111 protein-coding genes and 1 tRNA gene (2 of these 112 cut by a window edge) are annotated in these 113,479 nt (G+C 68.2%); 53 read left to right on the top strand and 59 right to left on the bottom strand.

What is annotated here, in order from left to right:
- Both hisC and PW843_23075 read right to left on the bottom strand, forming a co-directional pair.
- Positions 1-856, bottom strand: partial view of a histidinol-phosphate transaminase gene (gene hisC, locus PW843_23080; protein MDE1149449.1) — the 5' portion only. The gene continues 245 nt to the left of window position 1, outside the view; 856 of the gene's 1,101 nt are visible here — the first part of the coding sequence; it begins with the start codon at positions 854-856; the stop codon falls past the left edge of the window.
- Positions 857-1,054: 198 nt separating this feature from the next.
- The gene (locus PW843_23075; GenBank protein ID MDE1149448.1) at positions 1,055-1,924 is read right to left on the bottom strand and encodes a chorismate mutase; all 870 of its coding nucleotides are present in this window, start codon (positions 1,922-1,924) and stop codon (positions 1,055-1,057) included.
- A 130-nt stretch (positions 1,925-2,054) separates the two neighbouring features.
- Here PW843_23075 and PW843_23070 point away from each other — a divergent pair, with 130 nt between their 5' ends.
- The 5 genes from PW843_23070 to PW843_23050 all read left to right on the top strand — a co-directional run bounded on the left by PW843_23070 (position 2,055) and on the right by PW843_23050 (position 7,041).
- Positions 2,055-3,248: a homoserine O-acetyltransferase gene (locus PW843_23070; GenBank protein MDE1149447.1), complete on the top strand. Its 1,194-nt coding sequence runs from the start codon at positions 2,055-2,057 to the stop codon at positions 3,246-3,248.
- Positions 3,249-3,253: 5 nt separating this feature from the next.
- On the top strand, positions 3,254-3,886 hold the full coding sequence (gene metW / locus PW843_23065) for a methionine biosynthesis protein MetW (GenBank protein MDE1149446.1): 633 nt from the start codon (positions 3,254-3,256) through the stop codon (positions 3,884-3,886).
- Positions 3,887-3,982: 96 nt separating this feature from the next.
- Positions 3,983-5,188: an MFS transporter gene (locus PW843_23060; GenBank protein ID MDE1149445.1), complete on the top strand. Its 1,206-nt coding sequence runs from the start codon at positions 3,983-3,985 to the stop codon at positions 5,186-5,188.
- Between the two features lie 24 nt (positions 5,189-5,212).
- Entirely contained in the window at positions 5,213-5,923 is a 711-nt protein-coding gene (locus tag PW843_23055) for an HAD family hydrolase (GenBank protein ID MDE1149444.1), read from the top strand.
- A gap of 236 nt (positions 5,924-6,159) precedes the next feature.
- Entirely contained in the window at positions 6,160-7,041 is an 882-nt protein-coding gene (locus tag PW843_23050) for a beta-1,6-N-acetylglucosaminyltransferase (GenBank protein MDE1149443.1), read from the top strand.
- Here the strand turns inward: PW843_23050 and proB are convergent.
- The 5 genes from proB to PW843_23025 form a co-directional block, all read right to left on the bottom strand.
- Positions 7,033-8,220, bottom strand: a complete 1,188-nt coding sequence (gene proB, locus PW843_23045) for a glutamate 5-kinase (protein ID MDE1149442.1) — start codon at positions 8,218-8,220, stop codon at positions 7,033-7,035. The two genes, PW843_23050 and proB, sit on opposite strands and share 9 nt — an antisense overlap.
- 3 nt (positions 8,221-8,223) lie before the next feature.
- Positions 8,224-9,306 (bottom strand): GTPase ObgE, encoded by a 1,083-nt coding sequence (gene obgE / locus PW843_23040; GenBank protein ID MDE1149441.1) that lies wholly within the window; start codon positions 9,304-9,306, stop codon positions 8,224-8,226.
- Positions 9,307-9,549: 243 nt separating this feature from the next.
- Positions 9,550-9,831, bottom strand: coding sequence for a 50S ribosomal protein L27 (rpmA, locus tag PW843_23035; GenBank protein MDE1149440.1), 282 nt, complete (start codon positions 9,829-9,831; stop codon positions 9,550-9,552).
- 38 nt (positions 9,832-9,869) lie between these two features.
- Complete coding sequence (gene rplU / locus PW843_23030; protein ID MDE1149439.1) at positions 9,870-10,187, bottom strand: 50S ribosomal protein L21; 318 nt, start codon at positions 10,185-10,187, stop codon at positions 9,870-9,872.
- A 179-nt stretch (positions 10,188-10,366) separates the two neighbouring features.
- Positions 10,367-11,170 (bottom strand): methyltransferase domain-containing protein, encoded by an 804-nt coding sequence (locus tag PW843_23025; protein MDE1149438.1) that lies wholly within the window; start codon positions 11,168-11,170, stop codon positions 10,367-10,369.
- A 171-nt stretch (positions 11,171-11,341) separates the two neighbouring features.
- Between PW843_23025 and PW843_23020 the strand changes: the two genes are divergently transcribed.
- Positions 11,342-11,812: a DUF6491 family protein gene (locus PW843_23020; protein MDE1149437.1), complete on the top strand. Its 471-nt coding sequence runs from the start codon at positions 11,342-11,344 to the stop codon at positions 11,810-11,812.
- A 139-nt stretch (positions 11,813-11,951) separates the two neighbouring features.
- Here the strand turns inward: PW843_23020 and PW843_23015 are convergent, their stop codons facing one another.
- The 3 genes from PW843_23015 to PW843_23005 all read right to left on the bottom strand — a co-directional run bounded on the left by PW843_23015 (position 11,952) and on the right by PW843_23005 (position 14,095).
- Positions 11,952-12,584: a TRIC cation channel family protein gene (locus PW843_23015; GenBank protein ID MDE1149436.1), complete on the bottom strand. Its 633-nt coding sequence runs from the start codon at positions 12,582-12,584 to the stop codon at positions 11,952-11,954.
- 16 nt (positions 12,585-12,600) lie between these two features.
- Positions 12,601-13,098 (bottom strand): signal peptidase II, encoded by a 498-nt coding sequence (gene lspA, locus PW843_23010; protein ID MDE1149435.1) that lies wholly within the window; start codon positions 13,096-13,098, stop codon positions 12,601-12,603.
- Positions 13,099-13,285: 187 nt separating this feature from the next.
- Positions 13,286-14,095, bottom strand: a complete 810-nt coding sequence (locus PW843_23005; GenBank protein ID MDE1149434.1) for a helix-turn-helix domain-containing protein — start codon at positions 14,093-14,095, stop codon at positions 13,286-13,288.
- A gap of 111 nt (positions 14,096-14,206) precedes the next feature.
- Here PW843_23005 and PW843_23000 point away from each other — a divergent pair, with 111 nt between their 5' ends.
- Positions 14,207-14,887, top strand: a complete 681-nt coding sequence (locus tag PW843_23000; protein ID MDE1149433.1) for a glutathione S-transferase family protein — start codon at positions 14,207-14,209, stop codon at positions 14,885-14,887.
- A gap of 91 nt (positions 14,888-14,978) precedes the next feature.
- Positions 14,979-16,223, top strand: a complete 1,245-nt coding sequence (locus PW843_22995; GenBank protein ID MDE1149432.1) for a Xaa-Pro peptidase family protein — start codon at positions 14,979-14,981, stop codon at positions 16,221-16,223.
- A 149-nt stretch (positions 16,224-16,372) separates the two neighbouring features.
- Here PW843_22995 and PW843_22990 read toward each other — a convergent pair whose 3' ends face one another.
- On the bottom strand, positions 16,373-16,846 hold the full coding sequence (locus PW843_22990; protein MDE1149431.1) for a DUF3280 domain-containing protein: 474 nt from the start codon (positions 16,844-16,846) through the stop codon (positions 16,373-16,375).
- Between the two features lie 74 nt (positions 16,847-16,920).
- Entirely contained in the window at positions 16,921-17,838 is a 918-nt protein-coding gene (locus PW843_22985; GenBank protein ID MDE1149430.1) for a LysR family transcriptional regulator, read from the bottom strand.
- A gap of 273 nt (positions 17,839-18,111) precedes the next feature.
- On the opposite strand from PW843_22985, the gene PW843_22980 reads away from it, so the two are divergent.
- On the top strand, positions 18,112-18,903 hold the full coding sequence (locus PW843_22980) for an SDR family NAD(P)-dependent oxidoreductase (GenBank protein ID MDE1149429.1): 792 nt from the start codon (positions 18,112-18,114) through the stop codon (positions 18,901-18,903).
- 150 nt (positions 18,904-19,053) lie between these two features.
- On the opposite strand, the gene PW843_22975 is transcribed toward PW843_22980, so the two are convergent.
- Positions 19,054-19,761, bottom strand: coding sequence for a hypothetical protein (locus tag PW843_22975; protein ID MDE1149428.1), 708 nt, complete (start codon positions 19,759-19,761; stop codon positions 19,054-19,056).
- Between the two features lie 339 nt (positions 19,762-20,100).
- Between PW843_22975 and PW843_22970 the strand changes: the two genes are divergently transcribed.
- A complete protein-coding gene (locus PW843_22970; protein MDE1149427.1) occupies positions 20,101-21,114 on the top strand; it encodes a hypothetical protein in 1,014 nt (337 codons plus the stop codon).
- Positions 21,115-21,126: 12 nt separating this feature from the next.
- Entirely contained in the window at positions 21,127-21,510 is a 384-nt protein-coding gene (locus tag PW843_22965; GenBank protein ID MDE1149426.1) for a hypothetical protein, read from the top strand.
- A 153-nt stretch (positions 21,511-21,663) separates the two neighbouring features.
- Here PW843_22965 and PW843_22960 read toward each other — a convergent pair whose 3' ends face one another.
- The 9 genes from PW843_22960 to PW843_22920 form a co-directional block, all read right to left on the bottom strand.
- Complete coding sequence (locus PW843_22960) at positions 21,664-21,993, bottom strand: hypothetical protein (protein MDE1149425.1); 330 nt, start codon at positions 21,991-21,993, stop codon at positions 21,664-21,666.
- Between the two features lie 54 nt (positions 21,994-22,047).
- The gene (locus tag PW843_22955; protein ID MDE1149424.1) at positions 22,048-22,440 is read right to left on the bottom strand and encodes a type II toxin-antitoxin system death-on-curing family toxin; all 393 of its coding nucleotides are present in this window, start codon (positions 22,438-22,440) and stop codon (positions 22,048-22,050) included.
- Complete coding sequence (locus PW843_22950; GenBank protein ID MDE1149423.1) at positions 22,437-22,661, bottom strand: AbrB/MazE/SpoVT family DNA-binding domain-containing protein; 225 nt, start codon at positions 22,659-22,661, stop codon at positions 22,437-22,439. The genes PW843_22955 and PW843_22950 overlap by 4 nt, the downstream gene beginning before the upstream one ends.
- Before the next feature lie 128 nt (positions 22,662-22,789).
- Complete coding sequence (locus tag PW843_22945; protein ID MDE1149422.1) at positions 22,790-23,734, bottom strand: hypothetical protein; 945 nt, start codon at positions 23,732-23,734, stop codon at positions 22,790-22,792.
- Between the two features lie 403 nt (positions 23,735-24,137).
- Positions 24,138-24,227, bottom strand: a tRNA-Ser gene (locus tag PW843_22940).
- 120 nt (positions 24,228-24,347) lie between these two features.
- The gene (locus PW843_22935; GenBank protein ID MDE1149421.1) at positions 24,348-25,223 is read right to left on the bottom strand and encodes an EamA family transporter; all 876 of its coding nucleotides are present in this window, start codon (positions 25,221-25,223) and stop codon (positions 24,348-24,350) included.
- A 25-nt stretch (positions 25,224-25,248) separates the two neighbouring features.
- Positions 25,249-25,731, bottom strand: coding sequence for an NUDIX hydrolase (locus tag PW843_22930; protein MDE1149420.1), 483 nt, complete (start codon positions 25,729-25,731; stop codon positions 25,249-25,251).
- 232 nt (positions 25,732-25,963) lie between these two features.
- Positions 25,964-26,689, bottom strand: coding sequence for an acetoacetyl-CoA reductase (gene phbB, locus PW843_22925; protein MDE1149419.1), 726 nt, complete (start codon positions 26,687-26,689; stop codon positions 25,964-25,966).
- A gap of 216 nt (positions 26,690-26,905) precedes the next feature.
- Positions 26,906-28,081, bottom strand: a complete 1,176-nt coding sequence (locus PW843_22920) for an acetyl-CoA C-acetyltransferase (GenBank protein ID MDE1149418.1) — start codon at positions 28,079-28,081, stop codon at positions 26,906-26,908.
- Between the two features lie 408 nt (positions 28,082-28,489).
- Between PW843_22920 and PW843_22915 the strand changes: the two genes are divergently transcribed.
- Together PW843_22915 and PW843_22910 are read left to right on the top strand one after the other, a co-directional pair.
- Positions 28,490-29,059 carry a TetR/AcrR family transcriptional regulator gene (locus tag PW843_22915; protein ID MDE1149417.1) on the top strand — a complete coding sequence of 190 codons (570 nt, stop codon included), beginning with the start codon at positions 28,490-28,492 and terminating at the stop codon, positions 29,057-29,059.
- Positions 29,060-29,157: 98 nt separating this feature from the next.
- Entirely contained in the window at positions 29,158-30,066 is a 909-nt protein-coding gene (locus PW843_22910; protein ID MDE1149416.1) for an SDR family NAD(P)-dependent oxidoreductase, read from the top strand.
- A 39-nt stretch (positions 30,067-30,105) separates the two neighbouring features.
- On the opposite strand, the gene PW843_22905 is transcribed toward PW843_22910, so the two are convergent.
- Together PW843_22905 and typA are read right to left on the bottom strand one after the other, a co-directional pair.
- Positions 30,106-30,480, bottom strand: coding sequence for a cupin domain-containing protein (locus tag PW843_22905; protein MDE1149415.1), 375 nt, complete (start codon positions 30,478-30,480; stop codon positions 30,106-30,108).
- A gap of 297 nt (positions 30,481-30,777) precedes the next feature.
- Complete coding sequence (gene typA, locus PW843_22900) at positions 30,778-32,598, bottom strand: translational GTPase TypA (GenBank protein ID MDE1149414.1); 1,821 nt, start codon at positions 32,596-32,598, stop codon at positions 30,778-30,780.
- A 739-nt stretch (positions 32,599-33,337) separates the two neighbouring features.
- Here typA and PW843_22895 point away from each other — a divergent pair.
- Together PW843_22895 and PW843_22890 are read left to right on the top strand one after the other, a co-directional pair.
- Entirely contained in the window at positions 33,338-35,128 is a 1,791-nt protein-coding gene (locus PW843_22895) for an autotransporter assembly complex protein TamA (GenBank protein MDE1149413.1), read from the top strand.
- 11 nt (positions 35,129-35,139) lie between these two features.
- Positions 35,140-39,666, top strand: coding sequence for a translocation/assembly module TamB domain-containing protein (locus tag PW843_22890; GenBank protein ID MDE1149412.1), 4,527 nt, complete (start codon positions 35,140-35,142; stop codon positions 39,664-39,666).
- A gap of 273 nt (positions 39,667-39,939) precedes the next feature.
- Here the strand turns inward: PW843_22890 and PW843_22885 are convergent, their stop codons facing one another.
- The 6 genes from PW843_22885 to pstS form a co-directional block, all read right to left on the bottom strand.
- Positions 39,940-40,605, bottom strand: coding sequence for a LysE family transporter (locus tag PW843_22885; GenBank protein ID MDE1149411.1), 666 nt, complete (start codon positions 40,603-40,605; stop codon positions 39,940-39,942).
- 144 nt (positions 40,606-40,749) lie between these two features.
- Entirely contained in the window at positions 40,750-42,609 is a 1,860-nt protein-coding gene (locus PW843_22880; protein MDE1149410.1) for a chloride channel protein, read from the bottom strand.
- Between the two features lie 278 nt (positions 42,610-42,887).
- A complete protein-coding gene (pstB, locus tag PW843_22875) occupies positions 42,888-43,688 on the bottom strand; it encodes a phosphate ABC transporter ATP-binding protein PstB (GenBank protein ID MDE1149409.1) in 801 nt (266 codons plus the stop codon).
- A gap of 20 nt (positions 43,689-43,708) precedes the next feature.
- Entirely contained in the window at positions 43,709-44,605 is an 897-nt protein-coding gene (gene pstA, locus PW843_22870; GenBank protein MDE1149408.1) for a phosphate ABC transporter permease PstA, read from the bottom strand.
- A 3-nt stretch (positions 44,606-44,608) separates the two neighbouring features.
- Positions 44,609-45,580, bottom strand: a complete 972-nt coding sequence (gene pstC, locus PW843_22865; GenBank protein ID MDE1149407.1) for a phosphate ABC transporter permease subunit PstC — start codon at positions 45,578-45,580, stop codon at positions 44,609-44,611.
- A gap of 145 nt (positions 45,581-45,725) precedes the next feature.
- Positions 45,726-46,793, bottom strand: a complete 1,068-nt coding sequence (pstS, locus tag PW843_22860) for a phosphate ABC transporter substrate-binding protein PstS (GenBank protein ID MDE1149406.1) — start codon at positions 46,791-46,793, stop codon at positions 45,726-45,728.
- 725 nt (positions 46,794-47,518) lie between these two features.
- On the opposite strand from pstS, the gene PW843_22855 reads away from it, so the two are divergent.
- From PW843_22855 to PW843_22845, 3 genes are all read left to right on the top strand, one after another.
- Positions 47,519-49,090, top strand: coding sequence for a porin (locus PW843_22855; protein ID MDE1149405.1), 1,572 nt, complete (start codon positions 47,519-47,521; stop codon positions 49,088-49,090).
- 249 nt (positions 49,091-49,339) lie between these two features.
- Positions 49,340-50,239: a DUF1003 domain-containing protein gene (locus PW843_22850; protein ID MDE1149404.1), complete on the top strand. Its 900-nt coding sequence runs from the start codon at positions 49,340-49,342 to the stop codon at positions 50,237-50,239.
- Positions 50,240-50,407: 168 nt separating this feature from the next.
- Positions 50,408-51,103 carry a response regulator transcription factor gene (locus PW843_22845; GenBank protein MDE1149403.1) on the top strand — a complete coding sequence of 232 codons (696 nt, stop codon included), beginning with the start codon at positions 50,408-50,410 and terminating at the stop codon, positions 51,101-51,103.
- A gap of 266 nt (positions 51,104-51,369) precedes the next feature.
- On the opposite strand, the gene PW843_22840 is transcribed toward PW843_22845, so the two are convergent.
- Positions 51,370-52,686, bottom strand: coding sequence for an oligopeptide:H+ symporter (locus PW843_22840; protein ID MDE1149402.1), 1,317 nt, complete (start codon positions 52,684-52,686; stop codon positions 51,370-51,372).
- A 471-nt stretch (positions 52,687-53,157) separates the two neighbouring features.
- Here PW843_22840 and PW843_22835 point away from each other — a divergent pair, with 471 nt between their 5' ends.
- Together PW843_22835 and PW843_22830 are read left to right on the top strand one after the other, a co-directional pair.
- Entirely contained in the window at positions 53,158-54,759 is a 1,602-nt protein-coding gene (locus PW843_22835; GenBank protein MDE1149401.1) for a hypothetical protein, read from the top strand.
- Positions 54,760-54,804: 45 nt separating this feature from the next.
- Positions 54,805-55,560, top strand: coding sequence for a sulfite exporter TauE/SafE family protein (locus PW843_22830; GenBank protein MDE1149400.1), 756 nt, complete (start codon positions 54,805-54,807; stop codon positions 55,558-55,560).
- A 120-nt stretch (positions 55,561-55,680) separates the two neighbouring features.
- Here the strand turns inward: PW843_22830 and kynB are convergent, their stop codons facing one another.
- Positions 55,681-56,319, bottom strand: coding sequence for an arylformamidase (kynB, locus tag PW843_22825; GenBank protein ID MDE1149399.1), 639 nt, complete (start codon positions 56,317-56,319; stop codon positions 55,681-55,683).
- Between the two features lie 273 nt (positions 56,320-56,592).
- Here kynB and PW843_22820 point away from each other — a divergent pair, with 273 nt between their 5' ends.
- Complete coding sequence (locus tag PW843_22820; protein ID MDE1149398.1) at positions 56,593-56,889, top strand: hypothetical protein; 297 nt, start codon at positions 56,593-56,595, stop codon at positions 56,887-56,889.
- Positions 56,890-56,905: 16 nt separating this feature from the next.
- On the opposite strand, the gene rmuC is transcribed toward PW843_22820, so the two are convergent.
- Positions 56,906-58,303, bottom strand: coding sequence for a DNA recombination protein RmuC (gene rmuC / locus PW843_22815; protein ID MDE1149397.1), 1,398 nt, complete (start codon positions 58,301-58,303; stop codon positions 56,906-56,908).
- A gap of 145 nt (positions 58,304-58,448) precedes the next feature.
- Here rmuC and PW843_22810 point away from each other — a divergent pair, with 145 nt between their 5' ends.
- Both PW843_22810 and PW843_22805 read left to right on the top strand, forming a co-directional pair.
- Entirely contained in the window at positions 58,449-58,652 is a 204-nt protein-coding gene (locus PW843_22810; protein MDE1149396.1) for a hypothetical protein, read from the top strand.
- 59 nt (positions 58,653-58,711) lie between these two features.
- Positions 58,712-58,945 (top strand): hypothetical protein, encoded by a 234-nt coding sequence (locus PW843_22805; protein MDE1149395.1) that lies wholly within the window; start codon positions 58,712-58,714, stop codon positions 58,943-58,945.
- 65 nt (positions 58,946-59,010) lie between these two features.
- On the opposite strand, the gene PW843_22800 is transcribed toward PW843_22805, so the two are convergent.
- The 3 genes from PW843_22800 to PW843_22790 all read right to left on the bottom strand — a co-directional run bounded on the left by PW843_22800 (position 59,011) and on the right by PW843_22790 (position 64,714).
- On the bottom strand, positions 59,011-60,822 hold the full coding sequence (locus tag PW843_22800) for a DUF885 family protein (GenBank protein MDE1149394.1): 1,812 nt from the start codon (positions 60,820-60,822) through the stop codon (positions 59,011-59,013).
- On the bottom strand, positions 60,822-63,263 hold the full coding sequence (locus PW843_22795; GenBank protein MDE1149393.1) for a glycoside hydrolase family 127 protein: 2,442 nt from the start codon (positions 63,261-63,263) through the stop codon (positions 60,822-60,824). The genes PW843_22800 and PW843_22795 overlap by 1 nt, the downstream gene beginning before the upstream one ends.
- A gap of 188 nt (positions 63,264-63,451) precedes the next feature.
- The gene (locus PW843_22790; protein MDE1149392.1) at positions 63,452-64,714 is read right to left on the bottom strand and encodes an FAD-binding oxidoreductase; all 1,263 of its coding nucleotides are present in this window, start codon (positions 64,712-64,714) and stop codon (positions 63,452-63,454) included.
- Positions 64,715-64,842: 128 nt separating this feature from the next.
- Between PW843_22790 and PW843_22785 the strand changes: the two genes are divergently transcribed.
- Entirely contained in the window at positions 64,843-65,745 is a 903-nt protein-coding gene (locus tag PW843_22785) for a dihydrodipicolinate synthase family protein (protein MDE1149391.1), read from the top strand.
- Positions 65,746-65,847: 102 nt separating this feature from the next.
- On the top strand, positions 65,848-66,894 hold the full coding sequence (locus PW843_22780; GenBank protein MDE1149390.1) for a 4-hydroxyproline epimerase: 1,047 nt from the start codon (positions 65,848-65,850) through the stop codon (positions 66,892-66,894).
- Positions 66,895-66,955: 61 nt separating this feature from the next.
- Here the strand turns inward: PW843_22780 and PW843_22775 are convergent, their stop codons facing one another.
- Together PW843_22775 and PW843_22770 are read right to left on the bottom strand one after the other, a co-directional pair.
- Entirely contained in the window at positions 66,956-68,173 is a 1,218-nt protein-coding gene (locus tag PW843_22775) for a Xaa-Pro peptidase family protein (protein MDE1149389.1), read from the bottom strand.
- Positions 68,174-68,212: 39 nt separating this feature from the next.
- A complete protein-coding gene (locus tag PW843_22770; GenBank protein MDE1149388.1) occupies positions 68,213-69,955 on the bottom strand; it encodes a peptide MFS transporter in 1,743 nt (580 codons plus the stop codon).
- A gap of 375 nt (positions 69,956-70,330) precedes the next feature.
- Between PW843_22770 and PW843_22765 the strand changes: the two genes are divergently transcribed.
- Positions 70,331-70,993 (top strand): GntR family transcriptional regulator, encoded by a 663-nt coding sequence (locus tag PW843_22765; protein ID MDE1149387.1) that lies wholly within the window; start codon positions 70,331-70,333, stop codon positions 70,991-70,993.
- Positions 70,994-71,160: 167 nt separating this feature from the next.
- Here PW843_22765 and cobT read toward each other — a convergent pair whose 3' ends face one another.
- Positions 71,161-72,204: a nicotinate-nucleotide--dimethylbenzimidazole phosphoribosyltransferase gene (gene cobT / locus PW843_22760; GenBank protein ID MDE1149386.1), complete on the bottom strand. Its 1,044-nt coding sequence runs from the start codon at positions 72,202-72,204 to the stop codon at positions 71,161-71,163.
- A gap of 110 nt (positions 72,205-72,314) precedes the next feature.
- Between cobT and cobS the strand changes: the two genes are divergently transcribed.
- From cobS to PW843_22745, 3 genes are all read left to right on the top strand, one after another.
- A complete protein-coding gene (gene cobS / locus PW843_22755) occupies positions 72,315-73,130 on the top strand; it encodes an adenosylcobinamide-GDP ribazoletransferase (GenBank protein MDE1149385.1) in 816 nt (271 codons plus the stop codon).
- Positions 73,127-73,750: a histidine phosphatase family protein gene (locus PW843_22750; protein ID MDE1149384.1), complete on the top strand. Its 624-nt coding sequence runs from the start codon at positions 73,127-73,129 to the stop codon at positions 73,748-73,750. The genes cobS and PW843_22750 overlap by 4 nt, the downstream gene beginning before the upstream one ends.
- Before the next feature lie 208 nt (positions 73,751-73,958).
- Entirely contained in the window at positions 73,959-74,645 is a 687-nt protein-coding gene (locus tag PW843_22745; protein ID MDE1149383.1) for a lipid-binding SYLF domain-containing protein, read from the top strand.
- Between the two features lie 214 nt (positions 74,646-74,859).
- Here the strand turns inward: PW843_22745 and PW843_22740 are convergent, their stop codons facing one another.
- The 6 genes from PW843_22740 to hemC form a co-directional block, all read right to left on the bottom strand.
- Positions 74,860-75,801, bottom strand: coding sequence for an IS110 family transposase (locus PW843_22740; protein ID MDE1149382.1), 942 nt, complete (start codon positions 75,799-75,801; stop codon positions 74,860-74,862).
- Positions 75,802-76,068: 267 nt separating this feature from the next.
- The gene (locus PW843_22735) at positions 76,069-77,049 is read right to left on the bottom strand and encodes a cobalamin biosynthesis protein (GenBank protein MDE1149381.1); all 981 of its coding nucleotides are present in this window, start codon (positions 77,047-77,049) and stop codon (positions 76,069-76,071) included.
- A gap of 10 nt (positions 77,050-77,059) precedes the next feature.
- Positions 77,060-78,478: a heme biosynthesis HemY N-terminal domain-containing protein gene (locus PW843_22730; GenBank protein ID MDE1149380.1), complete on the bottom strand. Its 1,419-nt coding sequence runs from the start codon at positions 78,476-78,478 to the stop codon at positions 77,060-77,062.
- On the bottom strand, positions 78,475-80,205 hold the full coding sequence (locus PW843_22725; GenBank protein MDE1149379.1) for a mitofilin family membrane protein: 1,731 nt from the start codon (positions 80,203-80,205) through the stop codon (positions 78,475-78,477). The genes PW843_22730 and PW843_22725 overlap by 4 nt, the downstream gene beginning before the upstream one ends.
- Before the next feature lie 46 nt (positions 80,206-80,251).
- Entirely contained in the window at positions 80,252-80,980 is a 729-nt protein-coding gene (locus PW843_22720) for a uroporphyrinogen-III synthase (GenBank protein MDE1149378.1), read from the bottom strand.
- A 17-nt stretch (positions 80,981-80,997) separates the two neighbouring features.
- The gene (gene hemC, locus PW843_22715; protein MDE1149377.1) at positions 80,998-81,957 is read right to left on the bottom strand and encodes a hydroxymethylbilane synthase; all 960 of its coding nucleotides are present in this window, start codon (positions 81,955-81,957) and stop codon (positions 80,998-81,000) included.
- Positions 81,958-82,077: 120 nt separating this feature from the next.
- Between hemC and tsaD the strand changes: the two genes are divergently transcribed.
- The gene (gene tsaD / locus PW843_22710) at positions 82,078-83,133 is read left to right on the top strand and encodes a tRNA (adenosine(37)-N6)-threonylcarbamoyltransferase complex transferase subunit TsaD (GenBank protein ID MDE1149376.1); all 1,056 of its coding nucleotides are present in this window, start codon (positions 82,078-82,080) and stop codon (positions 83,131-83,133) included.
- 186 nt (positions 83,134-83,319) lie between these two features.
- On the top strand, positions 83,320-84,066 hold the full coding sequence (locus PW843_22705) for an NYN domain-containing protein (GenBank protein ID MDE1149375.1): 747 nt from the start codon (positions 83,320-83,322) through the stop codon (positions 84,064-84,066).
- A gap of 29 nt (positions 84,067-84,095) precedes the next feature.
- On the opposite strand, the gene PW843_22700 is transcribed toward PW843_22705, so the two are convergent.
- The gene (locus PW843_22700) at positions 84,096-85,451 is read right to left on the bottom strand and encodes an amidohydrolase family protein (protein MDE1149374.1); all 1,356 of its coding nucleotides are present in this window, start codon (positions 85,449-85,451) and stop codon (positions 84,096-84,098) included.
- Between the two features lie 184 nt (positions 85,452-85,635).
- Between PW843_22700 and PW843_22695 the strand changes: the two genes are divergently transcribed.
- The 4 genes from PW843_22695 to PW843_22680 all read left to right on the top strand — a co-directional run bounded on the left by PW843_22695 (position 85,636) and on the right by PW843_22680 (position 87,845).
- Positions 85,636-86,628: an NAD(P)-dependent glycerol-3-phosphate dehydrogenase gene (locus tag PW843_22695; protein ID MDE1149373.1), complete on the top strand. Its 993-nt coding sequence runs from the start codon at positions 85,636-85,638 to the stop codon at positions 86,626-86,628.
- Positions 86,629-86,660: 32 nt separating this feature from the next.
- Positions 86,661-86,945 carry a YciI family protein gene (locus PW843_22690; GenBank protein ID MDE1149372.1) on the top strand — a complete coding sequence of 95 codons (285 nt, stop codon included), beginning with the start codon at positions 86,661-86,663 and terminating at the stop codon, positions 86,943-86,945.
- Positions 86,946-87,087: 142 nt separating this feature from the next.
- The gene (locus tag PW843_22685; GenBank protein ID MDE1149371.1) at positions 87,088-87,501 is read left to right on the top strand and encodes an EVE domain-containing protein; all 414 of its coding nucleotides are present in this window, start codon (positions 87,088-87,090) and stop codon (positions 87,499-87,501) included.
- Positions 87,501-87,845 (top strand): Rieske (2Fe-2S) protein, encoded by a 345-nt coding sequence (locus PW843_22680; GenBank protein ID MDE1149370.1) that lies wholly within the window; start codon positions 87,501-87,503, stop codon positions 87,843-87,845. Before PW843_22685 ends, PW843_22680 begins: the two co-directional genes overlap by 1 nt.
- Positions 87,846-87,853: 8 nt before the next feature.
- Here the strand turns inward: PW843_22680 and PW843_22675 are convergent, their stop codons facing one another.
- Positions 87,854-88,207, bottom strand: a complete 354-nt coding sequence (locus tag PW843_22675) for a hypothetical protein (protein ID MDE1149369.1) — start codon at positions 88,205-88,207, stop codon at positions 87,854-87,856.
- 533 nt (positions 88,208-88,740) lie between these two features.
- Here PW843_22675 and acs point away from each other — a divergent pair.
- Positions 88,741-90,681 (top strand): acetate--CoA ligase, encoded by a 1,941-nt coding sequence (acs, locus tag PW843_22670; GenBank protein ID MDE1149368.1) that lies wholly within the window; start codon positions 88,741-88,743, stop codon positions 90,679-90,681.
- Between the two features lie 213 nt (positions 90,682-90,894).
- Here acs and PW843_22665 read toward each other — a convergent pair whose 3' ends face one another.
- The 5 genes from PW843_22665 to PW843_22645 form a co-directional block, all read right to left on the bottom strand.
- Positions 90,895-91,404: an MmcB family DNA repair protein gene (locus tag PW843_22665; protein ID MDE1149367.1), complete on the bottom strand. Its 510-nt coding sequence runs from the start codon at positions 91,402-91,404 to the stop codon at positions 90,895-90,897.
- A 5-nt stretch (positions 91,405-91,409) separates the two neighbouring features.
- Positions 91,410-91,904: a hypothetical protein gene (locus tag PW843_22660; protein ID MDE1149366.1), complete on the bottom strand. Its 495-nt coding sequence runs from the start codon at positions 91,902-91,904 to the stop codon at positions 91,410-91,412.
- The gene (locus PW843_22655; GenBank protein ID MDE1149365.1) at positions 91,904-92,464 is read right to left on the bottom strand and encodes a hypothetical protein; all 561 of its coding nucleotides are present in this window, start codon (positions 92,462-92,464) and stop codon (positions 91,904-91,906) included. The genes PW843_22660 and PW843_22655 overlap by 1 nt, the downstream gene beginning before the upstream one ends.
- Before the next feature lie 110 nt (positions 92,465-92,574).
- Positions 92,575-92,889: a hypothetical protein gene (locus PW843_22650; GenBank protein ID MDE1149364.1), complete on the bottom strand. Its 315-nt coding sequence runs from the start codon at positions 92,887-92,889 to the stop codon at positions 92,575-92,577.
- Between the two features lie 164 nt (positions 92,890-93,053).
- Positions 93,054-93,239 (bottom strand): zinc-finger domain-containing protein, encoded by a 186-nt coding sequence (locus tag PW843_22645; protein MDE1149363.1) that lies wholly within the window; start codon positions 93,237-93,239, stop codon positions 93,054-93,056.
- 294 nt (positions 93,240-93,533) lie between these two features.
- Here PW843_22645 and PW843_22640 point away from each other — a divergent pair, with 294 nt between their 5' ends.
- From PW843_22640 to PW843_22620, 5 genes are all read left to right on the top strand, one after another.
- Positions 93,534-94,541 carry an ABC transporter ATP-binding protein gene (locus PW843_22640; GenBank protein ID MDE1149362.1) on the top strand — a complete coding sequence of 336 codons (1,008 nt, stop codon included), beginning with the start codon at positions 93,534-93,536 and terminating at the stop codon, positions 94,539-94,541.
- Between the two features lie 100 nt (positions 94,542-94,641).
- A complete protein-coding gene (locus tag PW843_22635) occupies positions 94,642-95,631 on the top strand; it encodes an alpha/beta fold hydrolase (protein MDE1149361.1) in 990 nt (329 codons plus the stop codon).
- The gene (locus PW843_22630) at positions 95,628-96,485 is read left to right on the top strand and encodes a ChbG/HpnK family deacetylase (protein MDE1149360.1); all 858 of its coding nucleotides are present in this window, start codon (positions 95,628-95,630) and stop codon (positions 96,483-96,485) included. The genes PW843_22635 and PW843_22630 overlap by 4 nt, the downstream gene beginning before the upstream one ends.
- A 67-nt stretch (positions 96,486-96,552) precedes the next feature.
- A complete protein-coding gene (locus PW843_22625) occupies positions 96,553-97,332 on the top strand; it encodes an RNA methyltransferase (GenBank protein MDE1149359.1) in 780 nt (259 codons plus the stop codon).
- Between the two features lie 13 nt (positions 97,333-97,345).
- A complete protein-coding gene (locus PW843_22620; protein ID MDE1149358.1) occupies positions 97,346-97,936 on the top strand; it encodes an rRNA large subunit pseudouridine synthase E in 591 nt (196 codons plus the stop codon).
- Here the strand turns inward: PW843_22620 and PW843_22615 are convergent.
- The 4 genes from PW843_22615 to PW843_22600 all read right to left on the bottom strand — a co-directional run bounded on the left by PW843_22615 (position 97,911) and on the right by PW843_22600 (position 101,186).
- Positions 97,911-98,936: an OmpA family protein gene (locus tag PW843_22615; GenBank protein MDE1149357.1), complete on the bottom strand. Its 1,026-nt coding sequence runs from the start codon at positions 98,934-98,936 to the stop codon at positions 97,911-97,913. The two genes, PW843_22620 and PW843_22615, sit on opposite strands and share 26 nt — an antisense overlap.
- Positions 98,926-99,708, bottom strand: coding sequence for a MotA/TolQ/ExbB proton channel family protein (locus PW843_22610; GenBank protein MDE1149356.1), 783 nt, complete (start codon positions 99,706-99,708; stop codon positions 98,926-98,928). The genes PW843_22615 and PW843_22610 overlap by 11 nt, the downstream gene beginning before the upstream one ends.
- A gap of 227 nt (positions 99,709-99,935) precedes the next feature.
- A complete protein-coding gene (locus PW843_22605) occupies positions 99,936-100,391 on the bottom strand; it encodes a hypothetical protein (GenBank protein MDE1149355.1) in 456 nt (151 codons plus the stop codon).
- A 318-nt stretch (positions 100,392-100,709) separates the two neighbouring features.
- Positions 100,710-101,186, bottom strand: coding sequence for a hypothetical protein (locus tag PW843_22600; GenBank protein ID MDE1149354.1), 477 nt, complete (start codon positions 101,184-101,186; stop codon positions 100,710-100,712).
- 498 nt (positions 101,187-101,684) lie between these two features.
- Between PW843_22600 and PW843_22595 the strand changes: the two genes are divergently transcribed.
- The 7 genes from PW843_22595 to PW843_22565 all read left to right on the top strand — a co-directional run bounded on the left by PW843_22595 (position 101,685) and on the right by PW843_22565 (position 108,109).
- Positions 101,685-102,074, top strand: coding sequence for a response regulator (locus tag PW843_22595; protein ID MDE1149353.1), 390 nt, complete (start codon positions 101,685-101,687; stop codon positions 102,072-102,074).
- Positions 102,075-102,080: 6 nt separating this feature from the next.
- Positions 102,081-102,920: a protein phosphatase CheZ gene (locus PW843_22590; protein MDE1149352.1), complete on the top strand. Its 840-nt coding sequence runs from the start codon at positions 102,081-102,083 to the stop codon at positions 102,918-102,920.
- 186 nt (positions 102,921-103,106) lie between these two features.
- A complete protein-coding gene (gene cdd / locus PW843_22585) occupies positions 103,107-103,565 on the top strand; it encodes a cytidine deaminase (protein ID MDE1149351.1) in 459 nt (152 codons plus the stop codon).
- Between the two features lie 9 nt (positions 103,566-103,574).
- Positions 103,575-104,393, top strand: coding sequence for a deoxyribose-phosphate aldolase (deoC, locus tag PW843_22580; GenBank protein MDE1149350.1), 819 nt, complete (start codon positions 103,575-103,577; stop codon positions 104,391-104,393).
- Positions 104,394-104,419: 26 nt separating this feature from the next.
- Positions 104,420-105,742, top strand: a complete 1,323-nt coding sequence (deoA, locus tag PW843_22575) for a thymidine phosphorylase (GenBank protein MDE1149349.1) — start codon at positions 104,420-104,422, stop codon at positions 105,740-105,742.
- 192 nt (positions 105,743-105,934) lie between these two features.
- Positions 105,935-106,969: a response regulator gene (locus PW843_22570; protein ID MDE1149348.1), complete on the top strand. Its 1,035-nt coding sequence runs from the start codon at positions 105,935-105,937 to the stop codon at positions 106,967-106,969.
- Between the two features lie 84 nt (positions 106,970-107,053).
- Entirely contained in the window at positions 107,054-108,109 is a 1,056-nt protein-coding gene (locus tag PW843_22565; protein MDE1149347.1) for a cation diffusion facilitator family transporter, read from the top strand.
- A 119-nt stretch (positions 108,110-108,228) separates the two neighbouring features.
- Here the strand turns inward: PW843_22565 and PW843_22560 are convergent, their stop codons facing one another.
- From PW843_22560 to PW843_22550, 3 genes are all read right to left on the bottom strand, one after another.
- On the bottom strand, positions 108,229-108,573 hold the full coding sequence (locus PW843_22560) for a hypothetical protein (protein MDE1149346.1): 345 nt from the start codon (positions 108,571-108,573) through the stop codon (positions 108,229-108,231).
- 101 nt (positions 108,574-108,674) lie between these two features.
- Positions 108,675-109,445 carry a methyltransferase domain-containing protein gene (locus PW843_22555; GenBank protein MDE1149345.1) on the bottom strand — a complete coding sequence of 257 codons (771 nt, stop codon included), beginning with the start codon at positions 109,443-109,445 and terminating at the stop codon, positions 108,675-108,677.
- 107 nt (positions 109,446-109,552) lie between these two features.
- Complete coding sequence (locus PW843_22550; protein ID MDE1149344.1) at positions 109,553-110,311, bottom strand: VTT domain-containing protein; 759 nt, start codon at positions 110,309-110,311, stop codon at positions 109,553-109,555.
- A gap of 115 nt (positions 110,312-110,426) precedes the next feature.
- Between PW843_22550 and rpmH the strand changes: the two genes are divergently transcribed.
- The 5 genes from rpmH to yihA form a co-directional block, all read left to right on the top strand.
- The gene (gene rpmH / locus PW843_22545; protein ID MDE1149343.1) at positions 110,427-110,561 is read left to right on the top strand and encodes a 50S ribosomal protein L34; all 135 of its coding nucleotides are present in this window, start codon (positions 110,427-110,429) and stop codon (positions 110,559-110,561) included.
- Positions 110,562-110,568: 7 nt separating this feature from the next.
- Positions 110,569-111,012, top strand: a complete 444-nt coding sequence (gene rnpA, locus PW843_22540; GenBank protein ID MDE1149342.1) for a ribonuclease P protein component — start codon at positions 110,569-110,571, stop codon at positions 111,010-111,012.
- A complete protein-coding gene (gene yidD, locus PW843_22535; GenBank protein ID MDE1149341.1) occupies positions 111,009-111,329 on the top strand; it encodes a membrane protein insertion efficiency factor YidD in 321 nt (106 codons plus the stop codon). Before rnpA ends, yidD begins: the two co-directional genes overlap by 4 nt.
- 78 nt (positions 111,330-111,407) lie before the next feature.
- Positions 111,408-113,135, top strand: coding sequence for a membrane protein insertase YidC (yidC, locus tag PW843_22530; GenBank protein MDE1149340.1), 1,728 nt, complete (start codon positions 111,408-111,410; stop codon positions 113,133-113,135).
- 163 nt (positions 113,136-113,298) lie between these two features.
- Positions 113,299-113,479 carry the 5' portion of a ribosome biogenesis GTP-binding protein YihA/YsxC gene (gene yihA / locus PW843_22525; GenBank protein ID MDE1149339.1) on the top strand. 485 nt of this gene lie beyond the right edge of the window, so 181 of the gene's 666 nt are visible here — the first part of the coding sequence; it begins with the start codon at positions 113,299-113,301; its stop codon lies off the right edge, out of view.

Genomic DNA, 113,479 nt, shown 5'->3' with positions numbered 1-113,479 from the left:
GGCCGACGAACCATTCCCGCCATTGGGCATTGTGGCGGCGGCTGTTCTCCAGGAACTCCGTATCCTCCAGCGCCGCCAGGCCGGCGGCCTGGGCGCTGGACGCCACGTTGAAGGGACCACGCACGCGGTTCAGCACGTCGGCCACCGCCGCCGGGCAGTATGCCCAGCCCAGGCGCATGCCGCCCAGCGCGAAGATCTTGGAGAAGGTGCGGGTCATGACGACGTTGCTGAATTCATCGACCAAGTCGGCGCCGTCGGTGTAGTCGGCCGCGTCCACGTATTCGGCATAGGCGGCGTCGATGACCAGCAGCACGTTCTCCGGCAGGCCGGCGTGCAGGCGCCGCAACTCTTGCCCGTTCAGGTAGCTGCCGGTGGGGTTGTTGGGGTTGGCGATGAAGACGACGCGGGTGCGCGGCGTGACGCGGGCCAGCATGGCATCCACATCGGTCTTCAGGTTGGTCTCGGGTGCCGCCACCGGCGTCGCGCCGGCGAAACGCGCGCTGATGGGATATATGGCGAAGCCGTGGACGCTGTGCAGCACCTCATCACCGGTGCCGGCGTAGGCGCGGGTCAGCAGCTGCAACACGTCGTCGGAGCCGTTGCCGCAGACGATGCGATCCCTGTCCAGGCCGAAGCGCTGGGCCAGGCCGGTGCGCAACGCCGTGGAGCCGCCGTCGGGATAGCGGTGGATCTGGTCCGCGACATCCTTGTAGGCCGCCACCGCCTTGGGGCTGGGGCCCAGGGCCCCCTCGTTGGAGGCCAGGCGGATCAGCCGCGCGGCCCCCGGCGCATGCGCCTCCCCCCCCACATAGGCATGGATGTCGAGAATGCCGGGGTTGGGGACGGGTGCGGACATGGCGGCAAGCAACCTTCTTGGCAGGACGTAAGGGTCTTCTTCTTGGGCGGCCGGCCCCTTTTTACCGCTGGTGGCGGAGGGGCGTGGGCGGCGGGTGCGACTCGAAACCCGCCTCCAGGTAAGGATAGCTATGAGTCTTATCAAAGCCTTATGCGAATCGGGGGCGCATGCCCTGCGCGACTCGGGAGCCCCTTCCGGTCAGGCCTTGCGCGACGGCTCCAGCGACACGGGCAGGGCATAGGCGCCCACGGGCAGGACACGCACCAGGGCGTCGCCCAGCTTCTCCGCCAGCGCGGCCAGGCGGGCGTCGTTGCCATCCACGTAATCCTCCACCTCGATCAGGTGGACGGACCCGCCACCACCCGGCTGGTGGAAGATGCGGAACCAGCCCACGGGCAGGCTGGCGGCCTCCATCATGTCCTTCAGGCGGCCGCGGCTCATGTCCTGCGCCAGTTCCACGCCCAGCAGGGTGTGGTCCTGGCCCGTCGCCTCCAGCGGGACGGCGCCCAGGATCAGGGCGTCGCCGCCCTCACGCTGGCCGCCGGGGCGGGCGGTGAAGGGCAAGCGGCCGATGATCTTGGGCGTCTTGGTGTCATCGCTGATGAGGAAACGCCACCAGGGGTCGGTCTCCTCCTCCTGCGGCACGGGCACGACACCGACGGTGGCGCTGCCGTCCGCCAGGGCGCGCAGCACGCCCTGGGTGGTGTTCACCGGGGTCAGCGGGGTGACGGTGCCGTAATGGTCGCGGGCGATGTCCCACAGGCCGCGGTCGTCGCCGGGGGCGTAGACCGCCACCGCGAACGGGCCCTGGATCAGGGTCATGGCGGCGATCATTTCACGCCAGATGCGCACGATGGCGGCCACCGGCACGGCACCCTGGTGGCGGCCGATCAGGCGGCGCAGGATGCTGGCCTCACGGCCCGGGCGGATGAAGACCTTGGCGCCGGCCTTGGAATGGGCCATGCGCTCCACCACCCGGCCGCGCCGCATGATCAAATCGTGGATGGCCGCATCGATTTCATCGATTTCACGGCGCAGGGCGTCGAGCGAAGGGCTGGCGGGGGGCATGGAGGGTATTTCGAATTCCTGACCTGAAACGTCTGAGTCTTAGAGCCTGCCCCCCGTAAAATCAAAGAAAACGTTGACGACGCTGCCCCGCCTTCCTAGTCATTCGGGCTGGTTTCCAGGATCGCCCGAGATGATCGTACCGCCCGCGCCCGCCAACAGCCCCGATGCCCCCGCCCTGGTCCTGCCCGGCCAGCGCATCGTGCTGGGTGCCGACCGGCCCATGGATCTGGACGGCGGCGGGCAGCTGGGCCCCTTCACCCTGGCCTATCAGACCTACGGCACCCTGAACGCCGACAAGTCCAATGCCGTGCTGGTGTGCCACGCCCTGACCGGTGACCACTATGTCGCGGACACCCACCCCATCACCGGCAAGCCCGGCTGGTGGGAGGCGCTGGTCGGCCCGGGCAAGGCGGTGGACACCGACCGCTTCTTCGTCATCTGCAGCAACGTCATCGGCGGCTGCATGGGGTCCACCGGGCCGCACGACACCAACCCCGCCACGGGCCAGCCCTATGCCGTGGATTTCCCCGTCATCACCATCGGCGACATGGTGCGGGCGCAGAGGCTGCTGATCGACGCCATGGGCATAGCCCAGCTGTTCTGCGTCATCGGCGGATCCATGGGCGGCATGCAGGTGCTGCAATGGGCGGTGGCCTATCCGGAGCGGGTGTTCGCCGCCGTGCCCATCGCCACCGCCGCCCGCCATTCGGCGCAGAACATCGCCTTCCATGAGGTCGGGCGCCAGGCCATCATGGCCGATCCGGAATGGCGCGGCGGCGCCTATCTGCTGGAAGGCACCAGCCCGGCGCGCGGCCTGGCCGTGGCGCGCATGGCCGCCCACATCACCTACCTGTCCGAGGCGGCGCTGCACCGCAAGTTCGGCCGCAACCTGCAAAGCCGCCAGGCCATCACCTTCGGCTTCGACGCCGATTTCCAGGTGGAAAGCTATCTGCGCCACCAGGGCGCCAGCTTCGTCGACCGCTTCGACGCCAACAGCTACCTCTACATCACACGCGCCATGGACTATTTCGACCTGGCGGCGGAGCACGGCGGCCAGCTGGCCCAGGCCTTCCGCGTGGGCGCCAAGGGCACGCCGGTGCGCTTCTGCCTGGCCAGCTTCTCCAGCGACTGGCTGTTCCCCACGTCGGAGTCGCGGGCGGTGGTGCACGCGCTGAACGCCGTGGCCGCCAACGTCAGCTTCGTGGAGATCGAAACCGACAAGGGCCACGACGCCTTCCTGCTGGATGAGCCGGAGTTCCACCAGGTGATGCGGGGCTTCATCAGCGGCTGCGCCGACCATCGCGGCCTGAAGCGGCGGGTGTGACCCTCATGGACGCGACCATCATCCCGCCCCGCACCGACATCCGTGGCGATCTGCGCCGCATCGCCGACATGGTCGGCGCCGGCGCCCGCGTGCTGGACGTCGGCTGCGGCGACGGCGCCCTGCTGGACCTGCTGACCCGGGAGAAGGGCGTGGACGGCCGGGGCATGGAACTGGGCATGGACGGCGTGCGCGCCTGCGTGTCGCGCGGCCTGTCCGTCATCCAGGGTGACGCCGACATCGACCTGAAGGATTATCCCAGCGACGCCTTCGACTTCGTCATCCTGTCGCAGACCCTGCAGGCCACCCGCGACCCTCGCGGCGTGCTGCTGGAGATGCTGCGCATCGGCCGGCGGGTCATCGTCTCCTTCCCCAATTTCGGCTATTGGCGGGTGCGACTGGCCCTGCTGCTGACGGGCCGCATGCCGGTGACCGACCGGCTGGGCTTCCAGTGGTGGGAAACGCCCAACATCCACTTCTGCACCATCGCCGACTTCACGGCCCTGTGCGCCGATCTGGGCATCATGGTGGAGCGCAGCGCCATCCTGGACCATACCGGCCACCAGTTGACCAGCGACGCCACCACCTGGCGCGCCAACTGGTCGGGCGAGCAAGGCGTGTTCCTGCTGCGCCGGGATTAGGGGGCCGGCCCCACCTGTCCACGCATATCTTATGCGCGGCCCCCCGCCCGCCATCGTGGCACATAAGGGACGCACTTCCGCGGTATCGAGGGCGTCATGGACAGAAGCTGGCTCAAGATCGTCTGGTTCTATTTCGTCGGCGTCATCGCCGCCGCCCAGTTGGGCAAGATGTCGGCGCTGATCCCCCTGATCGCGCGCGACCTGACGCTCAGCCTGACCGTGGCGGCCCTGGTGATCTCCCTGCTGGAGATCGGCGGGGCCGGGTTCGGCCGCATCGCCGGCGGCATCATCCAGCGGGTCGGCCGGCGCCCGGCGCTGCTGGCCGGCACCGCCCTGCTGGCCGTGGGCGGGGTGGGCGAAAGCCTGGCGCGGGGCCCCGGCGACCTGATCGCCTGGCGCGTGCTGGAAAGTGCGGGCTACCTCGCCACCGTCATCGCCGCCCCCATGCTGATCCTGGAGGTGGCAAGTCCGCGCCAGCGCGGCGTGGCACTGGCGTTGTGGAGCAGTTTCGTGCCCGTGGGCCTGGCCCTGGGCGCCATCGCGTCCGGCTGGGCGGCGGCGGCCTGGTCCTGGCGCGTGGCCCTGTTGGGGGGCGGGGTGACGGCGGCGGGCGCGCTGGCGCTGTCCTGGCCCATGACCGCCAGCGTGGGGGCACGCGTGCGCGACACGGCCGCCGGCAAGGCCGGCGCCACGCGGCGGGCCTGGGCGCTGGCGGTGGGCTTCGGCTGCTACACCACGTTCGAGGTCGGGCTGCTGGGCATGCTACCCACCTTCCTGGTGGACCGGGCCGGCGCCAATGCGGACACCGCCGGCCTGGTCACCGGCATCGCCTCATTCGCCACCGTGGCGGGCAGCGTGGTGGCGGGATGGTGGAATCACCGCAACCACGGGCGGGACCTGGCGCGCAGCACCTCATTCGCCCTGATGGCGCTCAGCATCGTGCTGCCGGCCGCCCTGCTGTTCCTGGTGTTCACGCCCGGCCCGGACCTGGCCACCGCCGCCGGCGTGGTCATCGGCCTGAACGCCCTGTCCGGTGTCTATCCCGGCCTGGCCTTCGCCATGCTGCCAGCGGTGGCCGGCAGCGACCGGGGCCTGCCGGCGGCCAACGGCCTGCTAACCCAGTTCGGCGCCAGCGGATCCCTGATCGGCCCGCCGCTGTTCGCGGCCTGCGCCGGTCATTGGGGCTGGCCCAGCGCCGCCGCCTGCGGCCTGACCGCATCGCTGCTGTGCCTGGCCTTGATGCGTGCGGCGGGGGTATCGTCACCCCCTACAGCGGCGGCCACCAGCGACCGGGCCGCCTGACGTTCCTTTGGAGTTTGTTTCCCCATGTCCAGACCTCTGCCGCCACGCGTCATCGCCCTGGATGGCGACGACACCCTTTGGCACAACGAGGCCATGTTCTCGACCTCGTACGGCGAGTTCCGCGACCTGCTGCTGCGCCACAGCGATCTGGATCCCGCCACCATCGATGACCGCCTGCTGTTGGTGGAACGGCGCAACCTGGCGGCCTACGGCTACGGCATCAAGGGCTTCACCCTGTCGATGATCGAGACGGCGCTGGAACTGACCGGCGGCCGCATCCCCGGCGACGCCATCCAGACGCTGATGGGCCGCGGCCGCGCCATGCTGGCCCACCCGGTGGACCTGATCGACGGTGCGGCGGAGGTTATCGAGACCCTGCGCGAGCGTGACCACGAGATCTGGCTGATCACCAAGGGCGACCTGTTCGACCAGGAAAGCAAGATCGCCCGCTCCGGCCTGGCCGATCTGTTCCACCGCATCGAGATCGTGTCGGAAAAGGACGACGCCACCTACCGCCGCCTGCTGGACCGCCACGGCGTGGATGCCGCCGATTTCGCCATGGCCGGCAATTCGCTGAAATCCGACGTGCTGCCGGTGGCGGCCCTGGGCGGCCGGGGTTTCCATGTGCCCTATCACACCACCTGGGCCCACGAGATGGTGTCCGGCCCCATCGCCCACCCCTATATCGAGCTTTCATCCTTACGTGAATTGCCGGGTGCGTTAGGGTCCAGGTAAGGAATCGACTCGGGGGACAGCGCCCGTGGCCGCCTTAGCAGGCGCGCCCACGCTGGCTACGCATGCCTTGGCCAAACCCGTCGCATCATTCGATGCGGCACGTAGCCGCGCGTCGGTTATGGCTATTGGAATAGGATGATTCTCCGAACTATTACTATATATGTAGTACCGTCGGATTAATCCCTGCCGACTCCCGGTCGCCGCGAGCCCAAATGCCTTTATTATACAACATATTGGTGCATGCGGAGCTGCAGCAGCTGGGGCGGCTTTTGCGCACCCTATACAACGAAGACGATTATTTTATTATCCATATCGACCGACGCGCGAAATCATCAACGCTTATCGGCGTGTCGCATCTGGTTGAGTCCCTCAAGAACGTCTCCGTCATTTCGACACGCACATGCTCTTGGGGTGGCGTAAGCCTGGTTGACGCGACATTGGACATGATGGCGCTGGGGCTTCGGCTTCATCCGGTGTGGAGCCACGCCGTCATTCTGTCCGCCACCCATCTGCCGGTTCAAACCGCTGAACAGATCAGGCGTTGGGCACCAGCGGGCAAGAGCATCCTGTCCTGGGACAGGATAAGTGGAGCCGACTGTCCGAAATGGCTCGCCGGCACCTATGACCGGATCGAATGGGAATATGTGGAAATTCCCGGCGCCGGCATGAGAAAGGCGGACAAACTGGGGCCGGTTGAGTTCTCTTATTTCAAGGGCTCGCAATGGTGCACGATCGCCCGGCCCCATGTTGAATTCGTGGTCGAAAACATGCACTCGGCCATCGCGACCAGACTGCGAAAGTCCAACATGGCTGACGAGGCCTTCTTTCAGACCATGCTTCTGAATTCGCCGCACGCCGCCAGTTGCGCGCAAGGCGACAGCACGGCGGCGAAATGGGTGTCCGGCGCGTCCAGGCCCGCCATGCTCAGCCTTGACGAACTCACGGAAATGTCAAAGACGACCAAGAAACCGTTCATCCGGAAGGTTGCGGAAAACCTGGGGGATGAACAGCTGGCCGGCATCTTCTTCGAGGCGCTGAGGAAAGAGAAATTCCACAAGAGAATGGAAGAGAATTGCAGGTCCGCCGAGACGGCCGGCCTGTACCGGCTTTCATCCTAACGCCAGGTCATCCCGGTGGATCATCTCGTCCCGGCCGCGCCAGCCCAGGCTGGCCTCGATCTCCGCACTGCGGCGGCCCTGGATGCGGCGGGCGTCATCTGAGGAATAGGCCACCAGGCCGCGGGCGATGACGCGGCCGGCCAGGGTGCGCACCGCCACCAGGTCACCCCGCTCGAACGTCCCGTCCACCTCACGCACGCCGGCGGGCAGCAGGCTGCCACCGCGGGCCAGCGCCTGGGCGGCACCATCATCCACCACCAGGGTGCCGGCCGGCTTCAGGGAACCGGCGATCCAGCGCTTGCGCGCCGTCTGGGGTTCGGCGGCCGGCAGGAACCAGGTGCACAGCGCCCCTCCCTCCGCCACCGGCCGCTCCAGTGCCGCCAGCGGGTTGTCGCGCTTGCCGGAGACGATGGCCATGCGGCAGCCGGCGGCCAGCGCGATGCGGGCGGCGGCGATCTTGGTCACCATGCCGCCGCTGCTGTAACCGGCGGGCGGTTCCCCCGCCATGTCCTCGATCTCCGCCGTCACCTCGGTCACCACCGGCAGATGGCGGGCGTCCGGGTCCTTGCGCGGGTCGGCGGTGTACAGGCCATCGATGTCGGACATGAGGATCAGGGTGTCGGCGCTGATCATCTGCGCCACGCGGGCGGCCAGGCGGTCGTTGTCGCCGAAGCGGATCTCGGCCGTGGCCACCGTGTCATTCTCATTGATCACGGGCACCGCCCCCAGCTTCAGCAGGGTTTCAATGGTGGCGCGGCCGTTCAGGTGCCGACGGCGGTCCTCGGTATCGTCCAGGGTCAGCAGCACCTGGGCCACGGTGATGTCGTGGCGGGCCAGGGTTTCCTGGTAGGCGTGGGCCAGGCGGATCTGCCCCGTGGCGGCGGCGGCCTGCTTTTCCTCAAGCTTCAGCGGGCGGCCCACCAGGCCCAGATGTTCGCGCCCCACGGCGACCGCGCCGGAGGAGACGATGACCACGTCCACGCCCCGGCGGCGCAGGGCCGCCACGTCGTCGCACACGCCGTCCAGCCAATCGCGGCGGATCTGGTGGGTCTCGCCATCCACCAGCAGGGCGGAGCCGATCTTGACGATCAGGCGCCGGGCACCCAACACCGGCGGGACATCTAACAACGCCACCGCACCGGTTGGGGAAACATCCTTGCGGGCGGTGGCGTCGGTCATTTGCTAACGTGTCCCTTTATCGGCCTGGGAAATGTCATCCAGGGGATTGTACCGCGCCTTGTATGCCTTGGTGCGCGCTTCCTCGCCATCACCAAGACGCGCAGCCTTGATCTGCTCCAGAAGCGCGAACAGTACGTCGGGCACATGTTCGCCGGTGGCACCGGACAGCACCATCACCGGCTTCTTGGCCGACCGGCGCAGCTTCAGCTTCTTTTCCGCCAGCTCTTCCTCGGTCAGGGCGTCGACCTTGTTCAGGGCCACGATCTCCGGCTTGTCGGCCAGGCCGCCGCCATAGGCACGCAGCTCACGCCGGATGGTGCGGTAGGCCTTCTGCACATCCTCCTGCGTGCCGTCCACCAGGTGCAGCAGCACGCGGGTGCGCTCCACATGGCCCAGAAAGCGGTCGCCCAGGCCGTGGCCCTCGTGCGCGCCCTCGATCAGGCCCGGAATGTCGGCCACCACGAACTCCTCCTCACCCGCGCGCACGACGCCCAGGTTGGGCACCAGCGTGGTGAAGGGATAGTCGGCGATCTTGGGCCGGGCGCGGGACACGGCGGCCAGGAAGGTGGACTTGCCGGCGTTGGGCAGGCCCACCAGGCCGACGTCGGCGATCAGCTTCAGGCGCAGCCAGACCCAGCGCTCCTCCCCCGGCCAGCCGGGACCGGACTTGGTCGGCGCACGGTTGGTGGAGGTCTTGAAGTGGGCGTTACCGAAACCGCCGTCACCGCCCTTCAGCAGGACGACGCGCTGGCCCACCTCCATCATGTCAGCCAGCACGGTTTCCTGGTCGTCATCCAGCACCTGGGTCCCGACCGGGACCTTCAGCACCATCTGCTCACCGGCGGCACCGGACCGGTCGCGGCCCATGCCGTGGCCGCCGCGCTGGGCCTTGAAGTGCTGCTTGTAGCGATAGTCGATCAGCGTGTTCAGGCCGTCCACGGCCTCGATCACGATGTCGCCGCCACGCCCGCCGTTGCCGCCATCCGGTCCGCCGAACTCAATGAACTTCTCACGCCGGAAACCGACGCAGCCGGGGCCGCCGTCACCGCTCTTGAGGTAGATCTTGCACTGGTCCAGGAACTTCATGATGGGCGGGCCTTATATTAATGGCCTTTGATCGGTATCGATCAAAGGCCCCCTCAATCGCCGGGCGCGGGCATCCGCCCGCTTGGCTTCCTCGCTCCGCCCTTCGGTGCTCGCTCCGGCGGCCCCAGTCGGGGCCTATCAAAAAAGAGAAGCGGCGTTTGCGCGAAGCGCGGCAAATGCAAATCGGGGGGACGGTCACCCGTCCCCCCGATCAGACTCGATACCTGTGCCGAAACGGGCAGGTTACTCGGCGGCGAGGGCCACCGGCGCCTGGGCCAGTTCAACGGACACGTAGGTGCGGCCCTGACGGCCGGTGTGGAACTTCACCGAACCTTCGGCGGTCGCGAAGATGGTGTGGTCCTTGCCCAGGCCGACGTTGGCGCCGGGGTGGAACTTCGTGCCGCGCTGGCGGACGATGATGTTGCCGGAAACGACGGCTTCACCGCCGAAGGCCTTCACGCCCAGACGACGACCGGCGCTGTCACGACCGTTGCGGGAGCTACCGCCTGCCTTTTTATGTGCCATCTCGAATACTCCTTAAATCGAGGGGGGCGGGCTGCCGATTAGGCGCCGGCCTGGATGTCGGTGATGCGCAGGATCGTCAGGTCCTGACGATGGCCGTTCTTGCGGCGGTAGTTCTGACGGCGCTTCTTCTTGAAGACGATGATGTGGGGGGCGTGCGCCTGGGCCACAACGGTCGCCGTCACGGCGGCGCCAGCCACCAGCGGGGTGCCGACGGTGGTGCTGCCGGCATCGCTGACCAGCAGGACCTCGTCCAGCTTCAGGGAGGCGCCGGCGTCACCCGCCAGCTTCTCGACCTTAATGACGTCGCCGGCCGCGACCTTGTACTGCTTACCGCCGGTGCGGATGACTGCGAACATTCTAGCCCACCACTGATCTGGCCGGGGCTGGTGCACGAGTGACCAGCGCCCACGCAAAACGGAACGACGGGACCTAGCACAGGACCCGTTTCTAAGAGAGCGCGCACTATACAGGCGACCACCGCCCTGTCAAGCACCCCCAATACGAGTCCCGCGCGCCCGGCACGGTTGCGGGAATCTCAGGGCTGGGCCTCGGGATCGCCGGCCCCACCGCCCGGCGCCACCAGCCGGGGCAACATGCGCCGCTCCGCCGCCAGGCCGGAAAAGGCGGGCTGGGCCACCGACGGGGCCATGCGCCGCCGCGCCTCCACCACCCGGGTGGAGGTGGTGGCGTAGATCTGCTTGCTGGCTTCGACGATCTGCACGCCGGCGAAGGCGCGAAACCATTGGGCGCCCAGGTTTTCCACGGCGCCGGCCGAGGCCATGAGGAAGCGCGACCGCATGGGCGGCATGAACAGCGCCGACGTCTCCCGTTCCGGCACGAACAGGTTGGCACGCAGCACGCGGCGCAATTGCCCGGTGGAAAAGGGGGAGCCATGGCCGAACGGCGTGCGGTCGGTGCGGGCCCAGATGCCCCGGCGGTTGGGCACCACGGCGATCAGGCGGCCGCCGCCGGCCAGCACGCGCCAGATCTCCTGCATCATGGGTTTCAGGTGCTCGGTGAACTCCAGCCCATGGACCAGCAGCACGCGATCAACCGACATGTTGGAAAAAGGCAGTTCCGATTCTTCGCCCAGGGTCACCAGCCCCGGTCCCTCGGGCGGCCAGAACACCACCCCCTGGGCGGCGGGCATGACCGCCATCACCCGTTCCGCCTCCGGCAGGAAGGGACGCAGGAAGGGTGTCGCGTAGCCGATTCCCAGAACGCGCTGGCCGCGCACGTCGGGCCACAGCTCACGCAGGCGGCGGCGCACCAAGCGGCGGACCACCTGGCCCAGGCTGCTTTCGTAGAATTCGCGCAGGTCGACGACGTCATTGTACATCGCCTGGATGCTAGCACGGCTTGCTGGCGGAAGCCTATCCGGGCCGATCGGCCTATCCGCCTGGGTGGAAGGCCGCACGTATACGGGGGGCGCGGCACAGCGCCGCCATCCGCTTGTGGGCATGCGACTCGGGGCGTACCGTATGGACCAAGCCCCTGCCGGAGAGCCGCCATGTCCCGCCCCCTCGCCCTTGCCGCATTCCTCGCCACCGCCCTCCTGGCGGGATGCGCCGCCCAGCCGGATCAGGCGGCAGGCCCCGATGGCACGGCCGTGGCGTCCGCCCAGCCCACCAAGGAAGACCGGGGGCCGCTGTGCATCTCCATGCGGGACATCAAGGACACCAAGGTCATCAATGACCGCACCATCCTGGTGACGCTGCGGGAACGCGGCAAGTTCCTGCGCGTCGATCTGACCGACCGCTGCGTGGGCCTGGGTTTCTACGGATTCGCCCACGTCTCTTATAATGATGAGTTCTGCCGCACCGACCCGCTGACCTTGGTGGGCATGCCGGTGTCGCCCACCTGCCTGATCGACCGCATGATGCCCATCGACAAGGAGGCGGCCGACGCCCTGATCGCCGCGCAGAAGGCGGACAAGCACAAGGGCTCGGATGCTGACAAGGGCACCGGTACGCCAAACTAATGCCAGCGGCACGAGAGCTTACTCGTGTCGCTGTAGGACGCGACGGCGTCCGCCGGAGATTCCCGGGGAGCCGAAGGCGGACTGGGAATCGAGGATTAGCCCAGCGGGCGGATGCCCGCGCCCGGCGCCTGAGGGAGCCCTAGGACCCCAGACCCGCCGCCGTGGGCAGACCCCAGTGCCGCCAGACGGCCACCATGCGCAACGCGAAGCAGGCGCCGCCGCCGGCCAAGGCGGCGTATTTGGGTGCCACCCCCAGGCGGATCAGCGTCACCATGACGGCGGAGCCGAACAGGGCGGCGGTGGCGTAGACGTCCACCCGCAGGATGGCCGGCACCTGGGCCAGCAGGATATCGCGCAGGGTGCCGCCGCCCACCCCGGTGATGGTGCCCATCAGCACGGCGCTGAACGGCGGGATGCCGCGTTCCAACGCCTTTTCCGTCCCGGCCACGGCGAACAGCGACAGGCCGGCCGCATCCAGGGCGGTCATGACCCCCAGCGGGATGTGGCCGATGGCGGCATGGCCGATGAAGGTGGCGGCCCCGGCCGCGAAGGCTGCCGCCGGCAGGCGCCAGTTCTGCACTGCCGCCGGCGGGGTGGCGCCGATCAGCACGTCGCGCAAAACCCCACCGCCCAGAGCCGTGGCGAACGACAGCACCAGCACGCCGAACAGGTCCAGCCCGCCGCGCAAGGCGGCCATCGCCCCTTCCATCGCGAACAGCACGGTGCCGGCCATGTCGGCCACCGCCAGGATGCGATCCGTTTTCTTGCCCATCCTCAGGCTGTCCCGATCAAGAGGCGGCCGGGCGGCAGCCCGTCAGGCTGCCCAGGACGAACAGCGCCACCCCCACCATCAGGCCGACGTCGGCGACGTTGAAGATGCCGGTGCGCACCGGGCCGATGCCCAGGTTCAGGAAATCGAACACCATGCCGTCCTGCGCCAGGCGGTCCCACAGATTGCCCAGGCCGCCGCCCAGAAAACTGCCGGCACCCAGCAGTTCCAGGCGTGTCAACGTCCGCGCCCGCAGGCTCCACACCAGCAGGGCCAGCAGCACCAGGGCGACGCCGACGGTGAAGACCAGGCCACGGGCATGCTCGCCCATGCCCGCCCCCAGGCTGAGGAAGGCGCCGTGGTTGTAGACGGGCGTCACCAGGATGGCGCCGTTCAGCGCCACCAGATCCACGCCCGGGGTCAGCGCCCGCTTCAGCCAGGCCTTGGTCGCCTGGTCGGTCACGACCCAGGCCAGGGCCGCCGGCACCAGCCAGCGCAATCGATCCCACATGGTCATTCCTGTCTTCCATCCTTGTCCGCGCGGCCTTTGATCTTGACCGATCAAAGGCCCCCTCACGCGCCGGGCGCCCGCATCCGCGGGCTTGGCTGATCCTCGCTTTCCAGTCCACTACATTCCCCGGAAAGCTCCGGCGGTCCCGGTCGGGACCTACAGCCGCACGAGTCAAAACTTCGTGCCGCTGGTCTTAATCTTTTGGAACGCAGGCGTCGCGATAGTCGGAGGGTGATTGCCCCACCACGGCCTTGAAGTCACGGGTGAAGTGGGCGTGGTCGAAATACCCCAGATCCTGCGCCAGGGTGGTAAGGTCCACGGGCCGGCCCTGGCCCAGCTGGTGCGCCGCCTCGTGCAGGCGGGCGCGGCGGATGACCCATTTGGGCGAGACGCCCACCAGCTCGGCGAACAGCCGTTGCAGGGCGCGGGTGCCCAGGCCGGAACGCGCTGCCAGATCCTCCACCCGCAGGATGTCGCGGTCGGCCTCCACCAGCGCCACCAGGCGGTTGACCTCGCCCGCCATGGGTGGCGGCTCGGCCAGGGCGCCCCGGATCAACGGCTCCGCCACCGCCACCATGCCTTCGTCGCCCTCCGCCGCCAGCACGGCCTCCTCGGCACCCGAGGCCGCCTCGCCCAGCACAAGGGTCAAAGGCTCCACGCGATCGACCAGGGTGGACAGGGGTGCGCCCAACAGTGCCCGGAAACCGGCGGGCCTGAAGCGGATGCCCAGCACCCGGCCGACGCCCTGAAGTTCATAGGCGAAGACGCCCCGCATGGGGCCGAAGATGGCGGTGCGCCCCCGGTCGAACACCAGGTTCACGGCCGGATAGGGCAAGGTGCGCTGGACATGGGGCGGCTGGCCCGCCAGATCCCAGGCGACCACCCAGTAATGCTCCACCACCGGCGCCAGATCATCAGCGGGCAGGTAACGGCCCAGGCGGAAGCGCTGGGCCGCCGCACCGGGCGCCAGCACGCCCTTGGGTGCGGCGGTCACCGGGCGCATGGGTTTTTCCCCCATCCAGCCACCGGACGGCCGTCGCGTTTTTGCAAGCCGGCGGGGCGGAGGGCGCCTATCGTCAGCCTCAGCCGCGCATTCTGGACACCGAGGACGGTCATGAAACTCTATTCCCTGCCGCTTTCCCCCTACGCCGCCCGGGTGCGCGCGGCGATCCATGCCAAGGGCCTGGCCATCGACATCGTAGCGCCGCCGGCCGACTGGCGCACCTCCGCCGAATTCCGCGCCCTGAACCCGCTGGTGCGGGTGCCCGTGCTGATGCTGGACGACGGCACCGGCCTGCCGGAATCGGCGGTCATCGTCGACTATCTGGAAGAGGCCTTCCCCGAGGTGCCGCTGCATCCCGTGAGCCCACGCGACCGTGCCCAGGTGCGCCTGGTCACCGCCGTGGCCGACCAGTATGTGATGCGGGAGATGGGGCCGCTGTTCGGCCTGTTCGACACCAAGAACCGGGATGAGGCGGCGATCACCGCGCAACTGGCCAAGCTGGATGCGGGGCTGGGGCAGTTGGACGCCCTGCTGGCCGCCCATGCCGGCACCTACGCCTTCGGCAACCAGGTCACCACCGCCGACGCCTGGCTGACGCCCATCCGCTACACCCTGCAAGGGTTGATGGGCTTTTCCGGCCGCACGGAACTGCTGGACCGCCACAAGGCGGTGGCGCGCTATGCCGACACCCTGCGCACCAGCCCCGCCCTGGCCCGGGTGTGGGACGAGATGGAGGACGGCTTGCGGGCCTTCATGGCGCGGCGCGCGGCGGAGGCGGCGGCAAGCGCCTGAAATCGGCGCGAAAAGGCGGTGTTCTTGTGATAGACGGGACGGCAGACAGCCGGATGAACCGGCCCCGAAAATCGCAGGGAAGACTTCGACCATGGTCTCGCGCCGCCTTTTCCTGTCCGCCGCCGCCGTCGCCCCCTTCGCGGCCCCCCTGCTTGCCCGTGCCGCCGCGGATACGCCATCGGACCTGAAACCCCTGACCGCCAACGCCCAGCCCATCACGGCGGCGGAGCGGCAGGCCCGCATGGCCAAGCTGCAGGACCTGATGGGCCGCCAGGGCATCGCCGCCTTCCTGGTCGAATCGGGGTCCAGCCTGGAATATTTCACCGGCATCCGCTGGCACCGGTCGGAACGCACCACCGCCGCCCTGATCCCAGCCAAGGGCAAGGTGGTGGTGGTGACCCCGGCGTTCGAGGAACCGTCGGTGCGCGAAACCCTGGCGGTGGACGGCGACGTCCGCCCCTGGGATGAGCACGAAAGCCCGTTCCAGCGCATCGTCCAGGCGCTGAAGGACAGCGGCATCCGGACGGGCAAGGTGGCGGTGGAACCCACCACCCGCTTTTTCATCATCGACGGCATCCGCCAGTTGACGCCCGACTACGACATCATCTCCGGCGACGCGCTGGTGCGGGCCTGCCGCATGCACAAGTCGCCGGCAGAACTGGCCCTGATGCAGGTGGCGAACGACATCACCCTGGCGGCCTTGCGCCACACCCACACCCGCATACAGCCGGGCATGAGTGCTGCCGACATCGCGGGCCTGGTGGACGGCGCCACGCAGGCGCTGGGCGGCCGCACCGAATTCTCCCTGGTGTTGCTGAACGAGGCCAGCGCCTATCCCCATGGCTCCATCCAGCCGCAGGTGGTGCGCGACGGGTCCACCATCCTGCTGGACTGCGGCTGCGCCGTGCACGGCTATCAGTCCGACATCTCGCGCACCTTCGTGTACGGCCAGCCCAGCGCCCGCCAGCGCAAGGTGTGGGCGACGGTGAAGCGTGGGCAGGAGGTGGCGCTGGAAACCGCGAAGCTGGGCATCCGCGTGGGCGACATCGACAAGGCCGTGCGCCGCTATTACGAGGGGGAAGGCTGGGGCCCCGGCTATCGCCTGCCCGGCCTGTCACACCGCACCGGCCACGGCATCGGCCTGGACGGACATGAATCACCCTACCTGGTGTTGAGCGACGACACGCCCCTGGAACCCGGCATGTGCTTCTCCGACGAGCCCGGCATCTACATCCCCGGCGAATTCGGCATCCGGCTGGAGGATTGCTGGCACATGACGGAAACGGGGCCGAAGCTGTTCACCGGCCTGGCCGCGTCCATCGAACAGCCGGTCTAGGAACCGTCTCCGTACACCCCCTCAAGCGCCGGGCGCCGGCATCCGCCGGCTTGGGCTTCCTCAGTTTTTAGTCCGCTGCGCTCCCCAAAAACTTCCGGCGGACGCCGTCGCGTCCTACACCAGCGTGAGGAAACCTCACGCTGGTGGGATCATTCATTAAACACGTGCTCCTCCAGCAGGAATTTCAGGCCCCGGTTCCAGGACACGTCGGTGTTGCCGCGGATGTCGACGCTGCCCCCCTTCAGCAGGGCGCCGGTGCCGGCGTCGCGGATGCTGACGTTCAGGTTCAGGATCAAATTGCTGACCTTCTGCACCCAGGCGATGACGGCCACCTTGGCGCCCGCCTGGGTCGCCACCTCGAAGGCGCAGGGCGGGCAATCGCGCGGGGCCGGCTGGGCCTTCAGCTTGGCCGCCCAGGGGCCCAGATCGACGATGCGGTAACGACCCGACTGGGCAAGGGCCGCCTGAAGGTCGGCGCCCAGGCGCGCCACCCGCGCCGTCTCCTCCGCCGTCGTCTCGGCGGGGGAGGTGTTGACGAACTGCACGTCGAACACGGCGGTGGGTTCCGTCGCCGCCCAGGCCGGGCCGGCCGTCAGCAGGACCGCCAGTAGACCCGCCGCCATCCATCGAAACATCGCATCCTCCCGTTTCCGGCAGCATGGCGGCAACGGCGAACAGGCGCAGGATGGACTTTCGATCAAGACGCCGCGAAATGGGGCGCGGCCGCCGTCGCCCGCACCAGATGGTCGATGAAGGCGCGCACCCGGGTCGGCACCGGCCCGCCGCCGACGTGGACGGCGTGCACCTGTTCCAGATCACCGGGGTTGTGATCCTCCAGCACGGGCACCAGGTCACCCCGCGCGATGTCCTCGGCCACGTGGAACAAGCCCAGGCGGGCGATGCCGACGCCGGCCAGCGCCATCTGGCGCAGGGTCTCGCCATTGTTGACCGACAGCGGACCGGCCACCGGCTGCGTCTCTTCCCGGCCGTCCACGCTGAACGGCCAGCCGGCACCGGCACGGCGGAAGGTGAAGGCCAGGCAGTCGTGGTGGCGCAGGTCGGCCGGCGCCGCCGGCACGCCCTTGCGCGCCAGATAGGCCGGGGCGGCACACACCACGCGGCGGCTTTGCCCCAGCTTGCGGGCCATCAGGGCGCTGTCGGGCAGGTCGCCCATGCGGATGGCGATGTCCGCCTTCTGCGCCACCAGGTTCACCATCTCATCCGTCAGGCTGAGGTCGATCACCATGTCCGGATGGCGGGCCAGGAAGGTGGCCACCGCCGGCGCCACCACCATGCGGCCGAAGGGCAATGACGCGCTGATCACCAGCCGGCCGCGGATGGCGCCGCCGGCCGCCACGCGCTCCGCCGCCGCCATGTCCTGCAGGATGCGAAGGGCAGCCTGGTGATAGGCGGCCCCCTCCTCCGTCAGGGTCAGAGCGCGGGTGGTGCGCACCAGCAGGCGGGCGCCCAGCCGCGCCTCCAGCCGGGCGACCAGCTTGCTGATGGCCGAGGGGGTCAGGTCCAGGCTGCGTGCGGCTGCCGAAAAGCCGCCCTCCCGCACCACCCGGGCGAACACCTCCATCTCCCCCGACCGGTCCATGACGATGCGCGGCACTTATTCCTCACAGTCACAAATACTGTTCCACCTTACTCCATGGTGGTGCTGGCCCCCCAGCCATACCTTCAGGCCCGTTAGTCGCACGCGCGGCCTTCGATCGTGACCGATCAAAGGCCCCCTCAAACGCCGGGCGCCAGCATCCGCTGGCTTGGCTGATCCTCACTTTTCGGTCCGCTAACGCTCCCCGAAAAGTTCCGGCGGCTGCGGTCGCAGCCTACAGCGGCACGAAGCGGAACCTCGTGCCGCTGGCATCAACTCAGGAGACTTGTCATGGACCTCAAGATCATCGGCCAAAAGGCCATCGTTTCCGGTTCCACCGCCGGCATCGGCCTGGAAATCGCGCGCAAGCTGGCGCAGGAGGGCGCGCACGTCGTCATCATCGGCCGCGACCAGGCCAAGGTGGATGCGGCGGTGGACGGCATCCTGAATTCCGGTGGGACGGAAGTGGAAGGCGTGGTCGCCGACGTGACGACCGCCGCCGGGGCGGAGGCGCTGTTCGCCCGCGTGCCGGCGGCCGACATCCTGGTCAACAACCTCGGCATCTATGAAAGCCGGCCGTTCGCGGCGATCAGCGATGCCGACTGGCAGAAATATTTCGACGTCAACGTGATGAGCGGCGTGCGCCTCAGCCGCCACTACTTCCCCGGCATGCTGGCGCGCAAGGCCGGCCGCGTCATCTTCGTGTCCAGCGAGACCGGGCTGGCGGTGGATCCCACCATGATCCACTACGCCATGACCAAGACGGCGCAGTTGTCGATCGCGCGGGGCATGGCGGGCTTGACCCGGGGCACCGCCGTCACCGTCAATTCCGTCATGCCCGGCCCCACCCGGTCCGAAGGCATCGTCGACTTCCTGAAAAGTGTCGCCAGCCACCCCGACGTCACGGCGGAGCAGGCGGAGGCCGAATTCTTCACCGGCCCCCGCTCCGGCTCCCTGCTGGGCCGCATGATCGAGGCGGAGGAGATCGCCAACCTGGTAGCCTATCTGGCCAGCCCCTTGTCCGCCGCCACTAATGGCGCGGCCATCCGGGTGGAGGGCGGGCTGATCAACAGCCTGGCGTGATAGGCAGCGGTGGCGTGGGTTTTCAACGCACGCCACCGTAGGCCCCGACGGGGCCGCCGGAAGTTTTTGGGAAGCGTAGCGGACTGAAAACTGAGGAAGCCCAGCCAGCGGATGCTGGCGCCCGGCGCATGAGGGACCTTGATAAGAGGTTCAGGAATGATGGCCGGCGTGGGCGTCGTCGTCGGTCAGGCTGAAGCCACCCCCGCCGCCTCCCCCGCCGCCCATTCCCATGCCCTGGCCGCCGCCCTTGTCCCCGCGCTGGCCGTCGTCCTTGTCCTTACGGTTGTTGCCGCCCGGCGCCGGGCGGGCCGGGCCCTGCATGGGAATGGCGAGGCCGGCGGGGATGGGGTCCAAATCCAGGGCGGCGCGGATGAAATCGCGCAGCGCCACCACCAGGGCCTGCGTGTGGATGGGCCGGCCCGCCACCAGGTCGCGCGCCGCCTGGTCCGCCAGCCGGACATGCGCCTCCGTGCCCAGCAGGATGACATCGGACAAGGCGGCCTCCACCGCGTCGCGGATGCGCCGGGCGCGGTCGGACCCGCCGATGGCGGCCTCGCGCTGCAAATCCAGGGGGCCGGGGGCGGGTGCGGCCAAGGCGGCCTCCTCCTCCCGCCGCAGCAGGTCGCGGTGGTGGGTGGGATCCACCGTCAGGTCGCCGGTGAACGATCCCCCCAGCGTCTTGTAGGCGGCGATCAGGACGCGCAGACGTTCATTGATCTGGCGGTTCGCCCGCTCGCGCCGCTGCTGGATGGTGGACATCATCACCAGCCGGATACCCACGCCGATCAGCGTGACCAGCGCCAGGCCGATGAAGGTCATCAACAAATTCTGCCAGGAACTGAAATCGAGGCTGCGCAGGGTTCTTCTCCCGTCTTGGGGGCCGGCCCGCCGCCGGCGGAAGCAAGATAGGGCGGCCGCGCGGCGTGACCACAACCGGGCCTGCGAAAGCGGCCGACCCCCGCCAAGGCGATGGGCCAAACAGGAATCATATCCGCACTTAAAACACCCTAAGCGCGAGATTCCAATTGCCGAAATGTTCCCTGTATGTTCCTATCCATTCCAGCCATCATGGGAATGGAGAAAGGAATGACCGGGGCGTTTGACGCCACGCAAGGCCACCCCCTTGCCCGAAAGAATTCAGAGACTTGGCTGGCGGTCAGCTGTGACGCCCGGGGTCCGGCCTGGGGTCCGTTCCGCTTGCTGCAGCGGACGGCGGCGGGCTGGTCGCCCCGTCCCCGCGCGGCATTGGACGCCTTGCTGACCGCCGTCATCGGCGGGGGCGACGTGGCGCAGCTGTATGCGCGTCTTCTGCCCATCGCCCGCGCGCTCAACCAAGGCAACCTGGCCCAGGCCGTCATCGGCACGCAGTACCTGCGCCTGCCCCCGATCAGCCAGGTGCGGGCCCGCAAGGCCCTGCGCCGGATGGGGTCCGGTATGGTCAAGAGCGCCGTGGCCAAGGCCGCCGTGGACGACCCCGACCATCCGGGCTGGCCGGAGGGCGCGCCCGATGGCCAAGGGGGCGAATTCCGCCCCAAGGATGGCGCCGACCTGGTCGGCAACGCGCCGGAAACCAAGCCGGACAACGACGCCAAGCTGGAACGCCTGAAGAAGACCAGCCAGAGCCTGGTGCGCCGCGCCCTGCGCAAGACCGCCACCCGCGTGCTGACCTGGCGCCGGGGCGCCCGCATCGCCGCCGAACTGGGCAGCAACGTCATCCCCGGCGTGGGCGAGATCGCCGACGCCGCCCTGCTGGCGGAACTGGCCCAGGACGCTTACGTCCTGCGGCCCGAATTCGAAGCCGCCGCCCGGGCGACGTTCGAGTATGTCGAGGCCGACCTGCGGCCCTTGGAAGAATTGATGATGAGTTCGGAACAGGAACTCTTCTCCAGCATCCGCGCCTTCAAGAAAGGTGGGGCGCAGACGCGGGAAGACCTGGAAAAGCGCTTCGGCAGCGCCGGCGACGGCTACGACTATCACCACATCGTCGAACAGTCGGCCATCGGCCAGGACATATCCCAGGACCTGATCCATTCGGTGGAGAACATCGTCCGCCTGCCCAGGGTGCTGCACGAGGAGATCACCGCCGTCTTCAACGGCCCCGCCTATGAGGGCGCCGTCATCAGCCTGCGCAAATCCCTGAAGGGGGCATCCTATGAGGTGCAGCGGGTGACGGGCATCGACGTGATGAAGAAGCTGGGCTTGATCCTATAGGGGTTCCAAACGATGACACCGCAAGAACACCAGGCCCGCGTGGCCACCCTGATCGGCGATTTCCGCGCCGCCACCACCCAATACTTCCAGGCCGCGTTCCTGGACCATCATCGCACCATGAAGAAATACCTGAAGGCGATGGGCGTGGCCGTCCGCACCCTGGACACGGTGCCGCCCGACGGCCGCATGGAGATGCTGCCCCTGCTGGACGACCCCGACGACGGCATCCGCAGCTACGCCGCCGCCTACCTGTTCAGCCAGATGCCCGACCGCGCCAAAGCCATCTGGGACGACATCATGATGAGAAGCCGCCATCTGGAAGCCAGGGAAAACGCCGTCAAGCACAGCATCATGACCGAGCACTTCCCGGACAAGTTCATCGAGGCGTTCAGGTGAGGGTACGTGACGGGGGGCGGGCCCGATGTTCAATTATCCTAAACCTGAACGCAGGAGTGCTGACAACCGCGGACATTGGTCGGGCCGTTTACGTCCTGGATGCGACGCTGGTGACCTACCCCGCCAGCATGGTTCGGCCGATGCGCGCGACCATCACCGCCGTGCCGGCGACCAACCAGGCGGTGCTGAGCGTCCCGGCAGTCGCAGCATCACGCCAGCGAAGGCGCCGACGATCCCCATGATCGTGATGACAGAGCCAGGCGCGTGAAAGATGCCGGTGATCAAGCCACCCACGATGCCGCCCACGATCATCGCGGCGCGGAGCTCGCTGGTGGTCGCCCCGTACACGATGTCGCCGCCGCAGCCGCGGCACACGCGCAAGCCACGGGCGGTGACGTAAGCGCACAGGGGGCAGGAGATCTCATCACCGGTGACGGCGGCGGGCTGCTGGGCGGTCAAGGCGATCCCGGGCGGCATGTTCACCGCCTGGGCCCCGGTACAGCGGGTTGATGGCCGTTGATCCCGGGGCGCGGCAGGTCAGGCCTCGACGCTGTGGTCGGCCACCCACAGACGGAACTCCTCCTCAAACCGTTCACGGGCGGCGACGGAGAGGATCATGTCGGCGGCCTCCCGCTCGCTCACGTCCAGGAACAGGCCATTCAGAATGAGGGTCATACCCAGCGCCACGAAGCCTGCCCGCTTGTTGCCGTCCACGAAGGGGCGGTTGCGCAAGATGCCGACGCACACCACCGCCGCCAGGTCGAATACCGTAACCGGCCCCTCGGAATAGGCGAGGATCTGGTGGGCGCGGGCCAGCGATGCCTCCAGGGCGCCGCGATCCCGCAGGCCCGGCGCGCCCCCGTGCTCCACCAGCAGTTCCGCATGCAGGTCGATGATGGCTTCTATGGGCGGAAGAATCAGTTCCGTCACTTGGCCAACACCGCCATGGCGCGGCGGTAACGGGCGGAGAAGGCCCGGCCGGCGTCCATGGCCTTGCTGTAGGCATCATCGGACTTGGCGATTTCGATGCGGCCATCGCGCACCGACAGGGTGACCTCGTCGCCACGGTCCAGGTGCGCCTCGGCCAGCACGTCCCGAGGGATGGTGATCCCCGTGGAGTTCCCGACCTTGGTCAGCTTGGTGGTGTGCATGGCGCGCTCCTTACATTGCTACGCCATTATGTAATTACGGCCGTTCTTACGTCAAGGGGCGGCACCGTAAGGCAGGCAGGTGACCCCTACCATGTCAAGGTAGCGCTCTCCGATAGAGCGTGACGCCTCTATTTGATAGGCGCCGCCGACGGTCGTGTCTCACGGCGGTGCAAGCCAATATACCGAGCTATCTTGCGCTTGGCAGTGGGCGTAATGGTCAAGGATGGGACCTGATCCAAGTCGATCATGATCGGTTCTTCGCGACTGCCATAGGCGTCCCAGAGCGGGAGGTTTGTATCCTCCTCAATGGGAATTTCTCCACCGTCCTCCGCATCCCCGGCCCGCGACAGGTCCACGATATTGACGACCTGGGCGCCTTCCACAAGGTCCAGGCTGACAAACTCAGCAACGGAGAAGGGATTCCGCCGGTACTTCGCCTTGAAAGCCGCCAGCGCCGCTTCGGGGGTGGCGGCTGATATGGTGTCGCGGCCCCATACGCGTACATCTCCGGTCCAATCGATTTCATACCAATGGAGGTCCGATTCCTCCCGATCTTCATTTGGCACCTTCGATGCGATGGGATTCGGCCGCCTTGTGTGAAGGGGGATCACCGTCGCCGAACCCCGATGCTTGGCTTTCACCTCATCCACAATAGTTTCGACTTCTGCTTGGTACTCGCCGAGAGCTTCATCGTAGAGATCATCGAAATAGAATTTGAGGTCGCGCGTGACATCCGCCTTCATAAGGGTGTCCATAGACTCAAACCAATTCGGCAGGTCGATCTGAATCGCCCCCTCTTCAATATTGATCTTAATTCCGGTTAATGTTCGAAATTCCGGGCGGGGCGCAGGTTCATCATCTAAATCTTCGTCGTCGACCTCAGCTAAATGGTCGCCCCAACCCTCCATAGCAACATCGCGCAGGGCACTTAGCTCGTCGATGAGATCGTTCAGAATGTCCACGCGCATAGCCGGGTTTACCTGCTCAGCGAACCATGCAGGCAATTTTACATTGGCTGTACCAAAGGCAAGGTCGAGTTGAATGCCTGTCAGGCGACGCGTATCCGATGACATGCTACCCACCAGTGAAATGGTTCAGGTAAGCGTGACAATTACGCGAGAAGCAGTCCAGCGCTACGGCCGGCTGTAAGGTGAAAACTTCAACCGATGCCCCTGAGCCGCCCCCCGGGGCCGCCGCCGTCCAAGGCGTCGCCATTGTCGTCATGCCCATCTCGCTGCCCAAGACGACGGCATCCCCTCGTTCAGCCTGCCCGATTTTTCAGGCATGAAATCGGCGGCCAGATGATACTCGACTGGATGAGGGACAAGCACCGGACTTCGGACTGACAAGACGCTCGCCTTGCTACAAGCGGCCAGCCTTGTAGCACCTATGTAGCAAATGAAAATGGATTCGCCCGGTCCTGAGCGGGTCAGGCCGGGATCATACAGGATCGTAAGCGCCTGATTTTAAAGGAAATGGCGGAGAGGGTGGGATTCGAACCCACGGAACCATCGCTGGTTCAACGGTTTTCGAGACCGCCCCGTTCGACCGCTCCGGCACCTCTCCGTATCCATTCCCGTGTCCGGCCCCCGTTTTGCTGTCGAACGGGAAAGGGGCCGGCTGGCGAAGCGGCGCGGAAACTAGCGGATGCGTGCGGCTTGCGCAAGGGGTATCTGGGGCGGGTGTTTATGCGGGGCGCGGACGGCGGCTGGCGATGACGGCGCCGGTGATGATCAGCAGGCAGGACGCCGCCACCACCCAGCTGGGCTGGGCCCGACCGGCCAGGATCAGCAGCAGGGTGGACATGAGCGGCGTGGCATAGCTGAGCGCACCCAGGGTGTGGATATCGCCGCGCTTCATGCCGATGTCCCAGGCGAAGAAGGCGGCCCCGACCGGCCCCAGGCCCATCAGCGCCAGCAGGGCCCACTGGCCGGCGTCGGGCACCACCGTCACCTCCAGCGCCACATGGCAGACGGCGGACAGCACGGCGGTGCCTAGGCAGAAGAAGGCCACGGCGTCGGTGGGCACCGAGCCCAGCAGGCGCGACAGGGTGGAATAGGCACCCCAGGTGACGGCCGCCCCCGCCGCCGCCAGGAAGCCCGGCAGATAGGCGGGGTCGACATGCACGCCCTGGCCGCCCGTCACCAGCAACACCGTGCCGGCCAAGCCGACGCAGGCGCCCAGCACCTGGCGCCGCCCCAGCCGTTCCCCCGGCAGCAGGCCGGCGAACAGCACGATCAGCAGCGGCCACAGATAGTTGATGAGGTTGGCCTCCGCCGCCGGGGCGGACTTCAGCGACAGGAAATAGAGGAAGTGATAGCCGAACAGCCCGCCCACGCCCAAGGCCCAGGCCGCCGGCGGCTGCTTCACCGCCGCCAGGGGCGAGCGGCCGCGCGCCACCATGGCGACGATGCCGGTCAGGCCGCCCACGGCGAAGGCCACCGCCTCCGTCTCGAACGGCGGGATAGGGCCGGTCAGGGTGGTCAGCAGCGCCAGGGTCGCCCACAACAGGATGGCGCCGGCCCCGATCAGGGTGGCCCGCCGCACGTTGGCTTGGTTCATATCCCCATCTCTTTTCTTCGGTATTTCAGCGGCCGAACCGCGCGGCCCAGCCCAGATCCACCACCGCCTTGATCGATGGCCAGGTCACCAGCCGGTCGCAGTCGGCCCGGGTTCCCCACAGGGCTTCGGCCGCGTCGTCGCCGGCCACCGGGTCCCCACCGACATACTCCGCCATGATTTCCACGATGGTGAAGTGGAACCGTATGCGGGGTTCCACCTCCGGCCCCGTCCCCGCGGGCCTGGGGTCGCGTGTGATGCCGTCCACCGCCGTCAGCACGGTGTAGGGCCGGCAGGTCACGCCCGTTTCCTCCCGCACCTCACGCGCCGCCGTCTGGAACAATCCTTCGCCCAGTTCCTGGCTGCCGCCCGGCAGGCACCACTCGCCGGCCAAGGGCGCCTTGGCCCGGCGGATCAGCAGCAGCTGGTCGCCCTTCCACACCAGCACGCCCACGCCGACACGCGGCTGGTCCGGGTACAGATGGGGCGATGAGGGCGGCTGAGCGGACATGGGGACATCCAAAAACAAAGGGCGGGCCCGTCACCGGAACCCGCCCCCGTCATACCGCAAACCTCATGCGCCAGGCCAACGTCTCAACCAACCAACCGCGCCGCCCTGACTTGCCCGGAGCGCAGCGACTAGCCCGCAACTGCGGGCGCCGCAGCTTTCCGGGGAGCCGCAGGCGGACTGGAAAGCGAGGACAGCCGAGCCGGCGGATGCCAGCGCCCGGCGCCTGAGACCATCAATACATATGCTGCCCGCCGTTGATGGACAGGGTGGAGCCGGTGACGAAACCGGCGTCGTCCGCCACCAGGAACAGCACGCCGCGGGCGATCTCCTCGGCCTTGCCCAAGCGGCCGACCGGGATCTTGGCCACGATCTTTTCCAGCACGTTGGCCGGCACCGCGCGCACCATGTCGGTGTCGATGTAACCGGGGGCGATGGCGTTGACCGTCACGCCCTTGGCCGCGCCTTCCTGCGCCATGGCCTTGGTGAAGCCGTGGATGCCGGACTTGGCAGCGGCGTAGTTCACCTGGCCGTACTGGCCCGCCTGGCCGTTGATGGAGCCGATGTTGACGATGCGGCCGAAGCCGCGCGCCCGCATGCCGTCGATGGCCACCCGGCAGGTGTTGAAGCAGGAGGCGAGGTTGGTCTGGATGACCTCGTTCCACTGCTCGAACGTCATGCGGTGGATCACGCCGTCACGGGTGATGCCGGCATTGTTGACGATGATCTCGATCGGGCCCAGGTCGGCCTCGATCTTGCCCATGCCGTGGCGCACATCCTCGAAATTCGCCACGTCGAAGCGATAGGCCGGGATGCCCGTCCGCTCCGTGAATTCGCGCGCCTTCTGCTCATTGCCGGCGTAGTTGGCGGCGACCTTGTAACCGGCGTCCTTCAACGCCACCGAGATCGCCTCGCCGATGCCGCGGGTACCACCCGTCACCAATGCAACACGCGCTGTCATCTGTTCCTCCCCTACGAGTCAGAAATCGACCATCAAGCGTTCACGCCACAAAAGGAGGATCGGCATCACGCCCAGTTTGGCGTCCCCATTCCTCCCCCCCGTCCGGCCGGCACGGGCGGTGATGCCACCACCCGTGCCGGCCCTCAACGGGCACCTAACCAGTTGCGCAGCCGGAAAGATCAATCCAGCCGCAGGCCCTTTTCAGAAAAGGGCCAATCAGTCGCGGGCGACGCACATGGCGATGCCCATGCCGCCGCCGATGCACAGCGTGACCAGGCCCTTCTTGGCGTCGCGCTTCTGCATCTCATGCAGCAGGGTCACCAGCACGCGCGCACCCGAGGCGCCGATGGGATGGCCCAGCGCAATGGCGCCGCCGTTGACGTTCACCTTGTCGGCCGGCCAGCCCATGTCCTTGTTCACGGCACAAGCCTGGGCCGCGAAGGCCTCGTTGGCCTCGATCAGGTCCAAATCGGCCACGGTCCAGCCGGCGCGCTGCAGCGCCAGCTTGCTGGCCGGGATCGGCCCGGTGCCCATGATGGAGGGATCGACGCCGGCCGTGGCCCAGGAGACGATGCGGGCCAGCGGCTTCACCCCGCGCTTGGCGGCGTTCTCCGCCGTCATCAGCACGACGGCGGCCGCACCGTCATTGATGCCGGAGGCGTTGCCGGCGGTGACGCTGCCGTCCTTGGCGAAGGCCGGGCGCAACTTTGCCAGGGTTTCGGCGGTGGTGCCGGCCTTGGGGTATTCATCGGCCTCCACCACCACGTCGCCCTTGCGGCCGGGCACGGTGACGGGAACGATCTCATCCTTGAAGCGGCCGGACTTCTGCGCGGCTTCGGCCTTCTGCTGGCTACCGGCGGCGAAGGCGTCCTGGGCCTCGCGGGAAATCTCCCACTTCTTGGCCACGTTCTCAGCCGTGGTGCCCATGTGATAGTTGTTGAAGGCGTCCCACAGGCCGTCCTTGATCATGGTGTCCACCATGCTGGCGTCACCCATCTTGGTGCCGTTGCGCAGGTGGATGGCGTGGGGGGCCTGGCTCATGCTTTCCATGCCGCCGGCCACGATCACCTCGGCCTCGCCCAGGCGGATGGCCTGGAAGCCCTGGGCCACGGCGCGCAGGCCGGAGCCGCAGACCTGGTCCAGGGTATAGGCCGTGCGTTCCACCGGCACGCCGGCGGCGACGGACACCTGGCGGGCGCTGTTCTGGCCGGTGGCGGCCTTCAGCACATGGCCCAGCACCACTTCCGACACCTCGGCGGCATCGACATTGGCGCGGCGCAGGGCCTCGGTGACGGCCACGGTGCCCAGCGCTACCGCCGGCAGGCTGCTGAGCGCGCCGTTGAAGCTGCCGATGGGCGTGCGCGCGGCACTGGCGATGACCACTTCGACCATGATGGTTTCCTCTCTTCCCGAACGATTTTCATCTTGCACGCCCCATCCCATCGGGGCCGTCACCATCAAGGTTAACGGCATCGATGGGCAAGGCGGTGGAAATTCCGTCAGGCAGCGGCCAAAAGCCACCCCTCCCTTTAGTCTTGGCCATTTACCATACCGTGCGCAAGCGCGGTCGGTGGCGGCCACCACCACCAAAGCGCGAGACACCCATGCGGCGGCCTCGCGTCTTAGAATGAAATCTTAACTTGGAAAATGGGCCGGCCGCCCTGATGCGCATCAATCGTAAGGTGTTTTCCGCTGCGCACCGAACGGATGACCGAGTGACCGGCTGTGACACGGCGCACTTTAATAAGGTGAGCGGGGCCCTATGTTGAGCGTGCACTCACTCATCAAGCGACGCGTCCCATGGCCCGGCCCAAAAGCGAAGACAAGCACAACGCCATCCTGGCGGCCGCCACCCAGGTGGTGGCGGAGCAGGGGGTGGGCGCGCCCACGGCCCGCATCGCCAAGCTGGCCGGCATCGCGGAGGGCACGCTGTTCACCTATTTCCCCACCAAGGACGACCTGCTGAACCAGCTGTACCTGACGATCAAGGGTGGATTGCGGGCGGAGATGATGACGGCCTACCCGGGCGACGCGCCCTTGCGCGACCGCGCCCACCATGTCTGGAACGCCTTCGTCGATTGGGGTGTGCGCGTCCCCGCCCAGCGCCGCGCCATGGCCCAGTTGATGGTGTCGGACCGGCTGACACCCCAGACGCGGGTCGAGGGCAGCGCCGGCTTCGCCCGTCTCGATCAGTTGGTGCTGGACGGCGTCGCCCAGGGCACCCTGCGCGACCAGCCGCCCGGCTTCGCCGCCGCCATGCTGACCGCCATGGCCGAAGCCACCATGGATTTCATCCTGCGGGAGCCCGCCGCCGCTGAGCGCTATCGCACCGCCGGCTTCGACGCCTTCTGGAACGCCATTTCCCGCTGACACCCCGGGCGCCGGGACATGTCCCCCGGCGCCTTTCTTTTTGCTGAATAAATGAGTGTGCACATACTCATTATCAACCCAAACCAAGGAGCAATCCCATGAGCCCGACAAACACATCGAAGGTCTGGCTGGTCACCGGCAGCGCCGCCGGGCTGGGCCGCGCGGTGGCGGAGGCGGTGCTGGCCGCCGGGCATCAATTGGTCGCCACCGCCCGCCGGCCGGCGGAATTGGCCGACCTGGCCGACAAGTACGGCCCCCGGGTGCGCATCGCGGCCCTGGACGTGACGGACGCCGCCGCCGCGACGGACGCGGTGTCCCTGGCGGTGAACGCCTTCGGCCGGTTGGACGTGGTGGTGAACAACGCCGGCTATGGTGAGACGGCCCCGTTCGAGCAGATGGATCCGGGGCGATTCCGCGACCAGATCGAAACCAACCTGTTCGGCGTGGTCAACGTCACCCGCGCCGCCATCCCGGTGATGCGGGCCCAGCGCACCGGGCATATCCTGCAAATCTCCTCCGTCGGCGGCCGGGTGGGCACGCCGGGCCTCAGCGCCTATCAGGCGGCCAAATGGGCGGTGGGCGGCCTGACGGAGGTGCTGGCCATGGAACTGGCACCGTTCGGCATCCAGCTTTGCGCCCTGGAGCCCGGCGGCATGCGCACCGGCTGGGGCCAGCGGGCGCGGCAGGCCGTCCCCGACCTGCTGCCCGACTACCAGCCCACGGTGGGCGCCATGCTGGAGATGCTGCGCGACTACATCGGCAATGAGGCCGGCGACCCCGCCAAGGTGGCGCAGGTGATCCTGAGGCTGGCCGACCACCCGGTGCTACCCACCCACCTGCTGCTGGGTGGCGACGCCCTGCATTTCTTCGGGCTGGTCGATGCCAAGCGGGTGGAAGACGCGAAGGCCTGGGAAGCCGTCAGCCGGTCCACCGATGTGGCCCACGCCGGCCCCATCCCACCCTTGCCGGAAACGGCCGGGCCGGTGGCGCTCAGCCTGCCGGATTGATCGGGACGAATGGGGATTTGGGGCCGAACGTGCCCGGCCCTAAACCCACACGTCGTTCTCCGCGGTGCGGTCGCCGGCGGCGGCGGCGGCATCGCCGGTGTTGACCACCCCGCGCGGCTCAATCAACAGCAGCTTCACTTCGGCCACGGAGGACGGCTTGTGCTCCACACCCTTGGGCACCACCGCCATTTCGCCGGCGGCCAGGGTGATGGAACCGTCGCGGAAATCCAGGCGCAGTTCGCCCTCCAGCACGATGAAGGTTTCATCCGTGTCGGCGTGGGCGTGCCAGAGGAAGTCGCCCTGCAACCGCGACAGCTTGAACTGATAGTCGTTCATCTCCGCCACCACCTTGGGCCGCCACTGCTCGGTGAACAGGGCGAACTTGTCGGCGAAGCGGACGGGGGTAGGCGGCATGGACGAGGCTCCGGGTTGGTGGAGGCCGCACCATGCGGACCGGGCGGGGCGCCCGTATTGGACGTTCGTGCGAGACGCACCCAGTACCAACAGCATGAGATGACGACTCATGCTGTTGGTAGGCCGGCGACTGCCGGCCCGGGCCGGCCAGGCCCGTGAGCCAAGGCCACGGATGTGGCCGCCCGGCGACTGAGGGCGCATTTGAGAGATTACGACCAAATGCCGCTGATATAAGCGAAAACCCCGCCCACCTTGCGGTGGACGGGGCTTCGATACTCAACACGACAAGGACAGCGATCAGCCGGCTTCGGACTGCTTCTGGGCGCGCTTGCGGTCGGTCGGGTCCAGCAGGCGCTTGCGCAGGCGGATGGACTTCGGCGTCACTTCCACCAGTTCCTCGTCCTCGATGTAGGCCAGGGCCTTTTCCAGGGACATGTCCATCGGCGTGGTCAGGCGCACGGCCTCATCCTTGCCGGCGGCGCGGATGTTGGTCAGCTGCTTGCCCTTCAGGACGTTCACTTCCAGGTCGTTGCCCCGGCTGTGCTCACCGATGATCATGCCCTGGTACACCTTGGCGCCCGGCTCGATCATCATGGGGCCGCGGTCTTCCAGGTTCCACAGGGCGTAGGCCACGGCCTCACCCTCGCCGTTGGAGATCAGCACGCCGTTGCGGCGGCCCTGGATGGGACCCTTGTACGGGGCGTAGCCGTGGTACAGGCGGTTCATCAGGCCGGTGCCGCGGGTGTCGGTCAGGAATTCGCTCTGGTACCCGATCAGGCCGCGCGACGGCACGTGGAACACCAGACGCACCTTGCCGCCGCCGGACGGACGCATCTCCAGCATGTCGCCCTTGCGCTCGGAAATCTTCTGCACCACGGCGCCGGAGAATTCCTCGTCCACATCGACGACCACTTCCTCGATCGGCTCCAGGCGCTGGCCGTTCTCATCCGTCTTCAGCAGCACGCGCGGACGGGAGATCGACAGCTCATAGCCTTCGCGGCGCATGTTTTCGATCAGGATGCCCAGCTGCAGTTCGCCACGGCCGGCCACCTCGAACGCGTCGGCGTTCGTGGTTTCGCGCACGCGCAGGGCGACGTTGCCCTCGGCCTCGCGCATCAGGCGGTCGCGGATCATGCGGCTGGTGACCTTGTCGCCCTCGCGGCCCGCCAGCGGGCTGTCGTTGACGCTGAAGGTCATGGCCAGGGTCGGCGGGTCGATCGGCTGGGCGGCCAGGGGCTCGGTCACCGCCGGCTCGCAGATGGTGTCGGCGACGGTGGTCTTGGTCAGGCCGGCGATGGCGACGATGTCACCCGCCTGCGCCTCTTCCACGCCCACGCGCTCCAGCCCGCGGAAGGCCAGCAGCTTGGAGATGCGGCCCTGTTCGATCAGCTTGCCGTCGGCGCTCAGCGACTTGATGGCCATGTTGGCGCGGGCGGTGCCGGTCTGGATGCGGCCCGTCAGCAGGCGGCCCAGGTAGGGGTTGGCTTCCAGCGTGGTAGCCAGCATGGTGAAGGGGGCGTCGAGGTCGACCTTGGGGGCCGGCACGTGGCGCAGCACCAGTTCGAACAGCGGGCGCATGTCCTCACGCGGGGCGTCCAGGCTTTCCGCCGCCCAGCCGTTGCGGCCCGAGGCGAACAGGGTGGGGAAGTCCAGCTGCTCGTCCGTGGCGTCCAGGGCGGCGAACAGGTCGAACACCTCGCTGTGGACTTCGTCCGGGCGGGCGTCGGAACGGTCCACCTTGTTGATGACGACGATGGGGCGCATGCCCAGCTTCAGCGACTTGCCCAGCACGAACTTGGTCTGGGGCAGCGGGCCCTCGGCCGCGTCGCACAGCAGGATGACGCCGTCGACCATGCTCAGGATACGCTCCACCTCGCCGCCGAAGTCGGCGTGGCCGGGGGTGTCGACGATGTTGATGCGGGTACCTTCCCACAGGACGCTGGTGCACTTGGCCAGGATGGTGATGCCGCGCTCGCGTTCCAGGTCGTTGCTGTCCATCGCGCGTTCAGCGACCTGCTGATTGTCGCGGAACGAACCGGACTGGCGCAGCAGCACGTCCACCAGCGTGGTTTTGCCGTGGTCGACGTGCGCGATGATGGCGATGTTACGCATATTCATGGACGGTAATCCCGCGAAGCTTGAGGTCAGGACCCGGTCCAAAAACGCGACACGCGCCTGGCTATGGCCCAAAAACAAAAAACCGACCCCTGCCGACGGGCGGAGGGACCGGGTTCTCGCGGGGAATATAGCCATTGGCGGGCCCGGTAGAAAGGCCCGCCGAAGGGGGTTGGACGCAAGAGGGGGTTACGGGTACCGCAAGGCAGACTATAAAATCGCCATTATCTTGTCGGTAAAGCATGTTCCCTGCGACGTTTCCCCCGCGCGGACGGCAAATGCGCCATCAAACGGTAACAAAGATGAGGAACAGCAGCAGGCATAAAATATCTGGGCATAACGTGTCCCCGCCCTAGTTCCCTTCATCCCGGTCCTTTTTCGCCCCAGGCCCCAAGCCGACCATCACCGCAGCCGTTGGAGCCCGCGTCGCCCTTGCCCGCCCCCCGCCCCCAGCGCCGGCCGCCGACCGCCACGGCCGCCCTGGCGCTTTCGACGTCCCTGGTATCCGCCTTGGCCTTGGCCGGCTGGTCCACGCCAGGCCTGGCGCAAAGTGCGCCCACCGCGCCGGCCGCCGCCGCCCCGGACTCGCCGAAGCCTGAGACAGCCAAGCAGGACCAGCCGGCGACCGACGCCGGCGCCACGGACGACGATCAGGACGAAACCCCGGGCAGCGTGCTGGCACACAAAGCGCAGCAGCAGGCCGATGCCGCCCCGCCGGGCGGTGCCACCGACCAGCAGAACGATGAACCGCCGCCGGCCACCTACAAGGTGGATTTCCCATACCGCACCGGGCGTCGCGGCCGACGACGCCCTGATGGACGTGCTGCGCAGCGCGTCGTCGCTGATCACCCTGCAGAACGACCCGCCCTCCTCCCTGCTGGGGTTGGAGAAGCGCATCGACAACGATTACGACAAGCTGGCGGCGGCGCTGCGGTCGGAGGGGTATTTCGACGGCAGCGTCATGGTGAAGGTGGACGGCGATGCCAAGCCGGTGGCCGTGGTCATCGAGGTGACGCCCGGCCAGCGCTACACCATTTCCAAGATCACGCTGGCGCAGGCCGATGGCGGCCCGCCGCCGGGCGGCCCGCTGGACCTGGCCAAGCTGAAGATCAAGGCGGGCGACCCGGCGCGCGGCCCCACCATCCGCGACGCGGAAGCGGCGGTGGCACCGCTGCTGGCCACACGCGGCTATGCCCGGGCCAAGGTGTCGCAGCGCGACCTGGCGGTGGATGTGGCCGCCCATACCATGAGCGTGGCCTTCACGGTCGATCCCGGCCCCCTGATCCGGTTCGGCCCCACCACCTTCACCGGGCTGGGCCGGCTGGATCCCGACGTCGCCAACGGCCGCATCCCGTGGAAGCCGGGTGATGTCTATGATCCCGCCAAGGTGGACACCGCCCGCAACAAGCTGACCGACCTGGGCGTGTTCTCGCAGGTGCGCGTGGTGCTGGACGACAGCGAAGGCACGGCCCAGCCCGACGGATCGCGCGAGGTGCCCGTGCTGGGCCAGATGCAGGAGCGAGAACGCCACTTCATCACCACCGGCCTGACCTACGGCACCACCGACGGGGCCGCCGCCACCGCCACCTGGGGCGACCGCAACTTCCTGGGCGGGGCCGAGGCCTTGACCGTCACCGGGTCGATCGGCGGCATCGGCCGCGACAAGTACCGGGATTCCGACGGGCTGGACTACAGCCTGGGCACCACCCTGAAGAAACCGGACTTCCTCCAGACCGACAACATCCTGAACCTGTCGGCGGTAGCGGTGTCGGAACATCCGGAGGCCTATTCGCGTGACGCCCTGACCCTGGGCGCCATCCTGCAGCATCCGCTGACGCCCCACCTGATGGGCAGCGCCGGCGTGACCCTGGAACAGTCGTCCATCCGCCAGGACCTGACCGGCGACGGCACCATCACCACCACCAACAACACCCTGGTGGGCGTGCCGGTGACGCTGAACTTCGACAACACCGACAACCTGCTGAACCCGACCAGGGGCTATCGCTGGAACGCCGGGGTGACACCCTATTTCAGCCCCTTCGGCGACAGCGGCACCTTCATCATCGGCAAGGCGGGCGGCAGCGGCTATTGGGCGCTGGACGACGCCAAGGATTATGTCCTGGCCGCCCGCCTGAACATGGGCGCCGTCTATGGCGGCACCCTGGCGGCGGTGCCGGCGGACAAGCGCTTCTTCGCCGGCGGTGGCGGGTCGGTGCGCGGCTACGCCTATCAGAAGGTGGGCCCGCTGGACAGCAGCAACGACCCCACGGGCGGCCGTTCGCTGGTGGAAACCAGCTTCGAGATGCGCATCCGCCTGACCGACAGCATCGGCCTGGTACCCTTCATCGACGGCGGCAACGCCTATGAAAGCGCCTATCCGGATTTGAGCCAGGGCCTGCGCTGGGGTGCGGGCCTGGGCGTGCGTTACTTCACCTCCTTCGGTCCTTTGCGCCTGGACGTGGGCGTGCCGCTTGATCGCCGCAGCGGCGACAGCATGTGGCAGCTGTACGTCAGCATCGGCCAATCCTTCTGACGGGACCCGGCATGTCCGATACACCACCCCCTGTGCCCGGCAAGGCGTCCCCCTCCCGTTCCCTGGGACACCATGTGCTGAGTGTGGGCCATGTCGCGGCGTTCGCCATCCTGGGCATCATCGCGGGATTGGCCGCCGCCGTCGGCATCGGCCTGACGTGGGTGGGCACCGGTTCGGGCAGCGCCTACGCCACCCGCCAGGCGGAGGCCAACGTGCCCGGCCTGACGGTGGAGGGGCTGTCCGGCCTGCCCTTCCACCCCCGCGCCACCCGCGTGACCATGGCCGATCCGGCGACGGGCAAGCCCTGGCTGGTGGTGGAAGAGGTGGCGCTGGACTGGCGCCTGATGCCCCTGACCCACCGTGAAGTGGCGGTGGACCTGTTGAGCGCCAAGCGGCTGTGGGTGGACCAGCCGCCGGCCGCAGCCCCGGCCCCGCCGGACGACAAGGTGGCGGCCAGCACCAACCCGCTGGCGCTGCCGGTCAGCATCAGCCTGGCCCGCCTGGACCTGCCGCGCATCGAACTGACACCCGGCCTGGCCGGCGGCGGCGGGGCGGCCCTGTCCACCGGCGGCACCTTGAAGCTGGGCCCCAACCTGGACGGCGACAGCCACCTGACCCTGACGCAGCTGGATGGCGGCAATGCCCATGGCCAGCTGAGCGCGCGCTTCACCGCCCCCGGCCTGACCACGCCCGGCAGCCTGACCCTGGAGTTGCAGGGGCAGGAGGAGGCGGGCGGCCTGGTGGCCCGCCTGGCCGGCCACCCGGAACTGGGCCCGCTGGACCTGTCGCTGAAAGGCAGCGGCCCGCTGGACCAGTTCCAGGCGCACCTGGAGATGAAAGAGACGGCGCCGGCCGGAACCAGCGCCGTGGCCCTGACCGCCGACGTCGGCCTGGCGCGGCCCAAGGGCCAGGCCAAGCGCCTGACCCTGGCGCTGAAGGCCGCCCCCGGCCGCCTGCTGCCGGCCAACCTGGCGCCCCTGGCGGGGGAGGCCGCGACCCTGCAGACCGCCGCCACCCTGGCGGACGACGGCACCATCACCCTGGAAAGCCTGTCTCTGGCCGCCGCCGCCGGCCGCCTGACGGCCCAGGGCACCCTGAAGGACAAGGTCGGCGACCTGACCCTGCAACTGGTGCCCACGGCACCCGATTCCCTGGCCCCGGCCGTGCCGGGCCTGGAGATCGCCAAGCTGGACGCCGTGCTGCACACCACCGACCCCAACGGCGGCAAGGTGGGGGCGAAGAAGGCGCGCGCCGTCACCGCCGACCTGACGGTGGAGGGGGCGGGCTACAACAACGCCCATATCCGCCACCTGACCGCCACCGCCAAGGTGCAGGAGGACGGCACCCGCCTGATGCTGGACCTGGCGTCCAAGCTGCAGGAATTGAGCGCGCCGGGCCTGCCGCCAGCCATGAGCGACCACGCCGACCTGGCCGTCACCGGCGCCCTGGATCGCGCCACCGGCGACATCCAGGTGGACCGGCTGGACCTGTCGGGCGACACCGGCCGCCTCAGCGGCAGCGGCACCGCCCAGGCCTGGGGCCGGCAGGCCAAGGGCACGGTCAGCCTGACGGACGGCGACCTGGCGACCCTGATGGCGCTGGCCGGCGTGGGCGGCCCGGATTCGCCCCCCCCTAAGCCGGGCGAGGAAATCCGGGGTCACGTGGCGGCGACGGTGCAGGCCACGGTGGTGGACGGCATCGCCGACGGCACCATCAGCGTCCGCGCCAGCGACCTGCGCACCGGCCAGCCGACGGAGGACGCGCTGCTGGCCGGCCGGGCGGAGATCGACGGCCGCGTGCGCGCCAGCCTGGACGCCAAGGACGTGTCGGTCGATCCCCTGACCCTGCGCACCGGGGCGGTGGAACTGGCCGGCACCGTCACCCTGAAGAACGACACCCTGACCGCCGACCTGAAGGGCAGCGGCAAGGTAGCGGACAACCCCGCCAGCCTGGCCGCCCACATCGTCAAGACGGGCCCCCGCCTGACGGTGCGCGACCTAGCCGCCGCCTTGGGCCCCAACCATCTGGAAGGCGCGCTGGAGGCCAACCTCGACACCAAGGTCGCCACCGGCAAGCTGGCCGCCACCTTCCCCGACCTGTCCAGCCTGGGCGGCCTGGCCGGCACCCGCCTGGCCGGCCGCGCCAAGGCCGACATAATCCTGGGCACCTCTGCCCCCGGCCCCACACGCCAGGTCAAGGCCAGGAAGGGGCAGCCGGCACCGCCGCCACCCAAGACCGGGCCGGGCCAGGCGGTGGACCTGAAGGTCGCGCTGGACGATCTGGTGGTGGAAGACCAGCGCATCCATGGCATCACCTTGAGCGGCCGCATCGACGACGTGCTGGGCACGCCCCGCCCCAACGTCACCCTGGCCGCCGACGGCATCGAGGCCGGGCAGATCCTGGTCAACAAGGTCAACGCCGCCTGGCGCGGCACCCTGGGCGAGGGCGATCTGACCCTGGCGCTGGACGGTACCGCCGGCGTCAACAGCGTGGGCCGCCGCCGGTCCTTCCAGGTGCAGGCGGCCGGCCACCTGACCCAGCCCACGTCGCCCAAGGCCCCCATGCTGGCCCGCCTGGACCAGCTGGACGGCCAGCTGGACCGGACGACGTTGAAGTTGGCGGCGCCGGCCACCGTCAGCATCGCCAAGGGCGCCATTTCGGTGAAGGGCGTGGACCTGGCGCTGGGCACCGGCCGCATCCGCGCCGACGCGTCGCTGGACGGCAAGGCGGTGACGGCCCAGGTGCAGGCGACCGCCCTGCCCCTGTCGCTGGCAGCCCTGGCCGACCCGGCCATGACCCTGGCCGGCACGCTGGACGCCAAGGTGACGGCCAGCGGCACGGCGGACAACCCCACCGCCGACGCCACGGTCAGCATCCACGGCCTGTCCATGCAGGAATTGGCCATCACCTTCGATTCGTCGGCGACGGCCGCGGCCACGCCCGGCACCGCCACGGCGGCGGCGGACGCCCCACCGCCGGTCGCCACATCGGTCGCCAACAACCCGGCCAACGCCACCGGCGCCGACACCACGCCGGTGAAGAAAAAGCCGCTGGAGGTGAAGAACAGCACCGACCGCCGCCTGAACGCCGACGCCACCCTGACCGCCGCCTGGCATGGCGGCCGGGTGCACGCCACGCTGGACGCGCAGACGGCCGACGGGGCCGTGGATGTGAAGGCGGAATCCGACACGCCCCTGCGCCTGAACCCCGACACCCTGTCCCCCATCATGGAAGGGTCGGTCACCGCCAAGATCACCGGCCGGACGGAGCTGTCGCGCTACAACGACTTCCTGGCGGCGTCGGCCCAGCGCATGGGCGGCAATGTCACCGCCGACCTGGCGGTGGCCGGCACCATCGCCGACCCGCAGGTCACCGGCACCGTCGATCTGGTCAAGGCGAAGTACGAGAACGGCGGCACCGGCACGCAGATCACCGACCTGAACGCCCACCTGGTGGGCGACGCCCGGGGCCTGGCCATCCAGACCTTCCACGGCAGCACCGCCGACGGCGGTGCCGTGGACCTGACGGGCCGCGTCAACCTGGCGGAGGCGGGGGCGGCGGAAAAGGCGCCGGTGCTGGACCTGCACGCCACCACCAAGAACGCCCGCCTGCTGCGCACCGATCCCATCACCGCCTGGGTGGACAGCGACCTGACGCTGAAGGGCCCCATGACCAAGCCGGACCTGGACGGCACGGTGCGCCTGCGCGAGACCTGGGTCGGCCTGCCCGACAAGCCGCCGGCCGACGTGGCCGACCTGCCCGTGCGCTACGTCAACGGCAAGCCGCGCCAGCCGCAGATGCAGACGGGACCGGCCGGCAAGGGCATGGTCGTGCACCTGAAGGTGGACATCAAGGCGACCAACCGCATCTATGTGAAGGGGCGCGGCCTGGACGCGGAATTCGCCGCCGACATGCAGGCCCGGGGCACCAGCCAGGACCCGCAGCTGACCGGCCGCGTCACCCTGGTGAAGGGCGATTTCTCCGCCCAAGGCCAGACCTTCACCCTGACCAAGAGCGACATCACCTTCACCGGCGACAGCGACCCGGTGCTGGACATCACCGCCTCATCCACCAAGGCGGACTTCACCGCCATCCTGAACATCACCGGGCGGCTGTCCAAGCCCACGGTGGCCCTGACATCCGACCCGGCGGCACCGCAGGACGAGGTGCTGTCCCGCCTGCTGTTCGACCGGCCCATCAGCCAGATCAGCGCGCTGGAGGCCCTGCAACTGGCCCAGGGTGTGGCCCAGCTGTCGGGCGTGCTGGGCAGCGGGCCCGGCATCATGGACGACGTGAAGCACAGCCTGGGCGTGGACCGGCTGGAATTCTCCAGCGCCGCCGTGGGGTCCAGCGGCCTGGGCACGGTCAGCGCCGGCCGCTACATCAACAGCCGCACCTACATCGGCGTCAGCCAGTCCATCGGGTCCAGCGAGACCAGCGTCACCCTGGAATACGCCCTGACCTCCCGCCTGCGCCTGAACGGCGCCGTCGGCAGCACGGACGACACCGTGGGCGTGAAGTACCAGTGGGATTATTGATGAAGGGTGTTCGTTCGCCTCAAGCGCCGGCGGGCCATCCGGCCCTTGGCTATCCTCGCGTTTCGGTCCGCTGACGCTACCCAAAACGCTGCGGCGGACGCGGTCGCGTCCTTGTCGCTGCGCTCCGCGCTCTTCATAAGGTAAAGATCTCCCCTCGGGCCGCCAGGCCCGTAGGACGCGACCGCGTCCGCCGGAGATTTACGGGGAGCGAAGCGGACTGGAAATCGAGGATGAGGCAAGGCCACGGATGTGGCCGCCCGCCGCCTGAGGGAACTACTTACTAATAAGCGTCCCCACGAAATCCTGAAGGTTCTCCGGCACCAGGGAGAAGAAGCTGAGCAGGGCCATGATGCCCACCAGGCCCAGCACCACGCCGGTGCCCCGGTTGATCCACATGACCAGGCGGGGCGTGAAGTGGTGGCGGACAAGGAAGGTGCCGCCGCACAGGATGGACCACCAGCTGAGGGAACCCAGGAAGACGCCCAGGGTCATGGTGCCGGCCTTGGCGTGGTCCAGGGCGCCGCCGAAACCCACCACCACGGTGATGATGCCCATGATGGTGATGGGGTTGGTGACCGTCAGGAACAGCCCGGTGCCGACGGCGCCGATCAGGTTGCCGGCATCGGGCGGCGCGTTCTTGCGCTCGTGCGGTTCCTTCAGGAAGGAATGGATGGCGGCCCCCAGCAGGAAGATGCCGCCGATCAGGCGCAGTTCCTTCACGTGCCCCAGCAGCGCGTCCAGGATGGCGTTGACGCCGAAAGCCGCCACGCCGCCGAAGAAGCCGTCGGCCATGGCCGAACCGAAGCCGGTGGCCAGCCCGGCGATGATGCCCCGTTCCACGGTCCGACGGATGCACAGCAGGCCGATGGGGCCGACCGGCGCCGCGATGGCCAATCCCAGGAGTATGCCCCGGATCAACACGGCGAAATCATCGAACAATGCGGGCTTTCCCTAAGAAGTAAGGCCAAGGGGGCGGGCAAAAGGGCGCGACGGCGGCGCCCCGCCGGTATGGGCCGCCCCCGTGATGCAACATTGGCGCGACCGGCGCAACGCCTTAAACCAAGTGGACAGGAAGATAGGGCATCACACCCCGCCGAACAGGTCGCGCACGCCCAGTTCATCCCCGCGCCGGCGCTCCAGTTCCTGGGAATAGCGGCGCAGGGCGTAGGCCTCGGTCAGGTAGCCGATGACGCGGCGGCTGGTGACCCCCTCCACCACCGGCAGGCTGTCGGCGTCCCAGTCGGCGAAGCGTTGCAAGGCCATGCGCACCGACTGGTCGGGCAGCAGGAAATGTTCCCGGTCGCGGGCCAGGGTGGCGGCGGCCTGATCGGCCGGCAGTTCATGCTGGGGATCGTGGACAGCGTTCATGTCCACCCGGCCGGCGAAGGCCCCGCCGTCATCCAGGACGAACACCGTCTTGGCGCTGCCGGGCGGATAATGGACCCGCAACGCACCCAGGGTGATGGCGGCCGGCACCGTCTTGGGATCGCCGCGCATCAGGCGGGCCACGGTCATGTCCTTGACCCAGCCGATGTCGTGGCCGCCCCGAATCTGCACGCCGCGCTGGTGGAAACGCCAGGTGGCGAAGGAATACCCGAAGGTTTCGCGCACCAGCAGGGTGGAGGCGATGACCCCCATCAGCACGCCGGCGGACGCGCGCAGGTCGCCCGTCAGTTCCAGCACCAGCAGCACCATGGTGACGGGGGCCCCCACCACGGCGGCGGCCAGCGAGCCCATGCCCACCAGCATGACGGCGGAGCGCTGCGCCACCAGGCCCAGGGGCAGCAGGGTGCCGATGTCGGACACCATGCTGCCGAACAGGCTGCCCAGCAGCAGCGAGGCGCTGAACAGGCCGCCGCGGAAACCGGCGCCCAGGCACAGGGCCGAAGCCACGATCTTGGCCACCAGCATCAACAGCGCCAGGCCAACGCCATAGCCATGGTCGAAGCCGTATTGCAGGGCCCCCTGCCCGCCGCCCAGCACCTCGGGCAGCACCAGGGCCATCGGGCCCAGCAGCAGGCCGCCGATGATGGGGTGAATGGCGCGGGGCAACGGCAGCTGGCGGAAGGCGCGCTCGGCATACGTCACGGCCTGCATGGTGGCGATAGCCAGCGCGCCGGCGGCCAAGCCCACCAGCAGGAAGGTGATGAAGTCGCCGCCGCGAATCACCGGCGGTTCCGCCAGGATGAACAGGGCCGGCCGGTTCAGCACCACCTGCGCCACCTGGTTGGCCACCACGGCGGCCACGCAGACCGGCGCCAGGGTGGCCATGGTGTAGGTGCCGATCACCAGTTCGAAGGCATAGAAGGCGCCGGCCAGCGGGGCGGTGAACGCGGCGGAGATGGCCGCCGCCGCCCCACACCCCACCAGGGTGCGCAGATCGTTGCGCCGCAGGTTCAGCCGCCGCCCGAAGTTGGAGGCCAGGCCGGCCCCCGTCTGGGTGAACGCGGCCTCCATCCCCACCGACCCGCCGGCACCATGGGACACGACGATGGACAGGGTCAGGCGCAGGCTGTCGCGCAGGGACATGCGCCCGCCATAGAGGGCGTTGGCCTCGATGGGGTCGACGGTGTCGCGGGCACGGCGGAACAGCAGGCCCAGGCCCGCCAGCAGCACGCCGCCCACCACGGGGGCGGCCAGCACCAGCGTCGGCTGCATGAACAGGGCGCCGCTGAGGTGTTCACCGAACGGCACCTTGAACGCCAGGCTGTGCAACAGCAGCACCAGGGCGTGCAGCCCCGCCACCGCCAGGCCGACACCAACACCGACCGGCACGCTGAGCAGGGTCAGCGCCAGTTCCGAGGACCGCAGCCCTTGCGGGGTCAGGGCATGGGTCAGCGCCCGCCACACCACCGGCAGGCGGCGGCCCGCCCGGCGGCGGGCCTGATGGGTGTTGGGGGATGCCGATCTGGCCGTCGCTTCCGGGGCCGCTTCCGGGCCCACCGCACCGACATCCGGCCATTCAGGCGCCGCCTGGTCAGAGGCCGCCTGATCGGAACCGGGATCCGGGGGGACGGCGGGCGTCGGGTCGGAAGGCGGCCCAGAAGGCGAATGGCTGTCCATGGTACACGGGGAAATGAGGCCCGGTGCCGGGCTGGGCAAGGGTGCAATCCGGCGTAGGCCGCCTAATTATTCCCCGGGGGTTCATTACCGTCATGAAAAAGGGGCGGCCATCCCCTTGGACGCCGCCCCTGCCATTCGCAAATCTGTTGCGACCCCACTCAGCCGAAGCGGCCGGTGATGTACTGCTCGGTCTTTTCTTCCTTCGGGGCGGTGAAGATGGTGTCGGTGGCGCCGTACTCCACCAATTCGCCCAGGTACATGAAGGCGGTGTAGTCGGAGACGCGGGCCGCCTGCTGCATGTTGTGGGTGACGATGGCGATGCAGTAGTCGGGCTTCAACTCGTCCACCAGTTCCTCGATCTTGGAGGTGGAGATGGGGTCCAGGGCCGAGGTCGGCTCATCCAGCAGCAGCACGGCCGGGCGCACGGCCACGGCGCGGGCGATGCATAGGCGCTGCTGCTGGCCACCGGACAGCGACAGGCCGCTCTGGCGCAGCTTGTCCTTCACCTCGCCCCACAGCGCGGTCTTGCGCAGGGCCTCTTCCACGCGCACGTCCATGTCGGCCCGGCCCAGCTTTTCATACAGGCGGATGCCATAGGCGACGTTGTCGTAGATCGACATGGGGAAGGGCGTGGGCTTCTGGAACACCATGCCGACGCGGGCGCGCAGCAGGTTCAGATCCTGCTTGGGCGACAGCAGGTTCTCACCGTCCAGCAGCACCTCGCCCTCCGCCCGCTGGTTGGGGTAGAGGTCATAGATACGGTTCAGGATGCGCAGCAGGGTGGACTTGCCGCAGCCCGACGGGCCGATGAACGCCGTCACCCGCTTGTCGAACAGCGGCAGGTTGATGTTCCTGAGGGCGTGGAAGCCGCCGTAATAGAAGTTCAGGTCGCGGACGCTGATCTTCTCGCGCATGTCGCCGTCGGTGGCGTACGCCGCCTGGGACTGTTCCGCCGTCATGGAAAGCGCGGTCATGGTGATCACTGGCCTTTCTTGGTGCCGATGGACGTGAGCATGCGCGCGCCGATGTTCAGCGCGAGGATGGCGACCGTGATGATGAGGGAGCCGGCCCAGGCCAGCCGCTGCCAATCCTCATAGGGGCTGAGCGCGAACTGGAAGATGGTGACCGGCAAGTTGGCCATCGGGGCGTTCATGTTGACGCTCCAGAACTGGTTGTTCAGGGCGGTGAACAGCAGGGGTGCGGTCTCGCCGCTGATGCGGGCCACGGCCAGCAGGACGCCGGTCATGATGCCGCTGCGGGCGGCGCGGTAGGTCACCTGGACGATGACCTTCCAGCGCGGCGCGCCCAGGGCGGCGGCGGCCTCGCGCAGCGAACCCGGAACCAGGTTCAGCATGTCCTCGGTGGTGCGCACCACCACCGGGATGACCAGCACGGCCAGCGATATGGCGCCCGCCCAGGCGGAGAAGTGCCCCATGGGCACGACGACGATGGTGTAGATGAACAGGCCGACGATGATGGACGGCGCCGACAGCAGGATGTCGTTGATGAAGCGCGTGACCTCGGCCAGCTTCGTGCCCTTGCCGTATTCGGCCATGTAGGTGCCGGCCATGATGCCGATGGGCGTGCCGATCACCATGCCCAGCACCGTCATGACGATGCTGCCGAAGATGGCGTTCAGCAGGCCGCCGGCGCTGCCCGGCGGGGGCGTCATCTGGGTGAACAGGTCCACGCTGATGGCGCTCAGGCCCTTGAACAGCAGGACGGCCAGGATCCACACCAGCCACAGCAGGCCGAAGGCGGCGGCGCCGACGGCGGCCCCCATGGCGACGGTGTTGGTGACCTTGCGGCGGCGATAGCGGCCCATGGAGAAGGACGGGCCGGGGGTGCCGGAGGGGGACATGTCGGTGACGGCCATGGATCAGACCCCCGCCTTGCGGTTCATACGCACCAGCATCAGCTTGGCCAGGGCCAGCACGATGAAGGTGATGACGAAAAGCACCAGGCCCAGCGCAATGAGGGACGAGGTGTAGGTGTCGCCCACCGCCTCGGTGAATTCATTGGCGATGGCGGCGGAGATAGTGGTGCCCGGCGCCAGCAGCGAGGGCGAGATGCGGTGCGCGTTGCCGATGACGAAGGTGACGGCCATGGTCTCACCCAGGGCGCGGCCCAGGCCCAGCATGACACCGCCCACCAGGCCCACCCGGGTGTAGGGGATGGTGATGTCGCGCACCACCTCCCACGTCGTCGCACCCAGGCCGTAGGCGCTTTCGCGCAGCATGGCGGGCATGGTCTCGAACACGTCGCGGGTGATGGAGGTGATGAAGGGCAGGATCATGATCGCCAGGATCAGGCCGGCGGTCAGCGTGCCGATGCCGTAGGGCGGGCCCTTGAACAGGGTGCTCAGGACGGGCACGTCGTGGAAGATGCTGATCAGGAAAGGCTGGACCGTCCGCTGCAGGAAGGGCGCGAACACGAACAGGCCCCAGATGCCGTAGATGATGCTGGGAATGCCGGCCAGCAGTTCCACGGCGATGCCGATGGGACGCTTGGCCCAGGCGGGGCACAGTTCCGTCAGGAAGATGGCGATGCCGAAGCTGACGGGCACGCCCACCGCCATGGCGATGGCCGAGGTGACCAGCGTGCCGTAGATGGGGGCCAGGGCGCCGAACTTCTCCGTCACCGGGTTCCACACCTCGGTCGTGACGAAACCGAAGCCGAACAGCTTCAGGGCCGGCCAGGCGCCGTGGATGAGGGAGATGATCACCCCGCCCAGCAGGGTCAGCACCAGCAGGGCGAAAAACAGGGTGGCGCTGCGGAACAGCAGGTCCTTGCGGCGCTGCGCGCGCGCCCGTGGGCTCTCCGCGCTGATGTCCGATGCCTTTATCGCCATGTCCACCAAAGCACCCCTCCGGCCGTAGGCCTTGTGACCCTTTAAATCCGGATTTCAGATGAAGCCCACAAAGAGGGAGAGGAGCCGTGTCCGACCCCTCTCCCCTTCTCTGTCCGCCGGCCGGATGGCCGGGGCGGCTTTCTTATTACCCGAGGACTCTTACTTCGACCAGACCGGCTTGCCGTCGGCGGTCTTGATCGTGGCCCACGACTTCTCGACCTGGGTGACCACGGCGGCGGGCATCGGGACGTAGTCCAGCTGCTCGGCCGCGGCCTGGCCGCTGGCGTACGCCCAAATCGAAGAACTTCAGGGCCTCGCCGACGGCGGCGGCGTCCTGCGGCTGGCTGTAGACCAGGATGAAGCTGGCGCCGGTGATCGGCCAGCTGTCGGCACCGGGCTGATCGACCAGCACCAGGTAGAAGCCCGGGGCGTTGGCCCAGTCGGCGCCGGCGGCGGCGGCCTGGAACGACTTGATTTCCGGGCTGACGACCTTGCCGTCGTGGTTCTTCAGCTTGGTGAAGGTCAGGCTGTTCTGCTTGGCGTAGGCGTACTCGACGTAGCCGATGGCGCCGTCGGTCAGCTTCACCATGTTGGCGACGCCTTCGTTGCCCTTGGCGCCCAGGCCCGCGGCCCACTGCACCGAGGTGTTGGCGCCGACCTTGCTCTGGAACTCGGCGTCTTCCTTGGACAGGTAGGTGGTCCACAGGAAGTTCGTGCCCGACCCGTCGGAACGGTACACCGGGACGATGGAGGTGCTGGGCAGGGCCAGGCCGGGGTTCAGCGCCTTGATGGCCGGATCATTCCAGGCGGCGATCGTGCCCAGGTAGATCTTGGCGATGGTGGGGCCGTCCAGCTGGATCTGACCGGGGGCGAAGCCCTTCACGTTCACGACCGGGACGACGCCGCCCATGATCATCGGGAACTGCTGCAGGCCCGCTTCCTTCAGCTCTTCCGGCTTCAGGGGCATATCGGAGGCGCCGAAGGTGACCGTCTTCGCCTTGATCTGCTTGATGCCGCCGCCGGAACCGATGGACTGGTAGTTCAGGCCCACGCCGGCCTTGGCCTTATAGGCCTCCGCCCACTTGGCGTAGATGGGATACGGGAAGGTGGCACCGGCGCCGCTGATGTCGGCAGCCTGGGCGGCACCCACCATCACGACCGCGGCCGCAGCGGCAACCATACCCTTCAGCAGGTTCTTCGGTTGAAAATTCACGGGGATCCCCCACGGGTTGAAACGTCAAGGTCGACCATCTCGGGGCCCCGACCGGCCGGCGTGGGACCTTATAAGCCCCGTGACCGTTCCTGATCCCGTTTCGACGGGCGGACCCTAGATTCCGGGCCCTGAACCTTTGGTGACGTCTTTGTTACGGTTTTGTTAAAATGTAGGCTTATCGTCGCAGGTCAAGGCCGCGTTCATGGCCCGTACCCGCCACCAGGGGCCCCGGCACGCGTAAGCGCGGCACCCCACGCCCTGGGCACCACCGGCGTACCGACCCTTGAGTGTTCCTCAAGAGACGTTTTGGGCGCCACATAGCCCCGCCCTTTTCCTTGGGACCCGCCTTATCCCGCAAGGCCCCCCAAGACGGCGTCCGAGTGCGCCCTAATGACAACACTATAGATACAGTCGTAGCGAAACCGTCGTCTCAAGCGATTCGGGACATCCATTCCTTCTATTGGATGCGTCTGAAAAACGTTTGGCGGGCGTCTTGCGTACAGCCCAAATGGCCCGATTCGACACTGTGGCATCGGCGCAACAGGTGCGGCCTTTCATAAATCTGTCAATCTTCAGCAGTCTTGTTGTCATGCTATATTGCTACCGAGCGCTTCGTGAGGGCAGTGCGCAGGCAATGCCCAAACGCTCCAAACGCGTGAACGTCGGATCGGTGCCACCGGTCTTAGGCGACATGTCGTAGACCGGATGATGGGAGAATCAAGGAAATGACGCTGAAGACAGTGTTGCTGGCTGGCACGGTATTGGGTCTGGCTTTCGCCGCCGGCACCGCCTCGGCCCAGGAAGCCGCCACGACCACCAAGAAGAAGCCGAGTGCCGCCGCCGCCTCGGCCGCCGCCGCTCCGCAGCCGCTGGCCACCCAGGCCCAGATCGACGCGTTGAACAAGCAGATCCAGGCGCTGCAGACCCAGCTGCAGGCGCTGGCCACCCAGTCCGACGCCGCCAACAAGGCCGCCGCCGAGAGCAAGGTCGCCGCCGAAAAGGCCGCCACCTCCGTCACGGCCGCCACGGCCAACCTGCCCAGCATCACCTTCCCCAACGGCGTGCCGACCTTCTCGTCCGCGGACAAGGCCTTCACCTTCCAGCCCGTTGGCCGCATCCAGTTGGATTACGGCTACAACATGCAGGATGCCAAGAACCCGGATAACCGGTCGAACAAGGACATCACCGACGGCTTCAACTTCCGTCGCGCCTACATCGGCTTCGCCGGCAAGGCCTTCAACGACTGGACCTACAACGTGACGGCCGACTTCGCGGGCCGCACCAACCAGTCCGGCCGCCTGCAGACCGCCCAGTTGTCGTACAACGGCTTCAAGGGCTGGATCATCGACGCCGGCGCCATGCAGCCGGCTCTGACCTTCGAAGACTCGATCAGCTCCAACGACATCGCCCTGGTCGAGCGTCCCGCCATCACCAACGTCGTGACCGCCCTGGTGGCCAGCGAAGGCCGCGTGTCCTTCGGCGCCCGCACCTTCGGCGATAATTATTTCGCCGACGTCTACATGACCGGCGACAGCATCACCACCAGCAGCACGGCCACGACCGGCGTTGGCGACGACCAGCACGCCGTGTTCGCCCGCGCCGCCTACCGTCCGATCAATGACGAGCACACCATCGTCCACATCGGTATCGACGGCTCCTACCTGTACACCCCGCCGCAGACCAACGGCGTGGCCAACAACCTGACGCATCAGATCTCGCTGTCCGAGCGTCCGGAAAACCGCTACGGCGGCCTGGGCGCCATCATCAACACGGGCGCCATCAACACCGACAGCGTCGCCATCTACGGCGGTGAAGCGGCCGTGCGTTACGACAGCCTGTGGGTGCAGGGCGAAGGTTACCAGATCGACCTGAAGCGCGATAAGACCGGCTCCACCGCGACCAACGATCCCAGCTTCTACGGCTACTACGCCGAAGCCGGCTGGGTCATCACCGGCCAGAAGCGCAACTACGTCGCCAACCAGGCCGCCTTCAGCGCGCCGACGGTGGATAAGCCCTTCAACCCGAAGACGGGCGACTGGGGCACCTGGGAAGCCGTCACCCGCTACAGCTTCATGGACCTGAACTCCGACACCTGGGCGACCAACACGGCCAACCGCATCCGTGGCGGCCAGCAGGAAGTCTGGACCCTGGGCCTGAACTGGTACCCCACCTCGAACATCAAGTTCATGCTGGACTACCAGTTCATCGACCTGAAGAAGTACGCCTCGGCCACCAGCAGCGTGCAGACCGGCGACAACTGGCAGTCGTTCGGCGGCCGTATGCAGTTCACGTTCTAAGGTTCGCTTCGCGCCTCCCCCGGGGGGCGACCAAGCATCCTACGGGGAAGCCCCGCCGGCCCAAGGTCGGCGGGGTTTTCTTTTGGCCGCACGCCACCTGTGCGGCAGCCGCGACATAACGCGGGTGTGGGCGTCGCGGAAAATTGTCATAGTTCAGCTATAAAAGCGTTTGAGGGGCGGCCCGGTGACGGCGGCACCCCCATGACAAAGGCGGCGGGCCTGCCAAGGCCGGACCGAGAAGGACGGGTTATGGACCAGGGGCGTGGCGAGGGTGATGTGCCCCCGCAGGATGACAAGGCGACGCGGTTGATCCGGGATGCCGACACGGAAGCGGCCTTCGCCGCCGAGCTGGCGGCAGAGGCGGAGGAGTTGGCCGCCGAGGACCTGGCCGACGATTCCCTGGACAGCAGTGACGAGGACGCGGGCCTGGATGCCGGCCCGGCCGCCGACGCCGGCGTGCCGTCCAAGCGCGCGGCGTGCGCCGTCACCGGCAAGGTGCGCGCCAAGCGCGACCTGATCAACCTGGATACCCTGCGCCCCAGCCTGGCCATCCGCATCCGCCGCGACCATGGCGGCCTGCCCCACGACGCGCTGGTCAGCCGCGGCGTGGTCGCCCGCTATCGCTCCCTCTATGTCGAGGAACTGCTGCAGCAGGAAAAGGGCGAACTGACGGAGCTGGACCGCCAGGTGGCGGAGAGCATGGCCACGCACGAAACCTTGGCCGAGAACATTGAGGAAGGCTACGCCGAGGAGCGGACGCTGGGCGAGCGCATGTCGGACCGCATCGCCACCTTCGGCGGCAGCTGGACCTTCATCCTGAGCTTCGGCGGCTTCCTCGTTGTCTGGATGCTGATCAACATCGTCGAAAGCGGTAAGTCGTTCGATCCATACCCTTTCATCCTGCTGAACCTAATTCTGTCCTGCCTGGCCGCGGTACAGGCGCCCATCATCATGATGAGCCAGAAGCGGCAGGAATCGAAGGACAGGCTGCGGTCGGAGAACGACTACCGGGTCAACCTCAAGGCTGAGCTGGAGATCCGGCATCTGCACGAAAAAATTGATTATCTCATCCAGCGGCAGTGGAAGCGGCTGACCGAAATCCAGCAGCTGCAGCTTGAAATCATGCAGGAAAAGCGCTACCGCCGCTGACCGCCTATCCCTTTCGCGCCAGGGTTCCAGATATTCCTGGCTAGCTAGGGCGAGGGGGCTACGCGAAAGGGCTAAAGCGACCGGACACAAGTAAGGGTTGTTTAGTGGGAAACGATAGCCAATATTAGAAACTCCGATGGAGTGATGTCTAAGTCGGAGGTATGAATCATGGCCATCCATGACGTTTTGGTGATCGACCCGAGTACCCTGTTCCGTCAAGGTTTGCGGCAGCTTTTGCCGCAGGACTTCCGTGTGGTTTCCGAAGCGCGCGATGTGGAAGCCACCCGGGCGGAGCTGGCAGCACCTACCCTCAATGAGGTATCGAACGGCAAGGCGCCGGGCCGGGGGATAACCCTGGTCCTGTTCGATGTCACCGACGCGGGCGAGTTCCGCTCGACCGTCAGCCAACTGCACAGCCTGTTCCCTGAGGCCCGCCTGGTCTATCTGACCAATGGCTTCGACGCCCCCCGCCTGCGCATGGCGCTGGAGGCTGGGATCGACGGCTATCTCACCAAGGACCGGTCGTCCAACGCCCTGATCCAATCCCTGCATCTGGTGATGCTGGGGGAAAAGGTGTTCCCGTCCGACCTGGCCCTGCTGTTGACCCAGCAGAACCATGGCAATGTCGGAACCGGCAGCCCGCACAAGGGGCTGTCGATGCGGGAGACGCAGATCCTGCGCGCCCTGGTCCGCGGTGAAAGCAACAAGGTGATCGCCAACGGCCTGCACATTACCGAGGCCACGGTGAAGGTTCACCTGAAGAGCCTGCTGCGGAAGATCAACTGCAACAACCGCACACAGGCGGCCATCTGGGCCCTGAACAACGGCCTGACGGAAGCCACACCCACCGCCGGTGCGGCCTGACGCAGGGCCGCACCTTTCCTTTCAGCACCGCCTCCCCACGAAGCCCCATGCAAGCGGGCTCAAAGAAAAAGGCCGCTGTCCTGGCAGAGGACGGCGGCCTTTTCTTTTGCTCTTTCCGTGTTCCCTCAGGCGCCGGGCGGGCCCGTCCGGGCCCTTGGCTGTCCTCGATTTCCAGTCCGCCTGCGGCTCCCCGGAAATCTCCGGCGGACGCGGTCGCGTCCTACAGCGGCATGAGGTTTTGCCTCATGCCGCCGGGTTGAGGACGGTCAGGCGACCGCCGGCACCGTACGCTGGCGGCGCAGCGACACGGCGTAGAAGAAAGCCGCCGCCGCCAGCAGGGCTGCCACCTGGCCGCCGAAGTAGTTGAAGGACGACAGGCGGCCATAAAGTTGGACGTACAGCCCGCCCACCATGTCGCCGGCGAAGACGGTCAGCAGGAAGAGGGCGGTGATGGAGGATTTCAGCCGGGCCGGCGCCTCCATATAAGCCCATTGCAGGCCGATCATGCTGATGCACAGCTCGCCAAAGCCCAGCACGACGTTGGAAACCAGCATGTACCAGATGCTGACCGGGTGTTCCGCGCTGGCCAGATAACCGGCCAGGGCCATGATGGCGATGGACAGGGCGGTGATCAGGAAACCCACGAACACCTTGGTCCGCGCCGGGGTGATGGCCCCCTGGCGCCGGTCGCGCCATCCCCAGAAGGCGTTGAAGATGGGGGTCAGCACGATGATCATCAACGGGTTGACCGCCTGAAGCTGGTCCGGCGTCAGGTCGAAACCGAAGGGCCAGAGGTCCAGGTTGATATAGTCGCGGGCGAAAAACACCCAGGTGGTGGCGGTCTGGTCATAGGCCATCCAGAACACCAGCAGCATGGGGAAGCCGGCCAGCATGCGGAACAGGCGGGTGCGCTCCTCCGGCGTCATGCCCGCCGCCCCCTCCGCCACCTGCCGGGCACGGGCGGCACGACGGTCGGCGGCACTTTCCTGCGGATAGAAGCGGCGGCCGGCGGCGAAGGCCACCAGGGCAATGGCCATCAGGGCGGCCGGCAGCATCAGCGCCACCTGGTAACCCGCCTTGTCGCGCACCCAGGGCAGCGCGTAGGAGGTGACGAAGCCGCCGATGTTGATCGCCACGTAGAAGTAGCTGAAGGCCTTGTCCATCAGGGCTTCCTTGCCCTGTTCCTGGTACATGCGGGCCATCAGCGGGCTGACGTTCGGCTTGATGGCGCCGGCACCCACCGCCAGCATGGCCAGGCTGCCGTACAGCATCCAGGGTGTGCTGGCAAAGCTGAGCGCCACCTGCCCCGCGATGTAGGGGAAGGAGAAGATGATGATGGTGGGATAGCGGCCCAGCCAGCGGTCGGCGATGAAGCCGCCGATCAGCGGCAGGGCGTAGCAGGACGCCATGAACACCTGGATGACGGTGGCGGCGTCGCTGTCGGAGAAGCCGAGCTGCGCGGTGATGTACAGGGCCAGCAGCGTGCGCATGCCGTAATAACAGGCGCGCTCGGCCAATTCCCCCCAGAAGACGAACCAGAACCCTACCGGATGCCGAACGCGTGCCGTGACCTGTGCCTGCATGCCCAAATCCTTGAGAAAACCACTCAGTCGAAATGCCGGCGTCCCCCAGGCCGGCTGACCAGCAACCGCCCACGCCTCGCGAAAAAGCCCCGCCCCCGGCGGCCCCCAAGCCGCACACGGGGACATTCATGCCCACCTGTCGTCCATCGCGGCCGTCCTCCCGAATCCGGGGCGGCCGTCATTCGGTGCTTCGTTAGGGGAATCGCGCGCGGGACACAAGCCCGTGAATCATAAATTCGCAGCCATCAAATTTTTTAACCATGTGCCGGCACCGTCAGGCCATGGGGCGCCCCAAGCCAAAATCCGCGACACTTGCAACAATCCTGGACAAGATCGCACCCGTGGCCCGATACCCTGGACTGAGGCAAAAAGTAGCGGCGGCGGAAACGGGTATCGCGTATTCCCCATTCGCTGAACGATCCCCTTTTGATTGTCTTGTGCACTGCGGGAGCGGCCTGTTAATTGGCAAGGATGATGGTTGCCCTGGACGCCGCCGCGCGTAGCGATGCCCGCCCCCGCAGTATGGACCTGCCCATCGCCACGGTGATGGGTGTCATCGCCTTGGCGGTGGTGCTGGCGCCGCTGTTCTATGTCCTGGTCCCGCCGCTGACGGACTACGCCAACCATTTGGCGCGCATGGACATCATCGCGCGCCTGGGCCAGGAACCGCTGCTGCAGCGCTTCTATTCCATCGACTGGCAGGTCATCCCCAACCTGGCCATGGACATCGTGGTGCCGCCGCTGGTGCGGGTGGTGGGCGTGTTCCTGGCGGGCAAGCTGTTCATCGCCGCCATCGTCGTCAGCATCGTCACCGGCACCTGGGCGCTGCACCGGGCATTGCACCGGGCGCAGCACGGCCCCGGCGGGGCCAACGCCCTGGTGGCCATGGCCTTCACCTACAACGGCATCTTCCTGCTGGGCTTCACCAACTTCCTGTTCGGCATCGGCCTGGCGCTGTGGGGCACGGCCATCCGCCTGTCCTTGCGCCGGCAATCGCATCTCAGGCGCCTGGCCGCGTCGGCCGCCACGGTGCTGGTGCTGTTCTTCTGCCACCTGTTCGCCGTCGGCCTCTATGGCATGGCCATCTTCTGCCTGGAGGCGCCGGCCCTGGCCCGCATGCCGTGGCGGCGCGCCCTGCGGCACCTGGGCCTGATGGCCCTGCCCTTCCTGGTCGTCTTCCCCCTGCTGGCGCTCAGCCCCACCATGGGCCTGGCCGACCAGGTGGTGTGGAGCTGGGTCGGCAAGGGCGAGGGCCTGCGTTTCCTGGTCACCACCTTCCATGAGACATGGGAGGTGCGGCTGGGCCTGGTGGCCCTGGCCGTCGCCGTCCTGCTGCTGGTCACCCGGCGCATGCACCTGCACGTGGCCGGCTGGATGCTGCTGGGCACGGGGGCGGTCACCTACATCGCCATGCCCACCGTGCTGTTCGGTTCGGCCTATGCCGACGAGCGGCTTCCGGTGGCGCTGCTGTTCCTGGGCCTGGGCTTCGTGCGGTTCGAGTTCCGCACCCGCTGGGGCCGCCTGGCGGCCCTGGCCGCCATCCTGGCCGTCATCGTGGTCCGCAGCGTGGTGATGGTGGGCGATTGGGTCCCCCTGGGCCAGATCTACAAGGACATGCGGGCGTCCCTGACGGTGGTGGAACCCGGATCCACCATCCTGGTGGCGGAGGCCACGGTGCCCACCGGCGACGTCAACTTCAACGCCGCCTTCAGCCACGCGCCGTGCCTGGCCATCATCGATCGCGCCAGCCTGGTCAGCACGGCCTTCAGCGTGGCCGGCAAGCAGATCCTGGCCGTGAAGCCCGCCTATACCGGCCGCGTGGACCGCGAGGACGGCGACCCGCCCAGCACGGGCGACATGATGCGCGCCGCCACCGGCCCCGCCCCCGCCGTCCCCGCCTTCTGGCAGAACTGGCGCCGCGACTATGACTACGTCATGGTCCTGAACACCGAGGCCGGCCATCGGGAGTTGACGGGCCTGGCCGACCTGGTTCACGAAGGCAAGGGGTTCCAGCTCTACCGCGTGCTGCACGGCGACGTACCGGTCGCGGCTGGCCAGGCGCCCGCCCCCTGACGCCTGAACGCCCCCGGCAACGACCGGGGCACGCATGGGATGCCGATGGACATCTGGACCTGGGCCTTGCTGGTTGCCGCCGCCTTCGCCGCCGGTGTGCTGAACGCGGTCGCCGGCGGCGGCAGTTTCCTGGGCTTTCCGGCATTGGTGTTCGCGGGCCTGCCGCCGGTGACGGCCAATGCCACCAACACGGTGGCCCTGTTCCCCGGTTCCTTCGCCAGCGTCTACGCCTACCGGCGTGAATTCCAACCCATCCAGGGGGTCGGCATGGCGCCCATGGTGGCGGTCAGCCTGGTGGGCAGCGTGATCGGCGCCCTGTTGCTGATGAACACGCCCGAATCGGTGTTCGTGGCGCTGGTGCCCTGGCTGCTGCTGCTGGCCACCCTGGTGTTCGCCTTCGGCCGCCGCGTCACCGCCCTGGTGAAGGACAGCGTGCACCTGACGCCCACCGCCCTGCTGTGCTGCCAGTTCGTCATCGCCATCTACGGCGGTTATTACGGCGGCGGCGTGGGCATCCTCAGCATGGCGGCGATGACCCTGTTCGGCCTGCGCGACATGCACGCCATGAACGCGTGGAAGACCCTGCTGTCCGGCAGCCTGAACGCCATCGCCACCGTCACCTTCGTCCTGGGTGGCCGGGTGGTGTGGGCCCCCGCCCTGGTGATGATGGTGGCCGCCATCATCGGCGGCTATATTGGCGCCGACGTCGCCCGCAAGCTGCCCGGCGAATGGGTGCGCCGCTTCGTCATCCTCACCGGCGTGGCGATGACCGCGTATTTCTTCGGGAAGTTATATTTGTAGGGTTGGGTGTTCCCTCAGGCGCGGGGCGCCGCCATCCGGCGGCTGGGCTTATCCTCGTTTTCCAGTCCGCTCCGCTCCCCGGAAAACTCCGGCGGACGCGGTCGCGTCAAGAGTTTCGGTTCAGGCCAGTTCCCGCAACACCGCCCGCACCGGCGAGGCGTCGGCGTTGCCCAGGGGCAGCGGCAGGGCGATCAGCTCGTATACGCCGTCGGGCACACCGTCGAACACCAACCCTTCCAACACCGCCAAACGGTGGCGGTTCAGCATCATGTGGGCCGGCAAATCCTTGCTGTCCTGCGGGTCCAGCGACGGCGCGTCGGTGCCCAGCAGCACCCCGCCCAGCCCCGCCAGCCAATCGATCAGCGCCGGGTCGATGGCGGTGTAATCCGACCGCCAAGCATCATGCGGAAAGCGGTCGTAGCTGTGCAGCAGCAGACGGGGCACGCCCGGCCGCCAATGCGGCGCCACATGATCCACCGTGGCGAAGGGGACGCCCGCCGGCACCGTCACCACTTGCGCCGGCCCCAGATAGGGCGCCAGATCCATCGCACCCGCCGTCAGCCCCCTGGCGTCGTAGTGCAGGGGTGCGTCGGCATGGGTGCCGCTGTGGGTGGACATCACCAGCCGGCTGACGTTCACCGGACAGCCCGGCCCGATCGCCCAGGTCCGTTCCTCCCCGAACGCCGTGTCCCCCGGCCACACCGGCAAGCCGGGGCGCAAAGGCTGGCTGATGTCCCAGAGGCGGGGCGGGGTGGTCATGGGAACGGGTTCCGGCAAGAAGGGCGTGACACGCCCACCATAATGCCGCCGAGCCAGCGGGCGCGACAGACGAAAGCCCCTACGCAATCCGGACAATTGCCCGCGCGGGCGGCGGCGCATAGTTCCGTGTGTGGACCATGCGGGTTCGGAACTCAGCTCAGGTGTGACATGGCGATCAGGTGCCGCGTCCTCGTCCTTCCGCTTTTCCTTGCATGCGTCGCGGCATCCACCGCTTGCGCCCGCCCCCACAGCTTCACCGTCGCAAACCTGACGGTGGAAAAGACGGCGATCTATGAGCCCCAGGAAACGGGACGGCCGTACATCGAGACCGCATGCAGGAGATTCAAGCCGTCGGAAAAGAACATCCTGAAATGGCTGAGGAAAACCCGGGAGGTCACCAGTGAGAATTTCAATGAGGAGGCGACCACCACCGAATGCTACGCGGAGGGCTACCTGACCACCCGCGATGGCCAGCGGCTCAACTGGACGATCGACATGGGGGGATCAGGGTTTGTGAAGACGCCGGAGGGGAAATACATCTATCTGGTGGGGCCTGACATCGATTTCTGAACGCTGCATCGGCCCCTCACACCAGCGCCAGCGCGGCCTTGGCCTCTTCCGGGTCGTGTTCCTCCGGTCCGTCCTCACGCAAGTCGGCGGGGATGGCCTTGGAGGTCTTGGCGCCCATGTCCTTCAGCTGTTCCACCTGGCGCACCAGGTTGCCGGTGCCGGTGCTGAGCTTGGCCATGGCGCCGCCGTAACTCTTGTGCACGCGATCCAGCTGGGTGCCCAGGCTGCGCATGTCTTCCAGGAAGCCGACGAACTTGTCGAACAGCTTGCCGGCGCGGTCGGCGATGGCCTCGGCGTTGCGGTTGCGGCGTTCCACCTGCCAGACGTTGGCGACGGTGCGCAGGGCCACCATCAGGGTGGTGGGGGTGGCGATGGCCACGTTCATCTCGGCGGCGAAGGCCGTCAGGCCCGGGTCCTCCGTCAGGGCCACGGCCAGGGCGCCCTCAATGGGCACGAACATCAGGACATAGTCCAGGTTGCTGCCCACCGCACCGGTGTAGTCCTTGCTGCCCAGCGTCCTGATGTGGCTGCGCAGCGAGACGATGTGGCGGGCCAGGGCCGCCATGCGGTCGATCTCATTCTCCGCGTTCACGTGCGCCTCGAACGCGGTCAGCGACACCTTGGCGTCGACCACCACGCGCTGGCCGCCCGGCAGGTTCACCACCACGTCGGGGCGCAGGCGGCCGCCTTCCGCATCCGTACGGCTTTCCTGGGTCACGTACTCCTCCCCCTCGCGCAGGCCGGAGCGTTCCAGGATGGTGGACAGGATCATCTCACCCCAGGCGCCCTGGGTCTGGGCCTTGCCCTTCAGGGCCTGGGTCAGGTTGTGCGTCTCGCTGGTCATGCGGGCGCTGGTGTCGGTCAGGGACCGGATCTGCTGCGCCAGCGCCGCCCGGTCCTTGGCGCTTTCGGTGTGGGCCAGTTGCAGGCCCTGCTGGAATTCCACCATGCGGTCGCGCATCGGCGCCAGCAGGCCGTCCAGCTGCGCCCGGTTCTGCTTGGCGAAGGTCTCGCCATGGCGGGTCATGACCTCATCCGCCAGTACCTTGAATTCCCGCCCCATGGTCTCGCGCGCCTGGATCAGCAGGGCCAGCTTCTCATCCGCCTGCTTCAACTCACGCACCAGCGCCTCTCTCGACGCCGACAGATCCTGGGACAGGCGGGTCTTCTCATCCCGCAACTGCGCCAGGTCACGTTCCAGCAAGGGGATGCGCGAGGCCCGTTCCCCCTCCACCGCCAGCCGGCGGTCGGCCTCCGCCTTGGCCTGGCGCACATCGTCCAGGTCGGCCTCCAGCGCCATCACGCGCTGTTCCTGAGCCGCCCGCGCAGCCCCGCCGGCCACGCGCGCGACCACCAGGGCCACGATCAGCGCCGCGATGAAACCAAGGGCGAGGGAGAGAAGGTCCAGGGACATGGGGCGTAGCGCCTGCATCAAGGGAAAGGGGTTCCCCCTTGATACACCCACATCCACTTGAGCGGAAGGCACCCAAAAGAACAAAACAAGGACGTAGGCTCCCCGTGCTCTCGACAAGGCCCTCCCCCAGTGCCATCTTATGCCCATGACGGACCGTGACCCGACCAAGTTGACCCTGGACGACTGGACCGCCGCCTTGGACCGCAGCGATGCGGATATCGAGGCGGGTCATATCGTGTCGGGCGAAACCGTCATGGCGGAACTCCGTGCCAGTATCGCCCGGATGAAGGCCAAGCGGCGTGAGACGCCTGCCCGAGGGCCGACCCGGGGAAGCGCCGCTCCGCGTTGATTCCGCTCAGCCGCGAAGCTGGGCAGCATGTCTCCGCCCTTCGTCGTCACTATGAAGCCTTGGACCGCTTTGAAGCGGTCGTGAACCTGATGCACGCCCTGCAAAAGGCGTCTGATGCCATTGAGCACGATCCCATGGCTGGGCTATCGGCGCCACGCGCCTATCCCCACCTTGTCCGACCGGGGCTGGCATGGGTGAAAGCAGGGCGGTATTGGATCGCGTACCGGATAAAGCCGTACCCGATCATCACCGGCGTGTTCTATGAGACGGCCGACATTCCCCGGCGGTTATGAAGCGGTTCGTATGAAGACGGGAAAGGCCGGCTGCGATTGAATGCAGCCGGCCTTTCGCCCTTTCCTTACTGCGCCGGGTACGGGCTCTTGCCGCCCTCGGCGATGAAGCGGTCGATGCGGGCCTCCAGCACCGGCAGGGGCACGCCGCCCATCTTCAGCACCGTGTCGTGGAAGTTGCGCAGGTCGAACTTCTGGCCCAGCGCCTTCTCCGCCTTGGCGCGGGCCTTCAGGATGGCCATTTCACCCAGGTAGTAGGACAGGGCCTGGCCCGGCCACGCGATGTAACGGTCCACCTCGGTCTCGATCTCATGATCGGCCAGGGCGGTGTTGTCGTGCAGGTACTGCTGCGCCTGTTCACGCGTCCAGCCCTTGGCATGGATGCCGGTGTCCACCACCAGGCGGGCGGCGCGCCACATCTGGTAGCTGAGCATGCCGAAGCGTTCGTAGGGCGTCTCATAGATGCCCATCTCATCGCCCAGCTTCTCACAGTACAGCGCCCAGCCCTCACCGAAGGCGGAGATGTAGACCTTCTGCCGGAACTCCGGCTGGTCCTTCTGTTCCGCCGCGATGGGCATCTGGAAGGCGTGGCCCGGGGCCGATTCGTGCAGGGTCAGCGCCGGCATGGAATAGAGCGGGCGGGACGGCAGGTCGTAGGTGTTGACCAGGTAGACGCCGGGGCCGCCGCGGCCGGAGGTGTAGAACGGCGCCACGTCCGCCGGCACCGGGACGATGGCGAAGCGCGACCGCGGCAGGTAGCCGAAATACTGGCTGGCCACGCCGTCGAACTTCTTGGCCACCCACGCCGACCGCATCAGCAGTTCCTCCGGCGTCTTGGCGTAGAACTGCGGATCGGTGCGCAGGAACTTCAGGAAGGCGGGCATGTCGCCCTGGAAGTTCGCCTGCTTCATCACGTCCAGCATCTGCTGGTGGATCTTCGCCACCTCATCCAGGCCGAGCTGGTGGATCTGGTCGGCCGTCAGGTCGACGGTGGCGAATTCCTTGATCTTGGACTGGTAGTAGGCCTTGCCGTCCGGCAGGGTCTCGGCCGCCAAGTCGGTGCGGGCGCCCGGCACGTATTCTTCCCGCATGAACTTCAGCACCGCGGCGTGGGCCGGCACCACCGACTTGGTGATGGCCGCCACCGCTTCCGCCCGCAACTCCGCCTGCTTGGCCGCCGGGATGGTGGCCGGCATGTCCTTGAACGGCACGTAATAGACGTTGTCCTGCGGCGTCTTGGCCTCAGCCACCACCACCAGGCCGCTGTCACGGCCGACCAGCGTCACCTTGGGCGGGGTGAAGCCGCGCTTCAGGCCGGCGCGCATGTTGACGATCTGCTCCCCGAAATAACGGGGCATGTCGTTCATCTGGCCGATGAAGGCGCGGTACTCTTCCTCGGTCTTGAACGGCTTGCGGGCACCACCGGCCAGGTTGGACCAGAAGCTGGTGTCGGCGTTCAGCGGCTTTTCATAGTCACGGAACTTCTGGCTGGCCAGCAGGACCGCCACCTGGTCGTGATAGATGCTGAAGTTGACGCGTTCTTCCGGCGACAGCTCGGCCTGGTTCACGCCGTCCAGTTCCTTGATCACGCCTTCCCAGACCTTCAGGCGCTTTTCCTGGGTGGCGGCATCCACCTTGGGCAGGTGGCCGGCGGCGGTGTCGGTGCTGTCCTCGTCATCCTCGCCCTTGAATTCCTCCTGCCGCCACTTCCATTCCTTGGTGTAGATGGCCTTGAACTGAGCGTCGGCCTTGGCAGGCGCGGCGGCCGGGGCCGCATGGGCGGCGCCGACGAAGGCGGGGCTTCCGGTGACCAGGCCACCCAGGGACAGCGTGCCGAAGACAAAGGCGGTGCCGAGCAGGCCGGCTTTAAGGCGGTTCATCAGATGGGCGCTCCCTGAGAGGCTGAGGCTGCAACGACGCGGCAGCCGAACACCGGCCCCGCGGAATGGCCGGTTTCCGGCTCGAATCGGATGACGACACTGGACTTGCCCGCCGTCAGGTTGGCGGGGATGGCGTATTCCACGTCAAAGAACTCACCCGGACGCTCCGCGTCCAGCTTCTGCGTGGCGATGCGGGTGCCGTCGACCAGGATGTGGAACAGGCGCTTGCGCTCATCCCCCCAGTAGGTCGCCTGCAACACCATGGCGCCGTCGCGCACCTTGGCCTTGAATTCGAAATAGCCGCCGGTGCGGGCGTCACGGCCGTTCCGGCCGCGGTACGTGACGGGGTAGGAGATCTTGGCGTCCAGGGCGTGGTCGCGTTCCGGCTGCATCTCGCCCAGATGCATGACGTCGACGGAGCGCGCCTGGATGTCGCGCTGGCGTGCCGCCTCCGCCGCCAGGGCGACCTCGGCCGTCTTCCACTGCGCGTCGGTGTAGCGCTTGAAGTAGACGGCGCTGCGCCGCGTGTACTGGCGGTAGAAGGGCTGGAAGTCCATATCGCCCGGCCGGCCCATGCCGGTGGTGCGCCACACCAGGCTGTCGGCGTCCCGGCGCTGGAAACCATCCAGCACATTGGCCGCCACCAGGGCCGGCGCCGGCCCCTGGAAAGCCGCCGAGACGGGCGTGGGCTGGGGGGAGCCGGTGGGCGCCTCGCTCACCGGCGCGGCACCCAGGTCGGCCGCCAGCACCAGCGGCCCGTGCAGCAATGCCACGGTGTCCGGATCGTCGTTGGTGGCCTCAAGCCGCAACGCCATGGGCAGGCGCAGGGCGACGGCGTCGCCCGCCTTCCATTCCCGGCGGATGGTGGCGTAACCGCCCTGGACCGCCAGATCCTGGGGCTTGCCGTTCACGGCCAGGGTGGCACCGGTGCACCAGGCGGGGATGCGCAGGCTGAGGGTGAAGGTGGCGGGCCGCGCCAGCGCCTTGACCGTCAGCAGCACCGTCTCCCGCTCCGGATAGTGCGTGTCCAGGTCGATGACCGCCCCCCGCTCCGCCCATTTCAGGGTGGAGGGGATGTAGAGGTTGACGGCCAGGTCTTCGGCCCCGCGCTTCCAATAGATGCTCTCGCCGTGCTTGGCATGGCTTTCCATGCCGGTGCCGACACAGCACCAGAAATCTTCCGTGGGGGTGGAGAATTCACGCGCGGCACCGGACATCAGCGGCGTCATGTAGGTGAACATGCCGGTGGCCGGGTTCTGCTGCGCCAGCACGTGGTTCAGGTGCGCGCGCTCATAGAAGTCGAAGTAATGAGCGTCGGCCTGGCGGGCGTACAGCATGCGGGTCAGCTTCAGCATGTTGTAGCTGTTGCAGCCTTCGCAGGTCTGTTCGGTGATGTGGCGGGAGATGCTGCGCGGTTCCTGGAAATACTCCCGGTCCGCGTTGCCGCCGATGACGTAGGAATGGTTGGTCGTCACCGTCTGCCAGAAGAAACCGGACGCCTTGGCGTGGCGTTCCGCCCCCGTCAGTTCATACAGGCGGGCCAGGCCGATCAGCTTGGGGATCTGGGTGTTGGCGTGGATGTTGGCCAACTCATCCCGGCCTTCCGACAGCGGCACCAGCACCTTGGCGTGGTAGAGGCGTTCGGCCAGCAGCAGCCAGCGGCGGTCGCCGGTGCGGGCGTAGAGTTCGGCGAACGATTCGTTGATGCCGCCGTGCTCGCAATCCAGCACCTGCTGGACCTGGTCGTCATTCAGGTGGCTGAACACCTCATCGATGTAGCCGCCCAGCTTGACGCCCACGTCCAGGGCCTGGGCATTGCCGCACAGGGTCTGGGCGTCGAACAGGCCGGTGTAGAGCTTGTGCCAGTTGTACAGCGGGACCCAGCAGCCGTTGAGGTCGAACCCGGCGGAGCGGATTTCGCCCCGGCGCAATTCGTCGAACACGACCTTGCCGTCCTCGACGATGTCGCCGCGCTTGCGGGTGAAGCCGGCGACATAACCGTCGCCCTGGGCCTTCTGGCATTCCGCCAGTTCGGTGACGATGTAATCGACCCGCCGCTTGCATTCGGCGTCACCGGTCTGGGCGTGCATCAACGCCAAGGCGCTGAGGTAATGGCCCAGGGTGTGGCCGGCGATGGTGTCGGATTCCCAGCCGCCATAGACCGCGCCCTTGGCCGGCAAACCGGCGCCGGTGCGGAAGTTGTGCAGCAGGCGGTCGGCCTCAAGGCTGTGCAGGTATTTGGCGTTGGCCTCCACCGCCGACAGGAAGGGCGACGGTTTCAGCCGCACCGCGTCCAGCGGGAACGGGGCGGCCGTGGCCGCGTTCGGCGACGGCACCAGGGGTGCGGCCATTGCCGGCACCGCCATCAATGCCGCGGCCGACGCGGCACCACGCAACACGGTCCGGCGGGAGGGCGCGAAGCCCGTAAGGTCGCGCCCCATCAGCAAGCCCCTGTTTTGTCTGTTTGTTTTAAACGGGTTTGTTCTAAACGGCCATCGTCCGCCGCCATGAAGGCGGGCGGAGCGAGCGGACCCAACTGCCAAGTTGAATGCGGATATCGTATCCGATTTTTCTTCATAGGATAACTACGCCTCCGGTCATAGGACGGAAGTGGTGGTTCGGGATGAATTCAGGTGAAACGGTCCAGGGCCATGGCCGGATCGGGCTCGACCCGGCCGGCGACGATGTCGGCCATGCGGCGCGCGCTGACCGCGGCCAGGGTCAGGCCCAGATGCTGGTGGCCGCAAGCGGCATAGAGGCCGGCATGGCGGCGGCTGGCGTCCAGGATGGGCAGGTAGTCCGGCAGGCTGGGCCGGCAGCCGGTCCATTCTGTCGTCTCGGCTTCGGGCGCCAGCAGGCCGGTGTCGCGCAGATGATGGCGCAACAAGGCCGGGCGGCGCGGGTCGGGCGCGTCGTTCGGGCCGCTGAAATCGGTGAAGCTGGTGGCGCGCAGGCCCATGGCCATGGGGGTGACGATGACGGTGCGATCCTCGAACACCACAGGCCGGTCCAATCCCGAGTCGCCCGGCACCACGACGTGGTAGCCGCGTTCCGCGATCAGCGGCACGCGATAGCCCAGCGGTTCCAGCAACGATCCCGAGTCGATGCCCATGGCCACCAGCACGGCGTCGGCCGTCAGCGTGCCGCCCTCATGCCGCAGGCGCCAGCCCTTGCCGTCCGTTTCCAGCGACTGGATGGCCGCCCGCTCGATCCGCCCGCCGCGCGCCACGAAGGCGGCGGCCAGGTCCAGGGTCAGGCCGTGGGGATCGTTGACGTGGCCGGTGCCGGTATAGGTCATGCCGCCGGTGGCACGCTGGCGCAGGGCGGGCGGCAGGTCGGGCCAGTCGTTGCGATCCCAGGCGACGGCGGGCACGCCCAGCGCCTGGGCGGCAGCCACGGCGGCATCCACCGCCGCCTGGGGTCCGGCACTTTCCCATACGCTGTAATGGCCGCGCGTCTGGAAACGGTCCTCAGCGCCCGTGCCCACCAACAGGGTGCGCCAGTCGCCCACGACGGTGCCGATCATTTCCGTCAGGACCCGGGTGCCGCGCGCGTGGGCCTTGGGCAGGCAGGCCGCCAGGAAATCCTTGGCCCAGCCGCCCGCCAGGATGGGCAGGGCGCCGGCGCGAATGCCCAGGGGCCCCTTGCGGTTCAGCAGCAGGCCGGGAACGCGCCGCATGGTGGCGAAGGAGGCCAGCGGCAGCAGCTGTTCCGTGGCGATGTGACCGGCGTTGCCGAAGGAACAGCCGCGCCCGGGCTCATCCCGGTCCACCAACACCACGTCATGGCCATCGCGCACCAGCGCCAGCGCCGTGGCCGTGCCCACCACGCCTGCCCCCACCACCGCGATGGTGCCGGCACCCGGGCGGAAGGGCCCCGGACCGGATGACATGGGTGGGTTGCTGGTTCCAGCGGCGGCGGACATGCGTTGAGTCCCTTGATTGGATACAATATCCCATTATAGTATCCACCTGAACGCTTGCCGACAAGCGTGTATGCGACTGTGAAAGGTTTTGAGAGATGTCCTTGCCCAACTGGCGCGGCGTGTTCCCCGCGGTGACGACGCAGTTCAACGAAGACCTCAGCATCAACTACGCTGAAACCCAGCGGGTGATCGACGGCCTGGTCCGCGACGGCGTGCACGGCCTCATCATGATGGGCACGGTGGGCGAGAACAACTCGCTTGAGCCCGACGAGAAGCGCAAGGTCCTGGCCGCCGCCAAGGAAGTGGTCGCCGGCCGGGTTCCGGTGATCACCGGCGTGTCCGAACTGACCACCCCGCGCGCCGCCGCCTATGCCCGCGACGCCGCCGAGATCGGCGCCGACGGCCTGATGGTGCTGCCGGCCATGGTGTACGTGCCCACGGAAGAAGAGCTGTTCCGCCACTTCTCCGCCGTGGCCGCCGCCTCCCCCCTGCCGATCATGCTGTACAACAACCCGCCGGCCTACCGCGTGGACATCAGCATCCCCCTGCTGCAGCGCCTGGCGGAAATCCCGACCATCGTCGCGCTGAAGGAATCGGCCCCCGACACCCGCCGCTTCACCGACCTGGCCAACGCCATCGACGAGTCGAAGCTGCTGCTGCTGGCCGGCTTGGACGACGTGGCCCTGGAAGGCCTGCTGCTGGGCGCCAAGGGCTGGATCTCCGGCCTGACCAACGCCTTCCCCAAGGAGTCGGTGGCGATCTATGACGCCGTCATCGCCGGCGACCTGGCCAAGGCCCGCGCCATCTACCGCTGGTTCCTGCCGCTGCTGCACCTGGATGCCCGCCACGACCTGGTGCAGAGCATCAAGTTGGCCGAGCAGGTGATGGGCCGTGGGTCCGAGCGCGTGCGTCCGCCGCGCTACCCGCTGGAAGGCCAGGTCCGCGCCGACGTCATCGCCGCCGTGGAAAAGGCCGCCGCGACTCGTCCGGCTCTGTAAAGTAAGTAGGGGCGCCGGCGGAATTCCCAGTCGCGGTTCCGCCGGTTCCCGCCCATATCCTTGACGAAGTAACGTTCCCGTCTGCCTGGAAGGCCTGATCCCATGACCACCACCCCCAGCCACCCGACCGGCGACCTTGTGCTGCCGACCGGCCGCCAGACCTTCCCCTGCATCGACGGGCACACCTGCGGCAACCCGGTGCGCCTGGTCATGGGCGGCCATCCGCCCCTGGCGGGCGCCACCATGAGCGAGAAGCGCCAGGACTTCCTGTCGCGCTTCGACTGGATCCGCACCGCGCTGTGCTTTGAGCCGCGTGGCCACGACATGATGTCCGGTGGATTCGTCTATCCGCCGTGCAGCCCGGAGGCCGACGCCTCCATCCTGTTCATCGAGACCTCGGGCTGCCTGCCCATGTGCGGCCACGGTACCATCGGCATGGTGACCTTCGCGCTGGAACACGGCCTGATCCGCCCCCGCACCCCCGGCAAGCTGGTGCTGGACGTGCCCGCCGGCCAGATCGGCGTGGAATATGAGATGGCGGCCGGCAAGGTCGCCTGGGTGCGGCTGTTCAACATCGACAGCTTCCTCCACACCCGCGGCATCACCATCGAGGTGCCGGAACTGGGCCCCATCACGCTGGACATCAGCTATGGCGGCAACTTCTACGGCATCATCGAACCGCAGGGCGCCTACAAGGGCATCGACGATCTGGGTTCGCAGAAGATCGTGCATTTCAGCGGCCTGGTGCGCCAGCTGGTGCGCGACAAGATCACCCCCGTCCACCCCCTGAACGACACCATCCGGGGCCTGAGCCACGTGATGTGGGTGGATAAGCCCAAGCATCCCGACGCCCACGGCCGCAACGCCGTGTTCTACGGCGACCGCGCCATCGACCGTTCCCCCTGCGGCACCGGCACCTCGGCCCGCATGGCCCACCTGGCGGCGCAGGGCAAGCTGGCCGTCGGCCAGAGCTTCGTGCATGAGAGCATCATCGGCAGCCTGTTCGAAGGCCGGGTGGAAAGTGCCGGCAAGCTGGGCGAGTTCGACAGCATCCGCCCGTCCATCAAGGGCTGGGCCGTGCAGACCGGCCTCAACACCATTTTCGTGGACCCCACCCAGGATCCGTTCTGGCGTGGCTTCCAGGTCTGACACGACGCGCCTGTAAATGCTTCGGGGCCGGTCTCACGACCGGCCCCGTTTTCATGTGCGCTCAGTGGTGAAGCGCGAACGGGTTGTCGATGTCGGTCGGCGGGGTGGTGAACCAGCGCGGGCCGTCCTCGGTCATGTGGACGTGGTCCTCGAAGCGGACGCCGAACTTGCCGTAGAGGCACAGCATGGGCTCCACGCTGAAGCACAGGCCGGCCTCCAGCGGCTGCTTGTTGCCGCCGACGATGTAGGCGGGTTCGTGCAGGTCCAGGCCGACGCCGTGGCCGGTGCGGTGGGGGCAGCCGGGGACCTGGTAGCCGGGGCCGTAGCCGCGCGCCTCCAGCAGGGACCGGGCAGCGATGTCCACCGATTCGCAGGTGGCACCGATCCGGGCGGCGTTGAAGGCCGCCATCTGGGCGTCGCGCTCATCCTCCCACACCCGGCGGTATTCGGCCGTGGGGTGGCCGAAGCTGTAGCAGCGGGTGATGTCGGACTTGTAGCCCTCGATGGCGCAGCCGGTGTCGATCAGGACGGGATCGCCCTCCTTCAGGAACCACTCGCCCGGCGCGCCGTGGGGATAGGCCGTGGCCTCGCCGAACTGCACGGCGCAGAAGGTGTTGCCGCCGTCCGCCCCCATGGCGCGGTGCGCCTGGTCGATGAAGGTGATGACCTCCGCCGGGGTGATACCGGGGCGCAGGATGCCGGCGGCCAGGCGGTGGACCTCCAGCGTGATGGCCTTGGCATGCGACAGCAGGGCGATCTCATGCGCCGACTTCACCCGCCGGCAGGCCTCCGTCACGCCGCGGGCGTCCACCAGGGTCGCCTGCGGCAGGGCGGCGCCCAAGTCGAAGAACACCCCGGCATAGCCCAGGGCGTCGACCGCCACGGTGGCACTGCCGCCCGACTGGTCGCGCACCAGGTCGGCCACCAGGGCGTAGGCGCTCTCGTCCTCCTGCCAGGTCAGAACCCGGTCGCCGAGGCTGAGGTGGCCGCGCAGCTTGGGCTCCTCAAACCCCGGGCAGACGTAGACGGGGTCGCCGTCCTTCAGGATCAGGGCCGCCGTCAGCCGCTCGCTGGCGTGCCAGTCGAGGCCCGTGAAGTACAGCAGGTTGCTGGAGGCCGGCAGCAACAGGGCGTCGATCTTGCGCGCCGCCATGTGGCGCCGCACGGCCTCGATCCGGCCGCGATACTCATCGGCCGTGATGGGTTGCACCGCCGCCCGGCGGGATTTCAAGGTCGACAGCACCGCCGGGGCGGACAGCCCCCCTACACCCTTGGTCATGATTCGAAAACCCACATTTAATCGTCGGAAAATGGTCGTTTAATCGTTCAGGCGGCGCAGCAAAGGCACGGCTAGCATCAGCAGCAGGGCCACGGCACAGGACCACAGGCCCGCCTTCAGGTACACCGCCTGGTATGAGGCCAATTGCGCCGCCGCCGGCAGGCCGCTGTCAACCACCGTCGCCTGGGCCAGCAGGGCGCTGAGCCGCTGGCCGTAAGCGGTGGACAGGAACCACAGGCCCACCAGCAGGCTGGTGATGGCCGGCGGCGACAGCCGGGTGATGGCCGACAGGCCGGTGGGCGACAGGCACAGCTCCCCCACCTCCTGCAGCAGGTACAGGGTCAGCAGCCAGGTGACGCCCACCCGCAAACCGGCGGGCGTCACCTCGATCCCGAAGGCCAGCGCCAGGAAACCCAGGCCCACGAACAGCACGCCCAGGCAGAACTTCATCACCGGGCCGGGGTCGCGCCGCCGCCCGTCCAGCCAGCGCCACACGGCGGCCAGCGGCAGGGCCAGCAGGATGACGAAGGCCTTGTCCGGGAATTGCAGCACGGGGGCCGGCACCAGCACCGGGCCGATGTGGCGGTCGGTCCATTCGGCGGCGAAAACGTTCAGCGAGGCCGGCCCCTGGTAGAACAGCGTCCAGTACAAGACGGACACCAGCATCAGCAGGAGGAGCAGCGCCAGGTGGCGGCGCTGACGCCCGTCCAGCTTGCGGGCGAAGTAGAACACCGCCGCCAGGCCGGCCACGGCGCAGGCGTCCAGCACATGGCCCACCACCACCGGGTGGTCCACCACCAGCCAGCAGGCCAGCGCCACGCCCAGGCCGGCCACCAGCGCCCATACCGCACCGCCGGCGCTGGCGGCCGCCACGGGCCCGCCCTCCGCCGCCGCCAGCTCCGGCGGCAGCAGGCGGCGGCCCAGGGTGAAGGTGGCCAGCGCCACGGCCATGCCGATGCCGGCGGCGCCGAAGCCCCATTCCCAGCCGAGGGCGGCGCCCAGCCAGCCGCAGACGATGCTGCCCATCAGGCCGCCGGCGTTGATCCCCAGGTAGAAGATCAGGAAGCCCCGGTCGCGCGCGGCATGGCGCTGGCCGTACAACCGGCCGACCAGGGCGGAAATATTGGGCTTCAGCAGGCCGACACCGGCGGCGATCAGGGCCAGCGCCAGGTAGAACAGCCGGAGCCCCGCGCCGTCCGGCGTCTTTTCCAGCCGGCCTTGCAGGGTGATGGACGCCCCGTCGGGACCGACATAGGTCAGCGCGCGGGCGTCCGGATCACCGCCGGCGACCGAGGCCAGGCCGGTGATCACCTGGGCCGTGCCGTTCACCACCACCTGGCGGGCGCCGTCCTCCCCCTCCGCGGGATAGAGGATGGGGCGCTTCAGGTCGTAGGTCGCCTCGGGCGTCACCAGGCGTTCCACCGTCTGCGCCGGCTGCCAGGCCATCAGGCCGTGGCCCAGCATCAGCAGCACGGCCCCGGCGCGCACGGCGTGGCGCGCCCCCACCAGCCGGTCGGCCAGGAAACCGCCCACCACCGGGCACATGTAGACCAGGACGCCGAAGGCCCCCAACTCCGCATACGCCGACACCTTGTCCAGCGACAGGTGCCACAGCAGGAAGAAGATCAGGATGGATTGCAGGCCGTAGTAGGAGAACCGTTCCCAAAACTCCACGGCGAACAGCAGATAGAGCCCGGGCGGATGGCCGCCGCGATCCTCGGCCCCCGAGGTTTCGCTTCCCACGTCAACCGCCGCCGTCGTCGCCCGCATGCTGTCGCCCATTCCCTGCTTGATCGTTACCAGGCTTGTCCCACGAACCGCCCCGGGGGGCGACGGGATAGTTGGCAGCCCTTATTGGCAGGATGACAGCATATCGGATACGATATCCAAACTGTCAAGCTTAGCGCCGCCGCAAGGCCGCCGCCATCGGCGGGAAGGCCAGGGGGAGGGGTGACATCGTTATGGCTTGAGGCTGAACGGGAAATAGACCGGGCCATGCACCAACAGCCCATGGCGCGCGCGTCCCGAACCGTCTAGCGTAACGACAAAATCATTGTTCCCTTGCACGTCTTCCGCCATGAAAACAAGGATGCGGAAACCGGGGGACAAAACGGGCCGCCTTTTCCAAAAACCGCATTCCGTCAAGAAGCCACCAAGATGATTGCACGCGCGAAGATCGAACGGAAATCGCTTTCGGCCCAGGTGGTCGACGCCTTGCGGCAGATGATCCTTTCCGGCGAATACGCCCTGGGCGCCCAGCTGCGCCAGGATGAGATCGCCCAGAAGCTGGGCGTCAGTCGCATCCCGGTGCGCGAGGCGCTGCAACAGCTGGAGGCGGAGGGCCTGGTGGCCACCATCCCCTACAAGGGGTCGGTGGTGGCGCAGCTGTCGCCCGCCCAGGTGCGCGAATATTATGAGGTCCGGCTGCTGCTGGAAATCGACCTGCTGCGCCGCGCCATCCCGCAGCTGACCACCAAGCACATCAAGCGGGCCGAACAGGTGCTGAAGGATTTGCACACGGCCGAGCCCAGCCGCTGGGGCGCCCTGAACTGGCAGTTGCACGAGGCGCTGTACGAACCGGCCCAGCGGCCGGTGATGCTGGACATGGTGAAGCGCATCCACGACAGCCTGGACCGCTATGTCCGACTGCACCTGTCCATCACGCCGGACATCCACGACCGCTCCATGGCGGAGCACGAGTCGCTGGTGGCACTGTGCCGCGACGGCAAGGCGGCGGACGCGGTGGAGATGCTGCGCACCCACCTGACCCACGCGCTGGAGGAACTGGTGGCCGTGCTGGAAGAGCAAGAGGCGGCTTGATGCCGGTTCCTCAGGCGCCGGCAGGCCCGTCCGGGCCTTTGGCTATCCTCGAATTCCAGTCCGCTGCCGCTCCCCGGAATTCTGCGGCGGCCCCGGTCGGGGCCTAGGGTTCGGGGTAGTCCCGACATGAAAAGGGCCGGGTCCTTCGAGGGACCCGGCCCTTTTCATCAGTGCGTCGAGCGGCCTTCCGGGACGGCGCTCTTGGTGGCGACGCCGGCCTCGGCGAAGGTGGACATGCCGGTGTGACAGGCGACGGCGGCCTGCAGGATGGGCAGGGCCAGGGCGGCACCCGAGCCTTCGCCCAGGCGCATGCCCAGGGACAGCAGCGGTTCCTGGCCGATCCGGTCCAGCAGGCGGCGGTGCGCCGGCTCGGCCGACAGATGGCCGACGATGCAATGGTCCAGGGCGCGGGGATCGGCCTTGAACAGCACGGCGGCGGCGGCGGTGCAGGCGTAGCCGTCCAGCACCACCGGCGTGCGCGCCATGCGGGCTGCCATGATGGCGCCGACGATGGCCGCCAGCTCATACCCGCCCAAGGCGCGCAGCACCTGGAAGGGATCGGACAGCAGGTCGGCGTTGGCGGCCACGCCCGCGGCGACCACCGCCGCCTTGCGCGCCATGCCGTCGGCGTCCAGGCCGGTGCCGGGGCCCACCCATTCCTCAGCCGTGCCGCCGAACAGGCCCATGCACAGGGCGGCGGCCGAGGTGGAGTTGCCGATGCCCATTTCCCCCAGGCACAGCACGTCGATGCCGGTTTCCACCGCCATCATGCCATAGGCCATGGCCCGGGCGCAGGCGTCCTCGCTCATGGCGGGGCCATGGGTGAAGTCGGCGGTGGGGTTGTCCAGATCCAGTTCATAGACGCGCAGGTCGGCATCGGCCTGGCCGCACAACTGGTTCACCGCGGCACCGCCCTGGGTAAAGTTCTGCACCATCTGCGCCGTCACCGCCGCCGGATAGGCGGAGACACCCAACGCCGCCACGCCGTGGTTACCGGCGAACACCGCCACGCGCGGATGCTGCACCCGGGGCGGGGTGCGGCCCTGCCAGGTGGCCAGCCATTCGCTCAAGGACTCCAGCCGGCCCAGCGCGCCGCGCGGCTTGGTCAACTGCACCTCGCGCTGCATGACGGCGGTGGCGGCCTCCAGGTCCGGACCCGGCAAGTCGGCCAGCAGGCGGCGGATTTCGTCGAAGGTGAGGGTGTCGCTCATGATGTTCCGACCGATGGTGGGCGCGGGGGCCGCGCGTATCAGGATAGGTCCCGCCGTAAGGTGCCGGAGTGGCGCTGGCGGGTGGACAGGACTTCCCGTATACCGGAACCATGACTGATGCAACGGGGCCGCGCCTGGGCGGTGTCTTCGCCGAATTCATAGCGGCCGTGATCTTTTTGACCCGCCTGCCGTTGCGCTGGCGTGGTGAGTGGCCGCCCGACCTGAATTCCCGGGCGCTCACCTGGTTTCCCATCGTCGGCACACTGATTGGTGCCATCGGCGGCGGCGTCTATTGGGCGCTGTCCAGCCTGGGCGTACCGCCGTTGTTGAGCGGCCTGCTGACAGTGGGCGCGCTGATGGCGCTGACCGGCGCGCTGCATGAGGACGGGCTGGCCGACGTTGCCGATGGTTTCGGCGGCGGACGTGACCGCGAGACCAAGCTGTCCATCATGAAGGACAGCCGGGTCGGCACCTATGGCGCCGTGGCCCTGGTGCTGAGCGTCGCCGCCCGCACCCTGGCGCTGGCCGCCATTTCCAGCCCCCACCATGTCGCCGCCGCCCTGATGGGTGCCCACGCCTATGCCCGGTGTTTCCTGCCGGGGCTGAAGCTGCTGATGCCCGAGGCGCGGCTGATGGGCCACAGCGCCGGCGTGGGCAAACCCAACAGCGCCCGCGCCCTGGCGGCCTTGCTGGCCGGCCTCATGCTGGCCGCCGCCACCCTGGCGAAGCTGCCGCTGGACGGCGGCTTGCCCCGCCTGGCCATCCTGCTGGTGGCGGGCGGCGGCACCATCGTCGTGGCGCAACTGGCCCGCCGCCAAGTGGGCGGCGTGACCGGCGACGTGCTGGGTGCCGCCGAGCAGGCGTCGGAAATCCTGTTCCTGGTGGCCGTGACCGGCGCCCTGGGCCAAGGCGTGCCCGCCCCATGACCGGTGTGACGCGCTGGTGGTGGATACGCCACGCCCCCCTGGCGGAACCCGACCGCATCGCCGGCCAGGCCGACGTGGCCCTGGCCCCCTGGCCCCACGCCGCCGCCGTACGCCTGGCCGCCCGCCTGCCCACCGGCGCCCGCTGGCTGTCCAGCCCGCTGACCCGCACGCATGAGACGGCGCAGCGCCTGGCGGCATTGATCCCCGGCCCCCGCCCGGTGATCGAGACCGACGGCCGGCTGATGGAACAGTCCTTCGGCCGCTGGCAGGGCCATCGCTACGCCGACCTTGAGGCCGAGGGCGACCCCAGCCTGGCGCCCTTCTGGGCCGATCCCACCCACCAGGCGCCACCGGGCGGTGAAAGCTTCGCCGACCTGTGCCGCCGTCTGGCCCAAGCCGTGGGGGAACGCCTGGCCCCCGACGGCGAACACGACATCGTCTGCGTCAGCCACGCCGGCCCGGTGCGCGCCGCCGTGGCCCTGGCCCTGGACCTGACGCCCGCCCGCGCCCTGGCGCTGGACGTGTCGCCCCTGGCGTTGACGCGGCTGGAGCATATTCCGGATCCGCACAGCGCCGATGGCGGGGCCTGGGCCGTGCGCACCGTCAACCATCTCCCTTAGGCCGCGACTGGCCGCGCCCGGCGACTGACGGCATCCGATAAAACTTGCCGCACACTTGCCTTACTTCGCCGCTAGGGTCCCGCCCATGGGGATCCGGACGCCGCAAGCCATGGGCGTCCGTTCCCAGATATGGTAGGAATTCACATAACTGCGTCAACGGATGGGCTGTCGGCTAAGGACGGCCCCTGACGGGAAGAGGATGGAAGCGATGGTCAATCGGCGGCAGGTGTTGGCGGGTGCGGCGGCGGGTCTGACCCTGGCGCTGGGTGCCGCCGGGCCGGCGTGGGCGGAGGTGACGGAGGCCCAGCTGATGGTGGAGCGCGCGCGCCTGACGGCCATGAGCCTGCTGGGCGATCCGCAATACGCGCCGCTGAAGGGCCTGCTGCGCCGGGCCAAGGGCGTGCTGATCCTGCCCAACGTCATCCAGGCCGGCTTCTTCCTGGGCGGCGGCGGCGGCACCGGCGTGCTGGTGGCGCGCGGCAGCGATGGGGCGTGGAGCGGCCCGGCCTTCTACACCATGGCGGAGGCCAGCTTCGGCCTGCAGTTCGGCGGCCAGCAGGCGCAGATGATGCTGGTGATCATGACCGACAAGGGCCTGAACGCCGTCATGGACCGCGCCGTGAAGCTGGGCGCCGACGCCAAGGTGGCGGTAGGCGAACTGGGCAGCCAGGTGGGTGCGGGCTACGGCGTGGGCATGGATGCCGACATGTACGTCTACGCCAAGACCGCCGGCCTGTTCGGCGGCCTGGCGATCGACGGTTCCGTCATCACGCCGCGCAAGGAATGGAACGACATCTTCTACGGCCAGCAGACCACGCCGGAACAAATCCTGCTGGACCGTTCCTTCTTCCGCCCCGAAGCCCAGGCTTTGGCCCAGGTGTTGTCTGAGTCTTAAGGCGTTCCCTCAGGCGGCGGGCGGGCGCATCCGCGCCCTTGCCTTGTCCTCGCTTTCCAGTCCGCCTGCGGCTCCCCGGACAAGCTCCGGCGGCCCCAGTCGGGGCCTAGGAAGGCTCATTTCGGAGCGAAGCGACTAGGACGCGACCGCGTCCGCCGCAGGTTTCCGGGGAACGAAGTGGACTGGAAACCGAGGACAAGCCAAGCAACTGTCTTCATGAGGCGTGAGCCGGATCGTATTCGCGCTGTTGCCTGAGGATTGAGTTTGCGAGGACGATGATTTTCCGCATGAGTGCGGTGAGAGCGACCTTGGGCTTTTTGCCGGCGGCGATGAGCTTTTTGTAGAAGGCGGCCAGGGGTGGGTTGTGGCGGCTGGCGACGACGGCGGCCATGTAGAGAACGTTACGGACGGCGGGTCTTCCGCCGTAGATGCTCCGGGGCCCGTCGCGTTTTCCGCTTTGATTGTCCATGGGTGCGACGCCGGCGAGGGCGGCAGCCTGTTGGCGTGTAAGGGCGCCCAGTTCGGGCATATGGGCCAGCGCGGTACTTGCGAAGACAGGGCCTATGGCGGGGATGGAGCGGAGGAATTTGTTCTTGGTCTTCAAGACCTCCGAGGCGGCGATGTGGCTGGCGATGCGCTTATCGACCAGGACGATCTGAAGGGCGATGGATTTCAATCGTCGCTTGGCCAGTCGGCGCAGTTCGGCGTTCTCCAGCCGTCTGGCCTGGTTGGTGATCGTGGTCCGATCCTCAAGCAATTGGCGGCGGTATGTTGTCAGCTCAGCCAACGCTTCCCGGTCTTTGTCCGGCTTGTGGTCTTCCCCTTTGATCGCCTTGGCATAGGCTGCGATCATGCGGGCGTCGAGCCGATCATTCTTGGCCCAACGACCGGAAGCTTTGGCGTAGTAGCGAACCTTGCGGGGGTCGACGATCCGAACTGGGATCTCGGCCTTCACCATGGTCTGAGCGACGGGCCGTTCATAGCCACCGCTGGCCTCCATGACGATCTGCACGGTGCGTTTCCGGCAGCGTTGCCGCAAAGCCACGTAGCCAGCCGGGGAATTCTCAATTTGGAAGACATCCCCGGTTTCATCGTCGAAGCCGTCGAGACGGTCCTTGCTGACATCCAGGGCGATGATAGAGTCGTTCTGCGCCATCTTCATACTCCCAGCCTTGCGCATGCGGGGCGGCGACCCCGTGCAACTGTTCGGGCTAATGAAGGGGCCGACCGGAGAGCCTTGCTTGGCTACGGAGCCGGAACTTCCCGCCGTTGGAACGGTCTTCCGGTCGGATCACGGGCTGGGGCATGCCCCAGCCCGTGACGGCGCTACTTTACGCAGATTGGGAAGATACAAGCGGCCGGATGGCCGCACCCGGCAACTGCGGGCAGCTTTTGATCGGCCACGATCAAAAGCCAGGTGTAATCAAGCCCAGACCAGCGCCAGCAGGGTGACGCAGACGGCCAGCAGGCCGGCGGCACCGGTCAGCGCCACCACGGCGCGCAGGTCGGACGTGTCCACGCGGGCGCGGCCGGTGCCCAGCCAATCCTCGTGCACCGTCATCTCACCCTCGCGCCGGGGGCCGGCCAGGGCCAGGTTCAGGGCGTTGGCCACGGCGGCCAGCGGCAAGGCGGCGGTCCCTTGGGCGTGGCGGATGCGTAGCGCGGCCATGACCGCGCCCGGCCGGCTGCCCGGCACGATCAGGCAACCCGCCGCCAGCAGCAGCACCGTCAGGCGCGACGGCACCCAGTCCAGCGCCAGCAGGGCGCGGCGGGCGGGCCGGCCGAAGGCGGCATAGCGGGGCGAGGTGTGCCCCACCGTCACCGCCACGGTCTGCACCGTCACCCAGACCATCAGGCCCGGCAGATCCAGCAGGGCGAACCAGAACAGCGGTGCCACCAGGCCCCGTTCCATCAGGACCACCAGCGCCTCCATGCCCGCGCGCAGCACGGCGTGGCGGTCCATGGTCCAGACCGGCTTGTGCGTCAGGGGCGCCACCGCCTGACGCAGGACGTCCGCGTCCTCCGCCGGAGCGGCGGCCAGCAGAGTGCGTATGGTCACCAGCAGGCGCCCAAAAACCAACACGCGCGTCACCACCAGCAGTTCCAGCAACCAGGCGACGCGCAGGTGGAGGGCGGCGATGGTCAGCGCCAAGGCGGCCAGGCCCACGCCGATAGCCATGACGATGGTCACCAGGGCGCCGCGTGCCAGGCGCACGCTGTCCAGGCGTTCGATCCGGTTCAGGCGCTTGTCGGCCCAGCGCACAGCCTCCACCATCTGGCCCTGCGGTGTCATCAGCCAGCGGTCCACCGCCGGGAAACCGGCGATGAAGGCATTCAGTACCAAGGCCAGGGCCAGCAACAGCAGCGAATCAGCCCGGGGCGGGGCGAACGGCAGGGGAATCATGACGCCCCCATCACGACGCACCAGAGCGGAACCGGGACAGGCGCGGCACCAGCCGGCCCAAACCGCCTTTGGCGGTGGGCAGGGCGGCGGGTCCGGCCACCACTGAGTCGACGCCGGCCGGCAGGCGCCAGGCCAAGGTGTCGAAGCCACCGCACTGGCCGCACGACGCGCCCCAAACGGCATTGACGCCGCCGCAGGCGGTGCAGACCCAGGCCGGATCGGCCGCCGCATGGGCGGCATCGGCCAAATGACCGCGCTCTTCGGCGCCGGGCCCGTGTTCCGCCTCGGCCAGGGCCGCCAGCAGGCGATGGACGCGGGCGCCGGGCCGCGTGGCCAGCACGCGTTTCAGGTGGCCGCGCGCGACACCCCACAGCCGGGCGTCGATGGCAGCGCGGGCCAGGGCCAGATGGGCATCGGCCGAGTCTGGATCCAGCGCCACCAGCGCCTCCAGCCGCTTCACGCGGGCCAGCGGATCGGGATCGTCGCCGGCTTTCTCGCCCGTCAGTCCCCAGGCTTCCGCCAAATCGGGATGGGGCGCCAGGTGCCAGGCCTGTTCCAGCACGCGGGTCGCGGCCTTGGCGGAGCCGGTGGCGGCCAGCAGGCGGGCGGCCTGCACGGCGGCGGGAACGGACGCGGGTTCCAGGTCATGGGCCTTGCGCGCCTGGGCCAGGGCCTGGTCCAGCGCGCCCTCGGCCGCCGCAGCCCGGCTGCGTTCCACCAGCAGGGCGGCGCGGTGGCGGCGCAGCGTGTCCCCGGCCAAGACCTTGGCCGCGGTCAACTGGTCCAGTGCCGCCGTGGCGGCCGTCCAGTCGCCGGCCCGCGCCTCAAGTTCCAGCTGGGTTTGCAGGGGCCAGCGCGCCTTGGGCCGCAGGACTGCCGCCTCGCGCGCCAATGCCAGGGCGCGGCCGGTGTCGCCGGCGGCCAACGCCTGGGCCGCCAGGCCGCGCAGGCCGACGAAGGCCATGTCCGGCCGGGCCTTTTCCGCCCCCAGGGTACGCATGGCGCGGAAACGGTCGGCGGCGGCCCCCTCATCCCCCGACAGTTGCGCCGCCTGCGCCGACAGCAGCAGGGTCAGGGAGGGGTCGTCCAGCAATCCGTCCGCCTTGGCGGCCCAGCGCGCGGCCGCCGCACCGTCGCCCGCCGCCACCGCCACCAGCCCATGGGTCAGGGCCTGAAACCCCCGCGTCCGCCGGCTGGTGCGCCGCCCGGCGCCCAGGCGCCGGGGGCTGCGCCACAGCAGCAGGAACAGCCGCACCAGAAGGTAGGCGGCCACCGCGACAGCCAGCAGCGCCACGGCCACCACGCCCACCTGGGTCTGGATGATGTAACCCTGCCAATCCAGGCGCAGGGTGCCGGGCCGCTGCGCCACCCAGACCGCCAGCGCGATCACCACGGCCAGGCGCAGCAGGAACCACAGGGTCCGCCTCATAGGTGGCCCCCGTCCTGGGCGTTGTCGGCGGCGGGTGCCGGCTGCGGCGTCGCACCATCCGGCTGGCCCTCGGGCTTGGCGCCTTCGGCGGACGGCGGTTCCGGCTTGTTCTCCGGAAGAGGCAGGGATTCGGCAGGCCCGTCCTTGGGCGCTTCCTTCGCTTGCTCCTTGGCGGGCGGCAGGCCGCCCTGCACGTCGCTGACGGCACGGCGGGACAGGCGGGTCATGGCGTCATCCGCCGCCAGCCGGGCCTGCGCGTCGCGCAGCCAGGCCTGCACCTCCGGCGTCGCGGCCGGCGGACCGGCCAGGGCCGACATCTCGGCCACGGCCGTGCCCAGGTCGCCGCGATCCAGGGCGGCGCCAGCGCGGGAGACCACGGCGTCGGGCTCATTGCCCTCCATATGTCCGTCCTTGCGGCGGATGGTGACCAGGGCCTTCAGCCGGCCCCACAGCTGCTCCAGCCAATCGGCACCCTCCGGCACGCGGGCGGCGCGCTGGGCGGCATCCGCCGCGCGGTCGAAACCGTCGCGCAGGGCCAGCGGCCCGGCCAGGCCCTTGCCTTGGGTTTGGGCCAGCCGATCCAGGATCTGGCGCAGGGCGTCGTCGTCCGGCGCCAGGCTGCGCACGGCCGACAGTTCCACGTCATAGGGTCGGCCGGCCACCAGGGCCGCCTGCAACTGGTTGGTGGCGACCAGCAAGGCCTGGCCCCGCCCGGCGGCCGCGTTCTGCGCCGCCAACCGGGCGCTCAATTCCTCGCGCTGCTGCGCCGATTGCGCCAGCGCCTGCTCCAGCGCCCGCTGACGATCGGTCAGGCGGGTGAACTGCTCCGTCATCTGGTCCAGGCGAGCGGCCAGGGCGGGGTCGGCCGCCGGGGCGCCATCGCCGGTGGCCGCGGCGGGCGCGGCGGCCAGCTTGGCCTTCAGGTCGGCCACCTCCTGCTCCAAGGCTTGCTGGCGCTGGGCGGCGGCGCTCAGGCGCCGCCCCACCTCCGCCAACGCCGTCTGGGTGCCGACATAGTCGGCCGCCGGCGCCGGTTCGGCCGACACGCCACCCACCGGCGCCAGGCCCAGGCGGATCAGGGCCGGGTCCAGCGCGCCGCCGCGCCACAGGCTGTAGCCACCGGCGCCCAGGGCCGCCAGCGCCACCAGCAGGGCCAGCGCGGACACCGCACCACCCCGCTTGACGACGGTCGGCGGGGCCTGGGGCGGACGCGGCGGGGGTGCAGCGTCACCACGGAAAGCGGGGCGCGCACCCTCGGGCTTCGCCGGGTCCGGCTTGAAGGGATCGGCCTTGGTCTCCGTCCGGAAAGTTTCGATCCTGGGCGCCGGGTCCGGTTTGGGTTCAGGCTTGGCATCCGGCTTGGGCACGAACGAACCGGGTGCCGACAGGAAAGGCGTGGGTTGGGTGGCCAGGCTGGTGCCGGGCGACGGCAGGGCGATGGCGGGGGCGGCCGGCGCCACCGGTTCCGGCGCGCCCATCGCCGCGTCCAGTTCGGCCGCGGTCAGGGAAATGCCCAGGCGCGCGGCGGCGGTTTCCAGGTCCGCACGCCGGTTGGGGGGAATGGTGCCACGTTTCTTCCAGCCCTGGACCGTGGTCACGGGGATGCCCAGCTTGGCCGCCATGGGACGGATGCCGCCGAAACGCTCGACGATCACATCCACCTGGGGGCTGCCGTCGCCCTTCTCCCCGCTGCTGATGTTGTTGGGCGCCGATCCTTCACCGGTCATGCGGCGATCCTTTCTTCCCCTTGGGAACCGTCCCTTCGCGGGCCCGTCAGGGTCCCGGCGCATCGACCGTAAGCAGGTCGAGAAGGGCGGCTTGATTGGGCTGGGCGGCCACGGCCACCCCACCGAACAGGCCAGCATCGCCGGCCAAGGCCCCCGCCACGGCGGGACTTAGGCACAGCGCCACAACCCCGGCCAGAGGGGCGGAAACCCCATCCTGTACCGCGAGGTTAACAAACGTACGCGCCGACCGGGGAGAAAAAAGCAGCACGCGCTCCACCAGGCCGGCCGCCAGCGCATCGCACACGTCGGGCAGCAGGGCGGTGGCCGCCACCGCGCGGTAGACGGTCAGCCGCCGGGCGGAAAAGCCCTGGGCCCCCAGGGCGGCGGCCGGGTCACCGGCCACATCGGCCCCGGCGGCGTGCAGCAACAGGCCATCGTCCGGCCGAGCCCGCGCCACCACCAGGCGCGCCAGATCCTCGGCATCACCACCAGCGGAATGGACGTCCATGAAGCCCACGTCCCGCGCGGCGGCGGCGCTGCGATCACCCACAGCGTACACGGGGCGCGTACGGGCGGCACCCAGGCGCACCAGCGCCCGTACGCCGTTGACGCTGGTGACCAGATAGGCCTGCACATCGTCGGCCGGCGGCAGGACGGCGTCCACCGGCGCGACACTCATCAGCGGATCGATCAGGGGCGTATGGCCCAGGGCCACGATATGCGCGGCCGTCTCATCAGCCTGCGGCCGGGGGCGGGTGATCAGGACGGTGGCCATGGCCGCCCCACCCCGCCTCAGGTGACGGTGAAGATGCCGGGCGGCAGGCGGCCCTTCAGTTCCGCGCCCGCGTCCAGGCCGGCCGTCAGCGCGTCGGCCGGAGCGAAGCGGCGGCTGGTGGTGACGATGATCTTGCCATCCGGGCTGAGCGCCATCGCGTCCAGATCCACATCGCCGTCGGGGCGCAGGGTCGCCAGCGCCGCGATGGGTGTGCGGCACGACCCGTCCAGCGCCGTCAGCACGCCGCGTTCCGCCGTCACGCGGATGGCGGTCTCAGCGCAGTTCAGGGCGGCCAGCAGGCCGTTGGTGACGGCATCGTCCAGCCGCGCCTCGATGCCGATGGCGCCCTGGGCCACCGCCGGCAGCATCTCATCTGGTTCCAGTACCGCCGTCACCTGGCCTTCCAACGACAGGCGGCGCAGGCCGGCCAGGGCCAGCAGGGTGGCGTCAACCTCCCCTTCCGCCAGCTTGCGCAGGCGGGTCTGGACATTGCCACGCAGGGGCACGACCTTAAGGTCCGGGCGACGGGCCAGGATTTGCGCCTGGCGGCGCAGGCTGGCGGTGCCGACCACGGCGCCAGGTGCCAAATCCGCCAGGCGGATGCCGTCGCGGCTGAACCAGGCGTCGCGCGGATCCTCGCGCGGCAGCAGGGTGGTGATGGCAAGCCCTTCGGGCAGCACCGTGGGCACGTCCTTCATGGAATGGACGGCCAGGTCGATGGCGCCTTCGCTCAAGGCCTCCTCGATCTCCTTGGTGAACAGACCCTTGCCACCGGCCTCCGCCAGGGTGCGGTCCAGGATGCGGTCGCCCGTCGTCTTGATGACGATGATGTCGATGGCGCCCGGCACCGCCAGGTGCGGGTGGGCCCGGCCCAGCCGCTCGCGCGTTTCATGCGCCTGGGCCAGGGCGAGCGGGCTGCCCCGCGTGCCGATGCGCAGGGGAGAGGTCGGGGTATGGGTGGGCGTCGCGGTCGTCATGACTGCCTGTCTATCGCCCTTTGCGGTTGCGGGAAAGGGCCCGGTCGGTGACAACGGCGCAAATCGTGCCGATTTGATATGAGTGAGGCCCGGCCGGTGCGGGCTTCCCGAGGGTATGTGATGATCGTCCTGGGTATCGAGACCAGCTGTGATGAGACCGCCTGCGCCATCGTGGACGGTGATCGGAACATCCTGGCCAACGTCGTGCTGTCACAGCTGGACGAACACCGCCCCTATGGCGGCGTGGTGCCGGAGGTGGCGGCCCGCGCCCACCTGCATTACCTGGACGGCCTGATCCGCCAGGCGCTGGACGAATCGGGCCTGAGCCTGGGTGGGGTGGACGCCATCGCCGCCACCGGCGGGCCCGGCCTGATCGGCGGCGTCATCGTCGGCGTCATGACGGCCAAGGCGATGGCGGCGGCGCGCAACCTTCCCTTCGTGGCCGTCAACCATCTGGAAGGCCACGCCCTGACCGCGCGCCTGACGGACGACGTGCCCTTCCCCTACCTGCTGCTGCTGGTGTCGGGCGGGCATTGCCAGTTGCTGGAGGTGGAGGGCGTGGGACAGTACCGTCGCCTGGGCACCACCATCGACGACGCGGTGGGCGAGGCGTTCGACAAGACGGCCAAGCTGCTGGGCCTGGGTTATCCCGGCGGCCCGCTGCTGGAAAAGGCGGCCGAGCGCGCCACCAACCCCGGCCGGTTCGAGTTGCCGGCGCCGATGAAAGGCAGGCCGGACTGCGACTTCTCCTTCTCCGGCCTCAAGACCGCCGTGCGCCGGCATGTGGAACAGCTCGGAACGCCGACAGCGGAGGACGTGGCGGACCTGGCCGCCGCCTTCCACCATGCCGTCGGCCAATCGCTGCTGGACCGTTGCGACCGCGCCATCAGGGCCTTCAAGGATCGGCATCCGGAAGGCCGGCACCTGGTGGTGGCCGGCGGTGTCGCCGCCAACAAATACCTGCGCGCGCAGTTGAGCAAACTGGCGGCCAAGCGCGGCCTGACCTTCACCGCCCCGCCCCTGGCGCTCTGCACCGACAACGCCGCCATGATCGCCTGGGCCGGCCTGGAACGCTTCCGCGCCGGCCAGACCGACACCCTGGACTTCGCCCCCCGCCCCCGCTGGCCCCTGGACCCGAACGCCAAGCCGATGAAGTTCGCGGGGGCCAAGGCCTAGTGATCGGTGAGCACCACAGCTTCCTCTACCATAGAGAGATTCTTTTGCTCTTTTTTCGCCTTTAGGCCTTGACGGGACTTGGGCAAAAACACATCTATGGGCTCTCTAGCCCCCCCGGCTGTACGCTGCCTCTAGCTTGCTAATGAGGTTGCCGAACCCGGGGGGTTCTGTTTTCTGGGGACCGGAATGCTCACAACTGCCGTTTTGGTGGATGGTGGCTTTTTCCTGAAGCGCTTTCGCTTCGTTTACCCGGACTTGGATAGCGGCGACCCCATTGTCGTGGCTCGCACCATGCACAAGATGGCCCTGGCGCACCTGTACGCCAAATCCGGCAAGCGCATCGCCCACCTCTACCGCATCTTCTTTTACGACTGCCCACCATTGGCCAAGAAGGTGCATCGTCCGGTGTCCGGTCGATCCCATGATTTTTCCAAAGACGGCACGTCGAAGTTCCGGCTGTCCTTGCATGATGAGGTTAAGCGCCTCAGGAAAACGGCGCTACGCCTGGGGCGGCGGGATGAAGAGAACGCGACGTGGCAGATCAATCCCGGAAAACTGAAGGATTTGATCTCAAAGAAGATTCAGTTCGGAGATTTGACCGACGACGACTTCACCTTCTACGCTAAGCAGAAGGTGGTCGATATGAAGATCGGTCTCGATATCGCGTCGATCGCACACAAACGCGTCGCCAACCAAATCATCCTGATTGCTGGCGATAGCGATTTCGTTCCGGCAGCCAAGCAAGCACGGCGGGAGGGGATCGATTTCGTCCTCGACCCGATGTGGAACCACATCAATCCCGATCTGAACGAGCACATCGACGGTTTACGATCCACCTGTCCAAATCCCAGCCGTCGCCACGTGACACCGACCTTCGTTCCGCCCGATGACGATATCGAGGAACTACTGAACGGCGATAACGGGAGCAGTTAGGATGGCCCCCGGCCGGGAGCCATCCCGGTTTAATGGGCCGTGCTGGTGAACACCTGCTCCGTCCCGCCCTTCTTGAAGACGACGCCGCCCTTCATCACGAAATCCACCTTGCCCATGACGGTGATGTCCTTCAGCGGGTCGCCGGGCACCGCCACCACGTCGGCGTATTTGCCAACCGCGACGCTGCCGATCTCCTTGTCCTTTTTCAGCAGGGTGGCGGCGTTGATGGTGGCCATCTGCAGGGTGTAGATGGCCGGCATCCCCACCTGCACCAGCAAGGGGAAGTCCTTCCAGTTCTCACCATGGGGGAAGACGCCGCTGTCGGTGCCGTAGGCGAACTTCACCCCGGCCTTGTAGGCGTCGCCCACCGTCTTCAGCAGTTGCGGCCCCACCAGCAGGGCCTTGGCCTGCACCGCCGGCGGATAGGCGTGGGGGTTGGCCTTGGCCTTTTCCGTCACGTAGCTGCCGACATAGATGGTGGGCACGTAGTAGGTGCCGTGTTCCTTCATCAGCTTCATGTCCTGGAAGTCCATGAAGGTGCCGTGCTCGATGCTGTCGGCGCCGGCGACGACGGCGCGGCGGATGCCCTCCGCCCCATGGGCGTGGACGCCGACGATGTAGCCGTACTCATGCGCGGCGGTGACCAGGGCCTTGGTCTCCTCCTCCGTCAGTTGGGCGTTGTCGACGCTGCTGGACAGGTCCAGGACGCCGCCGGTGGTCATGATCTTGATGGTGTCGACGTTCTGCTTGTAATGCTCCCGCACCGCCTTCCAGGCGTCGGCGGTGCCGTTGATGATGCTGTCGTGCGGACCGACGTCGGGCTGCAGATCCATGCGCAGGCCGTCGCCGTCATCGGCATGGCCGCCGGTGGAGCCGATGGCGGGGCCCGCCGTCAGGATGCGGGGGCCGGGGACCCAGCCCTTGTTGATCTGGTCGCGCAGGGCCACCGTCTCATAATGGCTGTCGCCCAGGTTGCGCACGGTGGTGAAACCGCCCAGCAGGGTGCGTTTGGCCCACACCGTGCTGCGCACCACCCAGTCCGCCAGGTTGAAGTGCAGCATGTCGCTGTAGGCGCTGGGGCTGAATTCGCTGCTGAGGTGGACGTGGGCGTCGATCAGGCCGGGCAGGCAGGTCTCGCCCGGCAGTTCCACCACCTCGGCATCCGCCCGCGTGACGAAGCCGGCCGCCACCTCGATCACCCGGTCGCCCTGGATGACCACGCTGGTCTGGCCCAGCATCTTGCCCGCCACCGAGTCCAGCAGGGCCGGGCAGTGCAGCACCACCGGCTTGGGCGCCGGCGCCGCGTCCTGCGCCTGGGCGGCCCCGGCCAGCGCCGTGGCCGCCAGCAGGGCGAAAGCGCGTGTGAAAACGGTTGCAATGGCCATGAGGCGTCCCCCTTCAAGAAGAAGCATGTCCCTGTTTCGTCAGCCGGTTCCCCCACCGGCCGCTGAACGCCAAGGTAGCATCGCCATCCCACCGCCGTCACCGGCCGACGGACGACCGTTGCGGACGCCGGGCCATCCGGGGTAAGCCCTAGCCAGACCTATGGATCGGGCCGGAGGAACGGGAATGCAGCGCATTGGTGTCATCGGGGCGGGCGCCTGGGGCACGGCGCTGGCCATGGCCGCCCGCCGGGCCGGCCGCGACGTGGTGCTGTGGGCGCGCGAGGCCGAGGTGGTGGCCGCCATCAACGGCGCGCACGAAAACACGCCCTTCCTGGCCGGCGTGCCCCTGGACCCCGCCATCCGCGCCACCGGCGACCTGGCCGAGGCCGTGCAGGCCGACGCAGTGCTGCTGGTCACCCCGGCGCAGCACATCCGCGCGACGACATCCAAGCTGGCCGCCCTGCTGGCGCCCGGCACGCCCGTCGTGCTGTGCGCCAAGGGCATCGAGATCGCCAGCGGCGGCCTGATGACCGAGGTGGCGGCGGCCGAATTGCCGGCCAACCCGCTTGCCGTGCTGTCCGGCCCCACCTTCGCGGCCGAGGTGGCGCGCGGCCAGCCCACCGCCGTCACCCTGGCCTGCCGCGACACCGCCCTGGGCGCCGGGCTGGCGCAGGCGCTGGGCAGCCGGACCTTCCGCCCCTACGTCAGCGATGACCTGGTGGGGGCGGAGATCGGCGGCGCGGTCAAGAACGTGCTGGCCATCGCCTGCGGCATCGTCGCCGGCCGCGACCTGGGCGACAACGCCCGCGCGGCATTGATCACCCGGGGATTGGCGGAGATCGCGCGCCTGGGCCAGGCCCTGGGCGGCAGGTCGGAAACCTTCATGGGCCTGTCCGGCCTGGGCGACCTGACGCTGACCTGCGGCAGCCTGCAGTCGCGCAACATGTCGCTGGGCCACGCCCTGGGCCAAGGCCAGCCCCTGGCCGACATCCTGGCCGGCCGCAATTCGGTGGCCGAGGGCGTCTACACGGCGGAGGCCGTGGTGCGCCTGGCCAAACGCCGGGGCGTGGACATGCCCATCTGCCAGGCGGTCGACGCCATCCTGAACCACGGTGCGGAGGTGGAGGCGACCATACAGTCGCTGCTGTCGCGCCCCTTGAAGACCGAGGGCGCCTGACGCCCCCTTCCCTGCAGAAACGGAGACATCCCATGCATTTCGCCATCGAATGCACCGACAAGCCCGGTAGCCTGGACCTGCGCGTCGCCACCCGCCCGGCCCATATCGAATACCTGGACAGCCAGGTGGCCCACATCGCCTGCGCCGGCCCCATCCTGGACGCCGAGGGCAAGAACCCCGTGGGCAGCCTGCTGGTGGTGGAGTTCCCCGACCTGGCCGCCGCCCAGGCCTTCGCCGACGCCGACCCGTATGCCGAGGCGGGTCTTTTCGCCAACGTAACGATCCGCCCCTTCCGCCTGGTCTACCCCAAGGCTTGATGCATATCTCAGGTCCGGAGCATCCGGACCGAAGGTCGGCGACCGCCGACTCCGGAGCGAGTACCGCAGGGCGCAGCGAGGATAGCCAAGCCGCCATCCGGCGGCGCCCGGCGACTGAGGCGAACAAAAAGGACCCTGCTTCATGGCCCACTGGTTGGTGAAATCGGAACCGTTCAAGTATTCCTGGGAAAAGTTCGTGGCGGACGGCCGCACCCATTGGGACGGCGTGCGCAACTATCAGGCCGCCAACAACCTGAAGGCCATGAAGGTGGGCGACCGCGCCTTCTTCTATCATTCCAACGAGGGGCTGGAGATCGTCGGCATCGCCGAGATCGTGCGCGAAGCCTACCCCGACCCGTCGGATGAAAGCGGCCGCTTCGTCATGGTGGATCTGAAGCCGGTGGTGCCAGTGAAAACGCCCCTGACCCTGAAGGACATCAAGGCCGACCCGGACCTGTCCACCATGGCCCTGGTGCGCCAGTCGCGCCTGTCCGTCTGCCCCATCACCGACGCCGAATGGGACCTGGCCTGCCAGCGCATGGGCGTCACGGCCTGATGACGATCCCCCATCCCCTCTGCCGCCTGGACGACATTCCCGACGGGCAGGCCAAGGGGATCAGCTGGGGTGTGGGCAGCGCGCGCGAGGATATCCTGGTGGTCCGGCGGGGCGATGCGGCCTACGGCTACCGCAACCGCTGCCCCCATGTCGGCACCAGCCTGGACTGGACGCCGGGCCAATTCATGAGCGCCGACGGCCGCCACCTGCACTGCGCCACCCACGGCGCGTTGTTCCGGGTGGAGGATGGGTTCTGCGTCCACGGCCCCTGCGCCGGGCGCAGCCTGTCAGCCGTGCCGGTACGCGTGCAGGACGGTGCCGTCCTGCTGGTTGAGCCTATTTAAGTGAAAACTCAGCGTCCGCCCTGGGCGGCGGAGCGGGTACGCATGGTGGCGGCGAAGTCTTCCGTCGCGGTGACCATGCGGCGGGCGATCACGCCCACCTCACGCGCCACGTCGGTCAGGGTGGCGGTCGGAATTTCCCCCGCCACTGCGGCCGACTGGGCCGTGCCGGCCTGGGTCATGCCGCCAACCGCAGTGCCATCCGCGGCCAGGTCGCTGGTGGCGGCCACGCTGGGCGTCCGGGTCACGGCCGGATGGGACAGGGCGCGCAACACGCTGTCGATCGCCATCAGGCTGGTGCGGCTGCTGATCTGGCTCAAGCGGCCGATCAGGTCCGATCCGTCCTGTCCAGCACCGGTGTCCATGACCATCCTCATCCGCGCGTCGCCGCCGGGGGCCAGCCCCCCGTTGTAAAGGCGAGGGCGTACCAATAACACAGGATGAACACAGGGCGCAGCACCGCCAATGGGGAAGGCGGCCGGAAAATACGATTTTCCGTGTGCGCTTTTCGCACTCCGGCCAAGGCTCTTTCGAGGGGGCGCCAAGGCCAGGTGATCCACATCATGGCGGACCGGCGGGCGGTGGCTTGAACTACTGGTCCGCCCCACGGTTGTTTTCCCAACCAGTGCGGGCGGAAAAGTCGGCAAACCCGTGAATTGCCGTGAATTTACCGCCTGGCGCAACGGCCCCGCGCTTGTGGAATACGGGGTCGCGAGGGATACTCCAAGGGCGCAAGCGATGGTGATCGTCGCGACGGCCCGGAGCAATAGTACCGGCAGGAGCGGCCCCCGTGGATGGAGGGCGGCCCGGCCGGAGCCGGAGGCACCGCCTGGATGGAAACCGTCCGGCGCGCCCCTCGGGCCCGCGACAACACATCAGGGAAGGAAACGAAGACCCCATGAGCAACAACACCCTGTTCCCCGTTCCCGAAGCGGTGGCCGCCGACGCCTGGGTCGATGCGACCAAGTACCAGCAGATGTACGACCGCTCCATCAGCGACCCGGATGGCTTCTGGGGCGAACACGGCAAGCGCCTGCACTGGATGACGCCCTACACCAAGGTGAAGAACACCAGCTTCACCGGCGACGTTTCCATCCGCTGGTTCGAGGACGGCGTGCTGAACGCCTGCGCCAACTGCGTGGATCGCCACCTGCCGGCCCGCGCCGACCAGACCGCCATCCTGTGGGAGGGCGACAGCCCGTCCGAACACAAGCACATCACCTATTCCGAGGTGTACGAGAACGTCACCCGCCTGGCCAACGTGCTGAAGGCGCGCGGCGTCAAGAAGGGCGACCGGGTCACCATCTACCTGCCCATGATCCCCGAGGCCGCCTACGCCATGCTGGCCTGCGCCCGCATCGGTGCCGTGCATTCCGTGGTGTTCGGCGGCTTTTCGCCCGACAGCCTGAAGGATCGCGTGCTGGACTGCGGCAGCACCGTGGTGATCACGGCGGATGAGGGCCTGCGCGGCGGCCGCAAGGTCGGCCTGAAGGTCAATGCCGACCAGGCGCTGAAGTCCTGCCCGGACGTGGACACCGTCATCGTCGTGCGCCGCACCGGTGGCGCCGTCGCCTGGGTGGAGGGCCGCGACGTCTGGTACCATGAGGCGGTCGCCGCCGCCTCCAACGATTGCCCGCCGGAGCCGATGAACGCGGAAGACCCGCTGTTCATCCTCTACACCTCCGGTTCCACCGGCAAGCCCAAGGGCGTGCTGCACACCACCGGCGGCTATCTGGTCTACGCCGCCATGACCCACCAGTACGTCTTCGACTATCACGAGGGTGACATCTACTGGTGCACGGCCGACGTAGGCTGGGTCACCGGCCATAGCTACATCCTGTACGGACCGCTGGCCAATGGCGCCATCACCCTGATGTTCGAGGGCGTGCCCAACTATCCGGACAGCGGCCGGTTCTGGGAGGTGATCGACAAGCACAAGGTCAACATTTTCTACACCGCCCCCACCGCCATCCGCGCCCTGATGCGTGAGGGCGAGGGCCCGGTGAAGCGCCACAGCCGCAAGAGCCTGCGCCTGCTGGGATCGGTGGGCGAACCCATCAACCCCGAGGCCTGGCTGTGGTACCACGCGGTGGTGGGCGATGATCGTTGCCCCATCGTCGACACCTGGTGGCAGACGGAAACGGGCGGCATCCTGATCACCCCCCTGCCCGGCGCCACCAACCTGAAGCCGGGATCGGCCACCCTGCCGTTCTTCGGGGTCAAGCCAATGATCGTCGATAACGACGGCCACCCGCTGGAAGGGGCGACGGAGGGCAACCTCTGCATCGCCGACAGCTGGCCCGGCCAGATGCGCACCGTGTTCGGCGACCATGAGCGCTTCAAGCAGACCTACTTCAGCACCTTCAAGGGCAAGTACTTCACCGGCGACGGCTGCCGCCGGGATGAGGACGGCTATTACTGGATCACCGGCCGCGTGGACGACGTCATCAACGTCTCCGGCCATCGCCTGGGCACGGCCGAGGTGGAAAGCGCGCTGGTGTCCCACCCCAAGGTGGCCGAGGCCGCCGTGGTGGGCTACCCGCACGACATCAAGGGCCAGGGCATCTACGCCTATGTGACGCTGAACGCCGGGGAGAACCCGACCGAGACGTTGCGCAAGGAACTGGTGGCCTGGGTGCGCAAGGAGATCGGGCCCATCGCCACGCCCGACCTGATCCAGTTCGCCTCGGGCCTGCCCAAGACCCGGTCGGGCAAGATCATGCGCCGCATCCTGCGCAAGATCGCCGCCAACGAGCATGAGGCGCTGGGCGACACCAGCACCCTGGCCGATCCCGCCGTGGTCACCGACCTGGTGGACAGCCGCATGAACCGCGGCTGAGCCAAGGTTCAGAGCAGTAACGAGAAGCCGGCCGGGGCGACCTGGCCGGCTTTTTTCATACCCCGCCCCCGCCTACAGCGGCGTGAGGTCTTGCCTCATGCCACTGTAGGCCGCGACTGCGGCCGCCGGAAAATTTCGGGGAGCGTTAGCGGACTGAAATTCGAGGACAAGCCCAGCCCGCGGATGCGGGCGCCCTGGCGTTTGAGGGACGGCTCAAAGAGCCGTCGGCCGTGGATCCTCCACCTGGTGCAGGCGTTGGAAGGCCTGCATGGCGACGCGCAGCAGCAGGGTCTTGCGCCGGGCGGCGTTCAGCTTGACCTCGGGCCCCTCGCGCAGGATTTCAGCGCCATAGCCGTCGGCGACGATCAGCCCGCACTCCTCGGGGATCAGTTCCTGGGGAAAATCCTCGCCCACGGCGAAATAGAAACGGTCGCAGAATTCCAGGTAGTCGCCCCATTTGTGGTCGGCGCGGAAATCGGCGACGGAGCTTTTGATCTCCACGATGGTGACGGTGCCGTCGCCGCTGAGCGCCAGGATGTCGGCGCGGCGGTTGTTGGCCAGCGGCACCTCCAGCATCGAACGCATGCCGCGGTGGACCAGCATGCGGCGCACCCCGCGCGCCAGCAGCAAGGCGCGTTCCATGCCGGGCCGCCCGAAGAAGGGGGGCACGGTGGCGGGAATGACGAAATCGGCCTCGGCACCGTCATCGGGCGGAAGGGTCATGGCGGTCAGCCCCGCTTGAACCGGTCCACCCGCTGGACACGGAAGCCCAGGCTGGCGGGAAAGCGCTGCTCGGCGCGGAAACGCGCGTCGCGGTCGGTGGCGGCCGCGAACAGGTAAAGGCGGGCGGCCCCGTCCATGTTCCCCCCGACGGCCACCTCCCACAGCCGGCCGTGCACCAGCACCGCCTTGTCCAGCAGGGTGATGCGGCGGCGCGGGGCGGCCTGCAGGGCACGCAGCCTGGCATCGATCTCCGTCCACGCCGCGCGCAGGGTTTCCAAGGCGCCTTCCAGGTCGCCCGCCTGCCGGGCGCTGCCGTCGGCGGCGGCCCGCGCCTGGGTGACGGCGGCATTGGCATGGCCCAATTCCTCCTCCAGCCGGGCCAGGCGGCGTTCCCGCGCCTGGCGGTCCTGATCGATGGCACGGGCCGACAGGATGAACTGGATCAGCGAATAGAGCAGCAGGGCGATCAGGCCCAGATTGGCCAGCAGGGCGCCCGACATCAGGAAACCGCCATCGGCGAGGGCACCGCCTGCCCGGCCGGGGCCTGGGGTTGCAGGACGGCGACGGTGAACCCGGCCTCCGCCGGGAAGGCCTGGCGGGCCAGGCGCAGCGCCTCCGTCGGGCTTTCGGCCCAGACCTCGACCGTATGCGGGCAGCCGCGCAGGATGCTGTGGGTGGTGGTGGTCTGGTTGACGGTCAGGGTCGGCCCCAGGGCCAGGGCGCCGGCGTAAAGGCGACGGCTGCCGCCGGCCTCGCCCACCTCATGGATCAGGTCGAAAGTGTCGGCCTGTGTCGCGGTGATGCGCCGCTGTGCCTCGGCCAACCGGTTCTCGATCATCCGCCGCTCCTCCTCCAGGTCACGGATGCGGGCCTCAAAGCGGGCATGGTCCTTGTCGGCCACATCCAGCGCGGCGCGGGCCTTGGCCACGCGTTCCTCAAGGGCCGCCACCGCGTTGCGCGCGGCGTAGAGCAGCATCTGCCGGAACAGCACCATGGCCACCATGCCGATGGCGCCCAACAGCGCCACGACGAACAGGCTGATGCTGAATTCCTCAAGCACGACCGCTCCCTTCAGGCCCACAGGGCTGACCGGATGATCCTATCAGCCCTGGCCAGCTTCCCCCAAGGAGAAGGGGCGATGCAAGCTAGGCGGTTGAATAGGAAATGTTTTCAGGCCGCACTACGGGCGTAGCCACGCCCTGCGATCTCCCCCAGGAAGGCACGGTCCACGGCGGGGAAGCACGACGGCATTTCCCGCTCGATCGCGTCCAGCAGGGCGCGGGCGATGGCTTGGCCGTTGACCTCGGCATACAGCAGGAACCAGGCGGCATAGGTGCGGCCCAGGCCATGGCCGCCCAGGATGGCGGCGCCAGCACCAGCCGGCATGGTCCAATAACCCTGGGCGCCGTCGCGCCGCGGCCCCACGAAGGGCAGCTTGGCCAAGGGCAGGCGGGAGGACGGGGAGGGGTGGAGATGGGGTGCCATGGCTACCGGGGACGAAACGACACCTGTCCAGCGATAGCGTCATCAGGAACAGGCGACTACTGCCCCTGGCATATAGCGGTGAACGGCGGCCCGCCAACCATGCGGAAGAACAGGCCCCGCGCGGGCGATTTCACGCCTCGCACGGGGGCCGCATTAACGCGTTTTTAATGGCCGTGTCCGCCGGCGGCCTTGCCGGCCTCGGACAGGATGTAGTGACGGCCGCAGTAGGGGCAGTCGATCTCGCCCTTCTTTTCCATGGTCAGGTAGACCAGCGGATGGCCCAGGGCGCCGCCGCCCCCATCGCACCCGACGGACGGGGTATCGACATAGATCGTCTCAATCGGCTGCATGGCCTTGGCTTCCCATAATTAAGGTCCGGGGCGGGCATGCGGGCCCGCCGACGCCCGGATCATAACCAAGCGCGCCGCCGGATCAACCGCCCGCGTGACAAGGGGACGTGGAAACCGCGTCATGCGGGCCCCTGTCAGGCGACCCGAATGGTCGGCGGAGGGTGTGACGGCCGTTGTTGACCCTGGGGTATCGCGGGTGTACCCCGTAATGCGCCCGAAGAAAGCTTGAAACCGGCTGCGTCCGGCGGCTTTCCTTGAAGTTCCAAGACGCCCCTGATGGACCGCACCGATCCCATGCCCGATACGCGCGCGCCCGATTCCCGGCCCCATTCCAGCACGCCTGCCGAAAACCAGCCCGACCTGGCGGTGGAACTGCGCGGCCTGACCAAGACCTACAAGGCCACGGGCAAGGCGCCGGCCAAGCTGGCGCTGAAGGGTATCGACCTGGCCATCCCGCGCGGTTCCGTCTACGGCCTGCTGGGCCCCAACGGCGCCGGCAAGTCCACCATGATCAACATCCTGGCGGGCCTGGTGACCAAGAGCGGCGGCACCGCCAAGATCTGGGGCATCGACATCGACCAGGATGCCCGGGCCGCCCGCGCCGCCATCGGCGTGGTGCCCCAGGAACTGAACATGGACCCCTTCTTCACGCCCCGGGAACTGCTGGACCTGCAGGCCGGCCTCTATGGCGTGCCCAAGGCGGAACGCCAGACCGACCGCCTGCTGGAAGCGGTGGGCCTGAAGGACAAGGCCAACGCCTACGCCCGCACCCTGTCGGGCGGCATGCGCCGCCGCCTGATGGTGGCCAAGGCCATGGTGCACACCCCGCCGGTGCTGGTGCTGGACGAACCCACCGCCGGCGTGGACGTGGAACTGCGCCAATCCTTGTGGGCCCATGTGCGCGAACTGAACCGCGCCGGCACCACCGTGGTCCTAACCACCCACTACCTGGAAGAAGCCCAGGAACTGTGTGATTACATCGCCATCGTCAACCATGGCCAGGTGGTGGCCTGCGACAGCACCGACAAGCTGCTGCGCACCCTGGACCGCAAGGATCTGGTGGCGGTAGTGGACCGTGACCTGGAGGCGGTGCCCGACACCCTGTCGGCCTTCGATGTCACCCTGAAGGGCCGGCAACTGACGGTGCAGTACCCGCCCAGCCGGGTGAAGGTGGGCGAGGTGCTGAACGCCATCGCCGCCGCCGGCCTGACCATCGTCGATCTCAGCACCAAGGAATCGGACCTGGAGGACATCTTCCTTCAGCTGACCCGCGCGCCCGCCAGCCCTGATGGCCAGCACTGAGGCCCCCGACGCACAGTCCGGAACAATTGATCATGCGGGGCCGGGAAATCGATGGCCCCGCCGGCTGTTGTTGTCCCTGCTGTGCCTGGCAGCGCCGTTGATGACATCGCTGAGCGCCTGCGTCCCCACCGGGCGGATCAACGCGCCGCTGGTGGCGGTGACGCCGGTGCTGACCGACCGGGGTTTCACCGCCCGCGACGGCGTCAAGCTGCCCACCCAGTCCTGGCTGCCGGCCGACGGCGTCCCCCCGCGCGCCGTCATCCTGGCGCTGCACGGCTTCAACGACTACGCCAATTCCTATGACGCGCCGGGCCGCTGGTGGGCGGAAAACGGTGTCGCCACCTATGCCTATGACCAGCGTGGTTTCGGCCGCAACCCCAACCCCGGCGTCTGGGCCGGCGGCGACATCATGGTGCGCGACCTGTGGGACACGGCCGCGGCGTTGCACGCCCGCTATCCCGACACGCCCCTGTTCCTGACGGGGGAAAGCATGGGCGGGGCGGTGATCCTGTCGGCGTTGGCGGGGCATGATCTGCCCACGGGCTTCAAGGGCGCCATCCTGACCGCCCCCGCCGTCTGGTCGCGCGGCACCATGCCCTTCTACCAGCGCTGGGCCCTGGCGGTCGCCAGCTGGACGGTGCCGTGGCTGGCCGTCAGCCCGCCGCGCGGCCTGGTGCACGTGCAGGCGTCGGACAACATCCCCATGATGATCGCCCTGGGCCGCGACCCCCTGGTCGTCAAGGAAACGCGGATCGACAGCCTGCGGGGCCTGACCGACCTGATGGACACGGCCATGGCGGCCACCCCCAGTTTCCGGGTGACGTCGCTGGTGATGTATGGCCAGCATGAGCAACTGATCCCGCGGGAGCCCATGACCAAGGCCCTGGCCCATCTGCCGGACCTGAGCCAGGGGGGACCGCGCATCGCCTTCTATCCCACGGCCTGGCACATGATGCTGCGCGACATCCACGCCCAGACGGTCTGGCAGGACATCCTGGCCTGGATCACCGACACATCCGCCCCCCTGCCCAGCGGCATGGACCTGAACCCGGAGATCCCCAAGCTGCTGGCCGAGGGACGCCGCCCATGACCGCCACCATCGTGCTGAACGCTGACGACTATGGTCTGTCGCCGGGAGTTTCCCAGGGCATCCTGGACCTGATCCGCCAGGGCCGCCTGTCGGGCACCAGTTGCATGACGGCGACCGCCTTCTGGCCGGACCACGCCCCCTGGCTGGCGGAGGTGGCGGACCAGGCCGACATCGGCCTGCACCTGACCCTGACCGACCAGCAGCCGGCCGGCCCCTGCCGGGTCCTGGCCCCCACCGGCCGTTTCGGCAGCGTGGGCGACCTGATGGCCCGGTCCCTGACCGGCCGCCTGATGGGGCCGGGGGCCCAAGCCGACATCAAGGCGGAGATCGACCGCCAGCTGGCGCTGTTCGAACGCCACATGGGCCGCCCGCCCGCCCATGTCGACGGGCACCAGCACGTCCACCTGCTGCCGGGCGTGCGCGGCCTGCTGCTGGACACCATCGCCCGGCGCTATCCCAGGGGCAGCGTCTATGTCCGCGACTGTTCCGAACCGCTGACCGCCATCCTGGCTCGGGGCGTGGACAGCGCCAAAACCCTGATCATCGCCACCCTGGCCTGGGGCCTGCGGGCAGAGGCGGCGCGGCGCGGCATTCCCACCAACCGGGGTTTCCGCGGCGTGTATGATTTCGGACCCACCCGCGACTTCCCGGCCCTGATGGCCAAGTTCCTGAGCCCTGCCCGCGACCGCACGCTGATCATGGTGCACCCGGCCCTGCCCGACGATGTGCTGGCAGGATTGGACCCGGTGGTGACCAGCCGCCAGGTGGAACAGGCCTATCTGGCCGGCGGCGCCTTCGCCGATTTGCTGGAGCGCACGGGCGTGCGGCTGGGACGGCTGCACGAAAGCGATTGACGGTCCGCGGGCTGCCGCGCTTCATGCGCCCCCATCACCACCCGCTTTCCGCATGAGGATCCCAGGGATGCCGGACCCCCACAGCGCCGCCGCCGGCGACAGCACCCGCCGCAAGCCCTTTCGCATCCTGGGCCTGCCAGCCGTGTCCGCCCTGTTCGCCCAGGATCCGGACCGGGTGGAGCGGCTGTTCTTCGATGATCGCATGAAGGAAAAGGTGGGCGCCTACTGCTCCACCCTGGCGCAGGCGCGCAAGGTCTACCGCCTGCTGCCGCCTGAGGAGATGGAGAAGGTGGCGGGCACGCCCCTGCACGGCGGCGTGGTGGCGGTGGCGGCGGCGCGGCCCGTCCTGCCCTTCGACCTGGACGCGGCCCAGGGATGGGCGGCGGCGCGTGAGCCGCTGATGATCCTGGACGGCGTCGGCAACCCGCACAATCTGGGCGCCATCGTCCGCACCTGCGCCTTCTTCGGCATCAACCGCCTGGTGCTGTCCGACCATGCCGAACAGGCCCTGCCGTCGGAAGCGGCGTATCGCGTGGCCGAGGGCGGGTTCGAGTATGTGACCCTGTACCAGATGGCGCGTTTCGTCCCCAGCCTGCGGCACCTGCGCCAGCATTACCGCATCGTCGGCACCGCCCTGGGCGACCATCCCGACCCGGCCGTCGTGCTGTCGCAAGCCGGCGCCAAGCCGGCCGCCCTGATCCTGGGGAACGAGGAAGTGGGCCTGCCCGCCATGACCGTGCAGGCGTGCAGCCAGCTGGTCACCCTGAAGGGCAGCGGCCAGGTGCAGTCGCTGAACGTCTCGGCCACCGCCGCCATCCTGGTGCACGCCCTGGCCCAGCGGGCGTGAGGCGCGCGTCCCCATGTCCCGGCTGATCCTGTTCAACAAGCCCTACGACGTGCTGTCGCAATTCAGCGATGGTGAAGGCCGGGCCACGGTGAAGGACTTCGTCGATGTGCCCGGCGTCTATCCCGCCGGGCGGCTGGACCGCGACAGCGAAGGCCTGCTGATCCTGAGCGATGACGGCCCCCTCATCCATCGCATCGCCGATCCCAAGCACAAGCAGCCCAAGACCTATTGGGCGCAGGTGGAGGGTGTGCCGGATGAGGCGGCGCTGAACGCGTTGCGCCGGGGCGTCACCCTGAAGGACGGCCCGACCCTACCCGCCGGCGCCCGCCTGATGGAGGAGCCCGCGGCCCTATGGCCCCGCGACCCGCCCATCCGCTATCGCGCGGCCATCCCCACCCGCTGGATCGAACTGACCCTGCGGGAAGGGCGTAACCGCCAGGTCCGCCGCATGACGGCGGCGGTGGGATTCCCCACCCTGCGCCTGGTGCGCTGGGCCGTGGGCGACTGGACCCTGGACGGCATCGCGCCGGGAACGTGGCGCGAGGTACCGCTGCCGGCGTCCCCCCGCCCGCAGGCGCTCAAGGCGTCTCGACGATCAAGGTGACGCGGCGGTCGGCGGCGCGGTCGTGGTCGGGTGCCGCGGGGTCGGAACCGGCATCATGCGGCCGGGTATCGGCGTAGCCCACGGCGCGCAGGCGGTTGGCCGGCACGCCGTCGTTGATCAGCATGCGCACCACGGCGGCGGCGCGGGCGGCCGACAGTTCCCAATTGCTGGGGAAGCGCGCGGTGTTGATGGCGTTGCTGTCGGTGTGCCCCTCCACCGTCACCATGCCCTTCAGCGATTGCAGCATGGGCACCAGGCGGGACAGCAGCTTTTGCCCCTCATCGCCCAGATCGGCCCGGGCGGAGGCGAACAGCACCCGGTCCTTGATCTCGATCGACAGGCCCTTGCCGCGCGCCGTCACCTGAACGTCCGGCGGCAGATTCTGCGCCTCCAGATCCTGGGCCAGACGCTTGGCGGCGTCGGTCGCCTCTTCCGCCGGGGCGGCATCGGGCAGGCCGGATGGGGTATTGGCATCCGTGTCAGGGGGGGAGCCCAGGGGCACGTCATCCGCCGGCTTGACCGGCGGTGGCATGGGGGGGATGGGCGGAAAGGTCGGGCTGGAGACCGACGCCGCCGTGGGATCCTTGGCCATGTCGCGGGCCGGGGCGCCCACGGGATCTGCGCTCACGGCCACCCGACCGGCACCGGGCTCCGCCGCGTCATCCTTGCGGACCTTCAGGCGGCCGTTGAGGCCCAGGATGGCCACCATGCCCAGGAACACGATCATCAGCAGCGTGACCATGTCCATGTAGCTGATGACCCATTCCTCAGACTCCTCCGCCGGTTCGCCGGGCATGCGGCCGGGCACGGTGCCGTGCTGGCGGTCACCGGGCAGGCGGCCACTGCGTCCGCTGGGCCGCGTGCGTGTCGCCGGCTGGGCGAGGGACGGCGTCTGCTGGCCGCCCTGGGGGGGATTGGTCAGCACGACGCTGGCGCTGGAGAAGACGCGGGCCGTATGGCGCGGCTTGGGCGGCGGGTCATCAGTATCACTAGGCGCCACCCCAGTCCTCCTCCCGCGCGTCGCGCAGGTAGTGGTCCAGGCTGTCCTGGATGAGGGTGGGGGAACGGCCGAGGTGGGTCAGCACGACCCCCTCCAGCAGCACGTTCAGCAGGGCGACACGGCGGCCGGTGCGCTGTTCCAGCTTGATGGCGATGGGCTTGAACACCAGGTTGGCCAGAATCAGGCCGTACAGCGTGGCCAGCATCGCCACCGCCATGCTGCCGCCGATCAGGCCGATGTCGCCCTCGCCCAGATGCTTCAGCATGCCGACCATGCCGGCCAGCGTGCCCAGCAGGCCGAAGGCGGGGGAGAATGTCGCCAGCGTGCGGAAGAAGCGCGACTGGCCGGCCTCAAGCTCCATCTGTTTCTGGATGCGCCAGTTCATCACCTGCAGCAGGTCCTCCAGCGGCTGGCCGTCCACCACCATCTGCAGGCCCAGCCGCAGGAAGGGATGGCCCACGCGTTGCGCCCGTTCGTCCGCCGCCTGGATGCGCTTTTCATGCAGGTGGCGCGCGACCTCCAGCAATTCGGCCACGTCGGTGTGGATGCTGTCGCGGTCGCGCACGATGCCGACCAGGGCGCCCAGGGCCGCGCGGATCTCATCACCGCGAAAGGCCAGCAGGGCGACGCAGACGACGCCGCCCAGCACGATCACCAGGCCCTCGGGATTGACGTAGAAGCGCCAGTTGCCCCCCGACGCCACCACGAACCACAGCAGGGCCACCGTGGCGACCACCCCCACCAGCGTCGTGCCGATGAGGCGGGAGGTCACGCCACCACCCCGGGGGCCCGGTGCCGCTGGCTGAGGGCCGCCCGGGGTGCCCGAACCCGTCGGACCTGGTCTGCGCACCGGTCGTGCGCCGCGTTCGTTCAAAGTCACCCTCAAGCCCCTAACGCTTGGCCCCGGCAATACCGTTGAGAGTAACCGAGAGGCCGATGGGAATACACCCCGGTTAAAAGATCAGGTTCTTGAAGCCCTTAACGAACTGTTTCCCGTGCTCACTTGCCCTGGATGGTGACGGTCAGGGTGTCGCTGTAGCTGCCGGCGATGGCCTGAGCGTTGGCGGGGACGGTGACGGCGATGGTGGCCTGCTTGCCGAACTGGGCGGAGGAACGGCTGACGTTGACGGTGCCGGTGGCGGACTGGCCGTCGTAGATGGTGGTGTAGCTGACCGGCTGGGCGCCGTTGGCGCTGGACTTCAGGCTGCCGCCGTTGGCCGAGGTCACCGTGATGGTGTAGCCCGCACCATCGTTGCAGGTCTCGACCACCGCGCCGACGGTGATGTTGCTGGAGCCCGACAGGATGTTGAGGCTGGCGTTGTTGTCGGTGACGGCCACGCTGCACGACAGCGCCACGGTGCCGCTGAGCTTCACGCTGCCGGAGGTGTCGGCCAAGGCCGGGGCGGCGGCGAAAGCGGCGAGGACAACGGCGGCGGCGGCGATGCGGCGGATCATGGCGAAAGTTCCTATCGGTTCGGTGGGCTTGTTGCCCGGCTATTTGATACTTTCGATATAAGCAATTCGGGTGCCAGTGCCGGCCCCATGCGGGGAACTTCATCCAAGTAACTGGAATAACTCATGATTTTAGAATCTGACTCCGCCCGATCGGGAAGGGACGCCCGCCACCCATGGCGTTTCGCAATATCCCTCAGAAAATAAATTCAACAGAATCAATGCATTACAAGATGCATTCAGCCACGGGCCGGACAGCACAAAGGGGCGGCCCCGGCTGGGACCGCCCCTTCGCGAACGCTACCGAACCGATGCGGCGGCTTACTTGCCGGCGATGGTGACCGTCAGGGTGTCGGCGTAGCTGCCGGCAATGGCCTGGGCGCTGGCCGGGACCGTCACGTACATGGCGGCGGTCTTGGCGAACTGCGCGCCCGACCGGGTGACCGTGAAGCTGGAGCCGGAGCCGTTGGTGCCGTCGTAGGTGGTGGTGTAGTTGATGGCCTGGGCGCCGGTGGCCGAGGACTTCAGCGCGCCGTTGTTGGCGGAGGCCACCGTGATGGTGTAGCCGGCACCGTCGTTGCAGTTCTCAACCACCGAACCGACCTGCACGTTGCTGGAGCCGGCCAGGATGTTCAGCGTGGCATTGCTGTCGGTGACGGCCACGGTGCAGGTCAGCGCCACGGTGCTGTTCAGCTGCACGGTACCCGAGGTGCCGGTGGTGGCGGCGAAGGACGGGGCGGCGGCGAAAGCGGCGAAGACAACGGCGGCAGTGGCGGCGACGGCGATGCGGCGGATCATGACGTGAATTCCTATCGGTTCGGGTGGGCTTGCTGCCCAGGTTGGTTCATGCCGGAATAGAAGCATCCACCGTGCCAATTGACTCGGCATTGTGCACCGAAGCCAAAATTTGTATTTAATTTCAAATGCATAACCACAATCTCCGCCGGCGGTGTCGGTCTACGCCATTCGCTATAGGCCGACGGAAGTACACCTATCGACGCATCCCGCATCACATCCTTAGGTTAGGTTGCTTGCCATAGGCATTGCATAACGCAAACACCCTGGAAATCCGGGCCCTTGCCGGGGAAGCCTTTGGCGGCACACCTTCTTTCGATGCTCCCCATACGGGTGGGTGGTGGGCGGACGAACCAGTTCATGGTAGGGTCTCGCGCGAAATCATTCGAAAAGCTGCCCTGCGAGCGATTCGTCGCCCCAAGGCGGCTTTTTGTTCATCTCCTTTTAATAACCACTCCTCAATATTAACCCGAGCCCTAGTACCCCTGGAGACACGTCCCTATGGCCAAGGCCTCTGCTACCTCCGTTCTCGTCGTCGACGATTACGCCACCATGCGCCGCATCGTGCGCAACCTGCTGACCCAGATCGGCTTCACCAATATCGAAGAGGCGGCCGATGGCGCCGAGGCCCTGGGCAAGCTGCGCGCCGCCCCGGTGGGCCTGGTCATCTCCGACTGGAACATGGAGCCGATGACCGGCCTGCAGTTGCTGAAGGAAGTGCGCGCCGACGTGCGCCTGAAGGGCACGCCCTTCATCATGGTGACGGCCGAATCCAAGACCGAGAACGTCGTTGCCGCCAAGGAAGCCGGCGTCAACAACTACATCGTGAAGCCGTTCAACGCCGAAACGCTGAAGAAGAAGATCGAGAGCGTCCTCGGCACGCTGGAGTAACCCGCGATGGGTCAGAAGACGGGTGTGGCGCAAACGGCGGCCCTGACGGCCGCCGATTACACGGCCATTGAGACCGACCTGCTGCGCGATCCGCGGACCCGGGCCTTCCTGGAACGGCGCGACGCGCAGATGCGCAATGCCGGTGCCGCCGGCGGCACCGACCTGTTGGCGGTGCTGAAGGCTGAGGTCGGCAAGCTGCAGTCCATGAGCCATCAGTTGGCCGACGGCACCATCGCCGTCGCGGCCCAACATCCGCACATGCACATGATGCGGCATGAACTGCGCCAGCTGTCGTCGCACATCGAGCAGACGAAGCAGGAAATCGCCCAGATGGTGCCCAAGGATTCGGCCAACAGCCGCATCCTGGCCGCCACCTCGGAACTGGACGCCATCGTCACCGCGACGGAACGGGCGACCAGCGACATCCTGGGCGCCGCGGAGGCCATCCAGGCCACCACCGAACGCCTGGCCCGCACCGGCCACATCGAGGTTATCGAGATCGCCACCGAGATCGAGAACCACGTCATGTCCATCCTGATGGCCTGCAGTTTCCAGGACATCACCGGCCAGCGCACCACCAAGGTGGTGAACACCCTGCGGTATATCGAGCATCGCGTGGCGGCAATGATCGGCATCTGGGGGGTGGAGGGCAACGGCGACGCCATGATGTCGACCAAGCCCGGCGACACCCGGCCCGACGCCCACCTGCTGAACGGCCCGGCCCTGACCGACGTCAGCCAGGACAACATCGACGAGTTGTTCAACGCCACCGAGGTCAAGCCGGCGGAGCCGCCCAAGCCCACCGGCCCCAGCAGCCAGTCGGACATCGACGCCCTGTTCGATTAAGATGCGGGAATAGGCAAAAAAAGTCATTGAAAGCGGCCCGCAAGGGCCGCTTTCTTGTTTCTGGCCTTGCGGTTTCCGATCCTTCGGCACACCTTGTCATCTTGACCATTTGGTCAGGTTGCGGGGGCGGCCGGCGGCAGACGCACGTGTGAACCGCGCCTCTTTTCGCGTAGGAGACGTGACGACATGACCAGCCCCGCCCCCCCGCCCTCCCCGGCCCCCACCCCCGCCGTGCCCGAACTGTTCGCCGCCGCCGCCGCCGCGCGCGGCCACGCCCACGTGCCCTATTCCCGTTTCCAGGTGGGGGCCGCCATCCGCACGCCCGACGGCAGGGTCTTCGCCGGCTGCAACGTGGAGAACGCCGCATATCCCCAGGGCCAGTGCGCGGAGGCCAGCGCCATCGGCGCCATGGTGACGGCGGGCGCCAAGCGCATCGCGGAGATCGTCGTCATCGGCGGCCCGGCCGATCCGGCCGCCGACGCGTCCGGCCTGTGCACGCCCTGCGGCGGCTGCCGCCAGCGCCTGCGCGAATTCTCCGCCCCCGACACCCTGATCCACGTGGCGGGGCCGGAGGGGGTGCGCGCCACCTTCACCCTGGATCAGCTTCTGCCCTTCTCCTTCGGGCCGGACAACCTCAGCTTCTGAGCACGCGCCATGACCCTGACCATCAAACCTGAGGACGCCGAAGCCCACGCCGCCCTGGCGCGCCGGGCCCTGCCCCTGCTGGACCTGACCAGCCTGGGTGAAGGCGAGGATGAGGACACCGCCGCCGCCCTGTGCGCCCGCGCGCTCAGCCCGGCGGGATCCGTGGCCGCCGTCTGCCTGTGGCCATCCTTCATCCCGCAAGCCAGGGAACTGCTGGCCGGCAGCGGCGTGCGCATCGCCACGGTGGTGAATTTCCCCGGCGGCAGCCTGTCGCCGGAACGGGTGGCGGAACAGACCACCGCGGCCCTGGCCGACGGCGCCGATGAGATCGACGTGGTCATCCCCTATCACAGCATCATGCTGTACCCCAACAGCACCCAGCCGGACGAGGTGCTGGCCGCCACGCGCGAGGCGGCGGGCGATGCCGTGATGAAGGTCATCCTGGAAACCGGCAGCCTGGCCAAGCCCGTCTTCATCGAGCGGGCGGTGGAGATCGCGGTGCGCAACGGCGCCGATTTCCTGAAGACCTCCACCGGCAAGGTGCCGGTCGGCGCCACCCTGGGGGCGGCCCGCATCATGCTGGCCGCCTGTCGCGACAGCCTGGTGCCGGAAGACGGGGTGCTCAAACGCCCCGTCGGCTTCAAGGCGTCCGGCGGCATCCGCGACATCGACGGCGCCCGCGACTATCTGGCCCTGGCCGACCACATCTGCGGCCCTGGCTGGGTCAGCCCCGCCACCTTCCGCTTCGGCGCCTCCGGCCTGCTGGACGCCTTGCTGGCGGCCCTGGGGCAGGAAGCCGGCGCCACCGGCCGGCCCAGCACCTACTGACCTCTCCCGACGGATAACGGACATCCATGCTTCCCCAGGAAATCATACGCCAGAAGCGCGACGGCGGACGCCTCAGCGCCCAGAGCATCACCGACTTCGTGCATGGCCTGACCGACGGCCGCGTGACCGAGGGCCAGGCCGCCGCCTTCGCCATGGCCGTCTTCTTCCAGGGACTGGACATGGATGAGCGCGTGGCCCTGACCCGCGCCATGACGCATTCCGGCACGGTGATGGAATGGCGGTCGCAAGAACTGCCCGGCCCCATCCTGGACAAGCATTCCACCGGCGGCGTGGGCGACAAGGTCAGCCTGCTGCTGGCCCCGTTGGTCGCGGCCTGCGGTGGTTTCGTGCCCATGCTGTCCGGCCGCGGCCTGGGCCACACCGGCGGCACCTTCGACAAGATGGAAAGCATCCCCGGTTACGTCGTGCAGCCGAACCTGGAGAAGCTGCGCCATGTGGTGCGCGAGGTCGGCTGCGCCGTCATCGGCGCCACGGCCGACCTGGCGCCCGCCGACCGCCGCCTCTATTCCATCCGCGACGTGACGGCAACGGTGGAAAGCATCGACCTGATCACCGCCTCCATCCTGTCCAAGAAGCTGGCGGCCGGCCTGGACGGCCTGGTGATGGACGTGAAGTTCGGCAACGGCGCCTTCATGGCCAAGTATGAGGATGCCGAGGCGCTGGCCCGCAGCATCGCCACCGTGGCGCGGGGTGCCGGATTGCCCACCGTGTCGCTGCTGACCGACATGAACGAGGTGCTGGGCACCACCGCCGGCAACGCGGTGGAGGTGGCGGAATGCGTGGCCATCCTGCGTGGCGAGAAGCCCGACGCCCGCCTGTGGGAGGTCACCCGCGACCTGACGGCCGAACTGATCCTGCTGGGCGACCTGGCCGCCGATTTGGATGAGGCCCGTGCCAAGGTGGACCGGGCGCTGGCCGACGGCAGTGCGGCCGATCGCTTCGGCCGCATGGTGGCGGCCCTGGGCGGCCCGGCCGATTTCCTGGAACGCGCGGACAGGTATCTGATCCAGGGGCCGGTGGTGCGCGACATCCACGCCGAGGCCGAAGGGACCGTGACCGCCATCGACACCCGTGCCGTCGGCATCGCCGTGGTGGCCCTGGGCGGCGGCCGCACCCGCCCGCAGGATGGCGTGGACCACAGCGTGGGCTTCACCGACATCGCCGGACTGGGCGCCGCGGTGGGCCCCGGTGGCCGGCCGCTCGCCCGCGTCTATGCCGCGACCGAAGCCGATGCCGCCGCCGCCGTGGCGGCCCTGCGCCGGGCCGTCACCGTGGGCGCCGGTCCGGCCAGCCACGGCCCGGTGGTGGCCGACCGTATCACCGGCTAAGACCGGGGGCATGAGACGACGTCTCGTACCCCTGACAATCTGGATTATCTTCCGGGGGCATCCCTTTGGATCCCCCGGAAAAATCCGCGTTTGATTGCATTCCTGGTAAATTGAGGCCATGATTCGGAACCGTCGTTGGGGTGACGGAATGATCGCGCCTGCCGGCCGTCCTTCATCCCCGGGTGGTCCCTTGTGCTTGAGGGGCCGGTCGCCCTTCAGAACCGCCTGCCCCACCCGACGCCCATGACCCCGGACCTCAGCAAGATCCAGACCCTGCTGGTCGATGCCGACCTCAACACGCGTCGCATCCTGCGCGCCATGCTGGCGCGCATGGGCATGGACAAGGTGACCGATTTCGCCACCCTGGCGGAGGCGGCGGCCGGCCCCACCACCGCCGACCTGGTGATCCTGGACGCCGACCAGGCGGAGGGCGCGGCCCTGCGCTGGATCCACGCCATCCGCCACGGCCTGACGGGGCTGAACCCCTTTGTCGGCGCCATGGCCATGACCTGGAACCCCACCCAGCAGATGATGATCCGCTTCGCCGGCTCGGGTGCCGACGACATCCTGGTGAAGCCCTACTCGCCCAAGCAGGTGCAGGAACGGCTGATCAACCTGGTGGAAAACCGCAAGAAATTCGTCGTCACCAGCGATTATATCGGCCCGGATCGCCGCCGCTCCCCGCGCGAGGGCCAGGTGGTGCAGCTGATCGACGTGCCCAACCCCATGCGCCTGAAAAGCAGCGGCGAAATCGAGCGCGTGAACATCTTTGAGCTGACGGCCAAGGCAACCGAGGTCATCGACGCGGAAAAGGTGGTGCGCCACGGCTTCCAGGTGGCCTTCCTGGTGGAATTCGCCCTGCCCGGCCTGCGCGCCCAGCCCAACGACAAGCGGGCGGTGGACCACATCTTCCGCGTGCTGGGCGTGCTGGAGGATCTGGAGCGGCGGCTGCCCGGCGGCGCATTGCAGGAACGGGCGACGCCGCTGGTCGAGCGGATCACGGCCATGCTGGCCCCCCTGAAGGCCCAGGGCAACGTCGCCGTCGCCGACCTGGAAAACCTGCACCGCGATGCCTATGCCTTGCTGGCGCTGACCAGCCGGGTGTCGGACCCGGAGCAGCGGACGCAGGAAGTGACGACCGCCGTCAGCGGCTATCGCAGCCGCCTGGAACAATTGACGCAAGCCAAGAACGCCGGCGAATCGCAGCCGCAGGCGCCTGCGTCATAAGCTCTGGCCCGTCCCAAGCCGATGGCCCGCCGTCCGGGCTGCCTGTATGGTTGCCGCCAACGCCCTTTGCCATCGACGGATCCCATGGCCCCGCCGCACGACCACGACCATTCCCACGATCACGCCGGCCATGACCACAAGGGGCATGACCATGCGGGCCACGATCACGCGGACCATGCCCCCGATCATGACCATGACGGGCATGATCACGACCACGATCACCACGGCCACAGCCACGGCCTGGGCGGGCATCACCATGCGGCCCCGGCCGACGCGGGTGCGGCCTTCGCCATCGGCATCGCCGTGAACCTGGCTTATACGGCGGCGGAGGCATTCTACGGCGTGGCCAGCAATTCGCTGGCCCTGCTGGCGGACGCCGGCCACAACCTCAGTGACGTGCTGGGCCTGGCGGCCAGCTGGGTAGCGGTCATTCTGGCGCGGCGGCGGCCGTCCAGCCGCTACACCTACGGCCTGGGCGGCAGTTCCATCCTGGCGGCCCTGGCCAACGCCGTGGCCCTGCTGCTGGTCACCGGCGGCATCGCCTGGGAGGCGGTGCGCCGCTTCACGGAGCCGGAGCCCGCGGCCCCCACCGTCATGATGTGGGTGGCGGCCGGCGGCATCCTGGTCAACGGCGGCACCGCCCTGCTGTTCATGCGCGGGTCCAAGCACGATTTGAACCTGCGCAGCGCCTTCATGCACCTGGCATCCGATGCCCTGGTCACCCTGGGTGTGGTGATCGCCGGCGCCCTGATGATGGTGACGGGCTGGATCTGGCTGGACCCGGTGATCAGCCTGGTGATCAGCGTGGTCATCGTCATCGGCACCTGGTCATTGCTGCGCGAATCGCTGAGCCTGGCGCTGGATGCCGTGCCCGCGGGCATCGACCTGGCCGCCGTACGGACCTACCTGGCGGGCCTGCCCGGCGTGACGGAGGTGCACGACCTGCACGTCTGGGCGCTCAGCACCACCGACACGGCCCTGACCGCCCACCTGGTGCGGCCCGACAATCCCGATTGTGACCGCCTGCTGGCCCAGGCCTGCCGCGAGTTGAAGGCCCAATTCCGCATCAACCATGCCACGGTGCAGGTGGAAAGCGGCCGGGGCGAGCCCTGCGCCCTGGCGCCGGACAGCGTGGTATAAGGAAGCGTAGCGACTAGGACGCGACGGCGTCCGCCGGAGCCTTTTGGGGAGCGTAGCGGACCGGAAGGCGAGGATAGCCAAGGCGCGGAAGCGCCGCCGGCGCTTGAGAAACCGAAAACCTATTCCTCATGACACGACGCCTTGGTCGTCCCGCCGGCGTCGCACAGCATGCCGGTGGAGGATTTGAAGTTGCCGCCGGCCACGCGCCGCAGGCTCACGCCGTTGCTGAACTGCACCCAGCTGCCAGCCCCCCAATGGGCGGTGATGCCGTTGGAGAAAGACAGGCTGCCGTCGGCCAGGCGCGAGACGACGACGCCATCGTCATAACGGATGGTGCCCTTCTCCCCCTCCGTCGCCGACAGGCCGTTGGAACATTCCACCGCGTCGGCCTTCTGTTCGCAGAAGAAGGCGGTCTTGCCGCCGGTCAGCACCAAGGCATAGACGGCGACCTCAAGCACGGTCATGGCAAGCTCTCCCCGTTGTTTCGAGGTTTATACCAGCGGCGTGCGCGTTTGGCCCATGCCGCTGTAGGGCGCGATAGCGTCTGCCGGCGCTTGAGGGGGCATCACCCCTGTTTTGTCGCCACGATGAACAGGCGGCGGAAGGGGAACAGGGTGCGGCCGTCGGCGCGGCGGGGATATGCCACCGCCAGGGCCGCGCGATAGCGTTCCAGGAAATCCGCCAGTTCGGCACCTTGCAGCGTTTCCAGCACCGGCAGCAGGGCGGTGCCCTTGGTCCATTCCAGCACGGGGTCGGCGCCGTCCAGGACGTGCAGGTACTCCGTCTCCCATACATCGACTCGGGCGCTGGCCGGCGCCAGCCAGTCGTAATACTGCGCCGGTTCGTGCACCGGCGCCTCACGCAAGGCCCCCTCCAGCCGCTCGGCCCAAGGTCCCTCGGCCGCCACCTGCCGCAGCAGGACGTGGGAGGGGCTGGCGAAGTTGCGCGGCATCTGCGCCGCCAGCACGCCGCCCGGCGCCACGGCGGACAGCAGGCGGGGGAACAGCGCCTCATGCCCCTCCACCCACTGCAGGGCGGCGTTGGAGAAGACGACATCCACCGGCGCGTCCGGCCGCCATTGGCGGATGTCGCCCAGTTCCCAGGCCACGCGCGTGTCCAGTTGGGCGGCGCGGCCCAGCATGCTGGTGGAACTGTCCACGCCCGCCACCTCCGCCCCCGTCCAGCGGCTGGCCAACGCCATGGTCAGCTTGCCGGCGCCACAGCCCAGATCGACGACGCGGGCGGGCTTCAGCGGCGGCAGGGCCGCCATCAGATCATGGCCGGGACGGGCGCGTGCCGCCTCGAACAAGCCGTATTGCGCGGGGTCCCAGGCCATGGCTCACATCCTTCTCTTATCCGCGCTTTCCAGTCCGCTTCGCTTCCCGGAAAGCTCCGGCGCCCGTGATCGCGGGCTACGGCGGCACAACTTTCGTGCCGCTGGCATCATGGGGTGCGGCGCCAGTATCGCGCCAGAACCGGCGCCGCGGCCAGCAGGACCAGGGCCGCCAGCGGCAGGCCCACGTCCGGGCGCAGCAACAAACCCGCCCCCGGCCGCACGCCCTGGGCCAGCAGGGTCGGCAGGCGCGCACCCAGCAGGGCGTAGAGGAACTGCGGCGGATAGGCGCCCAGGGCCGTACCGGCGGCGAAGATGCCCAGGGGCATGCGAATCGCCACCGCCAGCACATTGATGGCGGAAAAGGGCAGCACCGGCAGCAGGCGCAGGATGATGATCACCGCCCAAGGCCGACCCGCCATTTTCCCCATCAGCGGTCGCAGCCATACGGGCAGCCGCGCGGCCAGGCCGCCCACGCCCGCCTGCCGCAGGGCCAGGAAGGCAACCACGCCGCCCAGAGTGGCGCCCGAAACAGAGAGAACCGCACCGAAGGGCGCCCCGAAAGCATAACCCGCCGCCAGGCTGAGCACCGTGGCCGCCGGCAGCGACAGGGCCGCCGTGCCGGCCGAGACGGCCACCAGGGCGCCGGCCGCCCACCAGGGATGGTCCGCCACCAGCACGGACAAGGCCTGGAGCCGGCCGGCCAAAGCGTCTATGGTCAGCCAGCGCTGGCCGCCCAAGGTCAGCACAAGCGCCAGGGCCAACAGCAGCAGGGCCAGCGGCGCCAGGCGTAGCGTCCAGCGGCGAACATGGCCAGCCCGGCCGGCAACCGATGAAGGTTCTGACGGGTCGGGTGTGAATTCACGCATAGGTGTGGTCATGGCGGCGCGGGTTTGGTCTCTGCAACTGGCGCATTGACTCTGCGCCGGGCCGACACTATACAACGCCCTTCCTTTTTTCAGTTCTTATACCGGAGTATCCGTCGTGAAGCGTACGTTCCAGCCGAGCAAGCTCGTGCGCGCCCGCCGCCATGGCTTCCGCACCCGCATGGCCACCCCCGGCGGTCGCAAGATTCTGGCCCGCCGTCGCGCCCAGGGCCGCAAGCGTCTGTCGGCCTAAGCGCCAGATGGCGCCCCGGCGCGCAGCCGTGGTGGGGCGCCTCCTGAAACGGTCAGAATTTCTGGCCGTCGCTGGGGCGCGCCGCAAATGGGCAACCCCCGGCCTGATTCTTCAAGCCCGCGCCCACGACGATCGCCAGCGGCCACCCGCCGGCGACGTTTTGGTGCGTGTGGGGTTTACCGCCAGCAAGAAGGTCGGCAATGCCGTCGCGCGCAATCGTGCCCGGCGCCGTCTTCGCGCGGCCGTCGCGGCCGTGCTGGCCCCCCATGCCAAGCCGGCCCATGATTTCGTGGTCATCGCCCGCAGCGAGACCGTGACCCGCCCCTATGCCGATCTGGTGCGCGACCTGGCCCATGCCCTGAAAAAGCTGGGCGCCTGGGTTGACGGCGCGCCTGCGCCGGCAGCGGACGACGGCGGGACCGTGCCCGGCGGGGATCCGCCGGCACCATGACCCCGCTCGCCCGGCTACTGCGCCTGCCCATCCATGCCTATCGGCTGTTGCTGGCCCCCATGCTGGGCCCGCGCTGCCGGTTCGAGCCCAGCTGTTCGGCCTACGCGCTACAGGCGCTGGCCACGCACGGCGGCATCAAGGGCGGCTGGCTGGCGGCCCGGCGCATCGCGCGTTGCCATCCCTGGGGCGGAAGTGGGCTGGACCCGGTGCCGCCGGCGGGCGGCGGGCGCGTCAAACCGCCCGAAACGGCCCTGCGCGGCCGTCATTCACCTGACATTGATTGCTGCCATATGGACGGGGGCCGCGCGGCCCGTTAGGGTCCTGCCGCCGTGCATCCGATACGTTCGCCGTTGGGCCCGGGTGGTTAGCGCCGGGAAGTCGTGGGAATTGAATACATGAGCGATCAGAAGAACCTGTTCATCACCATCGGCCTGTCCGCCGCCATCCTGCTGGGCTTCCACTTCTTCTACCAGGTGCCGCATGACCGCGCGGTGCAGCTGGCGAAGGCGAAGCAGGAAGCGGAGCAGGCGCAGGCGGCCCCGCCCACCCCAGGTGCCGCGCCCACCGGCGCGCCTGGCGCCGTGGCGGCCGGTGATGTGGCCGGCGCCCTGCGCGATCGGGCCACGGTGCTGGGCGAAGGACAGCGCATCGCCATCCGCACCCCGCGCCTGGCCGGCACCCTGAACCTGCGCGGCGGCCGTTTCGACGATTTGAGCCTGCAGGACTACCGTGAGACGGTGGACAAGAGCAGCCCGGCCGTCACCCTGCTGTCGCCCAGCGGCGCCCCCGGCGCCTATTTCGCCGAATACGGCTGGACCGCCGAGGGTGCGGCCGTCCCCGGCCCCACCACCGAATGGCAGGCGGCCGACACCGCCGACCTGACGCCGTCGCACCCGGTCACCCTGCATTGGGACAACGGCCAGGGACTGACGTTCGAGCGCACGGTGGCCATCGACGCCAACTACATGTTCACCGTCAGCCAGAAGGTGACGAACAACGGCACCAGTGCCGTCACCCTGTACCCCTATGCCCGCATCGCCCGCGCCGGCCACCCGGCCCTGCTGGGTTCCTACATGCTGCATGAGGGGCCCATCGGCCAGATCGACGGCACCCTGCACGAAATCTCCTACAAGGACGTGTCGGGCGAGATTTCGAAGTCCTTCGACACCAAGGGCGGCTGGCTGGGCATCACCGACAAGTACTGGCTGGTCAGCCTGGTGCCGGACCAGGGCAAGACCCTGACGGCCCACGTCACCCACCAGGAAAAGGGCGACCTGTACCAGACCGACTATGCCGAGCCGTCGGTGACGCTGGAGGCCGGGCAGAGCACCGAGAGCAGCGCCCGCCTGTTCGCCGGCGCCAAGGAAATGAAGCTGCTGGACAGCTACCAGGATGATTTGGGCATCCCGCTGTTCAACCGCGCCATCGATTTCGGCCACCTGTGGTTCCTGACCATGCCGTTCTCGCTGGCGCTGGACTTCTTCGGCCGCCTGCTGGGCAACTTCGGCCTGGGCATCATGCTGTTCACCCTGTGCCTGCGCGGCATCATGTTCCCGCTGGCGCAGAAGCAGTTCCGCAGCGCCGCCCGCATGAAGAAGCTGCAGCCGCAGGTGGAGGCCATCCGCAAGGCCGCCGGCGACGACAAGCAGAAGGCGTCGCTGGAGATGATGGCGCTGTACAAGAAGGAAGGCGCCAACCCCATGACCGGCTGCCTGCCGGTGCTGATCCAGATGCCGATCTTCTGGTCGCTGTACAAGGTGCTGTCGATCACCATCGAGATGCGGCACGCGCCCTTCTTCGGCTGGATCCACGACCTTTCGGCGCCTGACCCGACGACGGTGTTCAACCTGTTCGGCCTGCTGCCCTTCACCCCGCCCCTCTTCCTGCACCTGGGCGTCTGGCCCATCCTGCTGGGCTGCACCATGTTCCTGCTGCAGAAGATGACGCCCGCCCCGGGCATGGACCCGACGCAGCAGAAGGTGATGATGACCATGCCGCTGGTCTTCACCTGGATGATGGGCTCCCTGCCCGCCGGCCTGGTGATCTACTACGTGTGGTCCAACCTGTTCAGCGTGACGCAGCAGTACGTCCTGATGCGCCGCATGGGCGTGAAGCCGACGTGATCCAGTTCCCGCTGATGGTAACCCATCAGCGGGCCTCAGGCGGCTGGTGGGGCCTTGACCAGTGATGGCGCGGCCCCACCTCACGGAAGAGCACGATCCTTCAGGGGCATGGAACCGCCGTTCCATGCCCCTGAACCTTGAGTAGAGATAGAAAGTAAGGCCCATGGCCCGCGAGCTTCCCCCCCTGCCCACCCTGTCCCCCATCACGCCGGAGGCGCTGGAAACCGGCCGCCTGCTGTTCGCCAAGGAGTGCGAGTTCAAGTGGGGGGCCGCGGCCCAGGGCGACCTGCCGCCGCAGAACCTGCCGGAGGTGGCCTTCGCCGGCCGGTCCAACGTGGGCAAGT

The sequence above is a fragment of the Azospirillaceae bacterium genome (assembly GCA_028283825.1).
In the GTDB taxonomy this organism is placed as follows: Bacteria; Pseudomonadota; Alphaproteobacteria; order Azospirillales; family Azospirillaceae; genus Nitrospirillum.
Note: the sequence above shows the minus strand (reverse complement) of the source record. Positions and strands in the feature narration are given on the sequence as shown.

Bases quoted from the DNA above. Each gene is read 5' to 3' on its own strand.
- acs (MDE1149368.1), top strand. From the start codon at position 88,741: ATGAGCAACAACACCCTGTTCCCCGTTCCCGAAGCGGTGGCCGCCGAC.
- hemC (MDE1149377.1), bottom strand. From the start codon at position 81,957: ATGACGACCGCGACGCCCACCCATACCCCGACCTCTCCCCTGCGCATC.
- pstC (MDE1149407.1), bottom strand. From the start codon at position 45,580: ATGGCGATAAAGGCATCGGACATCAGCGCGGAGAGCCCACGGGCGCGC.
- PW843_22740 (MDE1149382.1), bottom strand. From the start codon at position 75,801: ATGGCGCAGAACGACTCTATCATCGCCCTGGATGTCAGCAAGGACCGT.
- PW843_22835 (MDE1149401.1), top strand. From the start codon at position 53,158: ATGATGGTTGCCCTGGACGCCGCCGCGCGTAGCGATGCCCGCCCCCGC.
- PW843_22605 (MDE1149355.1), bottom strand. From the start codon at position 100,391: ATGATCCGCCGCATCGCCGCCGCCGCCGTTGTCCTCGCCGCTTTCGCC.
- PW843_22930 (MDE1149420.1), bottom strand. From the start codon at position 25,731: ATGTCCGCTCAGCCGCCCTCATCGCCCCATCTGTACCCGGACCAGCCG.
- PW843_22780 (MDE1149390.1), top strand. From the start codon at position 65,848: ATGACCACCACCCCCAGCCACCCGACCGGCGACCTTGTGCTGCCGACC.
- PW843_22935 (MDE1149421.1), bottom strand. From the start codon at position 25,223: ATGAACCAAGCCAACGTGCGGCGGGCCACCCTGATCGGGGCCGGCGCC.
- PW843_23070 (MDE1149447.1), top strand. From the start codon at position 2,055: ATGATCGTACCGCCCGCGCCCGCCAACAGCCCCGATGCCCCCGCCCTG.
- PW843_22890 (MDE1149412.1), top strand. From the start codon at position 35,140: ATGTCCGATACACCACCCCCTGTGCCCGGCAAGGCGTCCCCCTCCCGT.
- PW843_22950 (MDE1149423.1), bottom strand. From the start codon at position 22,661: ATGCACACCACCAAGCTGACCAAGGTCGGGAACTCCACGGGGATCACC.
- PW843_22910 (MDE1149416.1), top strand. From the start codon at position 29,158: ATGAGCCCGACAAACACATCGAAGGTCTGGCTGGTCACCGGCAGCGCC.
- PW843_22800 (MDE1149394.1), bottom strand. From the start codon at position 60,822: ATGAACCGCCTTAAAGCCGGCCTGCTCGGCACCGCCTTTGTCTTCGGC.
- cobT (MDE1149386.1), bottom strand. From the start codon at position 72,204: ATGAGCGACACCCTCACCTTCGACGAAATCCGCCGCCTGCTGGCCGAC.
- PW843_23000 (MDE1149433.1), top strand. From the start codon at position 14,207: ATGAAACTCTATTCCCTGCCGCTTTCCCCCTACGCCGCCCGGGTGCGC.
- yidC (MDE1149340.1), top strand. From the start codon at position 111,408: ATGAGCGATCAGAAGAACCTGTTCATCACCATCGGCCTGTCCGCCGCC.
- PW843_22725 (MDE1149379.1), bottom strand. From the start codon at position 80,205: ATGACCGGTGAAGGATCGGCGCCCAACAACATCAGCAGCGGGGAGAAG.
- kynB (MDE1149399.1), bottom strand. From the start codon at position 56,319: ATGACCACCCCGCCCCGCCTCTGGGACATCAGCCAGCCTTTGCGCCCC.
- PW843_22980 (MDE1149429.1), top strand. From the start codon at position 18,112: ATGGACCTCAAGATCATCGGCCAAAAGGCCATCGTTTCCGGTTCCACC.
- PW843_22650 (MDE1149364.1), bottom strand. From the start codon at position 92,889: ATGGCACCCCATCTCCACCCCTCCCCGTCCTCCCGCCTGCCCTTGGCC.
- typA (MDE1149414.1), bottom strand. From the start codon at position 32,598: ATGAATATGCGTAACATCGCCATCATCGCGCACGTCGACCACGGCAAA.
- PW843_22600 (MDE1149354.1), bottom strand. From the start codon at position 101,186: ATGATCCGCCGCATCGCCGTCGCCGCCACTGCCGCCGTTGTCTTCGCC.
- PW843_22775 (MDE1149389.1), bottom strand. From the start codon at position 68,173: ATGACCAAGGGTGTAGGGGGGCTGTCCGCCCCGGCGGTGCTGTCGACC.
- PW843_22770 (MDE1149388.1), bottom strand. From the start codon at position 69,955: ATGGGCGACAGCATGCGGGCGACGACGGCGGCGGTTGACGTGGGAAGC.
- PW843_22765 (MDE1149387.1), top strand. From the start codon at position 70,331: ATGATTGCACGCGCGAAGATCGAACGGAAATCGCTTTCGGCCCAGGTG.
- PW843_22640 (MDE1149362.1), top strand. From the start codon at position 93,534: ATGCCCGATACGCGCGCGCCCGATTCCCGGCCCCATTCCAGCACGCCT.
- PW843_22990 (MDE1149431.1), bottom strand. From the start codon at position 16,846: ATGGCGGCGGGTCTACTGGCGGTCCTGCTGACGGCCGGCCCGGCCTGG.
- PW843_23025 (MDE1149438.1), bottom strand. From the start codon at position 11,170: ATGTACAATGACGTCGTCGACCTGCGCGAATTCTACGAAAGCAGCCTG.
- PW843_22735 (MDE1149381.1), bottom strand. From the start codon at position 77,049: ATGATTCCCCTGCCGTTCGCCCCGCCCCGGGCTGATTCGCTGCTGTTG.
- pstA (MDE1149408.1), bottom strand. From the start codon at position 44,605: ATGGCCGTCACCGACATGTCCCCCTCCGGCACCCCCGGCCCGTCCTTC.
- PW843_22660 (MDE1149366.1), bottom strand. From the start codon at position 91,904: ATGTCGGGCGCCCTGCTGGCCAATCTGGGCCTGATCGCCCTGCTGCTC.
- PW843_22850 (MDE1149404.1), top strand. From the start codon at position 49,340: ATGGACCAGGGGCGTGGCGAGGGTGATGTGCCCCCGCAGGATGACAAG.
- PW843_23075 (MDE1149448.1), bottom strand. From the start codon at position 1,924: ATGCCCCCCGCCAGCCCTTCGCTCGACGCCCTGCGCCGTGAAATCGAT.
- PW843_22645 (MDE1149363.1), bottom strand. From the start codon at position 93,239: ATGCAGCCGATTGAGACGATCTATGTCGATACCCCGTCCGTCGGGTGC.
- PW843_22635 (MDE1149361.1), top strand. From the start codon at position 94,642: ATGACATCGCTGAGCGCCTGCGTCCCCACCGGGCGGATCAACGCGCCG.
- PW843_22915 (MDE1149417.1), top strand. From the start codon at position 28,490: ATGGCCCGGCCCAAAAGCGAAGACAAGCACAACGCCATCCTGGCGGCC.
- PW843_23020 (MDE1149437.1), top strand. From the start codon at position 11,342: ATGTCCCGCCCCCTCGCCCTTGCCGCATTCCTCGCCACCGCCCTCCTG.
- PW843_22995 (MDE1149432.1), top strand. From the start codon at position 14,979: ATGGTCTCGCGCCGCCTTTTCCTGTCCGCCGCCGCCGTCGCCCCCTTC.
- cobS (MDE1149385.1), top strand. From the start codon at position 72,315: ATGACTGATGCAACGGGGCCGCGCCTGGGCGGTGTCTTCGCCGAATTC.
- PW843_22750 (MDE1149384.1), top strand. From the start codon at position 73,127: ATGACCGGTGTGACGCGCTGGTGGTGGATACGCCACGCCCCCCTGGCG.
- PW843_22705 (MDE1149375.1), top strand. From the start codon at position 83,320: ATGCTCACAACTGCCGTTTTGGTGGATGGTGGCTTTTTCCTGAAGCGC.
- PW843_22795 (MDE1149393.1), bottom strand. From the start codon at position 63,263: ATGGGGCGCGACCTTACGGGCTTCGCGCCCTCCCGCCGGACCGTGTTG.
- PW843_22855 (MDE1149405.1), top strand. From the start codon at position 47,519: ATGACGCTGAAGACAGTGTTGCTGGCTGGCACGGTATTGGGTCTGGCT.
- PW843_22745 (MDE1149383.1), top strand. From the start codon at position 73,959: ATGGTCAATCGGCGGCAGGTGTTGGCGGGTGCGGCGGCGGGTCTGACC.
- PW843_22945 (MDE1149422.1), bottom strand. From the start codon at position 23,734: ATGTCATCGGATACGCGTCGCCTGACAGGCATTCAACTCGACCTTGCC.
- deoC (MDE1149350.1), top strand. From the start codon at position 103,575: ATGACCCTGACCATCAAACCTGAGGACGCCGAAGCCCACGCCGCCCTG.
- PW843_22595 (MDE1149353.1), top strand. From the start codon at position 101,685: ATGGCCAAGGCCTCTGCTACCTCCGTTCTCGTCGTCGACGATTACGCC.
- yidD (MDE1149341.1), top strand. From the start codon at position 111,009: ATGACCCCGCTCGCCCGGCTACTGCGCCTGCCCATCCATGCCTATCGG.
- PW843_22685 (MDE1149371.1), top strand. From the start codon at position 87,088: ATGGCCCACTGGTTGGTGAAATCGGAACCGTTCAAGTATTCCTGGGAA.
- PW843_22675 (MDE1149369.1), bottom strand. From the start codon at position 88,207: ATGGACACCGGTGCTGGACAGGACGGATCGGACCTGATCGGCCGCTTG.
- tsaD (MDE1149376.1), top strand. From the start codon at position 82,078: ATGATCGTCCTGGGTATCGAGACCAGCTGTGATGAGACCGCCTGCGCC.
- PW843_22790 (MDE1149392.1), bottom strand. From the start codon at position 64,714: ATGTCATCCGGTCCGGGGCCCTTCCGCCCGGGTGCCGGCACCATCGCG.
- PW843_23015 (MDE1149436.1), bottom strand. From the start codon at position 12,584: ATGGGCAAGAAAACGGATCGCATCCTGGCGGTGGCCGACATGGCCGGC.
- proB (MDE1149442.1), bottom strand. From the start codon at position 8,220: ATGACCGACGCCACCGCCCGCAAGGATGTTTCCCCAACCGGTGCGGTG.
- PW843_22830 (MDE1149400.1), top strand. From the start codon at position 54,805: ATGGACATCTGGACCTGGGCCTTGCTGGTTGCCGCCGCCTTCGCCGCC.
- PW843_22550 (MDE1149344.1), bottom strand. From the start codon at position 110,311: ATGCGTGAATTCACACCCGACCCGTCAGAACCTTCATCGGTTGCCGGC.
- PW843_22920 (MDE1149418.1), bottom strand. From the start codon at position 28,081: ATGGTCGAAGTGGTCATCGCCAGTGCCGCGCGCACGCCCATCGGCAGC.
- PW843_22560 (MDE1149346.1), bottom strand. From the start codon at position 108,573: ATGACCGTGCTTGAGGTCGCCGTCTATGCCTTGGTGCTGACCGGCGGC.
- PW843_22810 (MDE1149396.1), top strand. From the start codon at position 58,449: ATGACGGACCGTGACCCGACCAAGTTGACCCTGGACGACTGGACCGCC.
- PW843_22680 (MDE1149370.1), top strand. From the start codon at position 87,501: ATGACGATCCCCCATCCCCTCTGCCGCCTGGACGACATTCCCGACGGG.
- PW843_22840 (MDE1149402.1), bottom strand. From the start codon at position 52,686: ATGCAGGCACAGGTCACGGCACGCGTTCGGCATCCGGTAGGGTTCTGG.
- PW843_22555 (MDE1149345.1), bottom strand. From the start codon at position 109,445: ATGGCCTGGGACCCCGCGCAATACGGCTTGTTCGAGGCGGCACGCGCC.
- PW843_22625 (MDE1149359.1), top strand. From the start codon at position 96,553: ATGCCGGACCCCCACAGCGCCGCCGCCGGCGACAGCACCCGCCGCAAG.
- rmuC (MDE1149397.1), bottom strand. From the start codon at position 58,303: ATGTCCCTGGACCTTCTCTCCCTCGCCCTTGGTTTCATCGCGGCGCTG.
- PW843_22965 (MDE1149426.1), top strand. From the start codon at position 21,127: ATGACACCGCAAGAACACCAGGCCCGCGTGGCCACCCTGATCGGCGAT.
- PW843_22720 (MDE1149378.1), bottom strand. From the start codon at position 80,980: ATGGCCACCGTCCTGATCACCCGCCCCCGGCCGCAGGCTGATGAGACG.
- PW843_22700 (MDE1149374.1), bottom strand. From the start codon at position 85,451: ATGGCCATTGCAACCGTTTTCACACGCGCTTTCGCCCTGCTGGCGGCC.
- lspA (MDE1149435.1), bottom strand. From the start codon at position 13,098: ATGACCATGTGGGATCGATTGCGCTGGCTGGTGCCGGCGGCCCTGGCC.
- PW843_22845 (MDE1149403.1), top strand. From the start codon at position 50,408: ATGGCCATCCATGACGTTTTGGTGATCGACCCGAGTACCCTGTTCCGT.
- rpmA (MDE1149440.1), bottom strand. From the start codon at position 9,831: ATGGCACATAAAAAGGCAGGCGGTAGCTCCCGCAACGGTCGTGACAGC.
- pstB (MDE1149409.1), bottom strand. From the start codon at position 43,688: ATGACGGCGGAACAGTCCCAGGCGGCGTACGCCACCGACGGCGACATG.
- obgE (MDE1149441.1), bottom strand. From the start codon at position 9,306: ATGAAGTTCCTGGACCAGTGCAAGATCTACCTCAAGAGCGGTGACGGC.
- PW843_22620 (MDE1149358.1), top strand. From the start codon at position 97,346: ATGTCCCGGCTGATCCTGTTCAACAAGCCCTACGACGTGCTGTCGCAA.
- PW843_22905 (MDE1149415.1), bottom strand. From the start codon at position 30,480: ATGCCGCCTACCCCCGTCCGCTTCGCCGACAAGTTCGCCCTGTTCACC.
- PW843_22590 (MDE1149352.1), top strand. From the start codon at position 102,081: ATGGGTCAGAAGACGGGTGTGGCGCAAACGGCGGCCCTGACGGCCGCC.
- rplU (MDE1149439.1), bottom strand. From the start codon at position 10,187: ATGTTCGCAGTCATCCGCACCGGCGGTAAGCAGTACAAGGTCGCGGCC.
- PW843_23060 (MDE1149445.1), top strand. From the start codon at position 3,983: ATGGACAGAAGCTGGCTCAAGATCGTCTGGTTCTATTTCGTCGGCGTC.
- metW (MDE1149446.1), top strand. From the start codon at position 3,254: ATGGACGCGACCATCATCCCGCCCCGCACCGACATCCGTGGCGATCTG.
- PW843_22730 (MDE1149380.1), bottom strand. From the start codon at position 78,478: ATGAGGCGGACCCTGTGGTTCCTGCTGCGCCTGGCCGTGGTGATCGCG.
- deoA (MDE1149349.1), top strand. From the start codon at position 104,420: ATGCTTCCCCAGGAAATCATACGCCAGAAGCGCGACGGCGGACGCCTC.
- PW843_22695 (MDE1149373.1), top strand. From the start codon at position 85,636: ATGCAGCGCATTGGTGTCATCGGGGCGGGCGCCTGGGGCACGGCGCTG.
- phbB (MDE1149419.1), bottom strand. From the start codon at position 26,689: ATGACAGCGCGTGTTGCATTGGTGACGGGTGGTACCCGCGGCATCGGC.
- PW843_23055 (MDE1149444.1), top strand. From the start codon at position 5,213: ATGTCCAGACCTCTGCCGCCACGCGTCATCGCCCTGGATGGCGACGAC.
- PW843_22665 (MDE1149367.1), bottom strand. From the start codon at position 91,404: ATGACCCTTCCGCCCGATGACGGTGCCGAGGCCGATTTCGTCATTCCC.
- PW843_22630 (MDE1149360.1), top strand. From the start codon at position 95,628: ATGACCGCCACCATCGTGCTGAACGCTGACGACTATGGTCTGTCGCCG.
- rnpA (MDE1149342.1), top strand. From the start codon at position 110,569: ATGGCGCCCCGGCGCGCAGCCGTGGTGGGGCGCCTCCTGAAACGGTCA.
- PW843_22785 (MDE1149391.1), top strand. From the start codon at position 64,843: ATGTCCTTGCCCAACTGGCGCGGCGTGTTCCCCGCGGTGACGACGCAG.
- PW843_22895 (MDE1149413.1), top strand. From the start codon at position 33,338: ATGAACCGCCGCCGGCCACCTACAAGGTGGATTTCCCATACCGCACCG.
- cdd (MDE1149351.1), top strand. From the start codon at position 103,107: ATGACCAGCCCCGCCCCCCCGCCCTCCCCGGCCCCCACCCCCGCCGTG.
- PW843_23005 (MDE1149434.1), bottom strand. From the start codon at position 14,095: ATGCGCCCGGTGACCGCCGCACCCAAGGGCGTGCTGGCGCCCGGTGCG.
- PW843_22690 (MDE1149372.1), top strand. From the start codon at position 86,661: ATGCATTTCGCCATCGAATGCACCGACAAGCCCGGTAGCCTGGACCTG.
- PW843_22565 (MDE1149347.1), top strand. From the start codon at position 107,054: ATGGCCCCGCCGCACGACCACGACCATTCCCACGATCACGCCGGCCAT.